The organism is Bradyrhizobium sp. RDM12, from assembly GCF_051917485.1.
Lineage (GTDB): Bacteria > Pseudomonadota > Alphaproteobacteria > Rhizobiales > Xanthobacteraceae > Bradyrhizobium.
On record NZ_CM133064.1, the window covers coordinates 3,641,425 to 3,753,077 of the forward strand.

The 111,653-nt window shown below is 63.4% G+C and carries 107 protein-coding genes and 11 pseudogenes (2 of these 118 only partly in view); 57 read left to right on the plus strand and 61 right to left on the minus strand.

Going from position 1 to position 111,653, the window contains the following annotated elements; all coding sequences use genetic code 11:
• The 6 genes and pseudogenes from ACTGJ9_RS17540 to xoxF5 all read right to left on the minus strand — a co-directional run.
• Window positions 1-877, minus strand: partial view of a molybdopterin cofactor-binding domain-containing protein gene (locus ACTGJ9_RS17540; RefSeq protein WP_456678060.1) — the 5' portion only. The gene continues 1,436 nt to the left of window position 1, outside the view; the window shows 877 of its 2,313 coding nt (coding positions 1-877); its start codon is at window positions 875-877; the stop codon falls past the left edge of the window.
• A gap of 1 nt (window position 878) precedes the next feature.
• On the minus strand, window positions 879-1,331 hold the full coding sequence (locus ACTGJ9_RS17545) for a (2Fe-2S)-binding protein (RefSeq protein WP_194481159.1): 453 nt from the start codon (window positions 1,329-1,331) through the stop codon (window positions 879-881).
• 611 nt (window positions 1,332-1,942) lie between these two features.
• A complete protein-coding gene (gene gfa, locus ACTGJ9_RS17550) occupies window positions 1,943-2,503 on the minus strand; it encodes an S-(hydroxymethyl)glutathione synthase (protein ID WP_456678061.1) in 561 nt (186 codons plus the stop codon).
• A gap of 33 nt (window positions 2,504-2,536) precedes the next feature.
• Window positions 2,537-3,645, minus strand: a pseudogene (locus ACTGJ9_RS17555) (S-(hydroxymethyl)glutathione dehydrogenase/class III alcohol dehydrogenase).
• Window positions 3,646-3,706: 61 nt separating this feature from the next.
• A complete protein-coding gene (locus ACTGJ9_RS17560; RefSeq protein WP_456678562.1) occupies window positions 3,707-4,195 on the minus strand; it encodes a c-type cytochrome, methanol metabolism-related in 489 nt (162 codons plus the stop codon).
• Between the two features lie 111 nt (window positions 4,196-4,306).
• On the minus strand, window positions 4,307-6,112 hold the full coding sequence (gene xoxF5 / locus ACTGJ9_RS17565) for a lanthanide-dependent methanol dehydrogenase XoxF5 (protein WP_456678062.1): 1,806 nt from the start codon (window positions 6,110-6,112) through the stop codon (window positions 4,307-4,309).
• A gap of 514 nt (window positions 6,113-6,626) precedes the next feature.
• Between xoxF5 and ACTGJ9_RS17570 the strand changes: the two genes are divergently transcribed.
• Complete coding sequence (locus tag ACTGJ9_RS17570) at window positions 6,627-7,595, plus strand: helix-turn-helix domain-containing protein (protein ID WP_456678063.1); 969 nt, start codon at window positions 6,627-6,629, stop codon at window positions 7,593-7,595.
• Window positions 7,596-7,721: 126 nt separating this feature from the next.
• Here ACTGJ9_RS17570 and ACTGJ9_RS17575 read toward each other — a convergent pair.
• From ACTGJ9_RS17575 to ACTGJ9_RS17585, 3 genes and pseudogenes are all read right to left on the minus strand, one after another.
• A pseudogene (locus ACTGJ9_RS17575) lies at window positions 7,722-8,647 on the minus strand (substrate-binding periplasmic protein).
• A complete protein-coding gene (locus ACTGJ9_RS17580; protein ID WP_456678064.1) occupies window positions 8,644-8,988 on the minus strand; it encodes a c-type cytochrome in 345 nt (114 codons plus the stop codon). Before ACTGJ9_RS17580 ends, ACTGJ9_RS17575 begins: the two are co-directional and overlap by 4 nt.
• A 21-nt stretch (window positions 8,989-9,009) precedes the next feature.
• Entirely contained in the window at window positions 9,010-10,674 is a 1,665-nt protein-coding gene (locus ACTGJ9_RS17585) for a methanol/ethanol family PQQ-dependent dehydrogenase (protein ID WP_456678065.1), read from the minus strand.
• A gap of 332 nt (window positions 10,675-11,006) precedes the next feature.
• Here ACTGJ9_RS17585 and ACTGJ9_RS17590 point away from each other — a divergent pair, with 332 nt between their 5' ends.
• The 5 genes from ACTGJ9_RS17590 to ACTGJ9_RS17610 all read left to right on the plus strand — a co-directional run bounded on the left by ACTGJ9_RS17590 (window position 11,007) and on the right by ACTGJ9_RS17610 (window position 12,894).
• Window positions 11,007-11,396, plus strand: a complete 390-nt coding sequence (locus ACTGJ9_RS17590) for an EF-hand domain-containing protein (protein ID WP_456678563.1) — start codon at window positions 11,007-11,009, stop codon at window positions 11,394-11,396.
• Between the two features lie 171 nt (window positions 11,397-11,567).
• Window positions 11,568-11,648 carry a pyrroloquinoline quinone precursor peptide PqqA gene (pqqA, locus tag ACTGJ9_RS17595; protein WP_012029362.1) on the plus strand — a complete coding sequence of 27 codons (81 nt, stop codon included), beginning with the start codon at window positions 11,568-11,570 and terminating at the stop codon, window positions 11,646-11,648.
• 24 nt (window positions 11,649-11,672) lie between these two features.
• Window positions 11,673-12,101 (plus strand): hypothetical protein, encoded by a 429-nt coding sequence (locus tag ACTGJ9_RS17600; RefSeq protein ID WP_456678066.1) that lies wholly within the window; start codon window positions 11,673-11,675, stop codon window positions 12,099-12,101.
• Entirely contained in the window at window positions 12,098-12,577 is a 480-nt protein-coding gene (locus tag ACTGJ9_RS17605) for a hypothetical protein (protein WP_456678067.1), read from the plus strand. The genes ACTGJ9_RS17600 and ACTGJ9_RS17605 overlap by 4 nt, the downstream gene beginning before the upstream one ends.
• Window positions 12,578-12,684: 107 nt before the next feature.
• Window positions 12,685-12,894: a hypothetical protein gene (locus ACTGJ9_RS17610; RefSeq protein ID WP_027534088.1), complete on the plus strand. Its 210-nt coding sequence runs from the start codon at window positions 12,685-12,687 to the stop codon at window positions 12,892-12,894.
• A gap of 133 nt (window positions 12,895-13,027) precedes the next feature.
• On the opposite strand, the gene ACTGJ9_RS17615 is transcribed toward ACTGJ9_RS17610, so the two are convergent.
• The 4 genes from ACTGJ9_RS17615 to ACTGJ9_RS17630 are packed head-to-tail and all read right to left on the minus strand — an operon-like array spanning window position 13,028 to window position 15,847.
• Window positions 13,028-13,381, minus strand: coding sequence for a hypothetical protein (locus tag ACTGJ9_RS17615; RefSeq protein ID WP_456678068.1), 354 nt, complete (start codon window positions 13,379-13,381; stop codon window positions 13,028-13,030).
• A 46-nt stretch (window positions 13,382-13,427) separates the two neighbouring features.
• Window positions 13,428-14,138: an ABC transporter ATP-binding protein gene (locus ACTGJ9_RS17620; protein WP_456678069.1), complete on the minus strand. Its 711-nt coding sequence runs from the start codon at window positions 14,136-14,138 to the stop codon at window positions 13,428-13,430.
• Window positions 14,128-14,865, minus strand: coding sequence for an ABC transporter permease (locus tag ACTGJ9_RS17625; RefSeq protein WP_456678070.1), 738 nt, complete (start codon window positions 14,863-14,865; stop codon window positions 14,128-14,130). The genes ACTGJ9_RS17620 and ACTGJ9_RS17625 overlap by 11 nt, the downstream gene beginning before the upstream one ends.
• Before the next feature lies 1 nt (window position 14,866).
• On the minus strand, window positions 14,867-15,847 hold the full coding sequence (locus ACTGJ9_RS17630; protein WP_456678071.1) for an ABC transporter substrate-binding protein: 981 nt from the start codon (window positions 15,845-15,847) through the stop codon (window positions 14,867-14,869).
• A gap of 87 nt (window positions 15,848-15,934) precedes the next feature.
• Between ACTGJ9_RS17630 and ACTGJ9_RS17635 the strand changes: the two genes are divergently transcribed.
• Window positions 15,935-16,294 (plus strand): hypothetical protein, encoded by a 360-nt coding sequence (locus tag ACTGJ9_RS17635; protein ID WP_456678072.1) that lies wholly within the window; start codon window positions 15,935-15,937, stop codon window positions 16,292-16,294.
• A gap of 187 nt (window positions 16,295-16,481) precedes the next feature.
• On the opposite strand, the gene ACTGJ9_RS17640 is transcribed toward ACTGJ9_RS17635, so the two are convergent.
• On the minus strand, window positions 16,482-17,300 hold the full coding sequence (locus ACTGJ9_RS17640; protein WP_456678564.1) for a quinoprotein dehydrogenase-associated SoxYZ-like carrier: 819 nt from the start codon (window positions 17,298-17,300) through the stop codon (window positions 16,482-16,484).
• A gap of 51 nt (window positions 17,301-17,351) precedes the next feature.
• Complete coding sequence (locus ACTGJ9_RS17645) at window positions 17,352-18,278, minus strand: quinoprotein relay system zinc metallohydrolase 2 (RefSeq protein WP_456678073.1); 927 nt, start codon at window positions 18,276-18,278, stop codon at window positions 17,352-17,354.
• Window positions 18,279-18,450: 172 nt separating this feature from the next.
• On the opposite strand from ACTGJ9_RS17645, the gene ACTGJ9_RS17650 reads away from it, so the two are divergent.
• Window positions 18,451-19,287 carry a substrate-binding domain-containing protein gene (locus tag ACTGJ9_RS17650; protein WP_456678565.1) on the plus strand — a complete coding sequence of 279 codons (837 nt, stop codon included), beginning with the start codon at window positions 18,451-18,453 and terminating at the stop codon, window positions 19,285-19,287.
• Window positions 19,284-19,840 (plus strand): annotated as a pseudogene (locus ACTGJ9_RS17655) (PQQ-dependent catabolism-associated CXXCW motif protein). The gene ACTGJ9_RS17650 and the pseudogene ACTGJ9_RS17655 overlap by 4 nt, the downstream one beginning before the upstream one ends.
• Before the next feature lie 206 nt (window positions 19,841-20,046).
• On the opposite strand, the gene ACTGJ9_RS17660 reads toward ACTGJ9_RS17655, so the two are convergent.
• From ACTGJ9_RS17660 to ACTGJ9_RS17685, 6 genes and pseudogenes are all read right to left on the minus strand, one after another.
• On the minus strand, window positions 20,047-20,346 hold the full coding sequence (locus tag ACTGJ9_RS17660; protein ID WP_456678074.1) for a copper-binding protein: 300 nt from the start codon (window positions 20,344-20,346) through the stop codon (window positions 20,047-20,049).
• 135 nt (window positions 20,347-20,481) lie between these two features.
• Window positions 20,482-21,096: a hypothetical protein gene (locus tag ACTGJ9_RS17665; RefSeq protein ID WP_456678075.1), complete on the minus strand. Its 615-nt coding sequence runs from the start codon at window positions 21,094-21,096 to the stop codon at window positions 20,482-20,484.
• The gene (locus ACTGJ9_RS17670) at window positions 21,093-21,941 is read right to left on the minus strand and encodes an ABC transporter permease (protein WP_456678076.1); all 849 of its coding nucleotides are present in this window, start codon (window positions 21,939-21,941) and stop codon (window positions 21,093-21,095) included. The genes ACTGJ9_RS17665 and ACTGJ9_RS17670 overlap by 4 nt, the downstream gene beginning before the upstream one ends.
• Window positions 21,938-22,743: pseudogene (locus tag ACTGJ9_RS17675) on the minus strand (ABC transporter ATP-binding protein). The gene ACTGJ9_RS17670 and the pseudogene ACTGJ9_RS17675 overlap by 4 nt, the downstream one beginning before the upstream one ends.
• Complete coding sequence (locus ACTGJ9_RS17680) at window positions 22,740-23,723, minus strand: YVTN family beta-propeller repeat protein (protein ID WP_456678077.1); 984 nt, start codon at window positions 23,721-23,723, stop codon at window positions 22,740-22,742. Before ACTGJ9_RS17680 ends, ACTGJ9_RS17675 begins: the two are co-directional and overlap by 4 nt.
• On the minus strand, window positions 23,708-24,889 hold the full coding sequence (locus ACTGJ9_RS17685; protein ID WP_456678078.1) for an ABC transporter substrate-binding protein: 1,182 nt from the start codon (window positions 24,887-24,889) through the stop codon (window positions 23,708-23,710). Before ACTGJ9_RS17685 ends, ACTGJ9_RS17680 begins: the two co-directional genes overlap by 16 nt.
• Window positions 24,890-25,016: 127 nt before the next feature.
• Here ACTGJ9_RS17685 and ACTGJ9_RS17690 point away from each other — a divergent pair, with 127 nt between their 5' ends.
• Window positions 25,017-25,517, plus strand: coding sequence for a DUF3280 domain-containing protein (locus tag ACTGJ9_RS17690; protein WP_456678079.1), 501 nt, complete (start codon window positions 25,017-25,019; stop codon window positions 25,515-25,517).
• A gap of 70 nt (window positions 25,518-25,587) precedes the next feature.
• Here ACTGJ9_RS17690 and ACTGJ9_RS17695 read toward each other — a convergent pair whose 3' ends face one another.
• The 3 genes from ACTGJ9_RS17695 to ACTGJ9_RS17705 all read right to left on the minus strand — a co-directional run bounded on the left by ACTGJ9_RS17695 (window position 25,588) and on the right by ACTGJ9_RS17705 (window position 28,198).
• Window positions 25,588-26,421 (minus strand): FecR family protein, encoded by an 834-nt coding sequence (locus ACTGJ9_RS17695; protein WP_456678080.1) that lies wholly within the window; start codon window positions 26,419-26,421, stop codon window positions 25,588-25,590.
• Between the two features lie 222 nt (window positions 26,422-26,643).
• A complete protein-coding gene (fghA, locus tag ACTGJ9_RS17700; RefSeq protein WP_456678081.1) occupies window positions 26,644-27,489 on the minus strand; it encodes an S-formylglutathione hydrolase in 846 nt (281 codons plus the stop codon).
• A gap of 88 nt (window positions 27,490-27,577) precedes the next feature.
• Window positions 27,578-28,198, minus strand: coding sequence for a response regulator (locus ACTGJ9_RS17705; RefSeq protein ID WP_456678082.1), 621 nt, complete (start codon window positions 28,196-28,198; stop codon window positions 27,578-27,580).
• Between the two features lie 206 nt (window positions 28,199-28,404).
• Here ACTGJ9_RS17705 and ACTGJ9_RS17710 point away from each other — a divergent pair.
• From ACTGJ9_RS17710 to ACTGJ9_RS17735, 6 genes and pseudogenes are all read left to right on the plus strand, one after another.
• Window positions 28,405-29,762 (plus strand): annotated as a pseudogene (locus ACTGJ9_RS17710) (histidine kinase).
• Window positions 29,763-29,918: 156 nt separating this feature from the next.
• On the plus strand, window positions 29,919-32,390 hold the full coding sequence (locus tag ACTGJ9_RS17715; protein WP_456678083.1) for a TonB-dependent receptor: 2,472 nt from the start codon (window positions 29,919-29,921) through the stop codon (window positions 32,388-32,390).
• 139 nt (window positions 32,391-32,529) lie between these two features.
• Window positions 32,530-32,937 carry a hypothetical protein gene (locus tag ACTGJ9_RS17720; RefSeq protein WP_456678084.1) on the plus strand — a complete coding sequence of 136 codons (408 nt, stop codon included), beginning with the start codon at window positions 32,530-32,532 and terminating at the stop codon, window positions 32,935-32,937.
• Between the two features lie 148 nt (window positions 32,938-33,085).
• Window positions 33,086-34,549, plus strand: a complete 1,464-nt coding sequence (locus ACTGJ9_RS17725; protein ID WP_456678085.1) for a GH1 family beta-glucosidase — start codon at window positions 33,086-33,088, stop codon at window positions 34,547-34,549.
• Window positions 34,550-34,621: 72 nt separating this feature from the next.
• Window positions 34,622-35,854 carry an acetyl-CoA C-acetyltransferase gene (locus tag ACTGJ9_RS17730; protein ID WP_456678086.1) on the plus strand — a complete coding sequence of 411 codons (1,233 nt, stop codon included), beginning with the start codon at window positions 34,622-34,624 and terminating at the stop codon, window positions 35,852-35,854.
• Window positions 35,855-36,135: 281 nt separating this feature from the next.
• Complete coding sequence (locus tag ACTGJ9_RS17735; protein ID WP_426614603.1) at window positions 36,136-36,438, plus strand: HU family DNA-binding protein; 303 nt, start codon at window positions 36,136-36,138, stop codon at window positions 36,436-36,438.
• 75 nt (window positions 36,439-36,513) lie between these two features.
• Here the strand turns inward: ACTGJ9_RS17735 and ACTGJ9_RS17740 are convergent, their stop codons facing one another.
• The 5 genes from ACTGJ9_RS17740 to ACTGJ9_RS17760 all read right to left on the minus strand — a co-directional run bounded on the left by ACTGJ9_RS17740 (window position 36,514) and on the right by ACTGJ9_RS17760 (window position 40,882).
• Complete coding sequence (locus ACTGJ9_RS17740) at window positions 36,514-36,672, minus strand: hypothetical protein (RefSeq protein WP_456678087.1); 159 nt, start codon at window positions 36,670-36,672, stop codon at window positions 36,514-36,516.
• A gap of 1 nt (window position 36,673) precedes the next feature.
• Complete coding sequence (lon, locus tag ACTGJ9_RS17745) at window positions 36,674-39,055, minus strand: endopeptidase La (RefSeq protein WP_456678088.1); 2,382 nt, start codon at window positions 39,053-39,055, stop codon at window positions 36,674-36,676.
• An 8-nt stretch (window positions 39,056-39,063) separates the two neighbouring features.
• On the minus strand, window positions 39,064-39,447 hold the full coding sequence (locus ACTGJ9_RS17750) for an Hsp20/alpha crystallin family protein (protein ID WP_200294876.1): 384 nt from the start codon (window positions 39,445-39,447) through the stop codon (window positions 39,064-39,066).
• 154 nt (window positions 39,448-39,601) lie between these two features.
• Complete coding sequence (locus ACTGJ9_RS17755) at window positions 39,602-40,174, minus strand: YciE/YciF ferroxidase family protein (protein WP_456678089.1); 573 nt, start codon at window positions 40,172-40,174, stop codon at window positions 39,602-39,604.
• A gap of 105 nt (window positions 40,175-40,279) precedes the next feature.
• Entirely contained in the window at window positions 40,280-40,882 is a 603-nt protein-coding gene (locus ACTGJ9_RS17760; protein WP_456678090.1) for a gamma-glutamyl-gamma-aminobutyrate hydrolase family protein, read from the minus strand.
• A gap of 73 nt (window positions 40,883-40,955) precedes the next feature.
• Between ACTGJ9_RS17760 and ACTGJ9_RS17765 the strand changes: the two are divergent.
• The 4 genes and pseudogenes from ACTGJ9_RS17765 (at window position 40,956) to ACTGJ9_RS17780 (ending at window position 44,917) form a co-directional block, all read left to right on the plus strand.
• A pseudogene (locus ACTGJ9_RS17765) lies at window positions 40,956-41,319 on the plus strand (MarC family protein).
• 158 nt (window positions 41,320-41,477) lie between these two features.
• A complete protein-coding gene (locus tag ACTGJ9_RS17770; RefSeq protein ID WP_456678091.1) occupies window positions 41,478-41,672 on the plus strand; it encodes a hypothetical protein in 195 nt (64 codons plus the stop codon).
• Between the two features lie 8 nt (window positions 41,673-41,680).
• Window positions 41,681-43,468: a chloride channel protein gene (locus tag ACTGJ9_RS17775; protein WP_456678092.1), complete on the plus strand. Its 1,788-nt coding sequence runs from the start codon at window positions 41,681-41,683 to the stop codon at window positions 43,466-43,468.
• A 99-nt stretch (window positions 43,469-43,567) separates the two neighbouring features.
• Window positions 43,568-44,917, plus strand: coding sequence for an alpha/beta hydrolase (locus tag ACTGJ9_RS17780; RefSeq protein ID WP_456678093.1), 1,350 nt, complete (start codon window positions 43,568-43,570; stop codon window positions 44,915-44,917).
• Window positions 44,918-45,850: 933 nt separating this feature from the next.
• Here ACTGJ9_RS17780 and ACTGJ9_RS17785 read toward each other — a convergent pair.
• The gene (locus ACTGJ9_RS17785) at window positions 45,851-46,297 is read right to left on the minus strand and encodes a hypothetical protein (protein WP_456678094.1); all 447 of its coding nucleotides are present in this window, start codon (window positions 46,295-46,297) and stop codon (window positions 45,851-45,853) included.
• 2 nt (window positions 46,298-46,299) lie between these two features.
• Here ACTGJ9_RS17785 and ACTGJ9_RS17790 point away from each other — a divergent pair, with 2 nt between their 5' ends.
• The 4 genes from ACTGJ9_RS17790 (at window position 46,300) to uraD (ending at window position 48,914) form a co-directional block, all read left to right on the plus strand.
• Entirely contained in the window at window positions 46,300-46,578 is a 279-nt protein-coding gene (locus tag ACTGJ9_RS17790) for a hypothetical protein (protein WP_456678095.1), read from the plus strand.
• A gap of 91 nt (window positions 46,579-46,669) precedes the next feature.
• Window positions 46,670-47,083 (plus strand): DUF3830 family protein, encoded by a 414-nt coding sequence (locus tag ACTGJ9_RS17795; protein WP_027531871.1) that lies wholly within the window; start codon window positions 46,670-46,672, stop codon window positions 47,081-47,083.
• Window positions 47,084-48,019: an allantoinase PuuE gene (gene puuE, locus ACTGJ9_RS17800; protein WP_456678096.1), complete on the plus strand. Its 936-nt coding sequence runs from the start codon at window positions 47,084-47,086 to the stop codon at window positions 48,017-48,019. It begins immediately after the preceding gene.
• Between the two features lie 7 nt (window positions 48,020-48,026).
• Window positions 48,027-48,914: a 2-oxo-4-hydroxy-4-carboxy-5-ureidoimidazoline decarboxylase gene (uraD, locus tag ACTGJ9_RS17805; protein WP_456678097.1), complete on the plus strand. Its 888-nt coding sequence runs from the start codon at window positions 48,027-48,029 to the stop codon at window positions 48,912-48,914.
• Here the strand turns inward: uraD and ACTGJ9_RS17810 are convergent.
• Window positions 48,911-51,636, minus strand: a pseudogene (locus ACTGJ9_RS17810) (molybdopterin-dependent oxidoreductase). The gene uraD and the pseudogene ACTGJ9_RS17810 overlap by 4 nt on opposite strands.
• The gene (locus ACTGJ9_RS17815; RefSeq protein WP_456678098.1) at window positions 51,633-52,460 is read right to left on the minus strand and encodes an FAD binding domain-containing protein; all 828 of its coding nucleotides are present in this window, start codon (window positions 52,458-52,460) and stop codon (window positions 51,633-51,635) included. The pseudogene ACTGJ9_RS17810 and the gene ACTGJ9_RS17815 overlap by 4 nt, the downstream one beginning before the upstream one ends.
• A 152-nt stretch (window positions 52,461-52,612) precedes the next feature.
• Between ACTGJ9_RS17815 and ACTGJ9_RS17820 the strand changes: the two genes are divergently transcribed.
• A complete protein-coding gene (locus tag ACTGJ9_RS17820; RefSeq protein WP_456678099.1) occupies window positions 52,613-53,962 on the plus strand; it encodes an 8-oxoguanine deaminase in 1,350 nt (449 codons plus the stop codon).
• Window positions 53,963-54,062: 100 nt separating this feature from the next.
• On the opposite strand, the gene ACTGJ9_RS17825 is transcribed toward ACTGJ9_RS17820, so the two are convergent.
• From ACTGJ9_RS17825 to ACTGJ9_RS17845, 5 genes are all read right to left on the minus strand, one after another.
• Entirely contained in the window at window positions 54,063-55,139 is a 1,077-nt protein-coding gene (locus tag ACTGJ9_RS17825; RefSeq protein WP_456678566.1) for a BMP family ABC transporter substrate-binding protein, read from the minus strand.
• Window positions 55,140-55,218: 79 nt separating this feature from the next.
• Window positions 55,219-56,136 (minus strand): ABC transporter permease, encoded by a 918-nt coding sequence (locus tag ACTGJ9_RS17830; protein ID WP_456678100.1) that lies wholly within the window; start codon window positions 56,134-56,136, stop codon window positions 55,219-55,221.
• Entirely contained in the window at window positions 56,123-57,214 is a 1,092-nt protein-coding gene (locus ACTGJ9_RS17835) for an ABC transporter permease (RefSeq protein WP_456678101.1), read from the minus strand. The genes ACTGJ9_RS17830 and ACTGJ9_RS17835 overlap by 14 nt, the downstream gene beginning before the upstream one ends.
• Window positions 57,198-58,769, minus strand: a complete 1,572-nt coding sequence (locus ACTGJ9_RS17840; RefSeq protein WP_456678102.1) for an ABC transporter ATP-binding protein — start codon at window positions 58,767-58,769, stop codon at window positions 57,198-57,200. The genes ACTGJ9_RS17835 and ACTGJ9_RS17840 overlap by 17 nt, the downstream gene beginning before the upstream one ends.
• Window positions 58,770-58,988: 219 nt before the next feature.
• Window positions 58,989-59,279: a hypothetical protein gene (locus tag ACTGJ9_RS17845; protein ID WP_456678103.1), complete on the minus strand. Its 291-nt coding sequence runs from the start codon at window positions 59,277-59,279 to the stop codon at window positions 58,989-58,991.
• 73 nt (window positions 59,280-59,352) lie between these two features.
• Here ACTGJ9_RS17845 and ACTGJ9_RS17850 point away from each other — a divergent pair, with 73 nt between their 5' ends.
• Entirely contained in the window at window positions 59,353-60,459 is a 1,107-nt protein-coding gene (locus tag ACTGJ9_RS17850) for a hypothetical protein (RefSeq protein WP_456678104.1), read from the plus strand.
• A gap of 185 nt (window positions 60,460-60,644) precedes the next feature.
• Here the strand turns inward: ACTGJ9_RS17850 and ACTGJ9_RS17855 are convergent, their stop codons facing one another.
• From ACTGJ9_RS17855 to ACTGJ9_RS17880, 6 genes are all read right to left on the minus strand, one after another.
• Window positions 60,645-61,130 (minus strand): nucleoside deaminase, encoded by a 486-nt coding sequence (locus ACTGJ9_RS17855; RefSeq protein ID WP_456678105.1) that lies wholly within the window; start codon window positions 61,128-61,130, stop codon window positions 60,645-60,647.
• Between the two features lie 70 nt (window positions 61,131-61,200).
• Window positions 61,201-62,733 (minus strand): ABC transporter ATP-binding protein, encoded by a 1,533-nt coding sequence (locus ACTGJ9_RS17860; RefSeq protein WP_456678106.1) that lies wholly within the window; start codon window positions 62,731-62,733, stop codon window positions 61,201-61,203.
• On the minus strand, window positions 62,730-63,413 hold the full coding sequence (gene biuH / locus ACTGJ9_RS17865; RefSeq protein ID WP_456678107.1) for a biuret amidohydrolase: 684 nt from the start codon (window positions 63,411-63,413) through the stop codon (window positions 62,730-62,732). The genes ACTGJ9_RS17860 and biuH overlap by 4 nt, the downstream gene beginning before the upstream one ends.
• 11 nt (window positions 63,414-63,424) lie before the next feature.
• Window positions 63,425-64,351: an ABC transporter permease gene (locus ACTGJ9_RS17870; protein WP_456678108.1), complete on the minus strand. Its 927-nt coding sequence runs from the start codon at window positions 64,349-64,351 to the stop codon at window positions 63,425-63,427.
• Between the two features lies 1 nt (window position 64,352).
• Window positions 64,353-65,465, minus strand: a complete 1,113-nt coding sequence (locus tag ACTGJ9_RS17875) for an ABC transporter permease (protein ID WP_456678109.1) — start codon at window positions 65,463-65,465, stop codon at window positions 64,353-64,355.
• The gene (locus ACTGJ9_RS17880; protein ID WP_456678110.1) at window positions 65,462-66,574 is read right to left on the minus strand and encodes a BMP family ABC transporter substrate-binding protein; all 1,113 of its coding nucleotides are present in this window, start codon (window positions 66,572-66,574) and stop codon (window positions 65,462-65,464) included. Before ACTGJ9_RS17880 ends, ACTGJ9_RS17875 begins: the two co-directional genes overlap by 4 nt.
• Before the next feature lie 403 nt (window positions 66,575-66,977).
• Here ACTGJ9_RS17880 and ACTGJ9_RS17885 point away from each other — a divergent pair, with 403 nt between their 5' ends.
• Window positions 66,978-68,249 carry an allantoate amidohydrolase gene (locus tag ACTGJ9_RS17885; RefSeq protein ID WP_456678567.1) on the plus strand — a complete coding sequence of 424 codons (1,272 nt, stop codon included), beginning with the start codon at window positions 66,978-66,980 and terminating at the stop codon, window positions 68,247-68,249.
• Window positions 68,250-68,345: 96 nt separating this feature from the next.
• Window positions 68,346-69,719 (plus strand): hypothetical protein, encoded by a 1,374-nt coding sequence (locus tag ACTGJ9_RS17890; RefSeq protein WP_456678111.1) that lies wholly within the window; start codon window positions 68,346-68,348, stop codon window positions 69,717-69,719.
• 10 nt (window positions 69,720-69,729) lie between these two features.
• Here ACTGJ9_RS17890 and ACTGJ9_RS17895 read toward each other — a convergent pair whose 3' ends face one another.
• Together ACTGJ9_RS17895 and ACTGJ9_RS17900 are read right to left on the minus strand one after the other, a co-directional pair.
• Complete coding sequence (locus ACTGJ9_RS17895) at window positions 69,730-71,049, minus strand: dicarboxylate/amino acid:cation symporter (RefSeq protein ID WP_456678112.1); 1,320 nt, start codon at window positions 71,047-71,049, stop codon at window positions 69,730-69,732.
• 141 nt (window positions 71,050-71,190) lie between these two features.
• Window positions 71,191-72,204, minus strand: coding sequence for a formamidase (locus tag ACTGJ9_RS17900; RefSeq protein WP_456678113.1), 1,014 nt, complete (start codon window positions 72,202-72,204; stop codon window positions 71,191-71,193).
• A 232-nt stretch (window positions 72,205-72,436) separates the two neighbouring features.
• Between ACTGJ9_RS17900 and ACTGJ9_RS17905 the strand changes: the two genes are divergently transcribed.
• From ACTGJ9_RS17905 to ACTGJ9_RS17915, 3 genes and pseudogenes are all read left to right on the plus strand, one after another.
• The gene (locus tag ACTGJ9_RS17905; RefSeq protein ID WP_456678114.1) at window positions 72,437-73,105 is read left to right on the plus strand and encodes a TetR/AcrR family transcriptional regulator; all 669 of its coding nucleotides are present in this window, start codon (window positions 72,437-72,439) and stop codon (window positions 73,103-73,105) included.
• Window positions 73,106-73,113: 8 nt separating this feature from the next.
• Window positions 73,114-74,978 (plus strand): annotated as a pseudogene (locus ACTGJ9_RS17910) (adenine deaminase).
• 12 nt (window positions 74,979-74,990) lie between these two features.
• Entirely contained in the window at window positions 74,991-76,382 is a 1,392-nt protein-coding gene (locus ACTGJ9_RS17915) for an NCS2 family permease (protein ID WP_456678115.1), read from the plus strand.
• 7 nt (window positions 76,383-76,389) lie between these two features.
• Here ACTGJ9_RS17915 and ACTGJ9_RS17920 read toward each other — a convergent pair whose 3' ends face one another.
• Window positions 76,390-76,611 (minus strand): hypothetical protein, encoded by a 222-nt coding sequence (locus tag ACTGJ9_RS17920; protein WP_456678116.1) that lies wholly within the window; start codon window positions 76,609-76,611, stop codon window positions 76,390-76,392.
• 352 nt (window positions 76,612-76,963) lie between these two features.
• Here ACTGJ9_RS17920 and ACTGJ9_RS17925 point away from each other — a divergent pair, with 352 nt between their 5' ends.
• Window positions 76,964-77,146: a hypothetical protein gene (locus tag ACTGJ9_RS17925; protein ID WP_456678117.1), complete on the plus strand. Its 183-nt coding sequence runs from the start codon at window positions 76,964-76,966 to the stop codon at window positions 77,144-77,146.
• A gap of 22 nt (window positions 77,147-77,168) precedes the next feature.
• Here ACTGJ9_RS17925 and ACTGJ9_RS17930 read toward each other — a convergent pair whose 3' ends face one another.
• The 3 genes from ACTGJ9_RS17930 to ACTGJ9_RS17940 all read right to left on the minus strand — a co-directional run bounded on the left by ACTGJ9_RS17930 (window position 77,169) and on the right by ACTGJ9_RS17940 (window position 79,849).
• Complete coding sequence (locus ACTGJ9_RS17930) at window positions 77,169-78,548, minus strand: vWA domain-containing protein (protein WP_456678118.1); 1,380 nt, start codon at window positions 78,546-78,548, stop codon at window positions 77,169-77,171.
• A 6-nt stretch (window positions 78,549-78,554) separates the two neighbouring features.
• Entirely contained in the window at window positions 78,555-79,502 is a 948-nt protein-coding gene (locus ACTGJ9_RS17935; RefSeq protein WP_456678119.1) for an AAA family ATPase, read from the minus strand.
• A gap of 146 nt (window positions 79,503-79,648) precedes the next feature.
• Window positions 79,649-79,849, minus strand: coding sequence for a hypothetical protein (locus tag ACTGJ9_RS17940; protein WP_456678120.1), 201 nt, complete (start codon window positions 79,847-79,849; stop codon window positions 79,649-79,651).
• A gap of 226 nt (window positions 79,850-80,075) precedes the next feature.
• On the opposite strand from ACTGJ9_RS17940, the gene ACTGJ9_RS17945 reads away from it, so the two are divergent.
• Entirely contained in the window at window positions 80,076-81,050 is a 975-nt protein-coding gene (locus ACTGJ9_RS17945) for a quinone oxidoreductase family protein (RefSeq protein ID WP_456678121.1), read from the plus strand.
• Between the two features lie 37 nt (window positions 81,051-81,087).
• On the opposite strand, the gene ACTGJ9_RS17950 is transcribed toward ACTGJ9_RS17945, so the two are convergent.
• The gene (locus tag ACTGJ9_RS17950) at window positions 81,088-81,363 is read right to left on the minus strand and encodes a hypothetical protein (protein ID WP_456678122.1); all 276 of its coding nucleotides are present in this window, start codon (window positions 81,361-81,363) and stop codon (window positions 81,088-81,090) included.
• Between the two features lie 99 nt (window positions 81,364-81,462).
• Entirely contained in the window at window positions 81,463-82,071 is a 609-nt protein-coding gene (locus ACTGJ9_RS17955; RefSeq protein WP_456678123.1) for a S24 family peptidase, read from the minus strand.
• Window positions 82,072-82,233: 162 nt separating this feature from the next.
• Between ACTGJ9_RS17955 and ACTGJ9_RS17960 the strand changes: the two genes are divergently transcribed.
• Window positions 82,234-82,767 carry a GcrA family cell cycle regulator gene (locus ACTGJ9_RS17960; RefSeq protein WP_456678124.1) on the plus strand — a complete coding sequence of 178 codons (534 nt, stop codon included), beginning with the start codon at window positions 82,234-82,236 and terminating at the stop codon, window positions 82,765-82,767.
• A 30-nt stretch (window positions 82,768-82,797) separates the two neighbouring features.
• Entirely contained in the window at window positions 82,798-83,361 is a 564-nt protein-coding gene (locus ACTGJ9_RS17965; protein WP_456678125.1) for a hypothetical protein, read from the plus strand.
• A gap of 21 nt (window positions 83,362-83,382) precedes the next feature.
• On the opposite strand, the gene ACTGJ9_RS17970 is transcribed toward ACTGJ9_RS17965, so the two are convergent.
• A complete protein-coding gene (locus ACTGJ9_RS17970; RefSeq protein WP_456678797.1) occupies window positions 83,383-83,580 on the minus strand; it encodes a hypothetical protein in 198 nt (65 codons plus the stop codon).
• Window positions 83,581-84,038: 458 nt separating this feature from the next.
• Here ACTGJ9_RS17970 and ACTGJ9_RS17975 point away from each other — a divergent pair, with 458 nt between their 5' ends.
• Both ACTGJ9_RS17975 and ACTGJ9_RS17980 read left to right on the plus strand, forming a co-directional pair.
• Entirely contained in the window at window positions 84,039-84,224 is a 186-nt protein-coding gene (locus tag ACTGJ9_RS17975; RefSeq protein ID WP_456678126.1) for a hypothetical protein, read from the plus strand.
• Between the two features lie 146 nt (window positions 84,225-84,370).
• On the plus strand, window positions 84,371-84,712 hold the full coding sequence (locus ACTGJ9_RS17980) for a phasin (protein ID WP_456678127.1): 342 nt from the start codon (window positions 84,371-84,373) through the stop codon (window positions 84,710-84,712).
• A gap of 354 nt (window positions 84,713-85,066) precedes the next feature.
• Here the strand turns inward: ACTGJ9_RS17980 and ACTGJ9_RS17985 are convergent, their stop codons facing one another.
• Both ACTGJ9_RS17985 and ACTGJ9_RS17990 read right to left on the minus strand, forming a co-directional pair.
• Entirely contained in the window at window positions 85,067-85,897 is an 831-nt protein-coding gene (locus ACTGJ9_RS17985) for an alpha/beta fold hydrolase (RefSeq protein ID WP_456678128.1), read from the minus strand.
• Between the two features lie 144 nt (window positions 85,898-86,041).
• Complete coding sequence (locus ACTGJ9_RS17990; RefSeq protein ID WP_456678129.1) at window positions 86,042-87,838, minus strand: ShlB/FhaC/HecB family hemolysin secretion/activation protein; 1,797 nt, start codon at window positions 87,836-87,838, stop codon at window positions 86,042-86,044.
• Between the two features lie 129 nt (window positions 87,839-87,967).
• Between ACTGJ9_RS17990 and ACTGJ9_RS17995 the strand changes: the two genes are divergently transcribed.
• Together ACTGJ9_RS17995 and ACTGJ9_RS18000 are read left to right on the plus strand one after the other, a co-directional pair.
• Window positions 87,968-89,206 carry a FecR family protein gene (locus ACTGJ9_RS17995; RefSeq protein WP_456678130.1) on the plus strand — a complete coding sequence of 413 codons (1,239 nt, stop codon included), beginning with the start codon at window positions 87,968-87,970 and terminating at the stop codon, window positions 89,204-89,206.
• A 51-nt stretch (window positions 89,207-89,257) separates the two neighbouring features.
• Window positions 89,258-92,002 carry an EAL domain-containing protein gene (locus tag ACTGJ9_RS18000; RefSeq protein ID WP_456678131.1) on the plus strand — a complete coding sequence of 915 codons (2,745 nt, stop codon included), beginning with the start codon at window positions 89,258-89,260 and terminating at the stop codon, window positions 92,000-92,002.
• Window positions 92,003-92,019: 17 nt separating this feature from the next.
• Here ACTGJ9_RS18000 and ACTGJ9_RS18005 read toward each other — a convergent pair whose 3' ends face one another.
• Complete coding sequence (locus ACTGJ9_RS18005) at window positions 92,020-92,280, minus strand: hypothetical protein (protein WP_456678132.1); 261 nt, start codon at window positions 92,278-92,280, stop codon at window positions 92,020-92,022.
• 256 nt (window positions 92,281-92,536) lie between these two features.
• Between ACTGJ9_RS18005 and rocF the strand changes: the two genes are divergently transcribed.
• The 4 genes from rocF (at window position 92,537) to ACTGJ9_RS18025 (ending at window position 95,903) form a co-directional block, all read left to right on the plus strand.
• Window positions 92,537-93,514 (plus strand): arginase, encoded by a 978-nt coding sequence (gene rocF / locus ACTGJ9_RS18010; RefSeq protein ID WP_456678133.1) that lies wholly within the window; start codon window positions 92,537-92,539, stop codon window positions 93,512-93,514.
• Window positions 93,515-93,674: 160 nt separating this feature from the next.
• Complete coding sequence (gene soxC / locus ACTGJ9_RS18015) at window positions 93,675-94,946, plus strand: sulfite dehydrogenase (RefSeq protein ID WP_456678134.1); 1,272 nt, start codon at window positions 93,675-93,677, stop codon at window positions 94,944-94,946.
• Window positions 94,933-95,472 (plus strand): c-type cytochrome, encoded by a 540-nt coding sequence (locus tag ACTGJ9_RS18020; RefSeq protein ID WP_456678135.1) that lies wholly within the window; start codon window positions 94,933-94,935, stop codon window positions 95,470-95,472. The genes soxC and ACTGJ9_RS18020 overlap by 14 nt, the downstream gene beginning before the upstream one ends.
• Before the next feature lie 134 nt (window positions 95,473-95,606).
• Window positions 95,607-95,903, plus strand: coding sequence for a hypothetical protein (locus ACTGJ9_RS18025; protein WP_456678568.1), 297 nt, complete (start codon window positions 95,607-95,609; stop codon window positions 95,901-95,903).
• A 3-nt stretch (window positions 95,904-95,906) separates the two neighbouring features.
• Here the strand turns inward: ACTGJ9_RS18025 and ACTGJ9_RS18030 are convergent, their stop codons facing one another.
• A complete protein-coding gene (locus ACTGJ9_RS18030) occupies window positions 95,907-97,121 on the minus strand; it encodes a mandelate racemase/muconate lactonizing enzyme family protein (RefSeq protein WP_456678136.1) in 1,215 nt (404 codons plus the stop codon).
• A 118-nt stretch (window positions 97,122-97,239) separates the two neighbouring features.
• Window positions 97,240-98,480 (minus strand): annotated as a pseudogene (locus tag ACTGJ9_RS18035) (NRAMP family divalent metal transporter).
• 273 nt (window positions 98,481-98,753) lie between these two features.
• On the opposite strand from ACTGJ9_RS18035, the gene ACTGJ9_RS18040 reads away from it, so the two are divergent.
• Window positions 98,754-98,927, plus strand: a complete 174-nt coding sequence (locus tag ACTGJ9_RS18040) for a DUF3606 domain-containing protein (RefSeq protein ID WP_456678137.1) — start codon at window positions 98,754-98,756, stop codon at window positions 98,925-98,927.
• Window positions 98,928-99,004: 77 nt separating this feature from the next.
• Here ACTGJ9_RS18040 and ACTGJ9_RS18045 read toward each other — a convergent pair whose 3' ends face one another.
• Window positions 99,005-99,190, minus strand: a complete 186-nt coding sequence (locus ACTGJ9_RS18045) for a hypothetical protein (protein ID WP_456678138.1) — start codon at window positions 99,188-99,190, stop codon at window positions 99,005-99,007.
• A 408-nt stretch (window positions 99,191-99,598) separates the two neighbouring features.
• On the opposite strand from ACTGJ9_RS18045, the gene ACTGJ9_RS18050 reads away from it, so the two are divergent.
• From ACTGJ9_RS18050 to ACTGJ9_RS18065, 4 genes are all read left to right on the plus strand, one after another.
• The gene (locus ACTGJ9_RS18050; RefSeq protein ID WP_456678139.1) at window positions 99,599-99,787 is read left to right on the plus strand and encodes a hypothetical protein; all 189 of its coding nucleotides are present in this window, start codon (window positions 99,599-99,601) and stop codon (window positions 99,785-99,787) included.
• 136 nt (window positions 99,788-99,923) lie between these two features.
• Window positions 99,924-100,142, plus strand: a complete 219-nt coding sequence (locus tag ACTGJ9_RS18055; protein WP_456678140.1) for a hypothetical protein — start codon at window positions 99,924-99,926, stop codon at window positions 100,140-100,142.
• A gap of 425 nt (window positions 100,143-100,567) precedes the next feature.
• Entirely contained in the window at window positions 100,568-100,960 is a 393-nt protein-coding gene (locus tag ACTGJ9_RS18060; protein ID WP_456678141.1) for a VOC family protein, read from the plus strand.
• Window positions 100,961-101,360: 400 nt separating this feature from the next.
• A complete protein-coding gene (locus tag ACTGJ9_RS18065) occupies window positions 101,361-101,756 on the plus strand; it encodes a response regulator (RefSeq protein WP_456678142.1) in 396 nt (131 codons plus the stop codon).
• A 154-nt stretch (window positions 101,757-101,910) separates the two neighbouring features.
• Here ACTGJ9_RS18065 and ACTGJ9_RS18070 read toward each other — a convergent pair whose 3' ends face one another.
• Window positions 101,911-102,165 (minus strand): DUF3551 domain-containing protein, encoded by a 255-nt coding sequence (locus ACTGJ9_RS18070; protein WP_456678143.1) that lies wholly within the window; start codon window positions 102,163-102,165, stop codon window positions 101,911-101,913.
• A gap of 312 nt (window positions 102,166-102,477) precedes the next feature.
• Between ACTGJ9_RS18070 and ACTGJ9_RS18075 the strand changes: the two genes are divergently transcribed.
• Window positions 102,478-102,669: a hypothetical protein gene (locus ACTGJ9_RS18075; RefSeq protein WP_456678144.1), complete on the plus strand. Its 192-nt coding sequence runs from the start codon at window positions 102,478-102,480 to the stop codon at window positions 102,667-102,669.
• Between the two features lie 831 nt (window positions 102,670-103,500).
• Here the strand turns inward: ACTGJ9_RS18075 and ACTGJ9_RS18080 are convergent.
• Window positions 103,501-103,755 carry a DUF3551 domain-containing protein gene (locus ACTGJ9_RS18080; protein ID WP_456678145.1) on the minus strand — a complete coding sequence of 85 codons (255 nt, stop codon included), beginning with the start codon at window positions 103,753-103,755 and terminating at the stop codon, window positions 103,501-103,503.
• Between the two features lie 200 nt (window positions 103,756-103,955).
• Here ACTGJ9_RS18080 and ACTGJ9_RS18085 point away from each other — a divergent pair, with 200 nt between their 5' ends.
• Window positions 103,956-104,147, plus strand: a complete 192-nt coding sequence (locus ACTGJ9_RS18085; protein WP_456678146.1) for a hypothetical protein — start codon at window positions 103,956-103,958, stop codon at window positions 104,145-104,147.
• Window positions 104,148-104,749: 602 nt separating this feature from the next.
• On the plus strand, window positions 104,750-105,127 hold the full coding sequence (locus tag ACTGJ9_RS18090; RefSeq protein WP_456678147.1) for a DUF4261 domain-containing protein: 378 nt from the start codon (window positions 104,750-104,752) through the stop codon (window positions 105,125-105,127).
• Here the strand turns inward: ACTGJ9_RS18090 and ACTGJ9_RS18095 are convergent.
• Window positions 105,060-106,160, minus strand: coding sequence for an IS5 family transposase (locus ACTGJ9_RS18095; RefSeq protein WP_456678148.1), 1,101 nt, complete (start codon window positions 106,158-106,160; stop codon window positions 105,060-105,062). The genes ACTGJ9_RS18090 and ACTGJ9_RS18095 overlap by 68 nt on opposite strands.
• A 902-nt stretch (window positions 106,161-107,062) precedes the next feature.
• On the opposite strand from ACTGJ9_RS18095, the pseudogene ACTGJ9_RS18100 reads away from it, so the two are divergent.
• The 6 genes and pseudogenes from ACTGJ9_RS18100 to ACTGJ9_RS18125 all read left to right on the plus strand — a co-directional run.
• A pseudogene (locus tag ACTGJ9_RS18100) lies at window positions 107,063-107,378 on the plus strand (hypothetical protein).
• A gap of 261 nt (window positions 107,379-107,639) precedes the next feature.
• Window positions 107,640-107,939, plus strand: a complete 300-nt coding sequence (locus ACTGJ9_RS18105) for a hypothetical protein (protein ID WP_456678149.1) — start codon at window positions 107,640-107,642, stop codon at window positions 107,937-107,939.
• A gap of 69 nt (window positions 107,940-108,008) precedes the next feature.
• Entirely contained in the window at window positions 108,009-108,437 is a 429-nt protein-coding gene (locus ACTGJ9_RS18110; protein WP_456678150.1) for a GNAT family N-acetyltransferase, read from the plus strand.
• A 235-nt stretch (window positions 108,438-108,672) separates the two neighbouring features.
• Window positions 108,673-109,941, plus strand: a complete 1,269-nt coding sequence (locus tag ACTGJ9_RS18115) for a CaiB/BaiF CoA transferase family protein (protein WP_456678151.1) — start codon at window positions 108,673-108,675, stop codon at window positions 109,939-109,941.
• A gap of 64 nt (window positions 109,942-110,005) precedes the next feature.
• Entirely contained in the window at window positions 110,006-111,235 is a 1,230-nt protein-coding gene (locus ACTGJ9_RS18120) for an acyl-CoA dehydrogenase family protein (protein WP_456678152.1), read from the plus strand.
• 9 nt (window positions 111,236-111,244) lie between these two features.
• A pseudogene (locus ACTGJ9_RS18125) lies at window positions 111,245-111,653 on the plus strand (flavin reductase family protein); it runs 156 nt beyond the window's last position.

Genomic DNA, 111,653 nt, shown 5'->3' on the forward strand with positions numbered 1-111,653 from the left:
CGACGCCGCCGAGCGGCTGGAACTTCGACGGCCACGGCCATCCGCGGACCTGCATCACTTTCTCGACGCCGGGCACTTTCAGGGCAGCGTCCGGATCAAACGAAGTGAGCTTGCCGCCCGTCACCGGCGGGCGGGCGATCACGGCGTATTTCATCCCGGGCAGTCGCACGTCGGCGCCATAGCGCGCCTTGCCGGTGGTAATGTCGTGGAGATCGACGATGCTGACCTGGCCCTTGCCGAGATAGCGGAAATCCTTGGGGTCTTTCAGCTTGAGACCTTCGATGCTCGGCACCGATTCCTTGGCGGCGTCGGCTGCGAGTTCGCCGAAGCCGAGCTTGCGGCCGCTGGCGCTGTGGATCACCTCGTGATTGACCGCCTTGACCTCGGTCGCCGGCACGCCCCAGCGCTTTGCTGCGGCCTGTTCCAGCATGATACGGGCCGAGGCGCCGATCTGGCGCATCGGAATCAGGTAGTGTCGCGTGCTGCGCGAACCGTCGGTGTCCTGGTTGCCGAACTTGACCTCGTCACCATGGGCTTGCTGCACCTTGACCCTGGACCAGTCGGCCTCCATCTCCTCGGCCACGATCAGCGGCAGGCTGGTGCGCACGCCCGTGCCCATCTCGGCGCGGTGGGCGAGAATGGTGACGGTGCCATCAGGCGCGACCGCGACGAACACGCGCGGATCGACCACGACGCCATGCGGCATCTTGTCGGCGCCGGTCTCATAGGCGAAGGCCTGGCGCGTCATCACGGGTGCGGCGAGCACGAAGCCGCCGGTGACGCCGAGCCCCTTCAGGATGCTGCGGCGCGAGACCTTCTCGACCTTCAGATTCTTTTCGAAGCCACGAAGCTTCCGCGGATTGTCGATGAAATTCATATCACACTCCCGTCGATGCGAGGTGGACGGCGTTCTCGATGCGCTGGTAGCAGCCGCAGCGGCAGATGTTGCCGGACATCGCCTCGCGGATCTGGTCATGCGACGGCTTGGGATTCTCCATCAGCAGCGCAGCCGCCTGCATGATCTGGCCGGCCTGGCAGAAGCCGCATTGGGGAACATTGACCTGGCGCCAGGCCTTCTGGACGGGATGATCGCCATCGGGATGCAGCCCCTCGATCGTCGTGACCTCGCGCCCCGCTACGTCGTTGATCGACGTAATGCAGGAGCGGACTGCCTCCTTGTCCACGATGACGGTGCAGGCGCCGCACAGGGCCTGGCCACAGCCGAATTTGGTGCCGGTCAGCCCGGCTTCGTCGCGCAGGAACCAGAGTAGCGGGAGATCCGGGTCGCCGTCCCAGCTCTGTTCCTGGCCGTTGATTTTCACCTTGATCATGATCATCCCTCGCTCTTCATAAGCTTTGCCAATGTTGGAATAGCCGATTTCGCTCGGCACAATGGTCCGCGCGTCGTCGCAACCGCACTCCAGCCTGCTGCCCTGCACGGGCAAATCCCGGCAGGAAGCTGGAACAGGAATCGCAATGTCCGGATGTGCTCGATACCTCCCGTTTTGTTCTTGATTGTTTGAACTCGCGCGGCATCGTGACGGCGCGAACCTAGCAGAGATCGCGCCGGACCGGCATTCACAGCCGGGTGTTCTCGACGTGAACAGATTGCATCCGGGGTTTGTCAAAAGCAGGGCGCGGCAACAGGTCGCGCGTTGCACAATTATAGAATCTGAGGCGCGGTGAAAAAAGCTTCGTCCGCCAGAGGGACTGCGCGGACGAAGCAGTATTCCTCAGTCGAGGGAGGGAGAATCGCAGCGACGCTGACTTCAAGCAGGAAGAGGGCGGCACTGGGAAGTCATTCAGAGACCAGGACTGAGGGAGCGGAACGCGCTCGCATACGCAAGGTGCACAGGCGGCAAACTCGCCGCAAATCATTCGAGAGCTGTCCGTCCCCTGTCTGGTGACCAGCGAGGGGACGGACAAGTTTCTGGCGGCCTTGTCAGGCGGCCTTGGCCTTCGCCACGTGGGTCGCGATAGCGTCCATCAGCGCCGGTGACAGGCAGTCATAGGGCTCGAGCCCGATTTCTTTCAGCCGCGACCGGATGCCGGCCATCTGCTCGGGCTTGACGCCGGATTCGATCACCGAGGAAACGAAGGCGGCGAATTGCGGTGCCTGCGAGCCCTGCTCCTGGAACAGTTCCGGATGGACGAAATCGAGCCCGTAGAACGGATGGTTCTTGTTCTCGATGCGGCCGAACATGTGGGTGCCGCAAGCCTTGCAGGCGTGACGCTGGATCACCGCCGAGGCGTCGACGATCTGGAGCTTGTCACCGTTCTCGAGCACGGTGACGTTCTGGCGCGGCACGACGGCCACGACCGAGAAGGTCGCACCCTCCGGCTTCCAGCACTTGGTGCAGCCGCAGGCGTGGTTGTGTGCGACGTCGCCCTTGATGCCGACCTTGACCTGATGGTCCTTGCATTTGCAGGCGAGCGTGCCGCCGGCGAAGTGGCCTGTGCCTTGTTTGAGACCGTTGTCGATCGAGGGGTGGAGTGCAGTCATGGGTCGATCCTCCTTGGGGGTGACGCTTGCGAGTTAGAACACGACGACTGAACGAATCGATTTACCCTCGTGCATCAGGTCGAAGCCCTTGTTGATGTCTTCGAGCTTGAGCGTGTGGGTGATCATTGGATCGATCTGGATCTTTCCGTTCATGTACCAGTCGACGATCTTCGGCACGTCGGTGCGGCCGCGGGCGCCGCCGAAGGCGGTGCCGCGCCAGTTGCGGCCGGTGACGAGCTGGAATGGACGGGTTGCGATCTCCTTGCCGGCTTCGGCGACGCCGATGATGATCGAGGTGCCCCAGCCGCGATGGCAGGCTTCCAGCGCCTGGCGCATCACCGTGGTGTTGCCGGTGCAGTCGAAGGTGTAGTCGGCGCCGCCATCGGTCAGGGTCACCAGATGCGGGACGATGTCGCCGGTGATCTTCTTCGGATTGACGAAATCAGTCATGCCAAACCGGCGGCCCCATTCCTCCTTGGAGTCGTTGACGTCGACGCCGATGATCTTGTCGGCGCCGGCCATCTTGGCGCCCTGGATCACGTTCAACCCGATTCCGCCGAGGCCGAACACGACGACGTTGGAGCCCGGCTCGACCTTCGCGGTGTTGACGACGGCGCCGACGCCGGTGGTGACGCCGCAGCCGATATAACAGCTCTTGTCGAACGGGGCGTCCTCGCGGATCTTCGCTACCGCGATCTCGGGCAGCACCGTGAAGTTCGAGAAGGTCGAGCAGCCCATATAGTGGTAGATAGGCTTGCTCTTGTAAGAGAAGCGGCTGGTGCCGTCAGGCATCACGCCCTTGCCCTGCGTCGCGCGGATCGCGGTGCAGAGATTGGTCTTCTGGCTCAGACAGCTTTTGCACTGACGGCATTCCGGCGTGTAGAGCGGAATGACGTGATCGCCGGGTTTCACCGAGGTCACGCCCGCGCCGATCTCGCGGATGATGCCGGCGCCCTCGTGACCGAGGATCGACGGGAAGATTCCTTCGCTGTCAAAACCGTCGAGCGTGTAGGCGTCGGTGTGGCAGATGCCCGTGGCCTTGATCTCGACCAGGACCTCGCCGGCCTTCGGCCCTTCCAGATCGACTTCGACGATTTCGAGCGGTTTTTGGCTTCGAAAGCGACGGCGGCACGTGTCTTCATCGGTAACTCCTCGAATTCTCGCAGGATGCCAAGACTTAAGTCTCGGCCGGGCTGCAAACGTTCACTTCTTGCCCATGCATGAGTCTTCATTTTTGGTATAGGCGTCGTTCTTGTCCTCATGCTTGCCGGGACGGGCGCGGCCCCAGGCCTCGTTGGAGCGGGCGCGCAGATAGACGTAGAGATCGTCCATGTAGCAGGCGACGTTCGGGTTATCTCCGAAGGCCGGCATCACGTTCTCTGAGGCGGTGGAGATATTCTTGCGGCCCGAGGCGACGACGCCGAGAAAATCGGCATAGCTCATCGTCTTGAGCGAATCCTTCAGTGCGGGCGCATAGGTCGAGCCCATGCCATCCGGGCCATGACACACATGGCAGTCCGAGTGATAGCGGCGGTATCCGGAATAGGTGTACCAGTCGACGGAATCGCCGTTGATCTTGTAAGTCGGGTTACCTTCCTTATCGAGCCATTCGCCAGTTTCGTTCTGCTTGACGGCGGTCGGGTCGCCCGAGCCGTCCGCGACAGCAATTCCTCCGGACGCAATGAAGATCATCGCAGCAATGACAGAGCAGATTTTACGCAAGAGGTGTTCCTCGAAGGCGTTCGGTGGAGACGAGCCGGCGCGTGGAGTTGATCCACGCGCCGGAGCGATACGAAGGTAAGGCTAGTTCGCGGGCAGCGAGAACACGGTCAGCGTGCCGCCGAGTGCCGTGTAGTTGCTGAGCGCGGCGTAGCCACCAACTGCACCGAGACCTGCGGTCGGATCGGTCAGGCCTGCTGCCAGACCGATGCCGGCCCAGCCGCCCACGCCGGAGAGCACTGCGACATACTGCTTGCCGCCATTCTCGTACGTGGTGACGTTCCCGATGATGCCGGAGGGAGTCTTGAACTTGTAGAGCTCCTTGCCGGTCTTGGCGTCGACCGCCTTGAGGTAGCCTTCGAGCGTGCCGTAGAACACGACACCGCCTGCGGTTGCGAGCGCACCCGACCAGACCGAGAACTGCTCCTTGTTCGACCAAACGATCTTGCCGGTCTTGCCGTCCCAGGCGATGAAGTTGCCCATATTGGTATCGCCCTGCGGCGGATACATCGAGAGCGTCGCACCCACATAGGGCTGGCCCGCGGTGTAGCTCACCTTGAACGGCTCGTAGTCCATGCAGACGTGGTTGGTCGGAACGTAGAACAGCTGCGTGTCGGGCGAGTAGGCTGCCGGCTGCTCGTCCTTGGTGCCGAGCGCCGCCGGGCAGATGCCCTTCACGTTGTGATCTTCGCCGGCCTTGTCGGTCGAAGCCGCGTCGAGCACCTTCGGACGACCATAGGTGGCGGAGTTCTTGTCCATGTCGACGCCGGAGGTCCAGTTCACCTTCGGATCGTACTTCTCGGCGACCAGCAGTTCGCCGTTGGTGCGATCGAGGGTGTAGCCGAGACCGTTACGATCGAAATGCGTCAGCAGCTTGCGCGGCTGGCCGTTGATCGACTGATCCGAGAGGATCATCTCGTTGACGCCGTCATAGTCCCATTCGTCATGGGGCGTCATCTGATAGACCCACTTGGCCACACCGGTGTCCGGGTTACGTGCCCAGATCGTCATCGACCACTTGTTGTCACCGGGACGCTGCTTCGGATTCCAGGTCGAGGGATTGCCCGATCCGTAATAGATGAGGTTCAGTTCGGGATCGTAGGAGATCCAGCCCCAGGTCGCGCCGCCGCCGATCTTCCACTGATCGCCTTGCCACGTCTTCAGGCTGGAGTCCTTGCCGACCGGCTTGCCGAGTGCGGTGGTCTTGTCGTCAACCAGAATCTGGTCGTCCGGCCCTTCCGAATAGCCGCGCCAAGCGACCTTGCCGGTCTTGATGTCGTAGGCGGTCATGTGGGCCTGAACGCCAAACTCACCACCGGAGATGCCGACCAGCACCTTGTCTTTGACGACCATCGGCGCCGAGGTGCCGGTCTCGCCCTTGCTGGGATCGCCGTTCTTGGCCGTCCATGCAACCTGACCGGTCTTGGCGTCGAGTGCGACGAGGGTCGTGTCGGCCTGATGCAGGAAGATCTTGCCGTCACCGAAAGCGAGGCCGCGGTTAACCGTGTCGCAGCACATCACCGGGATGACGTTCGGATCCTGCTTCGGCTCATACTTCCAGACGATCTTGTTCTCCTGCGAAAGGTCAATGGCGTAGACCTTGTTCGGGAACGGCGTATGGACGTACATCATGTTGCCGATGATCAGCGGGCCGCCTTCGTGGCCGCGCAGCACGCCGGTCGAGAAGGTCCAGGCGACCTGGAGCTTGCCGACATTTTGTGCGTTGATCTGGTTCAGCTTGGAATAGCGGGTATTGGCGTAGTCACCTGTCGGCATCACCCAGTCTTTCGGGTTCTGCGACATCTTGATCAGCTCGTCGTTGGCTGACGCGCTGCCGACGGCGAGAGCCGCCGCGGAGCCAAGAAAGGTCGCCAGTAGTACCTTGCGCATAGTCATTCCTCCGTTTGGTCTCGTTTATTATGTCCGAAGCATTGCTCAATCACCGGGCTTCTCGTCCGGCGTCTGCTCGTGCAGGGCGGTCGCGTTGGGGACCAGAAACGATGCTGTGCTGTTTCCTCCTCCGATGAGAGCTACGGGTCCACGTGCAGGAGCGGCCCGTTCTTTTTGTTCCTGCCGCAATCCGTAACGACTTCGCCAACGGGAAACTTGCCCAAGAGTGAACCCGCTTTGCTTGACAGCGCACGGAGGCAAAGTTTTTGATTTTGCACTAGCGAATTCAGCGGCTTCCGCGCGGCTTGGCGGCGCGGACCGACGGTCAGGTTCCGCTTGACGGCGCTGCAACTAAGGCGGAGGATTAAGTTTCAAGAGCGGCGAAGGAACGATGGCGCTCGTTTCAAAGACCGCTCACATTTGAGGTAAACGTCACGCAATCATGGCTGAGGGCTCCAGCAGGCGCTGGCCGCGATTTGCGTCGGATCTCCGGGTATCACCAGTGGCTGGATTAATGTCCGACACAATTCACACGCTCTCGACGACCGGGCTGACGCCGAAGCGACAGATCCAGAGCTGGATCGATGGGCTGACGAGTCTGTGCGGGCACTTCGATGTCGATCCGCTGGAAGCATCCTCGCTCGAGGGACGCATCGACTACACCAGCGTCTCGCGCCTGAAGCTCTGTCAGATCGAGGTCAGCCAGCATCGCATCGCGCACACGCTGGCGCGCGCCAAGGCCAATGAACACCCGTACATCAAAATTCACTTCCAGACATATGGCGTGTCCTATTTCGAGCAGGAGGGCCGCCACATCGAGCTGAACCCTGGTGACATCATCGCCTATGACGTCTCATGTCCGCATCTGATCGTCAGTCCCGCCTTCACGCGCCACGACGTGGTGATCGTGCCGAAGGCGCTGCTGCGCGATCGCGGCTTCCCGTCGCAGCGTATGCCGGCCTGCAAGCTGTCGGCGAAAACGGGAACGGGACGGATCGCCCATGATTTCGTCCATGCCACGTTCGACGAGGCGGCGAAGCTGTCGGCCAACAGCGCGGTCGGCGTTGCCGATTCGCTGATCGACCTGTTGCTGCTGCCGCTGCGTGAAGCCGACACGATGTTCGATCGGGGCGGGCCCGAGGCGATGTATGTGCGTGCCCAATTTTTCATCCGCGAGCACCTGCGCGACCCCGATCTGTGCATCGACCAGATCTCCGCCGAGCTCGGCTGCTCCAAGCGCTATCTGCACATGCTGTTCTCAGAACGCGGCACCACGGTGAGCGATTACATCTGGCAGGCGCGTCTCCAGAACTGCCGCCAGGAGCTCGAGGCGCACGGCGGCAAGACCATCACCGACGTCGCGTTCTCGTGGGGCTTCTCCAGCTCATCGCATTTCAGCCGCGTGTTCCGGAAATATTTCGGTGTGGTGCCGTCTTCGATCCACAAAGCGCAACAGGGTGCTGCCGCCTCGAACGAGCATTAGGCGCGGTTCCTTGCGTAAGGAGCGCCTTGCGACGGTGTGGTCGCTTACCGCATCAAGCGCTGCCAGACAATCTCCGTCAGGGCCACCGCGATGAGGCCGAACGCGCTGGCGGCATGTGCGGCCACCTCACCGCTGAATGATCTGCTTCCAGACATCGCCAAGGATTGCGGGCTCCCGCGGCGGCAGATAGGTCAGGCCGGCCTGCTTGCCGAATTTGGCGATCTTGCCCTCGGCTGCAAGATCCGTCAGCGCCTCGTTGACGGCCTCGATCAAGGCAGAATCGCTGCCAAGCCCGACATAGCCGCGATTGGCCCCGATCGGATAATAATAGCCGGAGGCTGATATCGCGGTGTCGGGATGCGCGTCGCGGTGGGCGTCGTAGCGCGCCAGATCGATCAGGGTCGCATCATAATCGCCGCGATCGAGCGCGCCCAGGAGGTCGTCGCGGGCGGGCACGAGATGGGTGATGTTGTCGATCAGCCGCCCCCTGTCGAAGGTCATCAGGATGGCGTCGCCCAGAGATCCGCTTTCGATCGCGAGGCGCAGGCCGGCGAGGTCGCCGATATCGCTGATCTTGCGGCCGCGCGCCTTCGGCCCGAGCACCACCGTCAGCGGCGAATAGACGTAAGGCCGGCTCGGGGCGAGCACGCCGAGCGCAACGCGGCGGCGCCGGTCATCGCGCGTGGCGCCGGCGAAATCCGGCAAGCGCGCCGTCTTCAGGCCGGGCTTGACGAGGGAATCCGTCGTCAGCGCGTAGCCGCCGACCAGCGCGCAGCGGCCGTCGGAGAGCAGCGCATTGGCCTCGAGCTGCGGGCTCGAATCCTCGTCGAGTTTGCTCTCGAACCACTGGATCCGAGCGGTCGCCCGAGCCGGTCGGCGACGGCCTGTCCGAGCAACACGTCGAAGCCCGTGTCCGCCTTGCCGCGATGATGCACCGAGAGCGGCGGCCGGTCCTCGTCCAGACAGATGCTCAAGGGATCGGCCGCCCAAGCCGTCGCCGTCGGGGCCGCAAGCATCGCAGCAAGCCCCAACGTTGCGAGCCAACCCTTCATGGCTTCCTCCGGCTCGAGATGAAGGCCCAGAGATTTCCGATCTCGTCGTCGCTTAAAATGTCACCCCAAGGCGGCATCTTGTTGTTCTTGCCGTTCTTCACGGTCGTGACGAAGCGCGTCCGGTCGTCGGGAAAGGCGCGCAGGTCCGGCGTGATGGTGCCGGAATTCATCATGTTGGGGCCGTGGCAGTGCGAGCATTTTTCGGCATAGGTCGACTTGCCGTGCTCGATCTGTGCCTGCAGCGGATTGCCATTTGAATCATCCGCGGCGCGACCGGTCGCCGCAAGCGCGACCGTCAGCACCGCGACGGTGGCGAGGATCGCCACCGTCTTGTGAGCCATGTCTCTCAACGTGTCTTGCCGTTACTGCTTCACCGCAAAGACCCACAGCGAGCCACCGGGCGGCACCTTGGCCAGCCGCTCGTCGCCGGAGAACAGCGAGTAGACGCCGCCATAGCCGCTCGTGACGGCGATGTACTGCACGCCATCTTGCTGCCAGGTCACCGGCTGTCCCTCGATGCCGGAGCCGGTCTGGAACTGCCAGAGCTTCTTGCCGGTCTCGGCGTCGAAGGCCTCGAACTCGCCGGTCAGCGCGCCCGTGAACACAACACCGCCCGCGGTCGACAGCACGCCGGAGAAGCGCGGGATGTCGCTTGCCGCCTCCCACTTCGCCTTGCCGGTCATCGGATCGATCGCCTTCAGATGACCGCGCGCGCCGTCACCCCATTCCCAGGGATCGGTCAGGTCCATGCCGAGATACCATTCACCCTGCTTGAAGGTGGCCGGCTCCGATTTGTACCTGCCTCCGAAGGCGAGCGTGTTGGCGTAGGCGAGGCCGGTCTGCGGGTTGAACGACATCGGCTCCCAGTTCTTGCCGCCGAGGATCGACGGATAGACGGTGACCTTCTTGCCCTCGCGCGCATCCTTGACGACGTCGGTCTCGATCGGACGGCCGCTCTTCAGGTCGACGCCGGTTGCCCAATTCACCTTCACGTAAGGATTGGCTGCAAGCAGCTTGCCGTTGGTGCGGTCGAGCACGTAGAAGAAGCCGTTGCGGTTGGCATCCATCAGCACCTTGGTCGGCTTGCCCTCGACGTTCATATCCGCGAGAACCATCTCGGCCACCGAGTCATAGTCGAACGGATTGTTCGGCGAGAATTGGTAATGCCACTTGATCTTGCCGGTCTTGGGATCCATCGCCAGCACGGAGCAGGTGTAGAGATTGTCGCCGGGGCGCACGGCCGCGTTGAACGGCCCGGGATTGCCGATGCCCCAATAGACCGTGTTCAGCTCGGGATCATAGGAGCCCGTGATCCAGGTCGAGCCGCCGCCGAGCTTCCAGGTGTCGCCCTTCCAGGTGTCGCCGCCGGGCTCGTCCGGCGAGGGAACCGAATGGGTGCGCCAGAGATGCTTGCCCGTTGCCGGATCCCAGCCATCGATGAAGCCGCGGGTGCCGAACTCGGCGCCGGAGATGCCGGTGATAACCACGCCGTCGGCGACCAGCGGGGCCACCGTCATTGAATAGCCTTCCTTGATGTCGGCCGCCTTCTGTCGCCACAGCTCCTTGCCGTCCTTGGCGTCGATCGCGATCACGTTGGCGTCGAGCGTGGTACGGAACAGCTTGCCGTCGAACAGTGCGGCACCGCGGTTGATGATGCCGCAGCAGACGATGCGCGGTGTCTCGGCCGGATATTCGATCTTGGATTTCCAGATCTGCTTGCCGGTCTTGGCGTCGACCGCCATGGTCGCGTTGTGAGAGGTCACGTAGATCACGCCCTGGTACACCAGCGGCTGCGATTCCTCGCTGCGATCGTCGTTGAAGGAATAATTCCAGACCGGGACGAGGTTCTTGACGGTGTCCTTGTTGATCTGGTTCAGCGTCGAAAAGCGCTGGAGATTGTAGCCCATCCCGTAATTGAGAACGTTCGACGTATCGGTTGCGCCTTTGACCAGTTGATCGGTCGTCTGTGCGCTCGCAACCGAGCATGCGGATATGACGAGGCTCGCGGCCATCGCAAAGCGTTTCATCCGTTCCTCCCAATATGCGCGCCTTTTGACGCTGCGATCGCAACACTCCGCCCGAAAGCAAAACCCGTCAATACGAAAGTCGAAAGCGCCTTGCCGAAATGTTGGACGACAGATGCCAGGCTCGGTGCTGTAATCCTCGAAGAACTCTGCTCGTCTTGCGCCGATGCGCTGCACCAATTTCCACGGCGCGAAGATTGGCGCCGCGAGAATTTTGGCCCAACCCGGATCCGTCGCGGGCGAAGTATCGCAATTCGGCTTGAACGGCGGCCGGCTTGCGGCCTTATGTTGTCGCGATCCCCGGCGAATCGGGGCTCATGGTCAGGGAGGTCAAAATGATTTCGCGTCGCTCAGTTGCGCTTGCGCTTACGCTTTCTGTGCTCTCCGGTCCGGCCTGGTCGGCTTCCGGCGCGGTCAAAATGTTCGACAGTGATAATGATGGCACGCTCGATCTGGCCGAGGTGAAGAAAGCAGCCTCCGCGCTGTTCGCAAAGCTTGATCCCGACCATGATGGGACGCTCGACGTGCGTGAATTGCGCGGACGGTTAACGGCAAAAGAACTCGCCGCCGCCGATCCTGATCACGATGGGACGCTGACGCTCGACGAATATCTTGCCGTGGTGGAGCAGCGCTTCAACGCGGCGAATCCTGACAAGGATGGAACGCTGGATGCGAAGGAGCTGAACTCGCGCGCGGGCCGCGCACTGCTGCGGCTGCTGCGTTGAGAACAGAAGCGCTTGACTGGGAGCGAAGGCGGTTTGCCCGAGAGTGAACTGTATGCGTGTGACGCGACAGTTCGCTGTGTTCGTTGTCCGATTCCAGACTTGCGCAGCTGCTGACGCAGCCCTAGGTTTTGCCCGGCGCGATATCGCGCTCAATACTTGGGGAGACCCCGAATGGCTTGGAAAGCTCCGAAGATCGTGGAAGTGCCGGTCGGCATGGAAATCAACATGTACGCCTGCGCTGCACGCAAGTAAGACTGACGACCTGCCGCGGCTTTGATGGCGAATGCCGTCGAAGCCGTGGTAGTGTTCGTGATGCGCATTGGAGCCCACATAATCTGGACGGCGATCGCGTGCACGCTCACGCTCGTGCCAATGTCCGCCGGCGCCGAAGAGGGCTTCGACACCGAGCATATCTTCGGCTTCATGATCGGCAGCGATGTCGGCAACCCCGGCGACCGCGAATTTCAGACGGAGACGACGGGACGCTTCGGCAAGGGCGGCGGCACCTATCGCGCCCTTGGCCAGGAGGTCGAGATCGAGATCGTGCCGCTGCCGAATTTTCGCATCGAGGTCGGCAGCACCGCCACGCTGCACGACATCACCGGCGTCCCTGATATCGATGACCGCCGCCAGTTCAATTTCCAGGGCCTCTCGCTCGACCTGCGGTATCGCTTGCTCGACCGTGAGAACTCCCGTTCGGGATGACGATCGCCGCCGACACCCATGGCGATCGCATCGACGAGGTCAGTGGCGCGAAGGGACGGATGTATGGCACCGAGTTCACGCTCGCCGTCGATCGCGAGCTGATTCCGAATTTTGCGATCGGCGCGGTCAATTTGATCTACCAGCCGGAATGGACGCGCTTCGAGGTGAACGGGCTGTCCGAGAAGAGCTCCACCATTGGCGCTGCCTTCGCCGGCATGGTGCGTGTGAGCCCAAACGTGCTGCTCGGCGGCGAGATGCGCTACTTCCGCCAGTATGAAGGCATCGGCCTCGGCGAGTTCTCCGGCCAGGCCCTGTACGTCGGACCGACCGCCTATTTCCAGCTCTCCGCGCAATCGCGGCTCACCCTGAGCTGGAGCATGCAGGCTTGGGGCCGCCCGGCCGGATCAGGCGCCAATCTCGACCTGGTCAATTTCGAGCGGCATCAGGCAAGGCTGGTGTTCGGGATTAACTTCTAGCTGCAAGGTGGGTTCCCCGCCTCCGTCTCACGCGGATTGAAACTTCCGGCTCCTCGGGACGTATCCCGTTGTGCTAGCCTGAACCGCTTCCGCGCGAGGATCCCGGCATGAATCCGATCGATCTGGTGGTGACTGTGTGTGCGGTGCTCTCGCCTGCGACCTGCGAGGAGCAGCACCTGGTGTTCAATTATGCGGGGTCGCCGACGCAATGCGCGATGGCCGCGCCGCCCTATATCGCGCAATGGGTCGGCGAGCATCCGAAGTGGCAGGCGGTGCGCTGGCGCTGCGAATATCCGCACCCGAACGACAAGGCGTGATGCGATGTAAGACCCTCATGGTGAGGAGCGCGGAACGCGCGTCTCGAACCATGAAGGCCCTGCTCGCCTGTGGCCATCCTTCGAGACGCCCGCTGCGCGGGCTCCTCAGGATGAGGATAAGGATGAGGTCAATCTACTTCGTGCAGTCCTTCAAATCCTTGTCGGCAATCGAGAACACTGCGTCGGCCTTGATCTCGATGTCGCGGACGAGGCATTGCCGTGAATTGGGGTAGCTGACCTTGGCGTCGTAGCGGCCGGGCTCGATGCCGGTGATGCGCAGCCGCTCGTCGTGGTCGACCTCCTTGTCCTTGTCGTTCAGGCACTGGTTCGGACCCCAGTCGGTCTTGCCAACAGGCGCGAGCTGGAAGCCGGAGATCGTCTCGCTGGTCAAATTCCAGAGCCGGATGCCCTTGCCCTTGGTCTGCGCGAGCGTCGCGCCCGGCATCGCAACCAATAGGATGCCGATCGCAATCAGCTGACGGCGCATGGTGACCTCCTCGACGATCTCGTTTGAGACAGTTGACCACGAGTTCTTATTTCGATTCAAGCTGCAGCGTCGCGAGCTCCGCCCGGATCCTGGCAAGCTCAGCCTCACGGCGCGCGGCGCGCGGAATCGGGATCGGCACCTCCTGCACGATGCGCGCCGGACGCGGGGACAGGAAGAACAGGCGGTCGCCGAGACGGATCGCATCGTCGAGGCTGTGGGTGACGAGCAGCGTCATCACCGCTCGGTTTGCCACTAGCGTCGCGATCTCGTCGCGCAGGCGGCCGGCGAGCGCATCGTCGAGCGAGGCGAGGGGCTCGTCGAGCACGAGCAGGTCGGGCTCGACTGCGAAGGCGCGGGCGAGCGCGACGCGCCGGGCGAGGCCCAACGACAGTTCGCCCGGGAAGTGGCTCCGGTGCGCCTCCAGCTCTAAAATCCTGAAAAGCTCGGCGAGCTTGGCATCGCTCGCAGCAGGCGCAGCCAACCGCACGTTCTGCTCGACCGAGCGCCACGGCAGCAGCCGCGGCTCCTGGAACACCATGCCGATCCGCGCCTCCGGTGGGCGCGCGACATGGCCGTCGAAATCGCAGTCGAGCCCAAGGATGATGCGCAGCATCGTGCTTTTACCGCAGCCGGACGGGCCGATCAGGACTCCGACCTCGCCGGACTGCAGCGCGAATTTCATCGGCGCCAGTACCGCCTGCGTTCCGCCCGCAGCGCTTTTGAACGTCTTGCCTGTGATCTCGACCTCAAGCCGCACGGGGGCGCCACCGCATTGCGCGGGCCTCGAACGGCTGCACCAGCGCCGTCTCGATCACGAGCACGACTGCGGCAAATGTCAGGGAATAGGCGAGCAGCCTCGGCGTATCGAACAGCTGGAAGGCAACACCGATCTCGAAGCCGACGCCGTTCGGCCGTCCCAGCAACTCGGCGACCAGCACGATCTTCCACACTAGCGACAGGCCGGAGCGGGCGGAGGCCGCAATATAGGGCGCAAGCTGCGGCAGCACGACATGGCGGAACGCGCGCCAGCGCGGCATCGCGAACACAGTCGCCATCTCGTCGAGCGAACGGTCGAGCGCGCGCGTGCCCTCGCGCAAGGTGACGACCGCAGTCGGCAGCTTGTTGATGGCGATGGCCGCGATCGCCGCGGCCTCGGTGAGCCCGGCCCAGATATACGCCAGCACGATCACCACCAACGCCGGCAGGTTCAACAGCAGGATCAGCCAGGGATCGCCGAACCGGTCGGCGAGCTTGACCCGTCCCATGAGATAGCCGATGGCGCTGCCAAGCGACATCGCCAGTACGAAAGCCAGCGCGACGCGTGCCAGCGTCGCACCGAGATGCAGGAACAGTGCACCGCTTGACGCTTCCGCGATAATGACATCGAGCACGGCGGGCGGGGAGGGCAGCTTCGCGCCACCGACGAACAGCGCGGCGGTCCACCAGATCGCGAGAAACAGGGCGAACGAGAAAAGGCGCAGCACCTCAGTCTCCGGGCACTGCGTGATAGAACGTGCCGGGATCGAGCTCGGCCGCCGGACCGACCAGGTCGCGGCCGCCGGTCTCGGCCAGCACACGATAGAGCACGCGCGCATCCGCTTCCTCATCGTCGATGTTCCGACGTGGAATGCCGTCACGATAGCGGTCGCGGTAGGTTTTGAGCATGGCCGGATCGGTCGCACCGGTAAGCGAGGCGATCTTGTCCCAGGCCTCATCCGAGGTGACCAGCAGCTGTTTGGCCTTGCGGGTCATGGCGATGAAACGTGTCACGGCGTCGCGATGGCTCGCGGCCCAGCTCTCGTCGAAGACGTACCCGACGGCGGATACTGCGCCCTTGGCGCCGAGCTTCGGCAAAATGTCCTCGATGCCGGCGAGGCGCCGAAAACCCTTGGCCTCGAGCTGGGCGCAGAAATTCCAGAAATTCAGGCTTGCGTCCATTTCGCCGTCGAGCGCCTTGGCGGCAATCAGGGGCGGCGCGCCATAGACGATGGTTGCATCCGATTTGAGATCGATGCCTTCCTGCTTCATCCGTGCCTGCAGCAGCAACCAGCTCTTGTCGATGGGACCTCCGCCGACGGCAAGCTTGCGGCCCTTCAGATCGGCAAGCGTCTTGATCGGCGAGGCCGCGGGCACCATCACGGCGCCGAGCGCGCTGGAATAGGGATAGAAGGTGAGCTTGGCGCCGAGCGCGCGCTCGCGCGACACCCAGAGCCAGTCCGACAACATGATGTCGGCATTGCCGGCGCGCAGCGCGATCTTGCCGGCCTCGGGGCTCGCAAGTTCGGTGACTTCCAGCGCCAGATTCGCTTCCTTGTCGAGCCCTGCGTCGCGAATTGTTGCCAGTTCCCAGGAGAATGTTCCGGTCTTCTGCACCGTCAGGCGGATGGTGTCCGCGGCACGGGCCGCCGTACCCAGCGTCAGCGCCAGGATCATCGCGAGCGCCAATGTTCGTGCCAATACTCTCATCACCTTGTGAGCCATTTCCTCGAAGGGAGTGCTTTTCAGGACAATAGGCATAGCATAGCTTCCATCGCAACCAGCGGGAGGACGCTCATGAGTTTTGCGGGACAGGTACGACCGATTGTCGCCGCCATGGTCGTGCTCGCGGCGACCGTCTGCGCGGCGTGGGCCGAGGAGGCCAATGATTATCCGACGTCGGCGCGCGCGGAATATGTCTATGGCTGCATGAAGGCCAATGGCGAGACGCGGCAGGCGATGGAGCAATGCTCCTGCTCGATCGACGTGGTCGCCTCGATTGTGAGCTACGAGCGCTACGTCACCGCCGAGACCGCGCTCAGCATGTCCCAGGTCCGCGGCAATCTCGGCACCCAGTTCCGGACATCAGAGCTGGCGAATTCGGCTGTGAATGATTTGCGGCGGGCGCAGGCGGAAGCCGAAGTCAGGTGTTTCTAGTTTAGCCGCGTCAGCTGTGCCTTCTTCCTTGTCCCCTTGCGGGAGAAGGTGGCGCGAAGCGCCGGATGAGGGGTATGTCTCCTCACAGATAGTATCGCGGGGGAGACAGACCCTCACCCGGCTCGCCGCTATGGCGGCGAGCCACCCTCTCCCACAAGGGAAGAGGGGAAGCCAGCGAAAGTCTCACTCACGTCCCCGGCTTCTCGACGTCCCACTCATTCCGGAACACGTGGCCATCCGTGTCCTTGGCTTCCGCCCGGAATCGCTTCGCGCCGTTGGACACGTAAGTGAAGCGCAGGTTGGGATTTTCCGAGATCGAGATGCCGCCTTCCATGGACAGCACCGGGCTGTCGTCCTGCGTCAGCTTCAGCTGGTTGACGAAGAAGGCGGGAATATAAAGCTGCGTGACCTGATCCATCTGCAGGCCGGAATTGTTGGGATGGCCGATCATGATCTGCGCTTCGCGGATGCGGCTCGCCGGCGCCTCCTCGTGCGCGAATTGCCGGAAGCGCATCTGCCCGAGTCGGTTTTGCGCCTCTTCGGCGTTCTTACCCGCCGGCGCCGAGCAGCCGCCTGAGGCTTTTACATAGGTCTTTGAGACGTAGAGCTGGCCGTCGCTGAGCTCCGCCACCGCATGAACGTCGGTGTAATTGTTGACACGCACGCGCGTGGAGATCTCGGTGACATTGGCATCCGCGCCAAGCTCGAATTTCGCCGCCATCGGCGCCGGGTTGCGATCGATCACCAGCGTGATCGACCGAATGCGTCGCGCATCGCCTGGTGACAGCTTGCTGCGCAGGGTCACCGGCACGATTGCCGCGTCCTCGGCGCGATAGGGCATCTCGATGGCGATGACATTGTTGCCATCGTTCATCGGACGATTGCTGAAGATATCCTGCACCAGGCCCGGCCAGGGATCGTAAGCCTCCTCGGCGCTCGCCGGCAGCGCAAAGGCGATGCCGAGCAATGCAGCGATCAGAAGGGGGCGGCGTGTGCATCCCATCATGGTCAAGGGCCTGTCCGGACGACGCAGTATCGGACGAGGGTAGCGCGTCCGCTACTCCCATTCAATTTCAGAAAATGCTGCGGTTGCGTTGCGGGCGTTGTAGTCGTCGAACAGTTCCCACCGCGGCCGTTCCGTGGCTGCTGCCTTCTCGGCCGCAGTCCGGATCGGCTCGCCCTTCTTGTTCGAGGCACGGACGTCCGAGAGCAGCGTCGACAGATAACGCCGTTCATCGGCGAGCGCGACAGGCCAGTCGCTCACAGGGCCGTGACCGGGAACGACGCGAACCGCCGGAATGGCCTCCAGCTCCTTCAGCAGGGCAAGCCAGCCGCGAATGCTGCCATCGACCACCGGAATATGGCGGAGAAAGACCAGATCGCCTGCGAACAGCGTCTTGGTCGTCTCGTCGAATACCGTCAGGTCATTGTCGCTGTGCGCGGCCGGCCATGCCCGCAAGGTCAGCCGGCGTGATCCGAGGTCGAGCATCATGACGTCCTTGACCAGCACAGTGGGCGGTACGATCTTCACGGGATCAATCAGTTCACCGCCCATGATGCGCCGGAAGTTATCGAGATAATACGGTCCGCGCGTCGCGAGCGCTTGCGGCAGTCGGCTGTGCCCGACGAAACGAGTTCCGTCCGCGATAAAGGCCGCATTGCCGAAGACATGGTCGGGATGGCCGTGGGTGTTGATGACGTAGCGGATCGGCTTGCCGGTATGGGCCCGCACTGCGGCCCGCAGCGCCTCGCCTTCACGAAGGCTGCCGCCGGTATCGATCACGGCCACCGCATCCTCGCCGACGATGAAGCCAATATTGGCAATGTCGCCCTCGTTCTCGCGGCTCATCAGGGCGATGGTCCCGGAGTGCACGAAGATTCCCGGTGCGACTTCGCTCACAGGCAATTCGGTCGCCCCGGTGCGTGCTAGCGTCGCGAGGCCCAGCAGGGATAGGGCTGCGATCTTTGATGTGAGATGCGACACTTTTCCGCCTCAGTTGAAGACTTGCCGCATTGCACTGCAGCACAACAAAGCCAACGCAAAGTTTGGCAAAACATGGTGCGTCCTGCGTTGCACGGATAGCATTCGAATGAAATGAGGAGGAAGCGCGATGCAGGCCGGACGACATCGTCGCTGGTTGTTTTCACTGTGTCTGATGGCGGCGTCTTGTGCGATCGGCGACATCGCCCGCGCTCAGACGACCGATGGTGGTGACCTCTCGTTCGAGTTGGTCGACCCCAAGGTGCTGCGCGTCTGCGCCGATCCGCGCAATCTGCCGTTCTCCAACGAGAAAGGCGAGGGGATCGAGAACAAGCTCGCCGAGTTGTTCGCGGACAAGCTGCAGAAGAAGCTCGACTATGTCTTCTTCCCGCAGGCCACGGGCTTCGTGCGCATGACGCTGGGTGCGCATCGCTGCGACGTCATCATGGGCTTCCCGCAAGGCGACGATCTCGTCCAGGGGACCAATCCGTATTATCGCACATCGTACGCGCTGGTTGCGAAAGCGGGCAGCGGGCTGGAGGAGGACGTCGACACGCTCGAAGACCCGAAGTTGAAGGGCAAGCATGTCGGTATCGTCGCCGGCACGCCACCGGCAACCAACATGGCCATCGCGGGCTTGATGGGCAATGCAAAACCCTATCCGTTGATGATCGACACGCGCTACGACAATTCGGCGCAGGCCATGATCGACGACCTCGCTGCCGGAAAGATCGACGCCGGCGTGCTGTGGGGACCGATGGCGGGATACTACGCCAAGAAGGCCGGCTCGCTGCACGTGAGGCCGTTGGTGAAGGAAACCACCGGTCCAAAACTGGTCTATCGCATCGGCATGGGTGTGCGCGCCGCCGACCAGAACTGGAAGCGGCAGCTCAACAAGCTGATTCAGGAGAACCAGGGCGAGATCAACAAGATCCTGCTCGACTTCGGCGTGCCGCTGCTGGATGAAAACGACCGGCCGCTCGGAGCGGAGACGGCCAAGAAAGCGCCATGAGGCGGCCTCTTGCCGCTGCGCTCGTCGCCGCCGCCCTGGCGGGACCGGCTTTGGCGCAGCAGCAGGAGCCGTTCGAGCCCGAGGTCTATCGCACCGACAATTACCGCGCGCCGGTGCCGGCGACGCTGGAAGGCGCGCGCGTGCTGACGACGGGGGAGGCCGAGGGGATCTGGCGCGCGAAGAGCGGCGCTTTCATCGACGTGCTGCCGCGCGCTCGAAGCCGAAGAACCTTCCCGCAGGCACGGTCTGGCGAGATGCGCCCCGGAGAAATATTCCCGGCAGCATCTGGTTGCCGGACACCGGCTACGGCGCGTTGCCACCGGCGGTGGATGATTATCTCCAGCGCGGTCTCGCGCAAGCATCGCATGGCGACAAGGCCGCGCTGCTCGTGATCTATTGCCTTGCCGATTGCTGGATGTCCTGGAACGCCGCAAAGCGCGCACTTTCTTACGGCTATTCCAACGTCGCCTGGTATCCCGATGGGACCGACGGCTGGGAGCATGCAAAGCTCCCGACCGAGGACGCACAGCCGGAGCCGCGGCCTGAGCAGTGAGCGGCTCGATTGCTCCGCCACCACGGTGTTGCACGGAGTGCGCAGCTCTCTCCTCGTCTTTGCGAGCGCAGCGAAGCAATCCAGAGTCCCTCTTCGGAAAGATTCTGGATTGCTTCGCTGCGCTTGCGACGACGACGTGGAGGCCGTATTGCATCCGTCAACCGGATCGACTCGCGGCGAGCAATTTCCCCGGCAAAAACCCAGAACTACTGCTTCTGCAACTTCGTCAGTGTGCCCGAACCATCCGCGTCGGTCGCGGAATACGTCACGCGATCGCCGGCATGGACGGCATCCAGCATCGCGGCGTCCTTGGCCTTGTACTGTTGCAGCGCGCCGGCGCCGCCGGCACTGCCGCCGACCGTGCCTTTCTGCGTCTGCTGGATCGAGATGGTGTTGTTGAGTCGATTGATGCTGGTGACCAGCCCGGTCATGTCGTCAGCAAAGGCGGGGGATGCGATTATTGTGATGGCTGCAGCGCCTGCGAGGATGAATCTTGCTGTTCCCATCGAGGCCTCCCGGCATTGGATATTCACATCGACAAGCCATCCTAGATCGATTTGGTTCCGGCAGATAGCGCTGCAAACATTAATCATCGCGTTGATAGCGCGGGAACTTTATGAAGGCTGTCAGCAGGACTGACGCTATTCCATTTCCTGCTGGATGACGCGGCCAAGCACGAACAGGCGTTGGTCGATCGTGGTCGGAACCTCGCAGACGAAGCGCACCACCTTGCGGCGATCTTCGAAGATGCGGGTCTCCCAGATCAGGTGGTTGCTCATGGCATCGATCTTGGTGTCGTCGCGCGGCGTTGCGTCCTGGAGCGCCTGGAGTTGGATGGTGTCCTCGCGGATCTTGTCGGCGGCCTCGCGCTGCTTGCGGCTGACGCGTTCGAGCCCGCTCATGACTTGCGAGCGCTGGGCGTTGAGCGTGTCGAACAGGCCGGCGAACAGCAATTTTGCGTTGGCGGTCTTGTCAGCCGCGGAGCCGCTCAAAAATTCCTTCACCGACTTCTCGGCCTCCTCCAGCGGCGTCTTGCGCGCGGCCAGCCTCGCGACCAGCGCGCTGACCTTGCTGTCGTCCTTCCATTTGCTTTCGGCGTCGTCGAGCGCAGGACCGGCCCAGACCGCGGCGAGCGAGATGTCCGGAACCTTGGCCTGCGAACAGGGCCAGTCGGGATAGCGCGGATCGGCTGCGCGTGCGGCGGCGGTCGAGACCGCAAACCCAAGCACTGCCATGGCGAGTGTCCGAACCATCATGCTTCGCCTCCCGCAGGCCCGCGTCGCGCCAGCCCGCGCGAGGGATCATAGGCATAGATCGCGGCGATCATGAAGACCATTGTGCAAGCTCCGACCACCGCCAACGAGATCCAGTTGATCTGTCCATACAGCGCGAAGCGGATCAGCTCGACCGCATGGGTGAATGGATTAGCCTGGCAGACGTAATAGAGATAAGGGCTGCCCTCCTGCACGCGCCAGAGCGGGTAGAGCGCAGAGGAGGCAAAGAACATGGGGAAGATCACGAAGTTCATGACACCGGCAAAATTTTCCAGCTGCTTGATGCCGGAGGAGATCAGCATGCCGAGCGAGCCCAGCATCAGCCCGGACAGGATCAGCGCCGGCAGCACGGTGAGATAACCGATCGTGGGAGGGGTGATGTCCCAGAACCAGGCGATGATCAGGAACGCATAAACCTGGAGCAGCGATACTGCGGTGCCCGCCAGCAGCTTGCAGAACAGTAGGAAGCCGCGTGGCAACGGACTCACCAGCAGCGTGCGCATATTGCCCATCTCACGGTCATAGACCATCGAGAGCGAGGACTGCATGCCGTTGAAGAGCTGGATCATCGCCATCAGCCCCGGCGCGATAAAGACCTCGTAGAGGATGTAGGTCTCGTAAGGCGGGATGATGGAGATGCCGAGCACCTGGCGGAAGCCGGCGGCAAAAATGAACAGCCACACCAGCGGCCGCACCAGCGCCGAGACGAAACGCTCGCGCTGATGCAGGAAGCGCAGCCCCTCGCGCCAGACGATGCCGGTCAGGCAGGTCATGTACTCGGACGCCGAGAAGCCGCGCGGCGCGTCGCGCGTGGTGATGCTGCTCATGCGCCGCCTCCGGGCATCACTTGCGCGCCGGTCAGCCGCATGAAGGCGGTGTTGACGTCCTGCGCGCCGGCCTCGGTGATGACGCGGCCCATCGGGCCCTGGGCCAGCACCTTGCCCTGGTGCAGCACCACCAGGTCGTCACTGGGCATGATCTCGTCAAACAGATGCGTGGCCCACAGCACGCCGATGCCTTGCTCCGTCACGAGCTGGCGGACATGGCTGATGATGTCTGCGCGCGCCTTGACGTCGAGCCCGACGGTCGGCTCGTCCAGCAGCAAGAGCTGCGGCCGGTGCAGCAGCGCGCGGGCGATCTCCAGCCGCCGCATTTGGCCCCGGAGAGATCGCGCACCTTGCTGCCGGAACGATCGGAGAGCCCGATGCGGCCGAGCAGCTCGGCGCTGCGTGCAGCCGCCTCGCGACGGCTGATGCCATGGAGTGCGGCGTGATAGAGCAGGTTCTGCGTCAGCGACAGATCGAGATCGAGCGTGCGCGGCTGGAATACGACGCCGAGCAGCCGCAACGCCTCGCCGGGTGAGCGGCTGACGTCATGGCCGAAAATGCCGACGCGGCCGGTCTGGATGCCGAACAGCCGCGTGATCAGCGAGAACAGCGTACTCTTGCCCGCGCCGTTGAGGCCAAGCAAGGCGGTGAAGCTCGCAGGTCTCACGTTGAAGGAGACGTCGATCAGCGCCCGGCGCGGGCCATAGGAATGGCTGACCCCGTCGATCGACAGCGCCGGCACCGCGGCGGGCTCAGGCTGTGGCGTCTCGCGACCTTCGGCGATGGGAGCGGGGCTGGTCATGGCGCGATCGTGATGCCCCAGGGCAGCTCGCCCACCTGAATGGTCTTGATCACCTTTTGCGCGGCGACGTCAATGACGGAAACGTCGTTGGACACGCCATTGGTGGTGAGCAGGTATTTTTCATCCGGCGTGAACGCCATGTGCCAGACGCGCTGACCGACCAGGAGATATTTCGTCACCTTGCGCGTGGCAGTGTCGACGACGGCGACGCGGTTGGCGGGGCCGAGCGCGACAAAAGCGGTTTTATCATCCTTGGTCATGCCGATACCGACCGGCTGGATCGCCTCTTTCCTCAAGCCGGGAATCTCGAAATTGACCTTGCCGATCACCTCGTGCTTCTGCGGATCGACGATCGACACGGTCCCGCCGATCTCGGAGGACACCCACAATTCGGAGGCGTCGTGCTTGAACTCGGCAAAGCGCGGCCGGGCATCGACCAGCACATTCGCAACAATCTGGCGCGACGTGGTGTCGATGAAATGCGCCATGTTGGTCGTCTCGGACGTGTTGATCAGAATCTTCCCGTCCGGGCTGATGGTCATGCCCTCGGGCTCCACGCCGACCTGGATGTCGCCGAGGCGTGCGCGCTTCTCCAGATCGATCACCGTCACCGTGTTGTCGTTCTCGTTGGCGACATAGAGCGTCTTGCCCGCAGCATCCTGCGTGAACAGTTCCGGGTCGGGCCCGGAGGGCAGGATGTCGACAACGGCTTGCGTCTTGGCGTCGATCACCTGGATGGTGTCGTCGTCGCCGACCGCGACCATCACGAATTTTCCATCGCGGGTGAATTCGATACCGCGCGGCCGCTGGCCGACCTTGATGGTCTTGGTCACCGTCCAGCTCTCGGTGTCGATCACCGACACCGTGTTGCTCTTTTCGTTCGAGACATAGGCGATGAAGGCATGCGCGGGCGTCGCGACGAGCACCAGTCCGGACAGCAATCCCGCACGCAACATCTGTGTCATCACTTCAGCTTGCATTTGCTCTCCGGACGATCATAGCCGAGCGTGTCGAGCTCGGAGACCTGGTGCAGAAACCCTTCCTGCGGCGACACCGAGACCACCATGCGGCCGTCGACCAGCAGGATCGGTTGGCGGAGCTGGAGATTCCAGTCGCGCAGCGTCAGCTTGGTGCCCTTGAAGGCGGCGACGGAGAAGTCCGGTCCCTTGATGAAATCGGTGACCTTCTTGACGTCCCCGGAATTGGTGCGCGAGGTGGCCTCGCCGATCATGCGCACGGCAGTCCAGGCCTGCATGTCGAGCGCGGTCATGCGCCGCGAATTGAGCTTCATGAAGCGATTCTGCATCTGCGTCGCGCCCCACTGGTCCTGCGCGGCGTCCCAGCTGCGCGGCACCAGGCCGGCCGAGCCCGCCACGGGGCGAGGATCCCAGGTGCGGTAAGGCAGATAGGCCGCGAACACCTCGCTCTCGTCGGCGGCGACCAGCACGTCGTAGGCGGGCGCCTGCTGCGTGAACACGGGCATCTGCCGCTGGATCAGCGTAACGCCGGAGTCCGTGCGGCGCGCGCCGCCGGTGTCCTCGAAGGTCCGCTCCTGCACGATCTTGGCGCCGAACCGCGTGGCGGCGCGACGGAGTGCATCGGCGAACAGTTTGTCCTCGTCATGCGAGCCGACCACCAGCAGCCAGCGCGGCCATCGCTTCCACACCAGGTACTGGCCGAGCGCATCGGCCAGCATTGAGCGCGTCGGCGCGGCGTGGATCACATTGGCGCGGCAATCGGCCTCGCGCAGCCGCTCGTCGGTTGCGCCGGCGTTGAACAGAAGCGTGCCGCGGTCTCGCAAGGCGTCGGAGGCCTTCAACAGTGCATCGGCCGGCAGGTCGGTGATGATGAAGCCGTTGTGCTCGGCGAGCGCGGTCGCGGCCTGGACTACGTCCTCACCTTCCCTAATGCGGCGCTCCTCCAGCACGAAGCGCTGGTTGAGGAATTTTCCGGTGGTGTTGTTGTCCTCGATCGCGAGCTTCGCGCCGGCGACGCCGTCATTGTCCGCGGGCTGCTCGACCAGCGAGAGCGTCGATCTGGTGCCGGCTACGCCGAGATAGCCGACGCCGATCGTGACCGGGTCGGCCGCGAGCGCTTGCACCGCTGCCAGACACAGGCCGATCGGGCCGAGCAACCATCGGATCATGCTTCCTCCTGACATTCTCCCCGGCTTGACCGTCGGTGGAGAATTGTCTCTGCTAAAGCATGACCGATTTGTCAGGGCATGCAACCCCGCATTTCGTCCTCACGCGGGCGCGCCGGGAATCACGATCATGCGAGCGCTGATATGCTTCGCGGCTTTGCTGCTGATGGGTTCGGCGGCGCTCGCCGATCCGCCAAAGCTTGCCGTGTTCGATTTCGAGCTGATCGACACCAGCCTGCCCGGGGAGTTCTACGGCTCGAAGCCGGAGGAAGCGCGGCTCGCGCATATCAGCGACCAGCTCCGCAAGGAACTGGCCGACTCAGGCCGGTTCCAGCTGCTCGACATCGCGCCGGTGAGGGACGCCGCCCGTCACGCCAATCTGCAGGCCTGCGGCGGTTGCGACCTCAAGCTTGCCGGACAGCTCGGTGCCGACCTTGAGATCACCGGCATGGTGCAGAAGGTTTCGAACCTGATCATCAATTTGAACATCTATTTGCGCGACGTGAAGACCGGCAACATGATCACCGCGGCAAGCGCCGACATGCGCGGCAACACCGATGAGTCCTGGACGCGCACGATGAGCTATCTGATCCGCAACCGACTGCTGGCTCCGAACTACGGGAAGCCATAGATGCCACAGCTTTGGCTGCGTCGCATGGGAGCCATTCCCGTTTTGATGGAATCGGAGCGGGGTCTAGGTTCTAGTGTGGTGAAACGCTGACGGCGGCGCTGCCGATACCGCCGAGCCCGGAGCCGCCAAGCAGGCCGGGCCTTCCACCTATTGGGCCACGGAAGGGCGTAGGGAAGATGGTGCCTGAATTGCTAGCGAGAGGGTGGTTGAACGGCGACGTGGGGCCGCCGCCACCGCCACCTCCGCCCGCACCTCCGATGCTGCCGGTGGTCAGGGAGTTCTCCGCTTCGGCAAAGCTCATCGGGCTGCACATGCCGTTGCATGCGGCGTCGAATGACCAGGTCGTTGAGGGCTGGAACTCGATGTTGATACGAGTCCCGGTTGCAGTGATGACGGCCGCCCCGCCGACCTTGGTCAGCTCGACGCAGTTGCCGCCCGCACAGACGCGCGAGGCGCCGTCCTTCAGCACGACAGTGTTCTTGAGGAGTTCGAGGTTCAGATCGAGGGTCGTTCCCCGGACGCCCAGGGTCGCAAGCGGCGTCGTGATGGCATAGGATTCCTTTGCGGAGAGTCCCGTGATGAAGCGGAACGAGCCAAGTGTGAGCTTTATTGCGATATCGCCGACCCCTTGCTGATCGGAGAAGACCGCGTGATCGAGCTTCATCCTGGAGTTGGGACCGAGCATCAGATTTGTGCTATCCTTGAGGACGAATTTGGCATTGCTGTCCGCAGATGTCGCCACAACCTCGTCGCGAATGACATCGTCGCCCTTCACGATCTTCGCCGATGAGGGCTCGATTTGAGACACGTCGTTCCGCACGATGGCGGCAAGCCCGATCCGTTCTGCCGCGGCCAGCGCCGGAGACGGGGGCGAGATCGCCAAGGTGATCAATGATCCAGACATGAAAACTGCAAGGTTACGCACTGCAGCTGCTCCGAAATGCGTAAAGCTATCACGATTTTGGAGAGCTAATGGTGCGACGCAACTAGCGCATTCCGCCTAGTCGGGCGCCGGGCTGTTACAACCAACGCGCGGGGGCAGCAATAGCGATGCGGACAATGCCCGCCGTCATTGGGTGGGGCTTCGTACCAAGCCTTCATGCAGATGAGGCAGTAGAAGAGAGCCTTACCCCTTCAATCTTTCCGCGTGCCAGTGCAAATGGTCGCTCATGAAGGTCGAGATGAAATAATAGCTGTGGTCATAGCCCGGCTGACGCCGCAGCGTCAGCGGGATGTTAGCCTTGTTGCAGGCGGCCTGCAGCAGCTCCGGCTTGAGCTGCTCCTTGAGGAAGTTATCGGCCTCGCCGACGTCGACCAGGAAGCCTGGATATTTTGCGCCATCCTCGATCAGTGCCACCGTGTCGTGGCTGCGCCAGGCATCCTTGTTCGGCCCGAGATAGCCGGTCAGCGCCTTGATGCCCCAGGGCACCTGTGACGGCGCCACGATCGGCGCGAACGCGCTTGCGGCGCGATAACGGTGCGGGTTGCGCAGCGCGACCGTCAGCGCGCCGTGGCCGCCCATCGAATGGCCCACCACCGATTGCCGCTTGGCATCGACGGGAAAATTTTCCGCCACCAGCTTCGGCAACTCGTCGGTGACATAGCTCCACATGCGATAATTGCGCGCGAACGGCGCCGCGGTGGCATCGACATAAAAGCCGGCGCCAAGGCCGAAATCATAGGCATTGTTGGCGTCGCCCGGTACGTCAGGCCCGCGCGGTGAGGTGTCGGGCGCGACGAAGATCAGGCCAAGCTCGGCGCAGGCTTTGCGGAATTCGCCCTTCTCGGTGACGTTGGCATGGGTGCAGGTGAGGCCGGAGAGGTACCAGACCACGGGCAGCTTTGCGCCGTCGGCGTGCGGGGGAACATAGACCGAGAACACCATGTCGGTGCCGGTCGCCTGGCTGGCATGGCGATACACGCCCTGCACGCCGCCATAGGAAGTGTTGGTCGAAATAGTCTGGATCGTCATGCCGATTTGCTCCGTGGCATCTCACCACATCAAGAATGCAATGCCTGTGTGACCGAATTGGCGCGGGAACGCAAAGGCTGACCCAGGGTCAGGCGACGCCGCTGTCGATCGCCAGTCGCACCAGCTCGACCGAAGTCTTCACCCCGAGCTTCTGGCGCATGATCGAGGAGGTGTTGGCGACCGTCTTGTAGGACGATTGCACCAGCCAGGCGATCTCGGACAGGCTCTTTCCCGCGCTGAGCAGCCGCAAAATCTCGATCTCGCGCGCATTCAACTTCGACAGCGGGCTTTGTGCCAGCGTCGGCCCTGCGAAGGCGATGCTGCGCGCGATCGCGCTCGGAAGATAAGTGCCACCGCCGCCGACGGTGCGGATCGCCTCGACGAGATCATCGGGGTCGCCGGTCTTGGAGACGTAGCCCTTGGCACCGCACTCGATCGCGCGTGCGGCAAAGGCCGGATCATCGTTCATGCTGAACATGATGATGCGTGCCTCCGGCGAGCGTTCGAGGATGCGGCGCGCGAGCTCGAAGCCGGAGACGGTCGGCAGGTTGATATCGATGACGCAGAGGTCGGGGCGCTCGACAATGAACACACATTCGCCGTCCTCGGCGTCGGCCGCCTCCAGAATGTCGATCTCGCCTTCGTCGGCCAGGACGGCGCGGCAGCCGGAGGCGACAATGGGATGATCGTCGACGATCAGAATGCGCATAGGCGTTCCCCGCGACAGCGCTTCCCCGTGAAAGAATTTGCCTGATCTCGCGCCGCATGATTCCGGACGAGACGGACGCGCGTCTGATGTCGGGTCATGCAACCCGGCCGGGATTGCTGTACGCTTCCGATTAGATATCGGGCGCTTCGTCCCTGTCAACGCTATCGGACAGGCGCGAGCGATCCTTCGTGGGGCAGGCGAGAGCAATGTGGCAAAATCTATCCTTGCGCGGGCGCATCAACCTCCTGTTGGCGTTGCTGCTTGCGCTCGGGCTCGCCGTCAACATCGCCCGGCAGGTCGCGGAGGCCGGTCCCCGCGTGCAGGCCGAGGACCAGAGCGTGATCCGGCTGGCGCGCGAGTTCATAGAGATGATCGTTGCCGATCTCAACGAGGCGCCGGATCCCGACGCCAGGCTGAACCAGATCGCGCGTGACCTCAATCGGCTCCGCCATGTCAGCATCGCGCTCCGGGACGCCGGCGGGAACCCGCTGACGCTGCCGCGCGCCGAGGCCGATGACGACACGTCCGGGCCACCCGCCTGGTTCGTCAGCCTGGTTCATCCCGAGCAGACCGCCGTCAGCGTGCCGGTATCGATCCATGGCAAGCCCGGCTCGCTGGTGATTACTTCGCATCCCAATGACGAGATCGCTGAGATCTGGGACGCCATCGTCACGCAGCTCGAGGTCGGTTCAGTCATCGCGCTGGCGCTGTTCCTGGTGATGATGAACGTCGTCGGCCGGGCGCTCGCGCCGCTCAATCATTGACGCAGACGATGACCGAGCTCGAGGGCGGCCGTTACGACGCGCGTGCGGTGCCCGGCGGTGCGCCCGAGCTCGCTGCGATCTGCACCAAGCTCAATCATCTCGCAGCGACGCTTGGGGAAGCAGTCGAGGACAAGCGGCGGCTTGCCGAGCGCGCGGTGTCGCTCCAGGACGTCGAGCGTAAGGAGATCGCACGCGAGCTGCATGACGAATTCGGGCCATATCTGTTCTCGCTGCGCGCGCATGCGAGCGCTCTCGCAAAGCTCGCCGACGGACGGGCGCCGAGTGCAGTCGCCGTGCGGAAACACGGCGGAGCCCTGCTGGAGCAGATCAACGCGCTGCAGCAGTTCACCCGTCGCGTGCTGGAGCGGCTGCGGCCGGTGGGCCTTGCCGAACTCGGCCTTGGCAAGGCGCTGGAATCGCTGTCGCGGCTGTGGCGGGAATCGCATCCCGACGTGACCATCGAGACCACGATCTCGCCGGCACTGGGGGTTACGGGCGAGACCGCGGACCTGACGATTTATCGCGTCGTGCAGGAGGCGCTCACCAATGCGTTCCGCCACGCCGGCGCGACCGCGATCAATGTCGTGATCGAGCCGGCGGAGCAGCCGGGCCGCGACGGCCGCTGCTGTGCCCGGGTGCGGGTCAGCGACAACGGTCGCGGCATGGAGCCGGGCCAGAAACTCGGCTTCGGCCTCGTCGGCATGCGCGAGCGTATTCTGGCGCTGGGCGGTACGCTCAACGTGGCGTCAGGCGAAGGCGGCGTCACCGTAGAGGCGCTGGTTCCGACCACTGCCGCCTGATCGCGCCCGGTTCGATCGGGAAAAATTCCCGATTTCGTCGGGAAAACGGGCGCGGATCGTGCCCGAGCTTTTGCGGCTGGTGCATGAGCCGCCTCCGAATACACTCGTCATAGCCAATGGCGAGAACCAAAACAGCCGAAGGTCACGGGTGGGACAATGGGAATGCGCAAGCTGGGACACACGCGGCGTCTGCTGATGGCCTCGGTCTCGACCGGGGTGGTGTCCGGACTCTGTTTCGGGACCAACGCCCGCGCTGCCCAGGACGAAGAGACCAACGTGCAGAACCTGCCGGCGGTCGAGGTGGTGGCGCCGCAGCCAACCGCACGGCGTGCACCGTCACTGCCGGTTGCGCGGACGGCTGCGAACTCCGGCAAGCCCAGAGCCGGCAGGATTTACGTCTATCCGACCGCGCCCGGCACCGGCAGGGGTCTCGATGTCGACAAAGTTCCGTCGGCGATCAACGCCGTTGACGCCAACCAGATCAAGCGCACCGGCTCGCTCAATGTCACGGATGCGCTGCGCGACAACATTGCCGGGGTCAGCATCAGCGAGGTCACCGGCAACCCGTTCCAGCCGAACGTCGAGTTTCGCGGCTTTGTCGCCTCACCCGTGACCGGCACGCCGCAAGGACTGGCGGTGTACCAGAACGGCGTGCGGATCAACGAAGCGTTCTCGGACGCCGTCAACTGGGACCTGATCCCGACCGCGGCGATCAGGTCGGTGACGCTCGTGACCAACAACCCGGTCTTCGGTCTCAACGCGCTCGGGGGCGCGATCAATCTGCAAATGAAGGATGGCTTCACCTATCAAGGCGCAGAGCTCGATGTCACGGGCGGCTCGTTCGGCCGCATCCAGGGCTCGGCGCAATGGGGCAAGGTGGTCGACCAGAACTACGGCATCTACGCCGCGCTCGAAGGCCTGCACGACAACGGTTTCCGCAACTTCTCCCAATCGGACGTGCGGCGCTTCTACAGTGACGTCGGCTATAAGGCCGGCGACAGCGAAATTCACGTCAATATGGGGGCCGCCAAGAACGATTTCGGCGCCAGCGCTACCGTCCCGGCCGAGCTTCTGGATAATTATTGGGGCGCAACCTACACGACGCCGCAGACCACCTCCAACCGCGTCGGCTATCTCAACCTGACCGCCAGGGCCGACGCGACGCCGACCTGGACGCTCGAAGGCACCGCACATGTGCGCAGGTACGAGCAGAAGCTCGTCGACGGCAATCCAACCGATGTCGACGTGTGTACGGCGGACGCGACGTTGCTGTGCTTCGGCGACGGTGCGACGCCCGCGAACGGCCCGAATGGCGTGCAGCTTGCCAATCCCTTTGCGCCGGGAACGATCCTCGGCGAGATCGACCGGAGCTCGATACGGTCGACCAGCTTCGGGGTATCGGGGCAGGCCACCAACACCGATCAGTTGTTTGGGCACGACAACCGCTTCGTGATGGGCACAAGCTATGATGCCAGCGTCACCCGCTACCATGCCACCGCCGAGATCGGTTCGATTGGAGAGAATTATGTCGTCAGTGGCGGCGGTATTTACCTGGGGCCGACCGGCACGATCGATACCGGGTTTGCCGGTCCCGTCTCGCTGCGGACCATCAATCAATATAACGGCTTGTATGCGATGGACACGTTCAACGTCACGGATGCCTTCGCGATCACCGGCGGAGGCCGCTTCAACGTGGCGCGCATCTCGCTGGAGGACCAGCTCGGCACCGCCTTGAACGGCGACTACACCTACACCCGGTTCAATCCGGTGATCGGCGGGACCTACAAGATCACGCCGGAGCTGACCGCCTATGCCGGTTACTCCGAGGCCAACCGCGCGCCGACACCGCTCGAGCTCGGCTGCGCCGATCCGAACAATCCCTGTCTCATCGCGGCATTTCTGGTCTCCGACCCACCCCTGAAGCAGGTCGTGTCCAAAACCGTGGAGGCGGGCCTGCGCGGTACCAGGGAGCTGAACATCGGCACGCTCGGATGGAAGATCGGCGGCTTCCGCGCCACCAACTATGACGACATCCTGGCGGTCCCCGTTCCGGATCGGACCGGCTTCGGCTATTTCACCAACGTCGGCAGGACACGGCGGCAGGGGCTCGAGGCCGAGGTCAACGTCAAATCACCGACGCTTCAGTTCCAGGCCAGCTACACCTTCGTCGATGCCCGCTTCCTCGATGCATTGACGCTCGCCTCGAACAGCCCGTTCGCCGATGCCGACGGCAACATCCAGGTCTTGCCCGGCGACCAGATACCGGCGGTCCCGCGTCATCGCGTCAAGGTCGGTGTCGACTACGCCGTTACCGATGACTGGAAGGTTGGCGGCAATGCGCTGTTTGTCTCCAGCCAATACCTCGTCGGCGACGAATCCAACCAGTATTCGAAGCTGCCATCCTACACGGTCTTCAATCTGCACACGTCTTACCAGGTCACCAAAAGTTTCCAGATCTACGGCAAGATCGACAACGTCCTCGACAATCGCTACGCGACCTACGGACAGTTCTTCGATACCGGCGCTCTGCCGAACTTCACCAATGGCGGAAACCCCTTCACCGATCCGCGCTCGCTGAGCCCGGCAAGGCCGCGCGCGTTCTACGCGGGGGCGCGGGTGACGTTCTGAGGCGGGTTGGAGGAGCGGACCCGCTCAACGTCTGCGCCGCCCTTGCTGGAACCCGGAATGACACGGGCCGCGCGATTAACCGTTCCTTAGTGCTGAGCGTGCGGATGATCAGTATGGCAAGACCAGGGAGACTGCTCCCATGCTGAAGGACGGGACCTACGCGGCGTGGTACCAGACGCCACTCGACCAGGGCACCGGCATCGTCCATGTCGCAGACGGCCAGATTTGGGGCCGCGACAGCCTGATGACGTATCACGGTTCCTGCAAGGTCGACGGCGATCGCTTCACCGCGACCGTGTCGACGAAGCGTCATACCGACGGACGTATCACAGTCTTCGGCGTCTATGATGAATTGACGCTGGACATCGAGGGCACGTGCCCGGGCAAGATCGCGACCTACACGGCGAGGGCCGGGCAGGCGCAGGGAGTCGTCCTCCAGGGAACGCTCATTCGGACAGAACAGCCGGCGCCGGCACCTGAACGAACCGGGCACGGCCCGGGGTTCAATCCGGGCAAGCTTCCAAAGCTGCCGAAACGTTCGCGCTGATCCCATCGCAGCCGACCGCTTCGCCTGCATCGACCTGTCGCGCCCCAAGCCGCGCAATTCTGCATCCTCAAACTTCGGGACCGGCGCTTTTCAAACTGCCTGCGCCCCGTCATTGTGCCGCCGCATCAATCGTCTCGGGGCAGCATCAATGTCGGACAAGGTCTCGCGTCGCCAATTCGCGAAAATCGCGGGCTTGTCGGCAGCCGGAATCACGGCCCCCCTGGAGCTCGCCGACGCCATGCCGGCCGCGGTGCCGCATTGTGCTGGCGGCTTTCCGCAAAATTTCCTCTGGGGCACGGCGACCTCGTCCTATCAGGTCGAGGGCGCGGTCGATGAGGACGGGCGAGGGGCCTCGATCTGGGACAAGTTCGTCCGAATCCCCGGCAAGATCGAGGACGCTACCACCGGCGACCGTGCCAACGAGCACTATCACCGCTACAAGGAGGATATCGCGCTCATCAAGGAGCTCGGCTGCAAGGCCTATCGCTTCTCGGTAGCCTGGCCGCGGGTGTTTCCGGACGGCGACGGCAAGCCGAACCCGAAAGGGCTCGACTTCTACAATCGGTTGGTCGACGAACTCCTGAAGAACGGCATCGAGCCGTGGCTGACGCTCTATCATTGGGACCTGCCGCAATCGCTGCAGGACCGGTTTGGCGGCTGGCGCTCGACCGAGACCTGCAAGATCTTTGGCGGCTACGCGGCCTATGTCGCCCAGCACCTGACCGATCGCGTCAGGAACGTGTTCACGCTGAACGAGAGCGGCCGCTTCGTCTATTTCGGCTACGGCATCGGCATCGATGCGCCGGGCCTGACCTTGCCGCAAGCTGAAGTGAACCAGATCCGGCACAACAGCGCGCTCGCGCATGGGCTTGCGGTGCAGGCGGTGCGCGCTCACGGCCGACGCGGCACGCGCGTCGGACCGGCCGAGAATATCGATGCCTGCATTCCCGCGATCGACACGCCCGAGAACGTCCGCGCCGCCGAGATCGCGCTCCGCGAGATGAACGCCGGCTATCTCAACGTCATCATGACCGGCCGCTACACCGACGCATTCCTGAAATATGCCGGCGCCGATGCGCCGAAATATACCGAAGCGGAACTGAAGATCATCTCCTCGCCGATCGATTTCCTCGGCCTCAACATCTACGCGCCGCAGCACTACATCGTTGCGTCCGACCAGGGCGCGGGCTTCATGCCGCTGCCGATCCCGAAGGCGTTTCCGCACATGAATTCGGACTGGCTCCGCGTCGGCCCCGAGACGATCTACTGGGTGCCGAAGCTCGCTGCAAATATCTGGAAGACGGATGCGATCTATATCAGCGAGAATGGCACGTCCGGCGACGACCAGGTGATGCAGGACGGCAAGATCTACGACACCGACCGGATCATGTATTTGCGCAATTATCTCGCCCAGCTCCAGCGTGCCACGACTGAGGGCGTGCCGGTGCGCGGCTACTTCCTCTGGAGCCTGATGGACAATTTCGAATGGGTGTTCGGGCTCAACAAGCGCTTTGGGCTCTATCACGTCAATTTCGATACCCAGGTGCGTACGCCAAAACTCAGCGCGAGCTTTTACCGCAACGTGATCGCAAACAACGCGGCGGGGGCGTAAGCGCCGCGCATTGACTCCGCTCTCCCCGTGATTCAAAACCGCTCTCAATATTCATAACAAGAGGACAACGCCATGACCGACGCGCTGATCATCGATGCCTGCCGCACCCCGCGGGGCGTCGGCAAGGCGGGCAAGGGAGCACTCTCCGGCATTCATCCGCAGCAGCTCGGCGCCACCGTGCTGCGCGCGCTGGCCGATCGCACCGGCATCAACACCGCCGATGTCGATGACATCGTCTGGGGCTGTAGCGCCCAGGTCGCAACGCAGGGCGGCGATCTCGGGCGGATGTCGGCGCTCGATGCCGGCTATGACGTGCGTGCCAGCGCCGTGACGCTCGATCGTTTTTGCGGGTCCGGCGTCACCAGCGTCAACATGGCGGCATCCTCGATCATGGCGGGCGCTGAAGATCTCGTCATCGCCGGCGGATGCGAGATGATGTCGATGGAGGGGCGTCGCGGCGGCGGTCCGATGATGATGGACAGCGGCAATCTGCGCCTGCGCGCACGGCACCCGCAGTCGCATCAGGGCGTCTGTGCCGATGCAATAGCGACGCTGGAGGGCATCACGCGGCAGGACGTCGATGCGCTCGGGCTCGAAAGCCAGAAGCGGGCGACCCAGGCGATTGCCGGTGGCCACTTCAAGAAGAGCCTCGTGCCCGTTCATCGCGAGGACGGCAGCCTCGCACTCGACCACGAAGAATATCCGCGGCCGCAGACCACGCTGGAAGGGCTTGCTGCGCTGAAGCCCGCGTTTCCCGCGATCGCCGACTATGCGCTCGACGACAAGGGCACGACCTATCGTGGCCTGATCCTGCAGAAATATCCCGATCTCACCATCGATTTCATGCACCACGCCGGCAACTCGTCGGGCGTCGTCGATGGTGCCGCTGCGATCCTGTTGGCGTCGCCGTCCTACGCCAAGGCGCATGGTCTCAAGCCGCGTGCCCGCGTGGTGGCGATGGCGAACATGGGGGATTCGCCGACCCTGATGCTGAACGCGCCGGTGCCGGCGACGCGCAAGGTGCTGGCGAAGGCCGGGTTCACCATCGATGACATCGATCTGTTCGAGATCAACGAGGCCTTTGCGGTCGTTGCGGAGAAATATATCCGCGATCTCAAGCTCGACCGCGCCAAGGTCAACGTCAATGGCGGCTCGATCGCGCTCGGCCATCCCATCGGCGCGACCGGCTCGATCCTGATCGGCACCGTGCTCGACGAGCTCGAACGGCGCGACCTCAAGCGTGGTCTCGTCACCATGTGCGCGGCCGGCGGCATGGCTCCGGCGGTCATCATCGAGCGCATTTAGCCTTATTTTCTAGGGTGAAACGCGCTCCTCCTCGCACAAAGAGGCCGGTCGTCGCTTGTCGAAAGCATCGAATCAGCTTTAGCAAGGCTGCTTGCGGGCCTTTGAAACAAGGCAAAAACCGCTGCCCGAGGTACCTTCCGCTCAGGAAGTAGCTAAAAAGCAGGGGTTTTTGCCTCAGAGGGCCAAAAAAGCCCGTAAAACCGCGACAAAACTGTGCAGAAGGCTATAGGCCTTCGCCGGTTGGTCTAATATGCAACCGGCAACGAATCAGAGGAGACACGATGCCAACCCAACTTTCCAAATCGCAGCTGATCGAAAAGATCGCGACCAGCACCGAGCTTTCCAAGCGCGACGTCAAGAGCGTGATCGAGACGCTGACCGATGTCGGCCACAAGGAGCTGAAGAAGAACGGCCTGTTCCTGGTGCCGGGCTTCGCCAAGTTCGTGGTCATCAAAAAGCCCGCGACCAAGGCGCGCAAGGGCACCAACCCGTTCACGGGTGAAGAGATGATGTTCAAGGCCAAGCCGGCCCGGAAGATCGTCCGCGCCCGCCCGGTCAAGGCTGCCAAGGACGCCGTGGCCTGATAACGCAAAGGCCCCCTCGACGCGAGGGGGCCTTTTGTACTGAGTATGTGACCGCGAGGGCTGAAACGGAGGGGTTCAGCCCTTGCGGGGCTTCACCCGAACCGGGATCGGCTGAAGCCGCGGCTCGGGTCCTGCGAGCGCATCGCGCACCCGGTCGATGGCACGATCGAGCAGCTGACGCAGCTGCTGCGCCTTCCGCGATCTCTTCGCTTCTTCCAGCAGTTTCTTCATCATATCACTCCGCCGCTTCGACCTTGGCCTCAGCCGGCTCGAGCGCCGCCGCGATGGCCTCGTCGACCCGCTCCAGCCAGATGAATTCGAGGTTGTCCCGCGCGCTCTTCGGGATGTCGTCGTAGTCCCGCTTGTTGCGTGCCGGCAGCATCACCCGCTTCAATCCGGCGGCGGCCGCAGCCACCACCTTCTCCTTGATGCCGCCAACCGGCAGCACCAGGCCGCGTAGCGAGATCTCGCCGGTCATCGCGGTGTCGCTCCTTACCGTGCGATTGGTGAGCAGTGACGTCAGCGCGGTGAACATCGCCACGCCCGCGCTGGGTCCGTCCTTCGGGGTTGCACCCGCCGGCACGTGAACGTGGATGTCGTTCTTCTCGAACACCTGAGGATCGATGCCGAGCTGGGTGGCTCTGCTCTTCACCAGCGTCATCGCCGCCTGCACGCTCTCGCGCATGACGTCGCCGAGCTGGCCGGTCAGGATCATCCCGCCCTTGCCGGGGACGCGCGAGGCCTCGATGAACAGGATGTCGCCGCCGACCGGCGTCCAGGCAAGGCCGGTGGCCACGCCCGGAATGCTGGTGCGCTGCGCGATCTCGCCTTCGAAGCGCGGCTGGCCGAGCACGGTGCCGATGTCGTTCGGCGTCACCACGACCTTCGCAGCCGTGCCTTCGGCGACCTGCACCGCGGCGTGGCGGAACAGCTTGCCGATCTCGCGCTCGAGGTTACGCACGCCGGCCTCGCGGGTGTAGCCTTTGACGACCAGCTTCAGCGCGTCCGGCTCAATCTCGGCCTGCTCGGCCGTCAGGCCGTTGGCTTCCAGCTGCCGCCGCACCAGATAGCGCTTCGCGATCTCCAGCTTCTCCTCCTCGGTGTAGCCGGCAAGGCTGATCAGCTCCATGCGGTCCAAGAGCGGACCCGGAATCTGGTCCAGCATATTCGCGGTCGCGATGAACACCACGCGCGACAGGTCGAAGGGCACGCCCAGATAATTGTCCCGGAACGTCCCGTTCTGCTCGGGGTCGAGCACCTCCAGCATGGCGGCCGAGGGATCGCCCTGCACGCCGCGGCCCATCTTGTCGATCTCGTCCAGCATCATGACGCAGTTGCGCGCGCCCGCCTTCTTGATGCCCTGGATGATGTTGCCGGGCAGCGCGCCAATATAGGTGCGCCGGTGGCCGCGGATCTCCGCCTCGTCATGGACGCCGCCCAGGCTGACGCGCACGAAGGGGCGATCCATCGCGCGCGCGATGGATTGGCCGAGCGAGGTCTTGCCGACGCCGGGCGGGCCGACGAAACACAGGATCGGGGCCTTGCTCTGCGGCGCGAGCTTGCGCACCGCCAGATATTCGATGATCCGGCTCTTGATCTTCTCCAGGCCGAAATGATCCGCATCCAGGATGCGGCGCGCTTCCTTGATGTCGATCGGCTTCTCCGCGGGCAGCGCCCACGGCAGCTCGATCAGCCAGTCGAGATAGGTGCGGACCATGCCGGATTCACCGGCGGCCTCGGGCATGCGCTCGTAGCGGCGCAGCTCCTTCTTGGCATGCGCATCCGCTTCCGGCGGCATGTTGGCCTTGGCGATGGCAGCCGTCAGCTCGGCGACTTCGGCGGCCTTACCGTCGCCTTCACCCAGCTGGCGCTGGATGGTCGCCATCTGCTCGCGCAGGATCGCCTCGCGCTGCCGCTCGTCGAAAGACGCCTTGGTCTTCTGGCCGATTTCGTTGCTGATGCGCAGCACCTCCAGCCGCTCGGCCAGGTGCTTCGACACCTTCTCGACGCGCAAGACGAGGTCGATGGTCTCCAGCACCTCCTGCTTGTCCTGCGGCTTGATGTCCATGAACGACGTCGCCAGATCCGCCAGCGCGCCGGGCGCGGTGGTGCTCTGGAACATCGCGACCAGCTCGGGCGGCGCCTGCGGCAGCAGCTCGATCGCCTCGATGGCCTGGCGCTGCAGGTTGAGCGCCCGTGCCTCGATCTCGGGCGAATTCGTTGTCGGCTCGGGGATCTGCTGGATCCGCGCGGCGGGAAACGGTGTCCCCGGCAGGAAGTCCAGGAGGCGCGCGCGCTGCACGCCCTGGCAGACGATGTGATGGGTGCCGTCGGGCGCGGTGATGTAGCGGACGATGTTGGCGATGGTCGCGACGCGATACAGATCGTCCGGGCCGGGCTCCTCGGTCTCGGGGCTGCGCTGCAGGACGATGCCGATCGGCCGCTGCTCGCGCAGGGCCTGCTGCGCGGCGGCGACGGACTTCGGCCGCGCGATCGCGATCGGCGCGATGGCGCCGGGGAACAGCACCATCTCGCGCACGGGGATGATGATCAGTGCGTCTTCGGGGATCTTCACGTCAGCATTGGCTTGTGCGGTATTCATCTGTTCGGTGGCCATGATCGACCTCAGGATTTGGCGAGGCGCAGTGCGACGCAGCCGTCCATCACGAAGCGGCTGATGGCGTAGCGGCCAAGGGGAAGCGCGATGCGCCGCTCGAAGCGGCCCTGCGGCAGCTCGAGCCGGTGGATGCGGGCGTTGCGAAGCTCCGGCGGAAGCGTGCGCTGGCCGGAGATGACGAGCACGCCGTCATGGATGACGGTCTCGACATTGTCCGGATTGACGCCGGGAAGCGCGACCAGAATCAGGAGCTCATGCTCGGTCTCGAGCACGTCGATCGGCGGCTCCCAACAGGCTTCCTGACGGCCGAACTGCTGGCGCAGCCGTTCGCCGCGGGTCAGCTGGTCCAGGGCTTCGGACAGCATCCAGTCAAAGGGATTTTTGGGTTGCATGGTACGGGCTCGGGGCTGGGAAGGTGTTCATATGGTGCCGGTTCCCGTGAATTCCAGCCCGGCATCGCGGGCGTGCCATGCGCCATCATGCGATCGTCGGAATGCAAACGCCGCGGCTGGTGCCGCGGCGTCCCGTCTTGGAAGCGGGCGCGGATCAGGCCGCTTGACGCTGCTCTTCCTCGGCTTCGAGGTTGATCACGGAGGTCGCGAGCTCGGTCAGCGCGTGGTCGGTCGCCTCCTCCTCGTCCAGCGTGGCCTGGAGCAGCCTTGCCGCGTCCTGCATCCCGAGCTCCTCGGCCCAGGTGCGCAGTGTGCCGTAGCGGGAGATCTCGTAATGCTCGACCGCCTGGGCGGCCGCAAGCAGTCCCGCATCCAGCGCCGGGGCGCCCTTGAACTCCTTCATGATCTCGGCGCCCTCGTCGGCGATGCCGTTGATGGCTTCGCAGGGTTTGCCGCGTGCGGGCTTGCCCAGCATCTTGAAGATCTGGTCCAGCCGTTTGACCTGTCCTTGGGTCTCGCGCAAATGCTTGTTGAACGCGGCGGCCAGATCCTTTGATTGTGCAGCCTTCGCCATCTTGGGCAGGGTCTTGATGATCTTGTTCTCGGCGAAATAGATGTCCTTCAGTGTTTCCACAAAAAGGTCGTTCAGCGTTTTCTGGGGTTGGCGCGACCGCGCGCCGCGCGACGACGATTTCTTGGTTGCGCGCTTCTTCGCTTTCTTGGCCATAAATCCTCCTGTCGAGGTGAACGGGAAGGCACCTCCTTCCTCTATCCTCGCGCGATCAAGACGCGGGGAGGCCAAAGGTTCCCATTTTCCGGCGCCCGTCCGCTTCTACGCCCGGCCAGGCCGCGCGCGCTGCCCGCGCGAGGGGGCCTCAGACCAGACCGGGCACGGATTGCCGCACCGCGTGCTTGCCCGGTAGTCCGGATGGAAAAGCGTGCCGAGCGCAAAGGCGCTCGCACCTTCGACGCTGAGAGCCTCTATCGCGCCGTCTTCGGCTACCGCCTCGGCGATCAGGTTTGGTGCAAGATCAGCGATGAGGAAGCTGTGCAGCGAATTCACCGTGATGGCCTCCGCACCGCAGATCTGTTGCAACACGCCTCCGGCGCGTAGCGTCAGCTTCCGCCGCAGTCGATAGCGGGCATCCTCATTGCCGGCCTTGGGCGTGCCGTGACGTTTCTCTTCCGGCAAATCGTCCGGCTCTTTCGCGAGCGTCCCGCCGAAGGCAACATTCAACTCCTGGATTCCACGGCAGACGAAAAGTGCGGGGATGCCGCGCGCCAGCGCGCGCGGGATCAGATGGAGCGCGACCTCGTCGCGGAATTCATCGAACGGACCGTCGCGTGCTTCGTCCGCCGTTTGTCCATAGCGGGAGGGATGGACGTCGGTCTGCCCTCCGCCGACGAAGAGGCCATCTGAGCTCTTGAGCAGCATCGCCTTTTCCGTTCGTGGGCGGTTAATTTTGTTGTGGCGCTGGGTTTGCGGACTTGCACCAGGAGACGCGTGCATGATCAATTTCGCCCTCTCTGCGTTCGTGACGCGTCTGCTGGTCATCGATCCGGTTGGCTCGTGCCGGCATTCCTGGCCGCGACCGGTGGCATGCCCGACAAGATCAAGCACACGGTCGCGCTGCGTGCCCTTTCATCGCGGCCTCGATCCTGATCGTGATCGCGGTCTGCCTGCTCTGCATCGCCTGTTTCGTTTCGGCGAGCCTGATCGTGCGGACGCTGGGGCGCACCGGAAATGCCGTGCTGTCGCGCGTCCTCGGCATGCTGCTCGCGGCCTATTCGGTGCAGTTCGTGATCAACGGGATTGCGGCCGTCCGGGACAGCCTGGCCTGGTGTCTCGTTGGGGCTGCGGCAATCTGTTAATCTATTGATTTTACAAGGCAATTCGTGGCTTGGCGGGCCCGCGGGCACGACGGTGCTTGAACAGGTCCGCTTTCGCTTGCGCTGCCATATTGCTTTGACGTACTTCGGGTCTAACAAACGCCCGTCGCCGAGAAGGTCGAGATGAAATCGAGAGGTCGATGATTGCGGACGAACTCGACAAGGGACAGGCCATCATCGACGCCTGCCGCTGCATGAAAGCGCTCGGCATCAACCAGGGCACTTCGGGCACCAGGCCGTATCAGGGCTGCCTCCAGGTCGGCGAACCGCCGCTGCTGTCGAGCGCCGAACAGGTTCGCCAGCGCATGGCCGGCTACGGCATGTCGGAGGGTTAGGGCAGGCGGTGTTCGCGCGGATCAGATATCTCGTCGACGGCAAGGGCACGAACCGCACCATGGTCCGGCTGCGCGCACTCCTGCGCAGCAACGAGTTCTACCTGATCCCGCTGGCGCTCGTGATCGGCACGCTGGCCGGCGCGATCGTGACGTTGATGGCCGAGATCGCGCAGATCGCCCATGTCGTGATCTACGGCATCCCGATCGACGTGCGCCTCTCCGCCAACACCCATATCAATCCCTGGGCGGCAATGATCGCACCGGCGCTCGGCGGCCTGGTGCTCGGCATCATGGAATGGTGGCGCCGACGGCTGAAGATTTCCAGCGCGGTCGACCCGATCGAGGCCAACGCGCTGCGCGGTGGCAATCTGTCGATGCGCGACAGCGTGGTGGTGTCGAGCCAGACCCTGATCTCGAACGGCTGCGGCGCCTCGGTCGGCCTCGAGGCCGGCTACACCCAGATCGGCTCCGGCATCGCCTCGCTGTTCGGAAAATTCTTCAATCTCCGCCGCAACGACCTCCGCTTGATCGTCGGCTGCGGCGCTGCGGCGGCGATCGCAGCGGCCTTCGGCGCGCCGATCACCGGCGCGTTCTACGCTTGCGAGCTGATCGTCGGCGTCTATTCGGTCGGCAGCGCGGCGCCGATCCTGGCGGCCTCGCTCGCAGGCGCGCTGACCGCGCAATGGCTCGGCGGCGCGCCTTACTCGCTCGAAATCCCCAAGGTCAGTGCGGTCGGCATCGAGCAATATCTCGCATTGATCGGGCTCGCGCTCGTCACCAGCGGCGTCGGCATCGCGGTGATGCGCTCGTCCTCGATGTTCGAGCGGCTATTCAAATGGTTGCCGGTCTGGCTGCGCCCCGTGATCGGCGGCCTCATCGTAGGCGGTTTCGCCATCGTGACGCCGCAGGTGCTCGCGGCGGGCCACGGCGCCATGGTGCTCGATCTCTTCCACGACATGACCATCGGCCTGATCGCGATCATCATCGCGCTGAAAGTGACGGCCTGCCTGATCTCGCTGGCATCCGGTTTCCGCGGCGGTCTCTTTTTCGCCTCGCTGTTCGTCGGCAGCCTGATCGGAAAGTTCTTCTCCGCGGTGCTGTTGCTGATTAGCCCGAACTTCGTGATCGATCCGCTGGTGGCAATGCTGACCGGCATGGCGACTTTGGGCGTCGCCATCGTCGGCGGTCCCCTGACCATGTCGTTTCTCGTGCTCGAGATGACGCGCAATGTCGACGTCACCGCTGTGGTGCTGGCCGGCTGCATCGTCACCTCGATCTGCGTCCGCTTCATGTTCGGTCACTCCTTCTCGACCTGGCGCCTGCATCTGCGCGGCGAGACCATCCGCAGCGCCAACGACGTCGGCTGGCTGCGCAACCTCACCGTCGAGCGCCTGATGCGCTCCGACGTCGCCAAGGTGCCGTCGAGCACGACGATCGCTGCGACCCGAAGCGAATTTCCACTGGGATCTCGGCCAGGCATCGTCATCGTCAACAATACTGACGAATATGTCGGCCTCGTCCTGCTGCCCGATTTGTTCTCCAGCGACCTCGACGCCATCGCCGACGATATCCAGATCGTCGAGCTCGCGCGCCTGACCGAGATCGTTCTGATCCCGGAAATGAACGTGAAGAGCGCGATGGCGGTGTTCGACGAGGCCGAGGCCGAAATGCTGGCGGTGGTCGATTCCACCGACAGCCGCAAGGTCGTCGGCTTCCTCACCGAGACCTTTGCCCGCCGCCGCTATGTCGAGGAAATCGACAAGGCCACGCGCGGCGTGCTGGGCGCGTTGTCGTAGAGCACGTGCCGCCGCGGGCAAGTTGACGCTGGCACGCAAAGCGGACTTGCCAGATCGTTCACAACCTCTAGGCTAGAAACGGGCGGCAGGGCTGGTGTCTTGACCGCATTCAGCGACGAGGGACGTGCGATGCCGGACACGCTTCGCTTGTTGCTTGCCTTGCTCGAACTCGGGCCCCGTTTGAAGGATCTGCTGGGCGACAAATGGCCGCCTTTCGGCGAGGAGTTGCAGGAGCTCGCCGCGCGCGCCGGCCGCGGCGAAGATCCGGACAAGCTTCGCCGGTCGCTCGACCTGCTGGTCGTACGGCTGCTGGCGGAGCCGCCGGCCATGGAGCTTGTCCAACGCGTGATGGCAGACCTGGCAGCGCCAGTGGCCACCAGGGAGACCGTGACCCGCCGCGGCCGGGTGTCGCCGCCCGTCGTCCCGGATACAGCCCGGCCGACCATGGATGAGACGACCGGCGTTATCACTATCCCAATCTTCTACGGCACCGACCGCGCCCGGGGCGACGACACGCCGGCGCATTACTTTGGCGGCACGCGCGGCGCGCTGTCCCTGGGAATCGCGGAGGTCAGCGTGCCCACGCGCGGCCGCGACCTCGGCGCACTCACCGGTCCGAGCTGGTGGCATCTCGAATTCTCGGCCAATCCGGAAAAGCATGTGATCCTTAAAAGCGTCGGCGCGCTTGGCCGGGACGCTTTCGTCACCAGCCTGAAGGACTCGCTTGCCGCGGCGGACGAGCATGATGTCCTGATCTTCGTGCACGGTTACAACGTGACGTTCGAGGACGCGGCGCGGCGGGCCGGGCAGCTTGCGGTGGATCTGAAATTCGCAGGGCGGACGCTGCTGTATAGCTGGGCGTCGGCGGCGGACACCAGGAAGTACACGGTAGACGAGAGCACGATCGACTGGTCGCGCGATCATTTCGAGGCGTTTCTCCAGCTCGCGGTCGGCGAAATCGCGGCCGGCAGAGTTCACATCATCGCCCACAGCATGGGCAATCGCGCGGTGATCAACACGCTCGAACGCGCCACCTCCTGGCAGCTGCCGGCCGGCGCCGCAAAACTCGGTCAGATTATCTTTGCCGCGCCCGATATCGATCGCGACCGCTTCGTCCAGCTCGCCGCGAAGTTCAAGGGTTGCGCCGCACGCGTCACGCTCTATGCCTCGTCGCGCGACGTCGCGCTGTTGGCCTCGAAATTCGTGCACGGCTATCCCCGGGCGGGCGAGGCCGGCGATGCCCTGACAATCGTCGACGGCATCGATGCGATCGATGCATCGCTGGTCGACACCAGCCTGGTCGGCTTGCACCATTCCTATTTCGGCGAGAAGCGCTCGATCCTGAACGACATGTTCAATTTGATCGTGCAGCAACTCGCCCCCGACCAGCGCTTCGACCTCCAGGCCGCAGGCGATGCGCTCCGGAAATACTGGAGCTATCGGTCCTAGAGGTCGTGCGTGGTGTCACGCGAGTTGATGTCTCGTGAGGAAAAGGACGCGTCAGTCGCGTTGAATCCCAAGAGTGGTATCGATCCCGGCGTCGTCGGTCGATGCGTTGGCTCACGTGCCCGCGCTATGATGGTCCCGGCTACGGCTACTATGGCGGCCCGCGTTACTACAATCCGTACTGAGGATCGACGGCGACGGGCAAAACACCTGCACGCCTGTCAATCCCTCCCGGCAAAAACATTCTTCTTTACCGAAATTCGGAAATGGCGTACATGTCGCTCATCCCGGCTCGACCTTGAGGGGCGATCGTACGTCGTCACTGATCGAGAGCCGGGTTGCGGTGGACGCGGCAGCGTCGGCACGAGAGGTGCGGGCAGGGCGGGTAGTCCCTGTGAGTCCGCGGCCGCGTGTAGACGGACGGCGCTGAGCGCGTACGGCAAAACCGTGTGGTCCTGGCCGTCGTCGCTACGGTCAAGCTTTCGCGGAGGTGCGGAGCGCCCAACCGGGTTAACCGCATCGCTAATCTGCGAGGCGAGGGAGGCCAGAACGAACTCGGCTCCCGGGAGAGCACGGCATAAACCGTCAACCCACTGCGCAGGAAGGCCGTGTGTTCGGCTTCACCTGTATGCCGCTGTGCAATTTCCTATTGCGCTACACGCGCACAGCGGACCGTGGGTGCCAGCCGGCACCCGGCCTTCCCTGCGCCCTCTTGGATAAAGAGGGTGGAGAGATCAAGCAAAGCTCGGGCGAAATGCGCCGCGAGGGCGAGAAGGCGCGTCTGCGATTCAAAATACAAACCGAAAGAACAAAGCCGTCGCCTCACACGGCGTCATTGCGAGCACAGCGAAGCATCCAGTCTCTCTCCGCGGAAGGACTCTGGATTGCTTGGCTGCGCAATGACGAGTTGGCGCAACCGCGCTCTATTCTCCAACATCATCTCCCCGCAGGCGCCGACATCGCGCCGTTGGCATAGCGCGACCAATCGGGGATGGTCGGCTGCGATGGCCACATGGCTGCATTGGAGTCGCGCACCGATTGGGTGATGGGAGCAGGCTGGGCCCTGCGGGCGTGATGGCGGTCGCTCGCTGCGGCGGTCTGGATGGTGATTGCGGCGATCAGCGCGGCGCCAAGAATGGCAAGAGTCTTCTGCATGGTTGTTTCTCCCGTGACGACGCTTCCCGCTGAGGACGATCTCTTCTGCGCGTCGCTGACGCTCACATGGCGATGCGTCCGGCCGAGTGTCACTGTCGCCGGCTTCACGATGAGGCGAGCAATTTTTTTGGTCCCGGCTAAATATTCGGCAATCGCCGGGCCGGACCCGATGGACTTGACCGGCGCATTCCGGTTGAATGGAGCCAATGAAGGTTTCAGGCGCGACAACGATGTCGAAACTTCTGCTGGTCCTGCTTTTGATCGCCTCGCCGGCTGTGGCACAGGTGAAACCTGCTCCCAAGACCTCGGCGGCGCATCCCGACCCCTGCGCGCCGATCGGACGCACGGCGGACGGCAAGCTGGTCTATTCCATGAAGTGCGAGAACCTGCCGGCGCCGCCTCCACCCTCGCCGCAGGCGGAACTGAAGGAGGCGCCCGCACCGGCTGCAGAGCCCGAGCCGGAGGTGCGGCGGAGCGGCCTGTTCGGCTGGTCTTACGACCGGAGGTGAGGGGACGGGCGCCACTTGCGCGAACCCCATTGGAATGCTCTTTGCTTGCAAGTTCCCCGTGGGGCCACCGTCCCCGATCCAGAGAGATGAGATGAGCAAACTCGTTATCCGCGCCGGCGATTTCACCTTCGACGCCCGCTTCGAGGAGCAGGCGGCGCCCAAGACCGTCGCGGCGTTCCGCAAGGCGTTGCCGTTCGAGAGCCACATCATCCATGTGCGCTGGAGCGGCGAAGGCGTCTGGATGCCGCTCGGCGATCTCGACTTCGGCGTCGGCTACGAGAACCACACAAGCTATCCCGCGCCCGGGCAGATCATCCTCTATCCCGGCGGCATCAGCGAGACCGAGATCCTGATGGCCTATGGCGGCGTGCATTTCGCCAGCAAGATGGGCCAACTCGCCGGCAATCATTTCATCACGGTAACCTCGGGCCTTGAGAATCTCGCGACGCTGGGCAAGAGCGTGCTGTGGAAGGGCGCTCTGCCGATCCGCTTCGAGGAAGTCTGAGTGACCGACGCCCGCTACCCGCGCGATCTCCGCGGTTACGGCCGCAATCCGCCGCATCCGCAATGGCCTGGCAACGCGCGGGTCGCGGTGCAGTTCGTCGTCAATTTCGAGGAGGGCGGCGAGAACAACATTTTGCACGGTGACCGCGCGTCGGAAGCGTTCCTGTCCGACGTGCTGGGCGCACAGCCCTGGCCCGGCCAGCGTCACGCCAATATCGAATCGATGTTCGAATATGGCTCGCGCGCCGGCTTCTGGCGGCTGTGGCGGATGTTCGACGCGCGGAAGTGGCCGATCACCGTGTTCGGCGTCGCCACCGCGCTGAAGCGCAATCCGGATATTGTCGCTGCGATGAAGGAGTCCGGCTGGGACATAGCGAGCCACAGCCTGAAATGGATCGAGCACAAGGACATGACGGAGGCGCAGGAGCGGGCCGAGATTGCCGAGTCGATCCGCGTCCATACCGAGGCGACCGGTTCGCGGCCGCTCGGCTGGTACACCGGGCGCTCCTCGATCAACACCAACCGTCTGCTGATGGAGGAGGGCGGCTTCCTCTATCTCTGCGATTCCTATGCCGACGATCTGCCCTATTGGATCAAGGGCGCGAAGGGCAAGCAGCTCATCATTCCCTACACGTTAGACGCCAACGACATGCGCTTCATCAATCCGCAGGGCTTTGCCGAGGGCGAGCAGTTCTACACCTATCTGAAGGATGCGTTCGACGTGCTCTATGCCGAAGGCGAGAGCGCGCCGAAGATGATGTCGGTGGGGCTGCACTGCCGTCTCGCCGGCCGGCCCGGCCGCGCCGCGGGCCTGATCCGCTTTCTCGATTACATCGGCAAGCACGAGCGCGTCTGGGTGCCGACGCGGCTGCAGATCGCGCAGCATTGGCACGACAGGCACGCGCATCTTGCTGTCGATGCGTTCGAGATCGGATAAAGTCAAGATGACGCAGATCCCGCTCGCCGAGCTCAACGCTGCAAGCAAGGCCGACTTCGTCGCCGCGCTCGCCAATGTCGTCGAATATTCGCCGTGGATCGCCGAGCAGCTCGCGGCGCAGCGGCCGTTTGCCGGCGTCAACCAGCTGCATGCCGCGCTGATGGCGGCGATACAGGCTGCCGAGCCCGATGTCCAGCTGGCGCTGATCCGGGCGCATCCCGATCTCGCCAACAAAACCCAGCGCGCGGCGGGCCTGACGGCGGAATCGACCGACGAGCAGAACAGCGCCGGCCTCGACCGGCTGTCGGACGCCGAATATTCGGCGTTCGAACGCGTCAACAACGCCTATCGCGAAAAGTTCGGCTTCCCCTACATCGTCTGCGTGCGCCGTCACACCAGGGATTCCGTGCTGAGCGACATCGAGAAGCGCCTGGGCAATATTGCGAAGACCGAGACGCGCCGCGCGATCGAGGAGATCGGCCGCATCTCGGCGCTGCGGCTCGATCAGCTCGTCATCGCCGACGACAGGCTGAAAGTGCACGGCCGGCTCTCGACCCATGTGCTGGACAATCATGCCGGCAAGCCTGCGTCTGGAATTGCAGTGGAACTGGTCGAGCTCGCAGATCTCGGCGAGAGCCGCGTGATCGCGCGCGCAGTGACCAACACTGACGGCCGCACCGACCAGCCGCTGATCGGCGGACGTCCGCTGCCGATCGGCCGCTACGAGCTCCGCTTCAGCGTCGCCAAATACTACGCCGAGCGCAACGTGCAGCTTCCCGACCCGCCATTCCTCGACGAGATCCCGCTGCGGTTTGCGATCGGCGAGCCGGAAGGGCACTACCACGTACCGCTGCTGGTCACGCCCTGGAGCTATTCGACGTACCGCGGCAGTTAGTCGCCGAACTTGTCGAGCAGCGCCGGAAACAACCGGTCCGGCTTGAACGGCGTTGCGGTGAAGCGGATGCCGGTGGCGTCGGCAATCGCATTGCCGAGCGCGGCGGCGACCGGGTTGTACGGGCTCTCGCTCATCGACTTCGCCCCCAACGGCCCGATCGTGTCGGATGTCTCGGCGAACAACACTTCCGTGCGCGGCACATCCGCGAAGGACGGCAGATGGTAATCGCGGAATTTGGGATTGGTGATGCGGCCACTCGCATCGATCACCATCTCCTCGTAGAGCGCCGCACCGAGGGCCTGCGCAACGCCGCCCTCGACCTGGCCGCGGCACTGCATGGGATTGGCGACGACGCCCGCATCCGCCGCCTGCACGCTCCTGACAATCCTGATCTCACCGGTGCCCTTGTTCACGGCGACGCGAAAGCCCTGCACGTTGAAGCCGACGGATCTCGGCGTTCCCTCGGAACTGCCGTGCGCCGCGAGCGGACGACCCGTCTCGCGCGCGAGCTTCGCCAGCTCGGTAAAGGACATTCGCCGCACGCCGCTGACCACGAACTCGCCTTCGAGCGTGCAAGTCCCGGCATCGCAAAGCCATGCGCTGGCGGCGGCCGCCTTCAATTCGGTCGCAAGCTGCACGGCCGCGGCGTGCGTTGCCTTGCCGGCAACGAAAATGCCCGTGCTGCCATAGGCGCCGGTGTCGTGGCCGCTATGGGCGGTGTCGGATTGGCGCAGGCGGATCCTGTCGACGGTGGTCGCGAGAACGGTCGCGGCGATCTGCCGGTGCACGGTGCTGGTGCCGTTGCCGAACTCGGCGGTGCCGACGGTGAGATCGAAGCCGCCATCGTCGTTGAGCGCGATCATCGCATCGGCGATGTGGCCGGCGGGCGGCACGGTGTCGATCATGGTCAGCGCGACGCCGTCGCCGGTCAGCCATTCGCCCGACAGCTCGGGCTGCGGGCCATCCGCCTGCATCGCGCGCTCGACGAGGTCCAGGCACTGGTCGAGGCCGTAGGAGCCATAGAGCACGTCGTGGTATTCGGATTCAGGCGGCGACAGCATGGGATCGCCTTGCCTGATGATGTTGCGGCGGCGCATCTCATAGGGACTCATGCCGAGCTGTCTCGCCAGCTCGTCGATCGCAGCTTCCACCGCGATCAATGCCTGCGGCAAGCCGTAACCGCGAAACGCACCGGCCGGCACCGTGTTGGTGTAGACGACGAAGCCGTCGACGCGCTTGTTCGGGCAGTTATAGACGGCGATGGATTCGGAGACCGCGTGGAACATCACGGAGCCGCCATGATTGCCGTAGGCGCCCGTATTGGAGAGCACGTCGAGCTGCAGCGCGGTGAGCCTGCCATCGGCATCGGCGCCGGCCTTGATGTGGACTCGCATCGGGTGCCGCGTCGACGTCGCGATGAACTGCTCCTCGCGGGTGAGCTCGAGCTTGACCGGCCGACCGATCTTCAGCGCGGCGAGCGCCAGAATATCCTCGACGAACATCTCCTGCTTGCCGCCAAAGCCGCCGCCGACGCGCTCACAGAACACACGGACCTTGTCCATGGGAAGCTCAAAGATGTCCGAGAGCGCACGCCGGGTCAGGAACGGCACTTGCGTCGAGGTGCGGACGTTGAGCACGCCTGCATCGTCGAGCCAGGCAAGGCCGCCATGGGTCTCCAGCGCGGCGTGCTGCACACGGTGGCTGTGGAAGGTAGCCTCGTAGGTGACGGCGGATGTGGCGAGCGGCGAGGCGACATCGCCGAACTCGCCATGCGTCTCCGCGACGAGATTGCGCCGCGCGTCGGCAACGCGGTTCGCGCTGGTCCGATCTGGATGCACGAGCGGCGCGCCCGGCATCATTGCCTGTTCGGGATCGATCAGCGCAGGCAAGATCTCGTAGCTGACCTTCAGCCGTCGGCACGCCTCCTCGGCCGCGCCTTCACTTTCGGCGACGACGGCGGCGACCTTCTGGCCGATGAAGCGGACGACGTCGTCGAGGATGCGGGTATCCTCGGGGTCCATCCAGTCCTTCTCGTGCCGCGCCGTCGAGAACAGCACCGATGGCGCGTCCTCGTGCGTCAGGACCGCGTGCACGCCAGGCACCGTCATCGCCGCCGATCTGTCGATCGCGACAATTCTTGCGTGCGCATGCGGCGAGCGCAGCAGCTTGATGTGCAACAGGCCGTCGATTTCCGTGTCAAACGTGTAGCGCGCCGTGCCGCGGACGACGTCCGGCCCTGCGGGGGCCGGCAGGCTGCGCCGAACGCGCCGCCGGCTTCGACGCTCGCCTCGACATTGGTCTTGCCGTGGATCGCATCCTCGATCGCGCGATAGCCGGTGCAGCGGCAGATGTTGCCCTTCAGCGCGGCGCCGAGATCGGTGCGCTGCGCCTGGTTCAGCGAGGCGCAGGTGAGGATCATGCCGGCGGTGCAGAAGCCGCACTGGAATCCCTGCGCGTCGAGGAAGGCTTGCTGCATCGGGTGCGCGCCATGCTCGCCGCCGAGACCTTCGATCGTGGTGACAACGCGCCCCTCCGCGCGAAAGGCCGGGATCAGGCAGCTATGCACAGGCTCGCCGTCGAGCAGCACGGTGCAGGCGCCGCAATCGCCGGCGTCGCAGCCTTTCTTCACCCCGAAATGGCCAAGCTCGCGCAGGAACGTGCGCAAGCACTGGCCGGCACGTGGCGTTTGCGGAAATGTCGTGCCATTGACCTCGAAACTCATGGCGACGTTGTACCCAGGAGCTCGGCGCGTATCTCCTCTGCGAGCCGCAGCGTCATGTGCTTGCGCCAGAGCGGCTTGCCATGAATGTCGGTGTGATAGAGATCATCCGTGATCTCCTCGGCTATTGCCGTGCGGAGCGCGTTCGCATCGGGCGGCTTTGGAAACGACAATTGGATGGGGCGCACGGTCGATGCGGTCACGGTCAGCTTCAGCGCGCCAGCGCTGTCAAAGCTCCCGATCAGAAGGGCCGCGGAGCGGCCGACCGGCGCGAGCGAGATCTGGCGAAACGCGGAGCGTCGCTTCAGTGCGGCAAGTGGAATGTCGATCCGCCGCAGCAGATCGCCAGGCAACAGGCGGTTGCGCTGGTTGCCCGTGACGAATTCGACGACGAGAATCTTCTGCTCGCCACCGCCGGCTTTCCAGATCGTGCAGACGCCGTCCAGCGCGGCGGTAAGCGAGATCATCGGTCCTGCCGGCAGCGACATGCAGACATTGCCGCCCACCGTCGCCGTCTTCCAGATTTTGAAGGAGGCGAGAAAAGCGCGGCAGCATTGGCTGATCAGCGGTGCCGCGAGCCAGTCGGTGGGGCAGGTGAGCGCATCGAGTTGCGAGATCGTGCAGGTGGCGGCGATGCCGAGATGGCTCTCGGTGATCGTCAACGCCGGCCATTTCAGATCGGTGAGATCGATCAGCCGCGTGAGGTGGACTTGCGGCTCCGAGAACAGCCACGTGCCGCCCGCAAGCCAAGCATCACCTGGCGTCCAAGCGGGCAATTGCGCTCGCGTTTGCGGATGGGCGACCGCTGTGATGGTATTCAAGTCCATGGCTGCGCCAACGCCTCCACTGAACGCATTATTCTCTCGGAAAGTCTTGCAAGACCAGCGCCAACTGGCAACAACAAGTCGCAGCAATAACGTTCTCGGGGTGGCCTCTGCCTTGCAGGCCATTCGTTAACGAGGCGAGGAGAAACAGGATCATGAGCGACGCAAAGCCGATCTGGATCAGGGATCCCCTGGCCATTCTCGCCGATGGTGCCGGGCGCGGAATCGTCGTGAGAGATGGTCGCATCATCGAGCTCGTGGCGGCGGGCGGCACGCCTGCGACCGCAGATGTCACGGTGTTCGATGCAAGCGAACATGTCGTGCTGCCGGGTCTCATCAACACCCATCACCACTTTTATCAGACGCTGACGCGGGCGCTGCCGGCGGCCATGGACCGCGAACTGTTCCCCTGGCTGCAGGCACTCTATCCGGTATGGGCGAGGATGACGCCGGAATCCTTGGAGCTCGGCGTTACCTTGGCGATGTCCGAGCTGCTGCTGTCGGGCTGCTCCACCACGACCGATCATCATTACGTCTTCCCGGCGGGGCTCGAAGAGTCCGTCGACATCGAGGTTGGCGTCGCAAAACGACTTGGCGTGCGCGTGCTGCTGACGCGCGGCTCGATGAACCTGTCGCAGCGCGACGGCGGCCTGCCGCCGGATAGCGTCGTGCAGGACGAGGATACGATCCTCGCCGATAGCGCGCGTGTTGTGGCAAAATATCACCAGCGTGGTGCGGAGGCGATGGTGCAGATCGCGCTTGCGCCCTGTTCGCCGTTCTCGGTAACGACCTCGCTGATGCGCGCCACCGCCGATCTTGCCGACAAGCTCGACGTGCGCCTGCACACGCATCTCGCCGAGACCGAGGATGAGAACAAGTTCTGCCAGCAGATGTATGGCTGCCGTCCGCTTGACTATCTCGAGCAATGCGGCTGGCTCAATGCGCGAACCTGGCTCGCTCACGGTATTTTTTTCGACGCCGACGAGATGAAGCGACTCGGCAAGGCCAAGACCACAATCAGTCATTGTGCATGCAGCAATCAGTTGCTGGCCTCCGGCTGCTGTCCGGTGTGCGAGATGGAAGAAGCCGGCGTCGGCATCGGCATCGGGGTCGACGGCTCGGCCTCCAACGATGGATCGAACCTGATGCAGGAGGTGCGGGCCGCGTTCCTGCTGCAGCGGGCGCGCTACGGCGTGACCAGGGTCAGCCACAAGGATGCGCTGCGCTGGGCTACCAAGGGCTCGGCAGCGTGTGTTGGTCGGCCGGACCTCGGCGAGATCGCCGTCGGCAAGGCCGCCGACCTCGCGCTGTTCAGGCTGGACGAGCTGCGCTTCTCCGGCCACGGCGATCCCCTGGCTGCACTGGTGTTGTGCGGGGCGCATCGGGCCGATCGGGTGATGGTGGCGGGGAGTTGGGCCGTGGTCGATGGCGCGATTCCGGGACTGGACGCGCCGGACCTTATCCGCCGGCACAGTTCCGCGGCGCGGAGGATGCAGGCGGGGTAAAATAGAAGGAGGGAGCGACCACAAGTGCCGGGTGCTTCTGGCCACCCCCTCCGAACCTCCTCCGGGAGGAGCAGGTGATTTAGGTGATGCAAGAAGCGTGCTACTTGCCCGGCAGCTTATCGTCGATGCCCTTCACGTAGAAATTCATGCCGAGGATCTGGCCGTCGGCGAGATTGGCGCCGCCCTTGCACTCGATCTCCTTGCCGTCCTGCCCAATCACCGGGCATTTGAACGGGTGCAGCTTGCCCGCGGCGATTGCCGCCTGGGTATCCTCGGCGATCTTCTTCACGTCGTCAGGCATATTGGTATAGGGCGCCATCGCGAACATGTGGCTGTCGAGACCGCCCCAGGTGTCTTCCGACTTCCAGGTGCCGTCGAGTTCGGCCTTGACGCGTTCGATGTAGTAGGAGCCCCAGGTATCGAGGATCGAGGTCAACTGGGTCTTGGGTCCGAACTTGATCATCTCGGAGTCCTGGCCGAAAGCGAGCTTGCCGCGTTCGCTGGCGATCTGCATCGCGGCGGGCGAATCGGTGTGCTGCATGATGATATCGGCGCCCTGGTCGATCAGCGCCTTGGCGGCGTCGGCCTCCTTGCCCGGATCGAACCAGGTGTTGGCCCAGATGATCTTGACCTTGATGTTCGGGTTGATGGTCTGCGCCGCGAGGATCGTCGCGTTGATGCCGGAGACGACCTCGGGAATGGGGAACGAGCCGATATAGCCGAGCACGCCGGACTTCGACATCTTGGCCGCGATCAGGCCTTGAATGTAGCGGCCCTGATACCATTTGGCCGAATAGGTCGACATGTTCTTGTCGCGCTTGTAGCCGGTGGCGTGCTCGAAATGCACGTTAGGATATTTCTTGGCGACCTTCAGCGTCGGGTCCATGTAGCCGAACGACGTCGTGAAGATCAGCTTGTTGCCGGCGCGGACCAACTGCTCGATGGCGCGTTCGGCGTCGGGTCCTTCCGGCACGTTTTCGAGATAGGTGGTCTCGACCTTGTCGCCGAGTTCTTTCACCAGCGCCTGGCGGGCGAGTTCATGCTGATAGGTCCAGCCGAGATCGCCGATCGGGCCGAGGTAAATGAAGCCGACCTTCAGCTTGTCGGCAGCGGAGGCTGCACCGATGCTCCCGGCAAGCAGAAGGCCGGCAGCCAGCGCAAGAAGTGATTTCCTCATCATCAATCTCCAAACATCTGGGGAAAGCCACGATCCGCCACGTGTGCGCCCCATCGCGCACGCCGCGGACATCAAAACTCTAGCGGTCAGGCACGAACACGGTGCCGAGCGCGGCCGGGGCAGTCGAGCCGCCGGTGCGCGCGCGGGAGAGCAGAACCAGCACGATGACGGTCGCGAGATAAGGCAGTGCCGACATGAATTGCGAGGGAATGCCGACGCCCCAGCCTTGCGCATGCAGTTGCAGGATCGTCACCGCGCCGAACAGATAAGCGCCGACCACCAGCCGGCCCGGGCGCCAGGATGCGAACACGACCAGCGCCAGCGCGATCCAGCCGCGGCCCGCGGTCATGCCGGGAATGAAGAAGGGCGTGTAGGCGAGCGGCAGGTAGGCGCCCGCAAGCCCGGCGCAGGCGCCGCCGAACATGACGGCGAGGGTGCGAATGCGCAGCACGGGATAACCGAGCGCATGCGCGGAGATATGATTGTCGCCGCAGGCGCGCAGGATCAATCCCGCGCGTGTGCGGTACAGGAACCACCAGACGCCGATGATGAGTGCGATGGAGAAATAGACGAAGGCGTCTTCGCCGAACAGCACGCGCCCGACCAGCGGAATGCCGGTGAGGCCGGGAATGGCGAGATGCGCCGCCGGCGTAATGCGTTCGCCGACGAAGCCGGCACCGATCAGGCCGGACAGGCCGACGCCGAGAATGGTTAGCGCCAACCCGGTCGCAACCTGGTTGACGGCGAGCCCGAGCGCCATCAGCGCGAAGATCAGCGACATCAGCGTGCCCGCGACGATGCCGAACAGCGCGCCGACGAAGATCGAGCCCGTCAGCCACGCGCCGCCAAAGCCGCAGGCTGCGCCGACGATCATCATCCCCTCGACGCCGAGGTTGAGTACGCCGGAGCGTTCGGTCACGAGCTCGCCGGTTGCGGCGATCAGCAGCGGTGTCGATGCGGCGAGCACCGACAGGATGATGGCTTCAACCAGCTCCACGGGCCACCTGACGGTTCGGGAAGACCAGCTTGAAGCGGTAGAGAATGAGGGAATCGCAGGCGAGCACGTAGAACAGCAGGATGCCTTGGAAAACCTTGGTGACGTCCAACGGTATCTTCATCGCGATCTGCGCCTGCTCGCCACCGATAAAGGTCAATGCGAGAAAAAGGCCTGCAATTAATATTCCAACCGGGTTCAACCGGCCGAGGAACGCGACGATGATCGCCGTGAAACCGTAGCCGGGCGAAATGCCGGGCTGGAGATGGCCGACAGGACCGGCGACCTCGATGATACCGGCAACGCCAGCCAGCGCGCCCGACAGCGCGAAGGTCAGGATGATCAGCTGGTTGGCGTTGAAGCCGCCGAACCGTGCGGCGCGCGGCGCGGCACCGACGACGCGAATCTCGAATCCCTTGATGGTGCGTCCGAGCAGGATCGCAGCCGCCGCAACCACCAGCAGCGCGATGATCGAGCCGAGATGCAGCCGGCCGCCTTCGATCAGCAGCGGCACAGTCGCCACCGGATCGAACTCGGCCGTCGTCGGGAAGTTGAATCCGTTCGGATCGCGCCAGGGACCGCGCACGAGATAGTCGAGCAGGAGGTCGGCGACATAGACCAGCATCAGGCTGGTGAGGATTTCGCTGGCGCCGAACTTCACCTTGCAGATGGCCGGGATCAGCGCATACAGCGCACCTGCGGCGGCTGCGAGCACCAGCATCGCCGGCAGCACCCAGGCGCCGACGTCGGTGCCTTGCGTCTTCACCGCGATCCAGCTTCCGGCGACGGCGCCGATCAGGAATTGCCCTTCTGCACCGATGTTCCAGGCATTGGCGAGATAGCAGAGCGACAGCCCGATCGCGATCATCACCAGCGGTGTCGCCTTGACCGCGATCTCCTGCAGCGAATAGCCGTCAGTCAGGGGCGCGATGAAATAGGCCTGCAGGGCGAGCAGCGGATTCTTGCCGAGGATCGCGAACAGGATGGTCATGGTCACGATCGTCAAGCCGATCGCGATCAGCGGCGAGATCAGCGCGATCGTGTTGGAGCGCTCGGTGCGCTTCTCAAGCACCAGCTGCATGCGCGGTCTCCTTCGGCTCCAGGCTGCTGCCGCCCATGAGAAGCCCGAGCTTTTCGCGTGTGGCGTCGCGTGTCGCGAGCGGCTCCGACAGGCGGCCGTGGAACATCACGGCGATGCGGTCGGCGATTTCGGCGAGTTCGTCGAGATCCTGGCTGGTCACCAGCACCGCGGCGCCTGCGGTGGCGAGATCAAGCAACGCCTGGCGAATGACGGCGGCGGCACCGGCATCGACGCCCCAAGTCGGCTGGCTCACCACCAGCACGGCGGGATTACGCAGGATCTCGCGGCCGACGATGAATTTCTGCAAGTTTCCGCCGGAGAGAGATGCCGCTTCCGGATCGCGCCTGGCCTTGCGCACGTCGAAAGTTTCGGTCGCCTTGTCCACGGTCTTCAGCGTGGCGGCAGTGTCGATGAAGCCGTGATTGACCATGCCGCTGGCGGCGTGTCCGGTGAGCAGCGCATTCTCCGACAGCTTCATGCGCGGTGCGGTGCCGTGGCCGAGCCGCTCCTCCGGCACGAAGGCGGCGCCGAGCTTCCGCCGCTTGGTGATCGAGAGGTGGCCGGCGGCGATACCTTCGATCACCACTGTTCCCGGATCCTTCGACAGCCGTTCGCCGGACAGTGCTGCGAACAGCTCGTCCTGGCCGTTGCCGGCCACGCCGGCGATGCCGAGGATTTCGCCGCCCTTCAGCTCGAACGAGATGTGTTCGAGCCGCACGCCGTGCGCCTCCTCCGGCGCGAGCGAGAGATCGTTGACGACCAGCCGCGGTATCGTGGTCTGTCGACCTGCGGCCGCCTTCACGTCCTTGATCTCGCCGCCGACCATCATGCGCGCGAGCGAGGCGGCGGTCTCGAGCCGGGGATTGCAGGTCTGGATTTTCTTGCCGCCGCGCAGGATCGTGGCGGTATCGCAGAGCCGCTTCACCTCCTCGAGCTTGTGGCTGATGTAAAGAATGGCCCGGCCTTCGGCCTTGAGCCGCTCCAGCACGATGAAGAGCTGGTCGGCCTCCTGCGGCGTCAGCACCGCGGTCGGCTCGTCCAGAATCAGGAATTTCGGGTCCTGTATCAGCGCGCGGACGATCTCGATGCGCTGGCGTTCGCCGACGGACAGCTGCCAGACCTCGCGCTTGGGGTCGAGCGGCAGGCCATAGGTCTGCGACACCTGCTCCAGCCGCGCCGACATATCCTTGAAGGATTCCGTGCCGTCGAGCCCAAGCGCGACGTTCTCGGCGACGGTGAGATTGTCGAACAGCGAAAAGTGCTGGAACACCATGCCGATGCCGAGGCCGCGCGCTTCCGACGGGCCGGACAGCACGATTCGATCGTCCTGCCAGCGGATCTCGCCGGCAGAGGGCTGGATCAGCCCATAGATCGCCTTCACCAGTGTCGACTTGCCGGCGCCGTTCTCGCCGAGCAAGGCGTGGATTTCCTTGGGCCAGATCTCGATATCGATGGAATCGTTGGCAAGGAAATCCCCATAGCGTTTGGTGAGGCCCACCGTCCTGAGCAACGGGGACTCGCCGGAATGCAGGCCGTTAGGCGTCGGATCTAACATTCGCTGATGCGCTTGCATGGGATGAAGTGCCTCAATAGTGGGCTAGTTTGAACCGCTGCGTAAGGTGTGAAAAAGCGTCATCCCTTGCTTAACGCTTCGGCAGAAGGTCGGTCGCGCGAGTCGCGACCGTTTCCGGACACCACGCGTCTCCAACGGCCGTCTTGCATGGCTCTTGCGGTCGCGCGACGCCCGTGGCGGCTGTTGCAAATTTGTGACGGTTCAAGCCAAATCGGAACCCGCGGTGCAGGCTTGACGAGAAGTTGAGCAAAGTCGCGCCATCGCTCTTATGCATTTCGCCGCGACCACGATTGCCGTATTCGACGGTTGCGCTTGGGCTGTCGCGTCGATGCAAAAGCCAAACAGAATCAAACGGGAATGTTCGGCAATGGCGTGTTCGGCGTTGTCGATCGGCCGCCGATGGTGCGGCACCAACCTTCTCAAATTCCGCAGTGAAGCGCGGCGCGCTGCCGAAACAAGCGGCATGCCTTGAAAGAAGTTGAGGCTTCTCACTTTGGGACTTCGGCGCAAGTGTCGCGCCAAGGGGACATTCATTTTTACGTGTCCAAATTTGGGGGTATTCAGGATGTCGTTTCGTTTCAAAGCAATTGCAGCTGCGGTGCTGTCACTTGCTACGCTCACCACCGGTGGCCTGGCGCAGGCTGCGGATCTGCCGGTCAAGGCCGCCAAGAAGGCGCCTGATCTCCCGTTCTTTCTGGTGATCGACGACCGCGTGTCTTTCTCCTGGATGCCCAAGGGCACCGACCCCGGCATGTGGAGCACCGGTCCGGGCGGCAGCATCAACGGCACCACCCCCAAGCAGGTCTATTCGTTCACGCACTTCGACCTCTGGGCCTATGGCACTAATTTCTTCACGATCTCGCTGTTCAAGTCGGGTCATAACGATCCCGCTTCGCCCTGTACTGCACCCGGCGTGACCATCACCGGCGGCGTCGGCGACTGCGCCGGCGCGACCGAGATCTATGGCCTGTTCCGTTCGACCTTCGGCTGGAACGAGCTGTTCAACACCAAGGCCTTCACGATGGGGCCGCTGCACAACATCTCGTTCGAAGTCGGTATGGACGCCAACACCGAGAACAACTTCCTCGCGCCCGCCAAGCGCGACGTTGTCGCCGGTCTGCAGTTCGCCTTCGACCTTCCCTACAAGGGCTATATCAACGTCGCTCCGTTGATGTACTGGGAGTTCCTGAACCACAACGCCTTCACCCAGTGCGGCCTGTTCGGTGCAGGCGTCGCGGGCGTGACCTGTAATTCCGACGGCAATGTCAGCTACAACCCGACCTGGGCCCTCGAAATCAACTACTACATGGACCTCGGCTTCCTGCCGCCCAACATGCAGTTCTGGTCGATCAGCGGCCGCGCCGGCTGGTATGGACCGAAAGGCGACTCGAACGGCCTTCCTGCGCTTTCGGGCCCTGGCATTTTCAGCACCAAGTCCAAGACCGAGTTGAACAGCGAGCCGATCCGCCTGACCTTCGATGCCTCGAAGGCGGCGTGGGGTGACAAGTATTCGCACTTCGTCGACCTCTGGGTCGCCTACCGCTACTGGCAGAACAAGTTCGGCCTCGACCACAACGCCATGGCCGGCGTCTGCACGGTCGCGGCGACCGGCCAGAGCACCAACAGCTGCACCGAGTCCACGGTTTACGGTGGCATCACTGTGAAGTTCTGATCGGCTGAAGGCGAAGCTACAATAATGGCGCCGCGCAGAGATGTGCGGCGTCATTCGTGTTGGAGAGACGCTGCCGCAGGGTAGGCAAAGCGAAGCGTGCCCATCACTCCGCCTACTTGCATTCCGATGGTGGGCACGGCGCGAGCGCGCCCTTGGCCACCCTACGGAAGCGATTGCTGGGCCGCCTACTTCGTCCAAACGCCGTCGTGCAGCGCTTCGGCTTCGTTCTCGAGCAACGGCCCGACGACCTCCGTCGGCCGCTGGCCGCTCGCAAACACCTCGCGACAGGGCAGGTCGAGCGTCGGGTTTTCCGGGTGATTGCCGGTGACGCCGCGCAGGCGGTGCTCGCTGAGGCCATAGACCACACGGCCGATGCCGGCCCAGTAGATCGCACCGGCGCACATCGCGCAGGGTTCAGCGGAGGAATAGAGCGTCGCCGTCGCCAGAACGTCGCGGCTGAGCGTGCGGCAGGCTTCCGTGGCCGCGAGGCGCTCGGCATGTGCGGTGCCGTCGTGATCCGGCATATAGCCGTTCTCGACCTCGATCAGCACCTTGCCGTCGGCATGGACGACGACGCAGCCGAAGGGATGGTTGCCATGGATAAGGGAACGGCGAGCAACCGCGAACGATAAACGCAAAAAGTGCTCGTCGCGTTCGCCTGCGTCGTCCATCGATGCTCCCAGAGCATGATCCCGAAAGCTGTGCAGCGGCTTTCCGAAAGGATCACGCTCAAACGATTAGTCAGTGTCCCGCCATGTGCCGGCCGACCACGGTGAGATCGGCCTCGCTGGTTCGTGCTTCATACACGAATTCGCCGTGGAACATCACCACCAGCCTGTCGGACAGTTCGAGCAATTCGTCGAGATCCTCGCTGACCAGGAGCACCGCGGCGCCCCGGTTGCGCGCAGCCATGATCTCGGCGTGGATCTGCGCCACGGCTGCGAAATCGAGGCCGAAGCAGGGATTAGCCGCGATCAGCACTTCGACGTCGCTGCCGAGCTCGCGAGCGAGCACAGCGCGCTGGACATTGCCGCCGGACAGCGCCGACATCGGCGTGTCCGGGGTGCGGGTCTTGATCTTGTATTGGCCAATCTTCTTCTCCGCGTCGTCGCGAAAAGCGCGGCGGTTGAGCCACCAGCCGCCGCTGGCGAAGGGGGCGCGGTCGAACTCGCGGAAGGCGATGTTGTCGGCGACGCTCATGCCGCCCACGCAGGCGTTCTTCAGGGGCTCCTCGGGCAGGAGCGACATCTTGTGGCGCCGCATCTCTTCGCGGCTGGCGTGATAGGGATCGCCGGCGACGCGGATTTCGCCATCCTCCGCTTCGCGCTGGCCGGCCAGGACTTCGACCAGCTGGCGCTGGCCGTTGCCGGAGACGCCGGCGATGCCGACGATCTCGCCGGCACGCACGGTGAGGGAGACGTCATGCACGGCGATGGCGCCGGCATCGTCGAGCGCGCGGATCTTCGCCAGCTCCAGCCGCGCCTGTCCGGCTTCGCCGGTCCGCGGCGGCTGCACGGTCAGCTCCTCGGCGCCTATCATGGTGCGCGCCATCGCGTCCGGCGTCAGCTCCGCAACCTTGCCGGCACCGGCGAGCTTGCCCCGGCGCAGGATCGTGACCTCGTCGGCGAAGGCCATAACCTCGCGGAACTTGTGCGTGATCATCAGGATGGTCAGCTCGCCCTTGACCACCATGTCGCGGAGCATGCCAAGCACCTCATCGGCTTCGGCCGGCGTCAGCACGGAGGTCGGCTCATCCAGGATCAGGAAGCGGCGCTTCAGATAGAGCTGCTTCAGGATCTCGCATTTCTGCCGCTCGCCGGCCGAGATGTCGGAGACGTTTGCCGAGAGCGGCACCTTGAACGGCATTCGCGCCAGGAAGGTCTCGAGCTCCTTCATCTCCTTCGGCCAGTTCACCATGGCCGGCACGTCGTCGCGCGCCAGCACGAGGTTTTCGGCGACCGTCATGGCCGGCACCAGCGTAAAGTGCTGGTACACCATGCCGAGGCCGAGCGCATGCGCGTCCTTCGGATTGGCGATCGCCTGCTCGCGGCCGCCGACGAGGATGTCGCCTTCGGTCGCGTGGTAATAGCCCATGATGCATTTGACGAGGGTTGACTTGCCGGCGCCGTTCTCGCCGAGCAACGCATGGAACGAGCCGGGCCGGACCTTCAGCTCGACATTGTCCAGCGCCAGGAAATCGCCGAAGCGCATGGTCATGGCGATGGCATCGACGCCGAAGGCGCCTGAGGGCGGAGGCGGTTCGCCGATGATCACGAAATGGCTCCGATGAAGGCATCCGACGTCGAGACGGCGCCGAACACGCCGCCCTGCATCTTGATCATCTTCAGCGCATGGTCGTGGTTGCTCTTGTCGGTCGCGCCGCAGCAATCGTGCAACAACACGCATTCGAAGCCGCGGTCGTTGGCCTCACGCATGGTTGTGTGGACGCAGACGTCGGTCGTGATGCCGGTCAGCACGATGTTCTCGATGCCGCGCACGCGCAGGATCAGCTCGAGATCGGTGGCGCAGAACGAGCCCTTGCCGGGCTTGTCGATGATCGGTTCGCCCGGCAGGGGGCTAAGCTCCTCGATGATGTCCCAGCCGGGTTCACCGCGCACCAAGATGCGGCCGCACGGGCCGGGATCGCCGATCCCGGCGCCGATCTGGCGCGAGCGCCAGCGCTTGTTGGCGGGAAGATCGGAGAGATCGGGGCGGTGGCCTTCGCGGGTATGGATGATATGAAAGCCTTGCTTGCGCATGGCGGCGAGCAGTTTCTTGATCGGCTCGATGGGTGCTCGCGTCAACGACAGATCATAGCCCATCTTGTCGACATAGCCGCCGATGCCACAGAAATCAGTCTGCATGTCGATAATGATGAGCGCGGTGTTTTGCGGGCGCAGATCGCCGTTGTAAGGCCAGGCGTAAGGCTCGGATTTGATATAGCGCTCGGGCATGATTTCGCTCTCTAGCGGGTGATCGACAATTCGGCCGGGGCTCCGGTCAGCGTGCGTTTCGGCGAGCAGGTGATGATCATGATCGCCAGCGTCAGGATGTAGGGCGCGGCGTTGAAGAGGTGATAGCCGGAGGTAACTCCGACCGATTGCAGTGCCGGTCCGAGCGCCGCGGCGCCGCCGAAGGCGAGCGAGGCCCAGAGGCAGAGCAGAGGATCCCAGCGCGCGAAGATCACGAGCGCCACCGCCGTGATGCCCTGGCCCGAGGACAGGCCCTCGTTCCAGCTCCCGGGATAGAACAGCGACAGGAAGGAGCCGCCGATGCCGGCGAGGAAGCCGCCGACCATGGTCGCGCGCAGGCGGATCAGCAGCACGGAGTGGCCCATTGCACGCGCGGCGTCTGAGCTCTCGCCCGCGGTGCGGATGAGCAATCCCCAGCGCGTGGTGCGGAAGGCCCAATAGAGGATCGGTGCCAGCGCGACGCCGATCAGGAACAACACGTTGACGCGTAGCGCGGCGCGGAACTGCGGGATGTCGCTCCACCAGCCGAAATCGATCGCGGGCAGCCGCGGCGCGGTCGGTTCGATCAGAGGCTTGCCGAGATAGAAGGCGAGGCCGGTGCCGAACAGCATCAGGGCGATGCCGACCGCGACGTCGTTGACGCGCGGCAGCGAGCAGATACCGGCGTGCAGCGCGCCCAAAAGGGCGCCGGTGACGCCGGCGGCAAGCACGCCCAGCCACGGCGATCCCGTGAGGTAGGAGATCCCGTAGGCGCTCATCGCGCCCATCACCAGCGTGCCTTCGAGGCCGAGATTGATGCGCCCCGAGCGCTCGGTGATGCACTCGCCCAGGCTCACGAACAGGAAGGGCGTGGAGACGCGGATGGCGCCGCCGAGCACGGCGAGCGGGACGGTCCAGAGTCCGATCGATCCGTCTGCCATCTCAGGACTTTCCCTTCAGGAAACCGATGCGGCCGTAAAGCGCATCACTGGCGAGCACGAAGACGAAGATGATGCCCTGGAGCACCAGGACGGACGCGTCGGGCAGTCCCAGGCGGCGCTGCAACAGGCCGCCGCTGGCGCTGATACCGCCGAGCAGGATCGCGACGGGGATAATTGCGAGGGGATTCTGCCGCGCCAGGAAGGCGACGAGAATGCCGGTGAAGCCATAGCCGGCCGCGAGATTGGCGTTGGTACGGCCCTGCACCGCAGCGACCTCGACCATGCCGGCAAGTCCCGCGGCACCGCCGGCGAGGAAGCAGATGGTCAGGATGAGCTTGCTGACATCGAGGCCGACGATCTTGGCGGCGCGGATGTTGCCGCCTGCCACGCGCGCGGCGAAGCCAAACACGGTGTGATAGATCAGGATGTAGGCCGCGATCGCGGCGATCAGGCCGAAGATAAGGCCCCAATGCACATCGGTACCGGGAATGCTGCCGATCATGTTGGCGGCGCCGATCTCGCGGGTCGACGGCTTGTTGAGGCTCGCGGGATCCCGCATCATGCCTTCAACGAGGTGATTGAGAATCGCGAGCGCGATGTAGACGAGCAGCAGGCTCGAGATCGTCTCGTTGACGCCGCGATACTGCCGCAGCGCGCCTGCCAGCATGATCCACAAGCCGCCGCCGATGATGCCGGTGATGATCATGGCGATCTGTACGACGAGCGGCGGCATGCCCTGAAATAACAGTGCGGCGCTCGTCGCCGATAGCGCGCCGATTAGCAATGCGCCTTCGCCGCCGATGATGACCATGCCGAGTTGCGCCGGCAGCGCCGTGCAGAGCGCGGTGAGGATGAGGGGCGCGGCACGCGTCAGCGTATTCTGCCAGGAGAACCAGGTGCCGAAGGCGCCGTAGTACATGTAGAAATAGAGGTCGAGCGGGTTCTTGCCGAACAGCGTGACGAAGATGCCGAAGACCACGAGCGCGCCGGCAAGCGCCGCGCCCGGGATCAGGACATATTCGATCGTGCCGCCGTGGCGTTGGAGAAGGCCGGGGTCGGCGGCCGGGGCAACTGTCCCGACCGCCTCGACAGAATCCGCCGCTTCCGATGTCACGAAGTCGCTCCGATCACGCCCTCGACGAGGTAGTCCATCTTCTCGAGTTCGGGATCCTTCTGCCCGCGATCGGTGCCGGCGGCGATCACCATCTTGCCCTTGTTGTCGACCAGCCCGCCCTTGAAGATGGCGTAGCCTTCGGCCGAGAGGAATTTTGCCTTGACCTCGTCGGCGTGCTTGCGCGCCTCGGCCGAGACGGCTTCGCCATAGGGCGAGGTCTTGACGATCTCCTCCTTGAGGCCGCCGCGATAGAAGTTCGGGATGCTTTCGCCGGCGGCGATCATCTTGACGAACTTCGGATAGAGCGCTTCCCAATTCCATTCCGCGCCGGTGAGATACGCCTTGGGCGCGAGCGGCGACTGGTTGGTGTGATAGCCACAGACGAAGGCGCCGCGGCGGGCGGCGTTCTCGACCATGGTCTTGGGGCCGTCGACGTGGCAGGTGAGCACATCGACGCCCTGGTCGATCAGGCTGTTGGTGGCCTCGGCTTCCTTGACCGGCATCGACCAGTCGCCGGTGAAGATCACCTGGGTGGTGGCCTTGGGATTGGCGAGCTTGGCGCCGAGGGCGAAGGCGTTGATGTTGCGCAGTACCTGCGGGATCGGCTTAGCCGCGACGAAGCCGAGTTTGCCGCTCTTGGAGGTGTAGCCGGCGACAATGCCCGAGATGTACTGGGCTTCGTCGATATACCCGAAATAGCTGCCGGCGTTCTTCGGATCCTTGTCGGTCCAGAGGCCGCCGCAGTGCTCGAAGCGCAGCTTCGGGAACTTGTTGGCCATCTTGATCATGTGCGGATTGTAGTAACCGAACGAGGTCGGGAAGAGCAGGGTGGCGCCGTCGAGGTTGATCATGGACTCGATCGTCTTCTCGACCGCGTCGGTCTCGGGCACCTTCTCTTCCTCGACGACCTTCAGTCCGGGAATCTTCTTCAGCGCCGCCGCACCCTGCGCGTGTGCCTGGTTGTAGCCGTAGTCGTCGCGCGAGCCGACATAGATGAAGCCGATGGTCGTGTCTGCCGCGAAGGCCGAGCGGGCGCCGGCCGCCGCACCGAGGGTGAGGGCGGCACCGCCCTGCAACAAGTGACGTCGTGAAATCCTGCCAATATCCATTGCTTGCTCCCCTTGGCGGCTGGGCCGCCTCAATCTCGCGGCTGCGCCGGTCTGGCAGAGCCTGGAACTGGATGTCGCAAGCTTCATGCCAGAGGCGCTGGAACGGGCATTTCGGGATAGTAGATTGAAAAATATGAGATATATCTGCTGCTGAAATCCTGATCAGAAAATCTGACGATTAAATTATGAGCAGTATTGTGGAATTGTATGCAAGGTAGTTAAGCAGCCTTAACCAGCTCTCACGTGTGCACGAGGAGACGAGGGCGGTCGGCCGACCACACGCATTCATGCTAACCACGCGCTGAGTTGAAGCGGCGCCGGCGGCCTGAATTCGCTGGCACCGAACTTGTATCGATTGGGGATACGACCGCGGCGCGGTCTCCGGATGGAAAGCTTGAGCGAGATGGTTGCCGTGACTGCCGTTGAACATGCATCGCTCGGTGAGGAGATCGTGCGTCGGATCAACGAGCTCGCGGCGATCTCGGAAGAAGACGGCAAGCTCACGCGTATCTACCTCACCAAGGAACTGCGCATGGCCTCGGAGCTCATCCTCGGCTGGATGCGTGAGGCCGGCATGAGCGCGCATCTCGATGCGATCGGCAATGTCTGCGGCCGCTACGAAGGCGAGCGTCCGGGGGCACCCGTCCTGATGCTCGGCTCGCATTACGACACGGTGCGTGACGCCGGCAAATGGGATGGGCCGCTGGGCGTGATCACGGCGATCGCCTGCGTCGCCGATCTCAACCGCCGCGGCAAGCGCCTGCCGTTTGCGGTCGAGGTGGTCGGCTTTGCCGACGAGGAAGGCGTGCGCTTCGCCTCGACCCTGCTCGGCAGCCGCGCGGTCGCCGGCACCTTTGACGAGAGCGTCTTGAACACGCGCGACCGCGACGGCGTATCGATGCGCGATGCGCTTATCAAATTCGGCCTCGACCCCGATCACATCGGCGCGGCCGCGCGTGCGCGGCGCGAACTGCTGGCCTATCTTGAATTGCACATCGAGCAGGGGCCGGTGCTGGAAGCCCGGAATCTCCCTGTCGGCGTCGTGACTGCGATCGCGGGTGCGACGCGGCTGGCGGCGCAGCTCACCGGCATGGCGGGGCACGCCGGCACCGTGCCGATGGCGCTGCGCCGTGACGCGCTCAGCGGTGCTGCCGAATGCATTGGCGCGATCGAGCAATTTTGCCGGACCGACGAGGGCGGCCTGGTTGGCACCGTCGGTTATATCCAGGCGAGGCCCGGCGCGACCAATGTCATTCCGGGCGAAGTATCCTTCACCATCGACATGCGCGCGCCGACCGATATGCATCGCAAGCGCGCGGTCGCCGACGTCGTCCGCCAGATCGAAGCCATCGCGAAGCGCCGCCAACTGGCGCTTCAGCTCGATGTCACCCATGAGAATCGCACCGCACCTTGCGCGCCCTGGCTGAAGGATCAGATCGCAGAAGCGATCGCCGCCGAAGGCTTTTTCGCCTTCGAATTGCCGAGCGGAGCAGGGCACGACGGCATGGCGATGATCGATATCGCCGATGTCGGCATGATCTTCGTCCGCTGCCGCGGCGGTATCAGCCATCATCCCGATGAGCATGTCGAACTGGCCGATGCCGGCGCCGGCGCGCGGGTGCTGCTGCGGGTGATCGAGAATTTCAGGCCGCGGGATCGCGCCGGCGCGGAGTGACGATCGGGAGCCTGCATGTCATCGGGGCGAGACACGAATCAGTCATCCTGAGATTGGTGACCGGCCATCGCCGGAATCATGAGACATCAGGCGCGAATGAATAGCGATACTGCCTTGCCGTCACATCGCGGAAATCGATTTTACCAGGGCGCCGCGGCGACTTTTGTCGCCAACGCTCTTCAGGCGGTCAATTTTCTCGGTGATCGGTTCCTGAGGAAGTCGCATCATTCCTTGTCGGGCATCGAGGACCTCTATCGGCACGCGATGGACAGCGCCTTCTCGGCGACCGAGCCGTTCCTCGTCACGGGCGCACCGCACGCCTCAGCCTATTACCCGCGCGACTTTGCCTGGTTCTATCCCGACGTCCTCGATCCCGAGACCATCATGGATGCGCAGGACGCGGTGCGCCGGGCGCGCCTGCTCGAAAAGAGCGTGCGCCTGTTGCTGGAGGCAGTTCGCGCTGACGTCGTCACCACAACCATCGTTCCGGCGGGACGAGGCCGGTATCTCGGCGTCAACTATTTCTCGCTGCCTTCGGATACGCTGCTCGGCATTTTCGCCGGCCTCCGGCAGATGCTCTCCGCCGAGGAGCGGGCGTCGTCCTATCTGGCGGTGTCGCAATGCGCGCATGCCGGTCGTTTGTTGCTGGCCGAATACGCTGGCGATCTGAAGCGCGCGATCCTGAAGCTCGCGAGCGAGCTCGAGCCGTTCGAAGCTGACGGCGCCGGATATTTGCTGTGCGATGCCGCCAGGCCGCGCTCTGCGGCGACGGACACCCGCGCCGAGCGCCGGCGTTTTGTCACCAATGCCTGCGTCTACACGACTTTTATGTGGGCCGTGCAGCTCGGTGTGGTCGACGAAAACGAGCTGAAGCGGCTGCTCGGGCGCGATCTTGGACAGTACAAGCGGGACCTGCTCCGCCTGTTCGGCAAGGATGGCTATATCAGGCATTCGCTGGACGGACCGGCTGGCCCGCCGGTGTCCCTGGTCGCGCTGGATTTCGTCAGCGTGCATCGCGGCTTCTGGAATATGAACGATGCCAGCGAGCGTGCGTTGTTTGCGGCCACGACGGATTTGATCATTGCCGAGCCGCGTTTCCGCATCCCCACCACGTTCCACTTCCTGGTGTCTGCGGATAATCCGCGCAACAAGATGATCCACAAGATGGCGGCGCCGGCCTATCAGGGGCGCTCGTCCTGGCCGACGTTTAACGTCGAGTTCGCGGACCGCATGCTGGACTTTGAGGAGTTCGCGGGGAGCGATACCTACCGCGCCTGCGCGCAAGGGATATTGAAGGACATTCGCACCGCGACCGAAGTCCACGGCGGCTATCAGGAGCTGATCTCCGAGCACGGCCTGAAATATCGCACCTGGGCCTACAAGGGCGCGGTGGCCCATTCCTGGTTTCCGCGCTTCCTGTCGGTCTGGAGGAGGGCGTATGGAACGCCGCTCCTGCCGTGGAATGACTGATCCGCGGGCGCTATCCCTCAGTCACATCCACGAGTTCGCCGCCCCCGAGAACCTTGGTTGCCTTGGCGCGGTCGAGGTCGCCTTCCCAGGCAGCCACGACGACCGTGGCAACGCAATTGCCGATGAGGTTGCCGACGGCGCGGGCCATGCCGATGAACCAGTCGACCGACAGCACCAGCACGAGGCCGATCGCCGGAATGCTCGGCACTGCGTTCAGCGTCGCGGCCAGGATCACGATCGCCGATCCCGGTACGCCGTGCGCGCCTTTTGACGTGATCAGGGAGACGCCGAGTACCAGCAGAAGATCGCCGAAGGACAGCGGCGTGTTGGTGGCCTGCGCGATGAAGACGACGGCAAGCGTCAGATAGATCGAGAAGGCGTCGAGGTTGAAGGAATAGCCGGTCGGGATGACGAGCCCGACGACGGAATCCTTCACACCCATGCGCTCCAGCTTCTTCATGATCTGAGGAAGGACCGCGTCGGAGGAGGCGGTCGCAAGCACGATGGTCAGCTCCTCGCGGAGGTAGGAGAGGAACTTGAGGATATTGATGCCGGCGAGTGCCATCACGCTGCCGAGCACGCCGAGCACGAAGATGCCGACCGAGACGTAGAACAGCATCACCAGCGAGACGAGCTGCTTCAGCGAGCCGACGCCATATTTGCCGACGGTGTAGGCGACCGCGCCGAGCACGCCAAGTGGGGCAACCCGAACAATGAGCCCCATGACGCGGAACAGCACGGTCGAGGCCGCATCGATGATCGAGGTGACGAGCTTGCCCTTCTCGCCGCCGACCAGTGCGAGACCGACGCCGAACAGCACGGCGAAGAAGAGCACCTGGAGCACGTCATTGCGTGACAGCGCGTCGAACGAAGTGCTGGGGATCACGTTGAGCAGGAAGGAGCCGATGCCGGCGCCTTGCAGCTTGTGGGCATTGTCGGCGTATGTATTGAGTGCCTTGGCATCGAGCGTCGAGGGGTCGATGTTCATGCCGTGGCCAGGGCCGAAGAGGTAGGCGAGGATGAGCCCGACCACGAGCGCCACGGTGGTCATGACCTCGAAATAGAGCAACGCCTTGACGCCGACCCGGCCGACTTTCTTGAGATCTCCGGCGCCGGCAATGCCGTGCACGACGACGCAGAACACGATTGGCGCCACGATCATCGAGATCAGCTTCAGGAAGGCGTCGCTGAGGATCTTGAGGCTGATGGCGAAGTCCGGGGCGACCACGCCGAGGATGATGCCTAGGATCAGCGCCGCCAGGACCTGGACGAACAGCGAGGCGTAAAGTGGTTTGGGCTCTGCGGCCGGCTCGGCGGCAATGGTCGACATGACAAATCCCCGATTCTGACGACGTTTCATCCCCAAAAGGAGCAACTAACGTGCCAGATTGTCGCGGACTATCCAGGAAAACGGCTCGTTCTCCGGCCTGGTACGGCGCCGATCGCTACGCCATGTCGGAGCCTGCGGCTCTCACTCCGCCGCCTTCGCAGTCTTGCCGAACATGCGAGCCGGTGCCGGGAAGCCGCAGGAGGTGCCGTCGGTGACCTTGACCTGGTCTTCCCATGGCAGCCGGTAGGTGCCCGCGACCATGTCCTGCATGAAGGTGTAGGGGCAGTCCATCGCGCCGCCCTTCACCGCGACATAGCCGCGGTGCCAGATCTGATAGATGTTGTTCTCGACGCCCCAGTTGATGCGGGCCTCGCGCACGAGGTCGGGCCGGACCTCGGCGGTGATGATCTCATCGGCGCGGCCATTAGTGCCGTGCGCCAGCACGGTGCCGTCGAAATTGACGATCATGCCTTCGCCCATGGAATCGAACGAGCCATCGCTGCCGCACATGCAGACGTTGGCCGTGACCATCAGGTTCTGGAATGAATTGGCCTGGTTGGTGAAGCGCCAGGCCTCGCGGATCGGCGCGGTGTAGCCCGCGGTCCGGATCATGATTTCCGCGCCCTTGTAGGCGCATTCGCGCGCCATTTCCGGGAACATGCCGTCATGGCAGATGATGAGCGCGATCTTCGCGCCGTTCGGTCCCTCGGCCACGGGAATGCCGAGATCGCCCGGCTCCCACGGCTCGACCGGAATCCAGGGATGGAGTTTTCGGTAATAGAGCTTGATCTCGCCGTGATCGTCGATGATCAGGCCGGAATTGTAGGGATTGCCATGCGGGTTGAACTCCATGATGGAGAAGCAGCCCCAGATCTTGTTGTCGATGCAGGCGTTCTTGAACGCCGCGACCTCGGGTCCGTCGAGCCGGCACATGATCTCGGGATTGGTGTCCATCGAGAGGCCGTGCAGCGAGTATTCGGGGAAAACCACCAGATCCATGGTGGAGAGATTGCGGCGTGCCTTCCCGACCATCCAGACGATACGCTCGGTCTGCTTCGCCAGATCGGCCCGGGTCACGACGACGGGCAACTGCAATTGAACCAGCCCGATGACCACGCCCTCAGGCGATTTGTTCAACCCGCCAAGCCCGTTCATGATCAGCTCCCTCCGTCGGCTTCCTTGCCGTCTGCGCGACGCCGTTGCGCGCAATTCTCGGCAGATCAAATCCGATTTTGGCAACGCGCAAAAGTCCATTTTTCAGGCGGCAGGCATAGCCGCGCGCGCATGGGACGCCCGGCCCCAGAGCATGCCGACGCCCATTGTCGCGGCGGGGTGTGCCTCAAGTCTCGGCTTGACCCTCCAATCCGGCTGATGTCAGACTTATGACATGAGTACAGCAAAGCGACACGGCGCCAGCCTTCGCGACGAATATGCCGGGATGACGCGGCAGCGCATCGTCGCGGCTTTTGTCGAGGCGCTGGAGGACGAGGCCGCCGACGACATTTCCATGGCTGCGGTCGCGAAGCGCGCAAAAGTTGCCGAGCGAACCATCTATCGGCACTTCAAGACCCGCGCTGAGCTGTTTGCGGCGGCCGGCGAGTGGATCGAGGACAACGTCTTCAGCTATATTCCCTTCACCTCGCCCGACGAACTGCCGGAGATTTTCCGCAAGCTGTGCAAACGGTTCGACCGTCATCCGCATCTGGCGCGTGCGATTGCGATGACGCGCGCCGGCCGCCGAGTCCGAGCCGGCTTCCGGCGGCACTTGATCGATCAGCATCGTAAGGCGATGGCGCCGCTGGCGCGGCATCTCCCCGCAAAAGAGGTCCGCCAGGCGGAGGCGGTCGCCTCCTATCTCAACAACGTGCTGGCCTGGAATGCGATGCGTGAGGACTTCGGCATGTCCAGCGCCGAGATCGCCGCCACGGTCGAGTGGGCGCTCACGACCCTTTTGAACGATGTCCGTCAGCGCGATGCCGCTGCGGCGCGCAACGGCAAGGCTGGCAGGTTGCCGCGCAGGCGAACCACTGCGCGCGAAAGCACCGGCGCAGAGTGAGGCAGGCCATGAATACAATTCCCGACGATCTCCTGATCAACGCGCCCGACGAGGTTCGCATCCGCCAGGACCTGGTGCTGACGGCGCTCGGCCGCCGCCCGGCCGATCGCTGCTTGCGGGTCGGCAGATTGCTCGATGTGCACAGCCGCAGCTGGAGCGAGGATCAGGAGATCGTCTTCAAGGGCCGGCGCATCGCCTGGGTCGGGCCAGCCGGCAGCTATCCCGGCGAGGTCGCGAGAGCGTGCATCGGCCGGATCTGGCGGCCGTCCCCGGATTCGGCGAGGTGCACAAGCACATCGAAAGCTCGCATCTGACGCCGGAATGGGAGGCGGCGCTGGTGCTGCCGCATGGCAATACCTGGACCTGCGAAGCGAGCCACGAGTTCTCCAACGTCAACGGTGCGCGCAATCTCGAATTCTGGTTCGAGGCACGCCGCCGCGGCTCGCCGCTCAAGATCTTTCCTCAGCCGGGATCGGCGGTGCCGCCGACCGCCTATGAATGGGGTGGCGGCTGGTATGGCCACGACGAGCAGGCTCGCTTCATGGGCGAGAGCCTGATGGTCACGGGGCTCGACGAAGTCATGGATTGGCCGGCGGTGTGGAATCCCGACAATCCGTCCTACAACCGGCTCTGGGGCATGATCGAGGCGACGTTCGCAGCGCGCGGCGTCGTCGAAGGCCACGCCTCCGGCCTACGAGATTTGCCCTCCATCAACGCCTTTGCCGCGGCGGGGCTCGCCTCCGACCACGAAGTGCAAACGCCGGAGGAGACCTGGGACAAGCTCACCCGCGGCCTGTTCGTGGAGCTGCGTGTCTACGCGATGGATGAGATCGTGAAATGGCTGCTCGCGAAGGGCCTGCAGGACTGGTCGCAGATCGCATTCACGACGGATGACCGCAGTGCCAGCCACACGCTCGAGCTCGGTGCCAGTGATCACAATGCGCGGGTCGCGATCGAGGCCGGTCTTGCGCCTGAAATTGCAATCCAGTGTCTCACGATCAACCCGGCGCGGCATATGCGCCTCACACCGTTCGTCGGGAGCCTGGCTCCAGGTCGTTTCGGCGACGTCGTGCTGCTCTCGGACGTCAACAAGCTTGCGATCGCCGAGGTGTGGGCCGATGGCGCGCAGGTCTCCAAGGGCAAGCGCTATCTTGGTCAGGTGCCTGAAATCCAGTGGCCGGATTGGGCAACGAAGACGATCAACATCAAGCGCTCGATCAAGCCTCAGGATTTCGAACTGCCGGCCGAGCCTGGCCGTACCACGATGAAGGCGGCGGTGATCCGTCCCTTCCATTGGCATCCGGAATTCTACACCCTCGAGCTGCCGGTACGTGACGGTGCCGTGCAGCGAGACGAGAGCGAGGCCATCACCAAATTCGCCATCGTCGATCGCTTTTCCGGCGATGGGCGCATCGCAAAGATGTTTTGGCGGGGCTGTGGTCCGCGCACGCCGGAGACGGCTGTCGCCTGCTCGGTGGCGCACGACAAGCACAACATCTGGGTGGTCGGCTCGTCCGACGCGGCGATGGCAAAGGCGGTCAACGCGCTGATCGAGATTCAGGGCGGCTGGGCGCTGGTGCGCGAGGGCGAGCTCGTCGCCACCGTGCGTTTCGAGGTCGGCGGGCTGATGAGCTGTCGTTCGGCGCAGGCGCTCGATGCCGAGATGCAGGCGCTCTATGCGGAAGGTCGCAAGGTCGACTGGATGTACGAGCCGACGTTCCGGCCGCGCTGGTATCCGGGATTTCCAGAGAGGCTCATGTTTGCGACGCTGACCTGTGCGCCCTGGAGCTGGGTGCTGGTAGCGCCGTGCGAGCAGGCGCCGCTCGGCTTCATCAATGTGCAGACCGGCGAAGCGCACCCTGTGGTCTGGTAGGGGAGAACTGGGATGAACGAGATGACGAAGCCGCAAGCCGCTCCCGCCGACCCGGCACCGGGCGCAGCCGCGGGACTGCTTGATCGCACCTTTGGCCTCACCGAGCGTGACACCAGCATCGGCCGCGAGGTGATGGCCGGCGCGACGACGTTCGCGGCGATGGCCTATATCATCGCCGTCAACCCTGCCATCATGTCCAACGCCGGGATGGACCGTGCCGATCTCGTCAGCGCCACGGCGCTCGCCGCGATCGTCGGCTCGGTGATGATGGGGCTGTGGGCCAATCTGCCGCTTGCGGTGGCGCCGGCGATGGGCTCGAACGTCATCTTCACCTATGTCATCGTCAAGCAGATGGGCATGCCCTGGCAGGGCGCGCTCGCAATGGTCGCTTTGACAGGCGTGCTGTTCCTGATCCTCAGCCTGTCGAAGCTGCGCGAGAAAGTCGCAAAGGACGTGCCGGAAGCGCTGAAGATCGGCATCCAGGCGGCGGTCGGCACCCTCATCGTCTTCATCGCGCTCCGGGGTGCCGGATTCGTGGTCCAGAACCCGTCGACCTACATCGCCATGGGCTCCCTGCGCAGCCCGCCGGTGCTGCTGACGCTGTTCGGCCTCGTGCTCACGCCGGTGTTGGTCGCGCGCCGGGTGCCGGCGGCGCTGATCTTGTCGATCGCGGTGCTCACGCTGATCGGCTTCTTCATCCCGGGCACAAACGGCAGGATGGTGACGTCGGTGCCATCAGCCATCATGGCGTGGCCGCGCTGGCCGACCAGCACCTTCATGGCGCTCGACATCGGCTATCTCTTCAGCCATTTCGTCGTTGCGCTGCCGCTGCTGTTCTATTTCCTGTGCGCCGAATTCTTCTCGACGCTGGGCACGCTGATCGGCGTGACGGGGGCCGCCAATTTGCGCAAGCCGGACGGCTCAATCCCGAATGCCACCGCCGCATTTGCGACCGATGCAACGGCTTCAATCGTCGGGCCGCTGCTCGGAACCTCCGTCGTCACCGCCTATATCGAATCCATCACCGGCGTACAGGCCGGCGGTCGCACCGGCCTGACTTCGTTGACCGTCGCGGGGTTCTTCTTCCTTGCGCTGTTCTTCTGGCCGATCTTCGTCATCATCCCGCCGCAAGCGACCGCGCCCGCACTGGTGCTCGTCGGTGTACTCATGATGCAAGGACTTGCCCGCATCGACATGACCGATCTCGTCAATGCGGTTCCGATCGTGCTGACGCTGCTCGTCACCGTGCTGACCAACAACCTCATCAACGGAATGGCGCTGGGCACGTTGAGCTACATGTCCCTGGAAGTGGCGGTCGGCCGGGGGTCGCAGATTCCGGCGATGGTGTGGGGACTCGGAGTCGTGTTCATCGCTTACGCGATCGTGATCGCACAGATCTTTTGAGCGCGCGTCAAGCCGCGAGGTCGAGCAGCCGACACGATCCGCGCACCAGCACCTTGCGTCCAACGGCGGTCATCGCGGGCACGCCATCATCAATGACAACGAGACCAAGCTTGACGAGGCTGTCGACGAGATAGGCCTTCGAGAGGCGATTGTTCGCTAGGGGGTTACGAAGTGTGCGCAGGGCTGCCCATTGATCCGGCGAAAGATCGAAGTCGAAATCGTCGTTCATGTTGCCTCAAGCGATAGTCACGTTCGCAGGCCCCTGTTAGCGGCGCTGCATGAAGACCATGCGACGACAATGAGTCGGGAATTCGGTGAGCTGCTTAGAACTTCTCTTCACGAATTGCCGCAGTCTGTTGCGCCACAATGGTTAAGATCTCCCGGACGCGATGATCGTCCCGATCATCGATCACTAATTGATGATCTTTATTTGATGTTGCGCTGCGACAGCCGCAGTGCACGGCAAGCGCTGCTGTCTCATTCTGCGTCGCGATATGCACAGCAATGATGAGACGCCGGGTTCGTGGTTCTGCTACGCTGATTCGCGGGGAATGGCTTCACACGACAAGGAGTGTGAGTGCATGAACAGGCTGGTGGAAATTCGCAGTCAGGAATCCCTTTGCCGTGAACGTGCGGCGCTCGATTTTGAGCGTCGGGTTTTTTGGCTTACCCAAGCCCAGGAATGGGAGCAGCGCGCGCTCGACGAAATTGCTACTCACTTTCGCGAGTGCAATCTCGCTCACTTGGAGCTTGCGCGAAGCTGACGTGGGCCGTCGGCTTGAGGACTTACTGGTAAGTCGCAACGATATCGGAGACCGCGCGCTCGAGCTGCTGCGCGGTGGCGCATTGCCGCACCACGCTGCAAAAGGTCGCATAGCGCGGCATCTCGGAATCGCCAAAGCCCCAGGCGAGCCGTCCTTCAGGGTTGAGCCAGACCAGTCGCTTCGATCGTTCTGAGACGCGGCGGAGAATGTCCGCACGCGGATCGAGATTGTTGCTGCGGGCATCGCCGAGCACGATCACCGTGGTCTGCGGCGTTAGCGCGCTCATGAAGTCTTTTTCGAAATCGACCAGCGAAGAGCCGTAGTCGGACGAGCCGAAGCCGACCTTGGCCATGATCTCGGCCATCGCCTCTTCGGGCGACTTCTTCTCCAGGATCTCGCTGACCTCGATCAGATGGGACGAGAACGCGAACGAGCGGACGTCGTCGACCACCTCGTGCAGCGAGTGGATGAGGAGCAGGAAGAAGTCGGAGACCTGTGCGACCGAGCCGGAGACGTCGCAGATGGCCACGATCTTCGGCCGGTCGCGGTGCTTGCGCTTCCACGCGGTGAGGAAGGGGACGCCGCCCCAGGCGGCGTTACGGCGCAGCGTGCGGCGGACGTCGAGATGACCGCGGCGCTGGCGCTTGCGCGGCTTCGAATAGCGCTCGCGCAACCGCCGCGCGATCTGGCGGATCAGCGCGCGCATCTCCGCAACCTGACGCCGCTCGATGCGCGCGAGCGGCGCATTGCGCAGGATCTCGTTGCGAAGGTTCTCGGCCTCTTCGCGAGCGTAGAGCGCAAGCCCTTGCGAGACGGTGTCGCGCACGCCCTCGCGCAGGGCGTCGAGCGCGGCCCTAAGGCGCTCGGCCAGCGCGGGATTAGTTGATGTCAGCTGGTCGAGATCGTCGCGCAGGCGCTGGAGGCCCATGGCATCGAGGATGCGGCTCGAGAAGATGCCGCGCTGGGTGGAGTAACGAATGTCGGAGAGCGAAGCTGCGCCGGAGGCGCTGGCGATGGCGGCCGAGATCGCATTACGATTCTGCGACATCAGCATTTGTGCAAGCGGTCCCAATCCTTCGGGAGGCTGACCTTCGCCCGCTTCGCCGGCCGAGCTGGCGGAGGGCGATTGGTCCGAGTCCTCAGAGGCGTCATCTGCGTTGTCGGCTTCAGGCTGATCTTGTCGCGGCTCGGGCTGGCTGAAGAACAGGTCAAAGCAGTCGCCGAGCGCGAGCTTCTCGTCCTGCGACTTGGCTAACGTCAGAAGCAGTGCATCGCGCAGGACGGCGCGGTCGGTGAGACCGACCTGCGCGACGGCGCGCATCGCGTCGATGCTTTCGGCGGGCGAGACATGGACGCCTGCTCCCCGCGCAGCTCGAAAGAAACGATGAAGGTTCTCGCGCATCGGACGTCAACCGAAGACGTTGGACCGGGCCGCCTTGGCAATGAAGGTCGTGATCTGCGGGTGAGCTGCCTCGATGTCGGCCTCGTATTTCAGGAGCACGTTGAGCGTGTCCTTGACGATCTCGGTGTCGAGCTCGGAAGCCTGAAGCAGCACCAGCACACGCGCCCAGTCGATGGTCTCACTGACCGAGGGCAGCTTTTTCAAGTCGAGCGAGCGGATCTCGTGGATGAAGCCGACCATGTGCCGGCGCAGCGTCTGCGAGATGTTCGGCACGCGGCTCTCGACGATGCGCTCCTCCAGCCGCTGCTCGGGAAAGCCGATATGCAGATGCAGGCAGCGCCGCTTCAAGGCGTCGCCGAGATCGCGCTCGCTGTTGGAGGTCAGGATCACGGTCGGCGGCGTGATTGCCGAGACGGTGCCGAGCTCGGGGATCGTCACCTGGAAGTCGGAGAGGATTTCCAGCAGCAGGGATTCGAATTCGGCATCCGACTTGTCGATCTCGTCGATCAGGAGCACGCAGCCGCCCGGCTGCTCCAGCGCCTGGAGCAGGGGGCGCGGCTCGACGAATTCCTTGGAGAAGAACACGTCGCCGAAATCATGAAGCTGTTCGAGCGCAGCGTGCAGTGTCTGCGCGCCGCCAAGAACTTCGCCGAGCTTATCCTTGAGGATTTGCGTGTAGAGCAGCTGCTTGGCATATTTCCACTCATAGAGTGCCTTGGCCTCGTCGAGGCCTTCGTAGCACTGAAGGCGGATCATCTTCATTCCGCGCCAGGCGGCAATCGCCTTGGCAAGCTCGGTCTTGCCGACGCCGGCCGGGCCCTCGACCAGGATCGGCTTTTCGATCTGTTGCGACAAATAGACGGCGGTCGCGATCTGGCGGCTCGCGATATAGCCTTGCGCGGCGAGGCCGCTCTCCACTGCCTCGATCGAGGTCGAGGCCTTCTGTTCAGCCACGAAAGGGCGCTCCCAAAGGTCTTGCTTGAGGCTTGTTCTGCCTGCGTTCCCGGCAAAGAACAAGCCTCGTTTGGGACGGCCTGATCCGCGCTGACGGTGTTTTTTTCCGTTCAGCGCAAATACTTAACAGGCGACCTATGGCGCGTTCAGTGCCGCAGCAGCTCGGGCTTGCGGATGGTCTGCCTGACCTCGGCGCCGCAATCGGCGCATTCGTAGACGAAGTCGATTTTGGCAAGGCTCCAGTGCGGCTCGACATCACGCACATACATCGGCAGGAACCCCATGCATGCCGGGCAAATCACAGGCGCGATTTCGATATCCTGATGATGCTGTACATAAGCTGGCATCTCGGCTCTCCTTCGCAGGCGGCCACCAAACCCCGCGCAAAAGCTACTGCCGCCCGCGTCGATGCCGTCATCAACTCTTTCGAACAGAGGCGGAACGGTGAGGGTTTGTCGTTCGCTGTGACATTCTTGTTACGTCTTTGGACTGTAACGGGCGGCTCGAATGCCTATTTCTCCGGCCGATCCGCTTTTCTCGGACCATCAACTCAACAATAAGGGAGCAACGCCCATGACCCATGCCATTCGTTTTCACAAGACCGGCGGTCCGGAAGTCCTGCTCTGGGAGGAAGTCGATGTCGGCAAGCCGGGGAAGGGCGAGGCGCGCATCCGCCACACTGCCGTCGGTCTCAACTTCGTCGACATCTACAATCGCTCGGGTGTGTATCCCGCGCCATTGCCGAGCGGGCTCGGCAGCGAGGCCGCGGGCGTCGTCGAGGAGGTCGGGCCCGATGTCACCGATCTGAAGCCGGGCGATCGCGTCGCCTATGGTGCATCTCCACTCGGCGCCTATTCCGAGGCGCGGCTGATCCCCGCCGACCGGCTGTTGAAGTTGCCCGACGGCGTCGACGACAAGACCGCGGCAGCAATGATGCTGAAGGGGCTGACCACGCAATACCTGATCCGGCAGACCTATCGCGTGAAGGCCGGCGATACCATTCTGCTGCATGCGGCGGCCGGCGGCGTCGGCCTGATCCTGAGCCAGTGGGCAAAACATCTCGGCGCGACCGTGATCGGTACGGTGAGCAGCGATGAGAAGGCAAAACTTGCCAAGGCGCATGGCTGCGACCATGTCATCATCTACACGCGTGAGGATTTCGTGAAGCGCGTCGACGAGATCACCGGCGGCAAGAAGGTGCCGGTGGTCTATGATTCCGTCGGCAAGGACACGTTCCTGAAGTCGCTGGACTGCCTCGCGCCGCTCGGCGTCGCCGCGCTGTTCGGCGCGTCCTCGGGCGCGGTCGAGCCGCTCAATCTCGGTCTGCTCGCCCAGAAGGGCTCGCTCTACGTTACCCGTCCGACGCTGTTCACTTACGCTGCCAAGCGCGAGAACCTGGTCGCGATGGCGAACGAGCTGTTCGACGTCGTCAAGTCCGGCGCGGTCAAGATCGAGGTCCATCAGACCTACGCGCTGAAGGATGCTGCGAAGGCGCATGCCGATCTCGCCGCACGCAAGACCACGGGATCGACCGTTCTGACGGTGTGATCCCGGATGGAGCGGTCGCGCAGGCTGCCTGCTTGCGTCACGCCTTCTCGTGCTTGCGCAGGTCGCGGGCGTGATCGAGGCGGACCGCCTGGAGGTCGACATCTTCAGGCGGGACCTGGGGAAGGGCGGCCTCGGCCAGGATGGCCTCGGTCACGTCCTCGACCGAATTCTCCATAATTTCGTGGATGAACGAGATGTTCTGGTACTCGCCCGAGGTGACGCGGGAGATAACTCCGCGCCTTGTGATCTCGGGGTCGACGACCGCCTCGCGGCCGCGCCGGCCGTAGTCGATCATCACGACGAAATACTGCATGAAACGATCCTGCCGCGCGTCCAAGGCCGGGCGCGCGGCAGAGTATTTCCGAAAAACGGAATTATGTCAAGGTCGATTTCCAAAATCGGAAATCGACGCCTATCGGCCCTTCTTGCGGGGGCGTGCCGACTTGGCGCGCAATCGCTCGAGCTGGCCCCTGGGCATCGAGAGGCAGATCTCTCCGACCCAGTCGAGCTTGACGCCGACGATCGGCTTGGCGTTGAAGCTGTTGAGATTGACGACGGAGGGCGTTTTCCCGCGCTCGATGGTCTTCAAATAGCGTTCACCGGTCTTGAGCCGGACCACGGCCTCTTCACCGTAGAAGGTCGAGAGCGGATGACGCTGGTCCTTGTAGACCACGATCACGTCGCCGCTTTCGTATTTGGGCAGCATCGAATCGCCGACGATCTCGAAGGCGACGGTCTCTTCCATGATCGGGAAGGGCAGCACGATGTCGCCGAGCCCCTCCGGCGGAACCTGCTCGAAATCCGGCTCGATCACGGCGCCGGCACCGACGCGGCCCATGATCGGCGCGAGGTTCAGCTCGAGATATTCCATGATCGGAATGATTTCCGACGCCTTCACTAGGCGTTCGCCCCCGAGGATCTCCGATACCGCGCCCGGGCGAACGCCCATGGCCGCGGCCAGCCCGCCCTTGCTCTTGCCCGTCTTCTCCAGGCCCCGCTCGATCATCGCAACGTCCAACATGCTGATTCCCTCGATTGCCCAACGGCTCCGCCTCTTGTAATCCGAAATTCGGAATTGATGCAATTATGAATATCAGAATTCCCGCTTGACTTTGTCTTCGGAATAACGGAATGTGTGTTCCGCCTCCGGATCGTGCATCGGGGCGCATCACAGGACAGCAGCATGGAACCGGGCCATTGGTCGTCGGAGCATTCCGACGCGCTTCGCGAGTATTTTTTCAAGGGATTGTCATATGCGGAGATCGGAAGCGAGATTAACGCAAGGTTTGAAACGGCTTACACGCGCAATGCGGTGGTCGGCCGCGCCAAGCGGCTCGGGCTTGCTGCGCCCGACCGGATGACGAGTCCATCGATCGTGCCGTCCTTGCCGGGCGAGCCGGGCCCGCTCTCGCCGCCTCGTGTTGCGATACCCGGCCTGAACCTGCCGCCGCCATCGGCCCTGAGGCCGGCGAATCCGGTCAAATTGCGTTGCGTCGGTATCCGGCCGCGCCTGATCCCGCTGCTCGAGCTCGAGCGAGGCGATTGCCGCTATCCCTATGGCGGTGACAAGGAGGAAGAGGAGATCCGCTTCTGCGGTCACCCGCGTCAGCCCGGCTCGAGCTATTGCGCGCCGCATGCGCATCTGACCCGCGGTCCCGGAGCAGTGTCCGGCCGTACCGCCAGTGCCGCCGTGCTGAGGCTGGTCTCCGCCGCCTGACCTTCCCACCAGTTTGCAAGGAGTTTTCGAGTGGCACGCGCCAGACGCAACATGTCCTACAAATTGACCAGGCTCCACGACCGCAGATCGTGCGATTTGCCGTTCAATGCAGATTTGGTGGAGGTCGAGGTCGACAATCCGCTGGCGCTCGATCCGGACGACAAGATCGTGGCGATGCGGTCGATCCGCAACGATCCGCTCGGCCGGCTGCACTCGCACCATCAGATCGACGAGGCGCAATATCGGGGTGGCCGCGCCTACCAGCGCGATTGGGAGCGGGCGGAGCGGGGCCCTCAGGCCATGGATCCGACCCGCGAATATGTCGACGGCGCGCGCTCGCGCGAGCCCGTCACCGAGAGCCAGCGCCAGGCCGTATTGCGGCTGAACCGGGTCGAGCGCGAGCTCGGCACCGACGGCGCGGCGCTGGTTCATGACGTATTGGTGCTCGGCCTGACCATGGACCAGATCGGGGAGCGACGCGCCGTGCGCACCCAGCGCTGGAACGACTATTTCGCCCGGCGCTTTCGCGAATGCCTCGACCGGTTGGCGCTGGTCTACGGCTTTGCGACCGATGCGCGGGCGCGGCGCCGCTGAATGTGGCTGCCGGCTCGCTCCTCACGGATGCGGCATGATCTGATAGGGCGTGGTGTAGGGTTCGACGCGGAGCGAGGCGTTGGCCAGCAGCCCGATCTTGGCAGTCGGTGCCTGCTGCTTCTCACCGTTCTGCCCGCGATGCACGTTGTATTGCCAGGAGCGCGGCCCCTTGATGGTCGTCCTTTGGTGCCGAGGCGCGCCCCGAATCAAACGTTCCATCAGCCATGGCGCCTGTGATCTGCGTGGCCGTTTCGCAACCGCTTGGTCGCGCGATCTTGAACAACGGTTCATTGAGCGGGAAATATCGGGTGGACTCCGACGAGATACCGCTCGTGGACGACGCAACCGCCGAAATCGGGCTCAACGATTGCATGTATCCGCTGAAGAAGCTGAGGCCGCGGCTGCCAATCTCCGTTCACACGGGAAACAAGCTGAAACTCAGGTCTAGTTGACGGCGATGGGACCGTGTGGTGACTGATTGCTGCTTGTTGACGCAGGTTGGTGACGGCAGCGCGTATTCCTGTTATCCGGAATTGCCGGAGCACGATGCCGACGAAGCATCGCCCGGTCTTACGGTTTGGCTTGCTCGATGGGTTGTTCCTTGCCATAATTGCAACCTATCGGGTCGGACCGAGCCTCTTCAGATTTGCAGCTCCGGATGCTGTCATAGGTGCGAGATGAAAAACCTCAATTTCGCGGCTGAACTGCATCTTAAGCTCGGCGCGCCCGCGAACGGTACCGTCGAAAGTCTCCGCCTGCTGCGCGCCTTTCTCAAGCTCGCTCCCCGGGAGCGCTTTGAGGTCATCAAGCTCGTCGAAGACCTCGTCACCGACGAGACCATCCCCGAACACCCGCTGTCTTGAGCCCGGCCACGGGCCGACATTGCACTTTGTCCATCTTTTCAGACCGGCAAGGGACCGCCAGCTAACGGCCTAGCTGGCGTCTGGCCGCTGGAAGGCGGTGCGACAAATGTGGTAGTCAGTCAGGAAAAAGAGGGAGGAGTGCGACCATGATCGAACCGAAGCTCGAAGTTCCGGCCGAACTGCGCGACCTGGCTGAAAAGACCATCGACCAAGCCGAGAGGGCATTCGGAATGTTTTTCGATGCCGCCACCAAATCGATGTCGTCCGTTCCGGGTGCGGGTGCGGACGTATCCAAGCAGGCGCTCGCCTTTACCGAGCAGAATATGAAGGCGGCGTTCGAACACGCTCGCAAGCTGGTTCACGCAACTGATCTTCAGGAAGCGATGCAAATCCAGTCCGAGTTCCTGCGAAGCCAGTTCACCAACGCCGGCGATCACATGCGCCAGATGACCGGCAACTTCATGCAGCCGGGCAAGGGCAAATCCTGACAAGGGAAAATTGTGGTTTCCCGGACCAGCGAGTGTGCTTACAAATTGATCTTGCCTTGTGACGCGTTGCGCACTTCAATTCCTCTGCAGGTCCATGACGGGCCACCGAATGAACCTCATTCGCCGTCCGTCATCCTTTCTGCTGATCCCTGTCGGTTCACCCGGCAGGGATTTGCATTCTGAGGCCTCGTTTGCGTGCTTGGCGCGAAGCTCAGCCGCAGCACGATGCCGGAAATTGCGACAGGCCGATGCGGGCGACGATCGATTGCAGGAGCTTGCGGGCCGAACGACAGAAATGGCGTACGAGCCCGGGCACCCGCGCCGGGGGCATTGATCTGCCGCAAAGGCTCCCGGCTAGTAGTCGCCGGGATTCATGATCATCGGGGTGGTCGTATCGGCCGGCGCGAGTGCGCTGCTGGCGCTGTCGCGCAGGAAGCGGTCAAGTGTCGCCTGGATCTTCTCCTTGACCGAGTCGGGCCCGCGATCGCTCATATCGGTATGTTGCGCAGCGGTATGGATAATATCGATGCCGAGCGCCTTGGCTTCCTCGGGCGTCGGCAGCACGCCGGGGTCAGTCTGGAAGTGCGGGTCCTTGGAGCGGAACGACAGGATCTTCATACGGTCGTTGAGCACGAAGGGCACCCTGAGATTGTCCAGCGTGATCACCTTCGACACGAGCTCGGGATGCTGCTGGGCGACATACATCGAGACGTCGCCACCATTGGAATGACCGACCAGCGTGATGTGATCGTAGTCCGCGTTCTCCTGCCGCCCCTTCAACGTGTTCAGCACGTAGAGGATGTTGGCTTCGCAACGCATATAGACCTGGCGCCGGCCCACATATCTCTGGCCGACACGGGTCATCAGCGGCGGATCGCTCGGCAGATCCTGCTGAATGCTGGCAACGAGATAGCCCCGGGCCGCAAGCACGTTGGCGAGGAAGGAATATTCGGTCGCCTTGACCGTGTTGCCATTGCTGATGATAGCGATCGGAAGCTTCCACAGGCCGAGATTGGCCTTGGTCTCGTAGTCGCGCCGCACCGCAATTTCGACCGAGATCGGCCGCTGTCGTGCGGCGTCGAACAGGGACAGCATCTCGTGACGGATCGCGAATTTGCTGACGACGAAATACTCTCCCGCCGCGAGGACGCAGAGAAAGGCCAGGATTGCAAACACCCTCTTCATGGTTCCGTCTCAATCACTTTTGACTGAACATGGCTATAGAAAACCCCCGGATCGAGCGATCGTGAGCACGTTACGGGATTAAATTTAGGCAAGTCTGTGAGAAGTGCCCTCCAAAAGGGGCGTATCCCGGCGAAGCCCGCCCGGCTAGAGGCAGTCCCTTCTGCCGCGTTCGGGGCAAAGCCGGAACGCGCTCGACAGGGTGAAGAGGAACCGAGGACTGCGGCGCTCATTGTCCGGCGACCGGTAGCTCAACGGCACGGCGATGCCGAAATCCGCCTGGAAATCGTGCGGCAGGAAGAACCGCACGCCGGCACCGGCCGACGTCAGCGCCAGGCCGTCACCGAGACGATAGCCGTCGTTCCAGACTGCGCCGGCGTCACTGAAAGCGTAGAGCTGGTAGCCGCTCCAGTAACGGAAATTGAGGCTCTGGTCGAAGCGCAGCTCGAGCGAGCCGGCAAGACCATTGTCGCCGCTGATCTCGGCCGCGCCATAGCCGCGGCCGAACGCTGCGCCACCGAGATAGAATTGCTGCGAGGTGAACAGCGGCCGCCATGCGGTCTGGCTCGCAGCGGAGAGCTTGAGCGACCAGTTGTCGTTGAGGGCCTGGTAGCGCGTGAACCAGAAATTCAGCACTGAAAAATTCGAGGACGCGCCATCGCGCGACAACAGATCATCGTCGAAATGCGACGCGCCGAAGACGTCGAGGCCCTGGCGATAGGTGAGCGTTGCGTAGTTGGTGCCGCCAAAATTGTCCTGGAGGCGATAGTCGGCGGTCAGGCTCGCGGTCCTGATATGGTCGTTGTAGTACGGGCCGAACAGATCGTGCTCCGACACGTTGCTGAAGGTTCCGGCCATGGTGAGTGTCAGTCCGGAAGATTGCGACATGAAGGGTATGGTGCTTGCCCGCACCTCGAAAGCCTCGGTCGTGGTGATGTCGCTGTCGAGGCGGCGCGCGTCACCCGGCCGGACTGCGCTGTAGAGGGCGGAGGCGCCGAGGCGTACGCCGTCGACACCGACCGGTGCGTCATAGGACAGCCGCGCGAAGCCGAGCTCGCGCGGATCGTTGGCAATGGTCGACAGGTTCACCGCGAGCGTGTCGCCGGGCGTGAGGTACGAGTTGAAAGCGCCCGTGGCATAGGTCTGCCACGGGCCGACCGACGACGAGCCGAGATTGTCCAGGCCGAACGACGTGAAGACGTGCCAGGTCTTCAGATAGACGGTGAGGCGGAAGCGACCGGTCGCACCGCCGATCTCCTCCAGCGCGGTATCGGTGATGCGAACGCCCGGCCTGCCGTTGATGAGGAAGAGCTGACGTCCGAGCGTTGCCAGACGTGACGGCTGCTCGGCCAGAACCGGTCCGAGCATCGGCCTCACGCCGAACTGCTCGGCGCCGTCGCCCTGCAGATCGGCTTGGACGATCGCGCCTTCGATCACCTGGATCCGGACACGGCCGTCGGCGATGTCCTGCGGCGGCACGATTGCCCGGCTCAGATGGAAACCCTGCGCGCGGTAGAGGTCGCCGATCGCACCGGCGATCGCAGCAAGGTCGGCTTGCGAGACCTTCTTGCCGAGATAGGGTTGATAGAGGGCGGAGATGCGATCGCGGGAGATGACGTGGGCACCGCTGATGTTGATGCCGCGGAGGACAAATTGTGGCGTGGGATCGCGGCTGGCGTTCGGCTGGCCAAGCGAGGGTAATTTCACCGGGTGTCGGCTCAGAGATTCCTGCTCGGTTTGGTTTTCAAAATATTTCTCCGGCTGGCGCGGATTGAACCCCGGCTGGTTCGCCTGCTGCGCCAACACCTGCGGAGTTCCCGCAAGTATCGGTCCAAGCAGCACCAGCGCAGCAGCGAGATACCGTCCGACCGCGTCACGCGCTGACCGTTCTCCGTACTTCGACGGAGATGTCTCCAGGCGCCGGTAAGGATTCGGTAGGCACATGATTTTTCATAGTTTTTTATGGTCAACGATTGGTTAATGCGGCCGCCGGACTGCTGGGCTCCTGCTAAGCCAATCTTGAGTGATTTCGGATACGCATCAGGCTCGCAGCAACTCAGACTGAGGGTCATCATGCTTGTTCGAATTGGAATGCGGTGCGCCGTGATGGCAGCGCTGATCCTGGGAACGGCATCGGGTGCATCCGCTGCGGATGACGGCGTCTGGTCGGTCAGCAAGTCATCGGGCGAAGTCTGGCTCGCGACCAATGGCGCCCAGCAGGTGTCGTTGAATCAGCAGGAGATGCTGAAGCCGGGGGATACGATCCGGACCGGACGGAACGGGCGCGTGCTGCTCGTTCGCGGCGAAGAGACGATCTTGATCTCTCCCAATTCAGTGGTCGGTGTGCCCACCGAGAAGAAGGAGGGGCTCTCGACCACCATCATCCAGCAGGCCGGCTCGATCCTGCTCGAGGTCGAGAAGCGCAAGGTCAAGCATTTCGAGGTCGAGACGCCGTATCTCGCCGCCGTGGTCAAGGGCACGCATTTCAGCGTCACGGTGGGTGCGGGCAGCACCAAGGTCGGCGTACTCCGCGGCCAGGTTGAAGTCTCCGATTTCAGGACGGGTCAGATTGCCCAGGTCATGCCGGGGCAGGTGGCCACCGCGTTCGAGCACGGCACGCCGGGTCTCAGCCTGAGCGGCGCCGGCACGTTCAATCCGATCGAGCAGGGCAGGCCGCGTGCGTCGACGATCGAGCGTGTGCCCGTGCCTAAGTCGGGACTGTCGGTGCCGCGCAATGCGGGAAGCGGCCATGCGATCCACGCGCTCGGCCCGACCGACAAGGGCGCCAGGACAGCAGGCGCGCCGACGCATCAGCGCCAGGCAACCGGAGTTCACACGCCCAAGGCCGTGATCCACATCTCGAGTTCTCTTGGCGAGGTCAAGCTGAACTTCCACAAAGTCACGCATGGACTTGCCCACGACTCCGTCGCGCCAGGACGGGTGCGCAATGCGAATGCCAGCACCGACACGGTTTGGAGCGATAGCAAGTCGAGCACGACCACCACAGCGACAAACGCCTCGACCGTTACAGCGGCGACCGTGAGCGGCAGCGGATCCGCGGCCAGCGCCTCATCGACATCATCGAGTGCAAACACCAGTGTTGCGACCACCGTCGGGTCGACCAGCGATAATCCCGGCGGCAGTAGCGGGAACAATGGCAACGGCAATAAGGGAAACAACGGCAACGGAAACGGCAATAGTGCCAATAAGGGTGCCACCGGCAACGGCAAAGGCAACAACGGTAACGGCAACGGGAATGGCGGCGGTAATGGCAGCAACGGCAACGGAAGTGGCCACGGCCACGGCCACTAGGGGCTGAGGGGGCGTATCCGCAGAAAAGAGCGGTTGCGCGGGGAGGATCGGGTGAAACGCTATCGGCCGCATATTCTTGTCGTGATCGCGCTGGCGGTCGTGCTGTCCACGGGATGGCACGGCTCGCTTCGCAATGCGCTCACCGACCTGCGCTTTGCCTGGGAGTCGCGCTCCGCCAGCGGCAAGGTCGTCGTCGTGGCGATCGACGCGCTCTCGATCGACCAGATCGGCGTGTGGCCCTGGCCGCGCAGCCTGCACGCCGGCCTCCTGCACAGGCTGGAGGCCGCCGGTGCGCAGGATGTTGCATTCGACATCGATTTTAGCACGCCGTCGGATGCGGCCTCCGACGAGGCCTTGCTCACAGCGCTTCGAGAGGTCGGCGGCTCGACGATCCTGCCGTCCTTCAAGCAGCCGACGCCAAATGGCGGTGCGGCTCACGTCAATCGTCCGCTGAAGCCGTTCGGCAACCAGTCATGGCCGGCCGTGGTCAATGTCGCGATCGAATCCGACGGGCTCGTTCGCCGCTATCCGGTCGGGGAGAAGCTCGGCGATGCGCAGATGCCGTCGATGGCCGTCGTGCTGGCCGGTCAGGACGCCAATCGGCGGCCGCCGTTCCTGATCGACTTCAGCATTCGTGCGTCCTCTATCCCGAGTGTTTCCTACGTCGATGTGCTGCGCGGCGACGCCGCGACCCTGGAGAGGCTGAGGGACAAGAAGGTCATCGTCGGTGCTACGGCACTCGAACTGGGAGACCGGTTCAGCGTTCCGAATGGCCGTATCGTCCCGGGACCCGTACTCCAGGCGTTGGCGACAGAATCGGTCCTGCAGAACCGCATGCTGCGCTGGACGTCCGATGCCGGCATGATTGCTGGTCTTGGCGCGATCTGCCTGCTGATGATGTATTCATGGCGCCGCGTCGCACCGGGTGTCCGCGTCGTGATGCTGCTCGCTGCCGGAGCAGGCATCGAACTGACTGCGGTGCTTGTGCAGGCGCGTTGGCCGCTTGTCATCGACACCTCGTTGTTCCACATCGCGATCGTCGCCTATCTGACGGCAATCGCGCTGGACGAGATCGATTTCCGCGGTCTGCTGGGGCGTATCGCCGAAAGCCGCTTTCATCGCATCGCGATGTCGCTCGGCGATGGTCTGGTCTGCACCGACGAAGATCACCGGATCACGGTCTGGAATCCCGGCGCGAGCGCGATCTTTGGCTACATGCCGACCGAGGTCATCGGGCGCCCGTTCGAAACGCTTTGCGCAGTGCCGGCGGAGGCAGGCACAAGGACCTTCGCCATGCGCGACGCCGCGCGCCAGGCGCTGCTGGTCCCCGGCGGGGCCGTGGTCGTCGAGTTCGAAGGCCGGCGCAAGGATGGCGAAACCTTCGCGGTCGAGGCGAGTTTCTCGAGCTGGCAGGGGACGGAAGGCTTCCAATATGGCGCGATCCTGCGCGACATCTCCGTGCGCAAGCGCGAGGCTGAACGCGTCAGATACCTCGCCGAGTATGATGCGCTCACCGGTCTCGCTAACCGCAACACGCTGCATGCGGGGCTCGCCAGCATGATCGCTGCAGCGGAGCGGCGGTCGTCCGAATTCGCGCTGCTCGTGCTGGGACTCGACGGCTTTCAGCAGATCAACGATATGCTTGGACACTCGATCGGCGATCTCGTGCTGCGGGCGGTTGCCGAACGCCTGCGGACCGAGGTCGATGGCAAGGCGGTGGTCGCCCGGCTGGGCGGCGACGAGTTTGCGATTGCGGTGGATTGCGCACAGAGCGACGAGCCGATTGCTGCGTTCGCTGAGCGGATTGCGCGTGCATTCGAGGCGCCGCTGGTGACCGGCACGCGCCAGCACCGCGTCAGGATCAGCGCCGGCGTCGCCGTCTATCCGGAAGGTGGACAGAGTGCGGATGATCTCCTGAGCAACGGCCATCTGGCGCTGAGCCGCGCCAAGGCGACCCGGCGTGGCAGCCATGTGATGTTCGAGGGCGCGATCAGGCGGGAGCTGGAGAACCGGTTGACTCTGGAGAGCGAACTGGCGCTTGCCGCCGACCGCGGCGAGTTCGAGCTGTTCTACCAGCCTCAGGTTCGCCTGCTCGATGGCAGCCTGGTTGGCGCCGAAGCACTCATCCGCTGGCGGCACCCGGTGCGCGGCTATGTCTCGCCCGGAGAGTTCATGCCGGTGGTCAACACCTCGGCCCTGTCCGAGCGGATCGCGAACTGGGTGATGGAGACCGCCGGCCGGCAGGCGCGCGCGTGGGAGCTGTCGGGCAACGCTGTGCGCGTCGCAATCAACCTCTCGCCGTCGCAGCTCCACTCCGGCGATCTCGCGCATTCGGTTGCAGAATTGCTGAGTACGACGGGGCTAACCCCCTCGCTGCTCGAGATCGAAGTCACCGAAGACATCCTGCTGCACGATGAGGCCCGGGTGCTCGACATGTTCAAGCGGATCCAGCAGCTCGGGGTCCGTATCGCGTTCGACGATTTCGGAACGGGCTATGCAAGCCTGAGCTACCTGAAGAAGTTTCCACTCGACGGGCTCAAGATCGATCGCTCGTTTGTGCTCGATCTCCTCGCAGATCTGGACGACGCAGCGATCGTCGGCTCGACCATCGGCCTCAGCAAACAGCTCGGTCTTACGGTCGTTGCCGAAGGCATTGAGAATCGCGCCACGGCGGATTTCCTCATCCGCATGGGCTGCGAGGAAGGGCAGGGCTACTTTTTCGGCCGACCGATACCTGCCGACGCATTCGAGAAACAATTTTTGGCGACCGAGCTGGAAGCCGTCAGCGCTGCCTAAGCGCGCTTGTTTGGGTGCTAGCGCCTGCGCGCGACCGCGACGCCAAAGAGGAAGGCGACGAACAGGCTGGCCAAGGGCGCTTCGCGCGTGATCGCCGCCACTGTCGAGAGCGGCCGTCCGGGCTTTCGTGCTTCATCGACCGCATAGGTGAGGCGATCGACGGCGGCACGCAAACCGCCTGCGACTTCGCCGATGGTGTGGGACACGTCGGTCGCCGCATCGATGGCGCGCTCGGCGATGCCGGGCTGAGGATTGGGCTGCGGTGTGTCCGTGCTCAAGCGCGACCTCCAGACCTGGACTGAGCTGAGGCCGGCACCTTTGGCTATCCGCGCGTGCGCTCGTTTTGAACAGCGGGTCAAACGACCTTTGGCTATCCGCGACAGGCGCCGTTTTGAACGGCGGGTACCGGCCTTGCCACAGAAAATGCGGCGTGCGGGATTTGGTTCCAGGTCTCCGTGAAACGACGGATGCGAATCTCTGTTACGCTGGTGCAGCCTTGCTGACCTCAGGAACTGCTGACCTCAGGAGATTGCCGTGACCGATCGAACCATTGAGGATCGAGCGCGGCGCATCGCGTTGCTGGGCGCGCCCATCGATATGGGCGCTTCCCAGCGCGGCACCTTGATGGGCCCCGCGGCGCTGCGGACCGCCGGCCTTGCTACGCTGCTCGAAAGCCTGGATTTCGAAGTCGTCGACTACGGCGATCTCTCCGTGGCCGAGGTCAGGGATCTCGCCGACAGGCCGCCGGAGAAGGCCAATCATTACCGCGAAATCCAGCGCTGGACGCGCATGCTTAGCCGTCGCGGCTATGAGATCGCCCAAACCGGCGCCCTGCCGATCTTCCTCGGGGGCGATCACACGCTGTCGATGGGTTCGGTCAATGCGATGGCGCGGCATTGGCGGGAGCGTGGACGCGAGCTGTTCGTGCTCTGGCTCGACGCCCATGCCGACTACAATACGCCCGAGACGACGATCACAGCCAATATGCATGGCATGTCGGCGGCGTTCTTGTGCGGCGAGGCCGGCCTTGATGCCCTCCTGGGCGACGATCCGCGCGCCTCGATTGATCCGGACAAGCTCGACCTGTTCGGTGCCCGTTCAATCGACAAGCTCGAGAAGGAGCTGATGCGCGCACGCCGCATCAGGGTTATCGATATGCGCCAGATCGACGAGTTCGGCGTCGCGGTGCTGATCCGGCGCGTCATCGAGCGCGTCAAGGCTAGCAACGGCGTGCTGCATGTCAGCTTCGATGTCGATTTTCTCGATCCTAGCGTCGCGCCGGGTGTCGGTACCACAGTGCCGGGAGGGGCGACCTATCGCGAGGCGCATCTGATCATGGAGTTGCTGCACGATTCCGGCGCGGTTGGGTCGGTGGACATCGTCGAGCTCAATCCGTTCCTGGACGAGCGCGGCCGCACCGCACGCACCGCGGTCGAGCTGATCGGCAGCCTGTTCGGCCAGCAGATCACAGATCGGCCGACACCCAGCAATGCAATCGCGCCGGGTGAGTGACACGCGACCCGTTTGTGCAGCGCAAAGAATGGAACTGCTGTCGCTGCCGCCGGATTTAGGTCAGTCCTGATCGAAATCGCCTGCTTTTGAAACGCCCGCGAATTGCAAATGCGCTTCGCAGAAGGTTTCATGCGGGCCGAGCTTCATCCGAGGGTCCGCTATGAGCAGCACGATCGACACCTCCGACAAATCCGCAACGACAACACGTCGCCGCTTCCTGAAAGGAAGCGGCGCCGTGGCAGGTGGCGTCGTCCTGGGAGCTGGTGGCTCAGCCGCCACGGAGACCGAAAATCTTCCGCCCAACATTCCGGATTGGATGAAAGCGCCGGGCGATCCGATGGGAAGCCAGCCTTACGGCGCGCCCTCGCCGTTCGAGAAGGGCGTCGTCAAGAACATCTCGAAGAACCTCAAACAGTACATTTCCGCGTCCGGCCGGACGCCATTGCAGGAGCTCGACGGCATCATCACGCCGAATGGCCTGTTCTACGAGCGGCATCACGGCGGCGTCCCGACGATCGACCCGGCGCAGCACCGGCTGATGCTTCACGGCCTTGTCGAACGGCCTCTGATCTTCACCATGGACGATCTGCGACGCTTCCCTTCGGAGTCGCGCATCCACTTTCTCGAATGTTCCGGCAACCCCGGTTACACCAAGCCGTATGGCAAGACTGCGTCGGACCTCGTCGGCCTGCTGAGCTGCGCCGAATGGACCGGCGTCAGCCTGAAGCTGGTGCTCCAGGAGGCCGGGCTGAAGCCGGAAGCGAAATGGATCGTCGCTGAAGGCGCCGACGCGGCAGCGCTGACCCGAAGTATCCCCCTCGAGAAATGCCTCGAGGATGCCATGCTCGTCTATAGCCAAAACGGCGAGCGGCTTCGTCCGCAGCAGGGCTATCCGTTGCGGCTGCTCCTGCCCGGGTTCGAAGGCAATATGAACGTGAAGTGGCTGCGGCGCCTGCATGTCACCGCCGAGCCCGCTTACTCGCGGGAGGAGACCTCGAAATACACCGACCTCCTGCCGGACGGTACGGCCCGAGAGTTCTCTTTCTACATGGAAGCGAAGTCGATCATCACGCGTCCCTCGGGCGGCCAGCATCTCGATGCACCCGGCTTCCATGAAATCACCGGCATCGCCTGGAGTGGCCATGGCAAGGTCAAGCGGGTCGAGGTGTCCCTCGATGACGGCAAGAGCTGGCAGGAAGCGCAATTGCAAGAGCCGGTGCTGACCCGCGCCCTCACGCGATTCCGCCTGCCCTGGCAATGGGACGGCAAGCCCGCGGTGATCCAGAGCCGCGCGATCGACGAGACAGGTTATGTGCAGCCGACGCTCGCCGAGCTGCTCGCGGTGCGCGGCGAGAATTATTTCTACCACAACAATGCGATCTGGCCCTGGCGTGTGGCCGCCGACGGGGAGGTCACCAATGCGCTGGCGTGAGATCTGCGGCGTCTTTCTCGCGATCTTGCTCTGCGCTTCAGCGAGCGCCGTGCGGGCGCAAAGTCCCTATGGCATCGGTCGGCCCGCGACGGCGGCCGAGATCGCGGGCTGGAATATCGATGTCGGGCACGATGGCAGCAATCTGCCGAAAGGGAGCGGCTCAGTGCGTCATGGACGCGAGGTGTTCGCCCAGCAATGCGCGTCGTGTCATGGCGACAACGGCGAGGGCGGATTAGGTGATCGTCTCGTCGGCGGCCAGGGCACGATCGCGACCGCCAAGCCGGTCCGCACCGTCGGAAGCTACTGGCCTTATGCGCCGACGTTGTTCGACTACATCCGTCGCGCGATGCCGCAGAACGCGCCGCAGTCGCTGAGCAATGAAGATGTGTACGCGGTGTCGGCCTACATCCTGAACTTGAATGGACTGCTCGGAGCGGATGCGACGCTTGATGCGACATCGCTCGCGGCCATTAAAATGCCGAACCGCGACAAATTCGTTGGTGACGCGCGCCCCGACGTCAAGTGAACGAATGGAAATGGCCAAACTTCTGGCACTGACTTGGAACTTGCCAAAGCTTGGAACTTGCTAAAACTCGGAACTTGCCGAAGTCCGGCGGGGAACTCGTGGGCCGCGTTCGAATTAACCTGCGAGAGGAAACTATGGCTTTTTCGATGGCAACCGACCGGTTTGCACACTCCATGTCCTCAGCGCTTCGCCATCCTGGCGTGATCGCCTTGATTGTGGCCGGCGTGACGATTGCAGCGATGTTGATCGTCGATCACGGGCCGTGGAATCGTGCCAAGACCCAGCCGGCTCACGTTGCGATGTATGCGACCACCGGCGAAGCCGCCCGGGCGGCAGGCGCCAAGGTGCTTCCGACCGAATCAAAATCGCCGATCGAGCCGGAGCGGCCGGGTCCGAAGACGTCCCCGACCATCAATCCGGTGACGCCGTAACGCTCAGCTCTTGCGGCCGTAATTGAGGAATCCGCCGGTGGTCTTCGGCGGATGGGCGCGAAGGGCCTCCTCGTTCGGCTCGGTACCCCAGCCCGGACGGTCCGGAATGATCAGATGGCCGTTCTGGATCTCCGGCTCATGCGTGAACAGCTCGCGGTCCCAGGCAAGGCGGTCGACGTCGATCTCCATGATGCGCAGGTTCGGCACCGCCGCGCAGAAATGCGCGTTCATCATCGAGCAGAGATGGCCGTAGAAATTATGCGGCGCGACGTTGACCTCGAAGGCTTCGGCGGCCGAGGCGATTTTCATCGACTGCCACACGCCGTTCCAGGGTGTGTCGATAATCGCCACGTCCATCGCCTGCTCGTGGAAATAGGGCAGGAATTCGCGCAGGCCCAACAGCGTTTCGCAAGACGAGATCGGATGCGGACTCTGCCTCCGGATATAGCCGAGGGCTTGGGGGTTGAAGCTGTCGATCTCGATCCAGAACATGTCGAGATCGGCGATCTCGCGCAGGATCTTCAAATAGCCTTCGGTCTTGGCGTTGAAGTTGCAGTCGAGCAGGATGTCGACGTCGGGGCCCGCGCCGTCGCGGATCGCCTCCAGATGCATGCGCAGGTCGCGCAGGATCTTGCGGTCGACATTGATCTCGGGCGCAAAGGGCGAGCCGAAGCCCGGCCGCCAGCCGGTCGGCTTGCCGTCGTCATAGGAGAAGATGTTGGTCTTGAGCGCGGTGAACTTCTTCTCGCGCACCTCGCGCCCGATCGCCTTGACGCCATCGAGGTTTTCGATCGGCGGCCTGTACCAGGACGGATGATTGATCCGCCAGGTCGCGCAATGCGACCAGTAGACCCGGGCGCGATCGCGGATCTTGCCGCCGAGCAGTTCGTAGCAGGGTACGCCCAGGCATTTCGCCTTGGCATCGAGCAACGCGTTCTCGATCGCGCCGAGCGCCTGCGCAACGACGCCGCCGGCGGCGGGACGCGTGGCGGCGAACAGCTCAGCATGGATGCGCTCGTGCTGGAAGACGTTCTGACCGATGACGCGGGCGGAGAGGCGCTGGATCGCGGCGCCGACGCCGGGCGAGCCGAAGCCTTCATCGAACTCGCTCCAGCCGACGACGCCGTCCGCCGTCGTCACCTTGACGAAGTAGTAATTTCTCCAGCCGGCGTCGCAGGCGAGAATCTCGAGACTTGTTGCTTTTGATGATGTTGTCATGTCGCTTCCTGTCGCCCGGCCGGGTCTTATTGGTTTTGTGCCGCGGTCGCAGGCCCGGGGCCAGCCACAAGGCTAACGACCTGCCGTGAAGCCCGCAAGCACTCGGCCGGGCGCCGCTCTAGCCGATCACGAACGAGCCGAACAGAGCGAGCACGGCCAGCGCCATCAGTGCGGTGCCGAGCCAGCCCAGCATGACGAGCCATGACCGGGCCTTGAAGCGCCCCATGATCTTCTCGTTCGAGACGATCAGCATCATCATCGCCATGATCGGAACGGCGACGATGCCGTTGAGCACAGCGCTCCACACCAGCATGTGGATCGCGCTGATGCCGGTGAAGCCGAGGCCGAAGCCGATCACGGTCGCGGCTGCGATGATGGTGTAGAAGCCGACCGCCTTCTCCGGCTTTGCCTCCAGCGTGCCGCGCCAGCCGAAAGTTTCCGCAACGCCGTAGGCCGCCGAACCCGCCAGCACCGGGATCGCCAACAGGCCCGTGCCGATGATGCCGAGCGCGAACAGCGCGAAGGTGAAGTCGCCGGCGAGCGGCCGCAGCGCCTCCGCCGCCTCCGTCGCGGAATTGATGTGGGTGACGCCGTTGGCGTTCAACACCGAGGCCGTGGTCAGGATGATGAAGAAGGCGATGCCGTTCGACAGCAGCATGCCGACGGTGGTGTCGGCCTTGATGCGCGCGATCTCGGGATCGCCGCCGCGTCGCGCAACGGCTTGTCGCGCTTGCCCTGGTTCATCTCCTCGACCTCCTGGGAGGCTTGCCAGAAGAACAGATAGGGGCTGATGGTGGTGCCGAGGACCGCGACCACCATCATGAAATAATCGGCGTTGACGGTCGCCTTCGGCAATACCGTGGCAAGCAGCGCCGTGCTCCACGGGATCTTGACGGTGAAGGCGGTCGCGACATAGGCGAACAAGGTCAGCGTCAAGAATTTCAGCACCGGCGAGTAGCGTCGATAGGGCACGAACACCTGGAGCAGGGTCGATCCGGCCGCGAAGATCAGCGCGTGCTCGTGATCGAGTCCGCCGATGACCAGCGAGAGCGCCTCCGCCATCGCCGCGATGTCGGCGGCGATGTTGAAGGTGTTGGCGACGACGAGCAGCGCCACAAGCCCCATCACGATCCAGCTCGGCGCGAGCCGCATCACGTTGGCCGCAAGACCCTTGCCGGTGACGCGACCGATCTGCGCGCTCACGAGCTGAATGGCGATCATGAACGGGGTGGTGAGAAAGACCGTCCAGAGCAGCCCGTAGCCGAATTGCGCGCCGGCCTGCGAATAGGTGGCGATGCCCGACGGATCGTCGTCGGCCGCCCCGGTGATCAGGCCGGGGCCGAGCCGGCGCAGCAGCATCGGAGCGGACTTCGTCGGCGGCTCGGCGCGGCCGTGCCCGGTGGGGCGATGTTGCGATCGATTCGACAGGGCTCACCTTCCGGAATTGCGAATTCAGGGCTAAGCCCATCATAGCCGGAAAGTTCCCCGGCCGGCCAGCAGGCGGGATGCGCTGCTCCCCGGCGCATGTGCGGAACACCCGCCCGCAATGCATGTTGTGTCTGCGGAGACGGAATCTTCGAGGAGCGGGACAGTCACCATTGCGTCCCGTTTCAGCAGACGAGGAATTGGCTGATGGACAATCTGACCAAGCGCGAGCAGCCCGACCGCAGCAAGATCAACATGCACGAGGCTTACGAGGTCAAATACTGGACCCACGCGCTCGGCGTCACCAGGGAGCAGCTGCAACGGGCCGTCGACAAGGTCGGCAATTCGGCCGCCGCCGTCCGCAAGGAGCTCGCGAGGTAGCCGCCCCGCTCGGTGCGCCAGTCAGGCAGCACATTCGATTATTAAGCCCGGCTCCCAAGCGGCGCCGGGCTCTCGTTTTATTTGATGCTGACGAACATGCCCCAGGCGGCGGCGAGCGCAGCGCCGGCAAAGACGACCACCGGATTCTCGCAGAAGGTGCTGCCGTAGCTGCACACGTTCGAGCCGAGCTGGCCGAGCTCGTGATGGCTCGCGGAATAGAACAGTCCTGACAATCCCAGCAATGCGGCGGCGACGTAGTACATCGCGCATCTCTCCTCGGAACGCGTGTGTGCCAGCATGGCGCGGAGAGATTGCATTCCGCCGAATCCGCTTTGTTGCATTTGAATAAAGTTTGACCTGTTGGGTAAACCTATGCCCGATCGCGGCTGCGCTTGAACCTGTATCGTCCCCCGGCGACGCCAAGACGGGCAGAGCTGCTTGCATGCCGCACGAAACAGGATTGAAACACTCCTGAAACCAGATCGTCCTGAACGCCTTCGCCGCTCGCCCCGACCAACGGAGCGAAAAGGGGAAGCCACGATGCAGGTCGGTTCGAAGGAAGAAGTCGCGTTCTTGCTGGCGCTGTTCGGGACCCATAGCCAACCCGTCACGAAGCCGAAGCCGAAATCGCCGCAGCGCTGAGATCGCGAACCCATGCCGGGTCCGGCCGATTGCCTGAGCTTTCTGGCGAGCGCGCCATCGACGATTATCTGGCGATGGCGCCGGTCAGCGCACGCAACCGCGGTCTGCGCGTGCTCCAGCAGGGGGCGCTCGAACTGCATGTGGCCTCGGTCGGCGTGCAGCGCTCGTTCGCCGAGACGGTGGATGCTTATATCGAGCGGAAGCTGGCGGAGGAGTGAGGGCGCGGGCTCCTGCCCGGGTTGCAGCCAAGCTGGCATCGCTCTTGCTACATGAGGTCTTGATCCCGACCCGGCCGATCGGGCCGTTTCAGATTGAGGCGATCACATGCAGACAACGTCCCGTTACGAAGCGAACATGCTCCACGCTCTAATCTCCGACCTGCGCTGGCGGATCCAGATGCTGGACAGCGACATTGCCGAGGAGGAGCGCAATTCCGGCAATGCCGACCCCGGCAGTCCCACCTATTCGATGCTAGCCCTGGCCTTGCGGTCGCGCAGGGAGAATCTGCGGGCGACGATCGCCTTGCTGCAGGGACGCCAGGAGCGTGCGGCGGACTTGTCGCGCGCCGCGTGAGCGGCTTTCGCGTCCTTCAGGCCGAACGAGCGCCACTGGTATCCCGCCGCCGCACCCGCGACCGGTCCCCGCGACAGTGCTGCGCCGGCGCAGCCTGACCATTGGCGGCTCCCATAGGAACTTCCGGGCCCGGCCCAGAATTGAGCGGGTGGCCGGTCTCGCCGCCGATTGACCGGCCTGGAATGGCGGCTCCGGCGCCCAAGCCCCCGTCAGCGCCGGGGCCGCTTTCCGCCTTTGGCACGTCGGGCAAAACGCCGGCTCCAAAACACTGGCACCAAAACACCTGCACCAAAGCACCTGCATAACGGCTTCAGCGAAAGGTTCGGTTCAGCTCGCGCGGGACGCATCCGCCGCGGGCTTCCCTTCTTTATAAATGCGTTGTTGAAATTGCCGGTTATCTTGCCGGCTCGATGAGGAGTGCACGAATGAGCCCTGCCGGAGCCTTGATCGCCGTCCTGCCGTGTAATGACCTTGATGCGTCGGAGCGGTTCTATAATCGGCTGGGTTTTGCGCGCCCGGCCAGCGAAAGGCCTGCTCCGGGAGAGCTCGACACCTATCGCATGCTGTCGAACGGGATGGGCGGACATCTCCATCTGACGGACGCGGTCGAGGGGTGGCTCACGCGGGGCAGAAACCCGTTTGGGCTCTATCTCTACCTCGAGGATGTTGACGCCGCGGCGCGGGAATTTCAGCAATCACCTGGGGACAAGCCGTGGGGGATGTACGAGTTTGCGATCTCCGATCCGGATGAGACGTTGGTTCGCGTCGGTTGGCCAACCCGTCTCCGCGCCGGAGCGCGGACAGAGGCGAAACGTTAGTCGTCTCGCGAGAGATCACCGGGCTTGGTCGGCATGTCGAGGGTGCCGCCCTCGCCGTGAACGAGATCGCGGCCTCTGTCTTCGGTCTTGTCGGCGTCCGCGATGACCCCTCTCGCGCGTCGCGTCCGCTGTCCTTGCGCGGCTCGGGTCCAGGCAGATTGCGCGAGGTTTTTTGTGTCACTTCGGGTGTCATGGCCAATCCTCCCGATCGGTCAACGCCCGCTTGGCGGCTTCGTTCGTTTGACACGTCGGACAATGGCAAGATGAGCCAACTCCCCCAATTTAGCGGAACCAACCTCGATTCAAAGCCTTAGGTGAACGGCGTCCGGGCCTGTAAGACATGATGATGGCTGTTGGCTATCCTGCCAGTTAGGGCTGCACGCAGCCGGAAGGATGCACCGTGAGTGATGGAATTCTTGTTCTTGTCATTGAAGACGAGACGTTGCTTCAGACCATCGTGGAAGAGTCGCTGAAGGAGGGCGGGTACGGCGTGAAAGTCGCTGCGACCGGCGAAGAGGCCATCGGTCTGCTGGACGCGGGTGAGCTGAATTATCGAGCGCTGGTGACCGACGTGAATCTTGGGCGCAACCGGGTCGATGGATGGGAAGTTGCCCGACACGCGCGCGAGCTCAACGCTGATATTCCGATCGTCTACATGACGGGCGACAGCGGTGGTGACTGGGCTTCGAAGGGCGTACCCAAAAGCGTTCTGCTGGCGAAGCCCTTTGCCCCGGCGCAGCTTGTCACCGCTGTCTCGCAGCTGCTGAATGCGAGTTCCGCCTCGTCCGACGGTTGAAGTCCGCGTCGGTGGCGGCCGTTTTCAGCGACTGAGTCCAGGCCGCTTGTTGGCCCATGGCGGATGAACGGCGGGTCGAGTTTCGCCGTTCGGTCTATCAGCCCGCCAACCGGCTCGCGTTGCGCGAAAGCAAAAGCTGCCGGCGCGATCGCAGCTAGCGGCGACGCGGACCGAGGTCCGGACGCGCCGGCTGCTGCACATAAGGGTTCAGCAGGCACATGGCGGGAAGGCCCACAGCGGACGCTCTGCATTCCTCCCACGAACCATAGTCGCAGGAAATATGGTTGGAGCCGCCCCACTCCCACCTCTGCAGGCACACCGGAGCATTGCCGGCGAACCGTTGGGCTGCGGCGGGAGCGGCCGTAGCCATCATGATCCAGACGATGAGGAGACAGGGAAGCGCGCGCATAATGAGACTCCGAGGATTTGCGGACCCTGCTTGGTCGACGCTACGGATGCGCAGTCCCTGCAGGCAGGCAAGAATAGCAGCCGCGCCGACGGAGCAAAGGTCGTGCGAACAGGTGCACTCCGCGGCGGGCGCTTCGTTTCAATATAGGCTTTGACACGTCGGGCAAAACACCGGCATAGTGGTATCATCGAAAAAGTTCGGTTCAGCCCGCGCGGGACGCATCCGCAGCGGGTTTTTTGATGCCTGCGCGCGAGCCCATCTGGCCCGATGGAACAGCCTGCGGCCCAGGAACTTGTACCGTCGGAGGAGTCCATGTTGACAGACGCGCAGATCGCATTGCTCCGCGACATCGGCCAGTCCATCGCCTTCAGCGATGAGAACAGGGAAGAGCTGTTCGAGCTCATCACCGCGGGCTACGTGCAGAAGGTCGGCGACACCTACGAGCTCACCGCCAAGGGAGAGGGGGCCGTGCTGGATCACGGTGCCGGATTGAACGAGGCGTGATGGCGGTTTGGTCGCATAGCAATCGCTAAGGCGTTTGACGCGTCCGGGCAAAACACTGGCAGAATGGCATCATCGGAAAAGTCCGGCCGCGCGGAGCAATCCGCAGCGGGCTTTTTGCGCGGACGGCGACCGCGCCGCCGCTCAATCATCTCGCGACAGATCCCCGGGCTTCGTCGGCATGTCGAGCGTGCCGCCGTCGCCGTGAACGAGATCGCGGTCGTCGGTCTTGTCGGCGTCGGCGATGATCGCCTCTCGCGTGTCGCGTTCGCTGTCCTTGCGCGGCTCGGGCTCCGGCAGATTGCGCGAGGTTTTTTTGTGTCATGGGTTTTTGTGTCATGGTCGATCCCTCGCGGAAATGGCCCTAGGGGACGGCGGCCCTATCAGGGCTCCCGGTTGCGCGCTTTCCAACTAATAAGGGTTGAGCACACTCTCGAGAAATTGCTCCTTTTCGCCAGGCGCATAACCCTGACAGGAGCCGTAATACGCTTCCGGCCTGCTACAGGGGTCGGCGGACCGGTTGTATTGCCGCGGCGCATAGGCAAAGCCCGAGGCTCGAGCTGATGGGTACATGTGGTGATGGGGGCGAAGCACCGCGTGCCGGTGCCCATGATGCACACTTGCCGCGTTCGCGACCCCGCACAGGCTTATCAAAACGCTCAAGGCCAGAATCGAACGCATCGCCTTTTCCTCAGGGAGTTTCGCCCCGCCGGCTCAATGATTGCCGTGATGCAGCGTTCCAAAGAAACCCGGTTTCTTGCGCCTATGCCTCCTCAACCGATCGTGACGTTGTCCGTATCCGCCGGAATTTGTCCGGCGGCCGCCGCAGCGCGCCTATCGGAATCGCGGACTGCGGTCCGGATGAGCCGGCTGTTGCACATAGGGGTTCGACAGGCACATGGCGGAAAGGCCCGCAGCGGTGGCTCTGCATTGGTCCCACGAAGCAAACTGGCAGGTGATATAGCTGGAGCCGCCCCACTGCCACTTCTGCATGCACACGGGAGCATTGCCGGCGAACCGTTGGGCTGTGGCCGGAGCAGCCATAGCCATTGTAATGCCGACCAGGAGGAGAGTGGGAAGTGCGCGCATGATGGTACTCCGGGGTTCGCGAATTCGTTTTCAGTATACGCTTTGACACGTCGGGCAAAACACCTGCACAATCACATCATCGACAAGTCTAGTTCAGCCCGCGCGGGACGCATCCGCCGCGGGCTTTTTGATTCCGCGGTCTGGGCGTCCCCGGAGAAACGAGTCGACTGCCGGGGCTCTTGTACGCGCAGGAGGACTCCATGCTGACAGATGCCCAGATCACCGTGCTCTGCGACATCGGCCAGTCCATCGCCTTCAGCGATGACAAGCGGGACGAACTGTTCCGGCTCATCACGGACGGCTACGTGCAGAAGGATGGTGACACCCTCGAGCTCACGGCCAAGGGAGAAGCGGCCGCGGTGGATCGCGGCGCCGGATTGAACGAGGCGTGATCTCGAGCGCGTCGCAGGTAATTGCAATAAAAGTTTGTCACTTCGGGCAACACTAGCGGAATGACATCATCTAGATGGGCTAATTGGCCCGATGTGAGTTGTCGCCGCGGCTTTTTGTTTGAAGAAGTGGCCCTGCTTAACGGCGCTAATAAACGAATATTCAAGCGAGAAATGGCTCAGGTTAGCCCCGTAGACTCGAGCCGAATTCCGTCATCCATCGCTCTTGTCTTACTAGGAAAGCCGACTACCCCTGACATGGTGCTGGTCGTCAAGGCTCTTCGCGCGAGGCATCCCGAACTGGCGGCTCAAATAGTGGATGGTCGCGGTGCCGAGGACATTCGGCAGCCTTCCGCGAACTCGCCGCTCATCTGATGTGGCGGGGAAATGGTCGCCGTGATGTCGGTGCCTGCGCCAATTCCGCCAGATCCCGGCTTGTGGTCACGCGCGGCTACCACGTGGCCAGAAGCCAAGACGGTGGCAGCGCGTCATCGAGGTCATCTGATCGTCTCGGTGCTGGGACAGAATCTGCAATCACTGCCCGTCGCCCGTCTCATGACGGCCGTCATCGGTGCATTGATTGCCACGATCCGGAGTGCTGTGCGGTGGTCTGGGACACCAAAGTCGCGCGACCCGCCAAGCTTTGGATGGAGATGTCGCGTCAATCCTTTGCGCAATTTTCCGACTATCCCTTTACCCTCTGGATCGACATCATGCCATTCCGTTCGGAGGCGAAGATCGGCGCCGTGACAATGGGATTGTCGGCATTTGCGGGGCGCGAGATTGAATTCGAGACCGACAAGCTTGCGCTTCCGGTTATGATCGACAGAGTGGCAGGCCTTGCAGTCTATCTGATTGAGCATGGTGCGGTGATTAAAGACGGCGACACCTTTGGCAGGGATGAGCACGAGCGCATTACGGCCCGCTTTGGGCTATCCGAGCGATTTTTGGAATGCGGATCAGGTTATAGGCGATCAGATTGAGCAGGAAGTCGGCGGCGACGCGAGCGATGCCGCGATGTTTGGTCTTGCGCATGGTGCCGTGTTGCTTGCCCCATCCGAAAATGCACTCGACCATCGCCCGGCGCGATTGCGACATGCCGTACCCTGGATGCCGCGTGGTTCGTTCGTCGATGGCGCTGTTGCGGGTCTTGCCGGTTTTGGTGACGGCCTGGTTCTGTGTCACATGCGGCGTCACGCCGATGGCGCGAAGATTGGCGACATGATCGGCGGTATCGTACGCCTTGTCCTCACCGGCCGTGATGCGGCGGCCTGCGGCTTTGCGTCTCGCCTTCAGCATGGTCTCCGAAGCCCGGCGTTCGGCGGTGCCATTGGCATGCGTGACCCTGCCGGCCACCGCCAGCCCATGCCGGTTCTCCATGGTGGCGTGGCCCATATAGCAAAGCTTGGCCTCCCGTCCGGCCGCCTTGCGATAAAGCCGGCTGTCGGGGTCACTGGTGCTCGCGTGGGTGTCGTTCTTGCGCTTCTGGCCATGGAAGTTCGCGCCGTCATCATCGTCGCCGCTGCCGTCCTTGGGACGAAAGCTCTTCTGTGAAGCCCAGGCTTCGATCAGCGTTCCATCCACCGAGAAGTGCTCGTCCGACAGCAGCGGCTTGACCTGTGGATGGTTGAGAAGCCTGGTCATGAACTTCGTGAATACATCGCCGTTCTGCAGCCGCTCCCGGTTCTTGGTGAAGGTGGTCGGGTCCCAAACCGGATCGTCCGGCGACAGTCCCACAAACCACCGATACAAAAGATTGTAGTCCAGTTGCTCCATCAACTGACGTTCCGAGCGGATGCCGTAGAACACCTGCAGCAGCAGCGCACTTAGCAATTGCTCCGGAGGGATCGAAGGACGTCCCTCGCTGGAGTAGAGCCTCCCAAGGCTGCGGTTCAAATCACTCAAAACATCCCGGACAAGTTCCCGGACCTTCCGCAGCGGGTGGTTCGCTGGCACACGCTTATCCGGCGCGATGTACGAAAACAGGCCGCCCTGATCCGTAAACCTGCCGCGCATGATCGCCTCCGCCGATTCGAGATGATAAAGTGAATCATCAAGCCCTCTCCGTGGCGAGGGGGTTCTTCAGCAGACTGCTAGAGGCTGATTCCGCGCGCCGCGGCGGCACTAGACTGGACCTCAACGGAACGATCGATTAGCCAGCACGCGGTTACCAGGGGCGAGCAGACCGATTGGCGCGTTTGCCCCGAGTTATGTCGTCCCTCCGCCAATCTGGGATCCGGCCAATCCGCGAGACGACGCGGGCGAATGGTTCTCTCGCTGGATACAGCCGCTGTTTCGTCAGGAGCAATAACTCGACGCCGGTTTCCATGAATTTGGCTCGATGTCGTTTGACACGTCGGGCAAAACACTGGCAGAGTGGCATCATCGAGAGAAGTTGGTCGAGCCCGCGCGGAATGATCCGGAGCGGGTTTTTTCGTATCGATTTATGGGGTTGCAATCTTCGCAATCGCGACGGCCGCGATTCAATAGAAAATGGAGTTTGACACGTCGGGCAAAACACCGGCAGAATGGCATCATCGAAACGAGTTTGTGGCCCGCGCGGAAGCTTCCGCTGCGGGCTTTTTCGTTTCGGTTGTAGGAATCGGAGGGCGTCCCGCGCATCGCGCTTCGCCCTCGTGGAAACGCGTTCATGGAGCGCCGACAAGCGCGCCGCCGTCCGAATCACATCTATTGGCCGTGCACGCGCGAACGTGCCGGCCCGCGGCGCGAGCCTTTGCTTGCGCTTCCGCGGTCCCCGGAGACGGGGATAAGGTTCGCGCCGAAACGATCGCGCGTCGTCTCGCGATCTGCCGCACTGTTGTTTTCTTGGAGGAACGATGACGGTCTATTTGATATCGCTCGCGCTTGCGGGGCCTGGTCGCGATTGTCGTGTGGGAGATTTTTGCTTGAGTGACGGAATGGAATACGAGGTGAAGGTCGCGGACGTCTACCGGCCGGTCACCAGGAGGGCCTCGAAAGCACGAACGCTTACCGAGATCTCGCTCGCTGGCGCGCAGTCATACCAGGACGGCGATCAGGGTTCTCGTCGGGATCATGCGCAGCGACGAGGCGACGCCGGCGGCTCGCGTCTCGGCCGCCAACGCGATTCTTGATCGCGGCTGGGGCAAGGCGGCGCAACCGATCGAGAACGGCGAAGACGGTGTGCTCGAATTGATCCACCGGATCGAACGCATCATCGTGCATCCGGAAAAGTCGGACGGCGGAGAGTCTTAGCGCCATCGCTGGAGAAGAGGCGCTCGCAACGTCCATCCTGAAAATCCCGACGGCCAAGATCTTCGCGCCGCTGCTCAAACCTGCGCGCTACAAGGGCGTCTACGGCGGGCGCGGATCCGGCAAGCTCCTTGTCTGGGACAGGGTTCTCGGCCTCGGATCCACCGATCCCCTGGCGGGGTTCGCGGCGATCACCGCTAATCTCGTCGTTTCCTTCTACTTCGCCAAGCGCGGCTTTGAGAATGTTGCAAGGATCATCAAACGGTGGAGAAGCCAGACGACGAAATCAGGGCCATCGTCGCCGAGACGCTGGTCGAGCAGCAGAAGCTCCAGCAGGACAGCATCGATGCCATCATATTGAAGGCGGTGGCGTCGGTGCTGGCTTCCTTTGGCATCGAAGATGATGATCGCAAGGAGGTGAGGGCAGATTTCCAGCACCTGCGCCGGTGGCGAAAGAGCGTGGAGCAGGCGCAGAGCTACACTTTCAAGGCCGTCATTACGGTGATTGCGACCGGCCTGATGGGGGCCGTCTGGCTCGGCGTGAAGGTCGTGTTAAGCAAGTGAGTTTTCCTTGGCGCTGATGTCGCCGCATAGCCGCTCGAGGTCGTTCAACCCTATCCTATGGGTCTTGCCATGTACAGAATTCGTATGGTCGATGCGTCTGATGATGACGTTGCCGACACCCTGGCTGATCCGCATCGGCTGACGTTCTTCGATGCCGCGGCGGTGCCGCAATTCGACATCGGAGCTTGGTGGCTGGCCTATCATGGCGATGATCCCGTCCCCTTCGCAGGCCTAGTGCCGTCCACCCATGCCCGAAATAGCGGCTACTTCTCCAGAGTCGGAGTCTTGCAGCGACACTGGGGAAGGGGACTGCAGCGCAGGATGATGCGCGCCGTCGAAGCGCGGGGCCGGCGCATCGGATGGGACAGCATCGTTTCGGATACAACGGACAATCGCTTCTCCGCGAATAATTTCATCCAGGCAGGCTATCGGCTCTACGAACCCGAGGTGCCCTGGGCCTGGTCGCATACGCTCTATTGGCGGAGGTCGCTTCATTGAGCCAGGTTTCCCGTGACACGGAAGTTGGTTTTCGCAACGTCAAAAACGGCGCGCGCTGATGCAGGCGCGGCTTGTTCAGTAGGAATGCTTAAGGACCCGGCAGCTTGACTGCTGCCCGGTCCTTTTTGCGTATGAAGCGTTGCTGCTGAAGCACTTGCGCAGGCGGCTTCGCCGGGCTTTAAGTTTGCTTGCAGGAAATTCGGCGAGCACAAGCCGATGTAAGGGAGCCCCTGGGATGTCCACCAAGCCTCAACTGCCGGAACGTCCGTCGCGGGCGGCGGGAGGGCCAACCGCACTTGATGGTCTGCTGGTCGTCGATTTCACGCGCGTAGTCGCGGGTCCCGCCTGCACACAGACGCTTGCCGATTTCGGTGCGCGCGTCATCAAGATCGAGAACCCCGATGGCGGTGATGACACGCGCGCCTATGAGCATGCCGAGATTGGTGGCGAAAGCGCGGCCTATCTCAGCCTGAACCGCAACAAGAGCGGCATCGCGCTCGATCTCGCCGTGCCGGAGGCGCGCGAGATCGCGCTGGATCTCATCCGCAGGGCGGACGTCGTCGTGGAGAATTTTTCCAGCGGGGTCATGAAGAAGTTCGGCCTCGACTACGAGGCCGTTGCGCCGCTCAACCCGCGGCTGGTCTATTGCTCGATCTCCGCCTACGGACGCACCGGACCGTTCGCCTCGCGTCCCGGCTTCGATCCCATCACACAAGCCGAGAGCGGCTTCATGTCGCTCAACGGGTTCGCCGATGGTCCGCCGGTCCGGACCGGCCCGCCGATTGTCGACATGGCGACGGGAATGTCGGCCTGTAATGCCATCCTGCTGGCGCTATTGGCGCGGGATCGGCTCGGCCGCGGACAGCATGTCGAGGTCGCCCTGTTCGACGTCGCTATGGGAATGACCGGCTTCTATGGCATGGCCTATCTCATCAACGGCAAGAACCCCGGGCGGTTCGGAAATTCGCCGAACGGGTCTCCTACCGTCGGCGTCTACGAGGCATCCGACGGTCCGCTCTACATGGCCTGCGCCAATGACCGGTTGTACCGACGGCTGGTGGTCGAGGTGATGAACCGCCCGGATCTCATCAACGAGCCGCAGTTCGCGACGCGTAAGGCGCGGTCCGAGAACAAGGAGCTCCTGCGTGCAGCTATCGCGGAGGTGTTCGCGAGCGACACGCTCGAGAACTGGATGGCAAAGATGAAGCTGGCCAATATTCCAGTCGGTTATCTCCGGACCGTCGAAGAGGGGTTCAATGCGCCCGAAGCACGCAAGCGCGCACGCTTGAGCCGAATCCCGCATCGCACGGCGCAGTGGGTGCCGAACATCGAGCCGCCGATCACCATGAGCCTGACGGCGGCAATTGATCCCGTGGCTGCACCGGTGCTGGGCGAGCATACCGAGAGCGTCATGCGCGAGACGCTTGGTTACGACAAAGAGCGGATTGCGGCTTTGGCGGAAAAAGGGGCCTTTGGGTTGCCCAAGGCCTCGACGTGGGACTGAACGCTGCTCCGGCTTGATTTGGCACGGTTCCCACCGCATAAATACACAAGAGCGAGGGACACGAATGGCGCCTGGTCAAGAGCCGAGCATGGGGCAGTCGGTGGTGACAGACCCCGGCGAACGAGCCTACGCGACAATGATTGCCAAGGCCCGGTCGCTCGTGCCGCAATTGCGGGAGCGCGCGGCTCGCACCGAAGAGCTGCGCCACCTGCCACCCGAAACCGAGCAAGACCTGCACGATGCCGGCCTGTTCCGGATACTTCAACCGAAGCGCATCGGCGGCGCCGAGCTCGACTACGTCGCCCTGATCGATTGCGCCGAGTTGCTGGGGCGGGCCGACGCGTCGGTGGCATGGAATCTGGCCAATCTGGCGAGCCACCACTGGATGCTCGCCATGTTCGAGCAGAGCGCGCAGGATCTGGTCTGGGACAAGGACCCGGACGTGCTGATCGCGTCATCGTTCATCTTCCCCGCGGGCCGCGCCAGGAAGGTCGAGGGCGGATACCGGCTGCACGGAAGCTGGCCGTTCTCGTCCGGTGTAGGCTCCTGCGCGTGGAACATGCTCGCAAGCGTCGTCTCGTCCGACGACGAGGCTGACGGTATCGAATACCGCATCTTTCTGCTGCCCAGGGCGGACTACAAGATCCTGGACACCTGGAACGTCGCCGGACTACGCGGCACCGGGTCGTCGGATGTCGAAGTCAGCGACGCCTTTGTGCCCGAGCATATGACGGTCGCCGTCGGTGATCTGGCAGGAGGCGCAACGCCCGGAAGCAAGGTGAACCCCAATCCGCTCTACGCGCTGCCGGTGTTCTCGCTGTTTCCTTACGTTCTCTCCGGCGTCGCGCTCGGGAATGCGCAGGCCTGCCTGGATGACTATGCGGAAGTCGCGCGTCACCGCATATCGACATACAACCGCGCCAAGCTGAGTGACTTCCAGAGCACACAAATCAAGATCGCGGACGCTTCCGCGAAGATCGATGCTGCACGCCTTGTCATGCGCTCGGCCTGTATCGAGGCGATGGAGCACGCACGGAGTAGGCGCACGCCCGATATGGCGATCAAGACCAGGTATCGGCGCGACGGGGCGTTCTCGGTCAATTTGTGCACGGATGCCGTCTCGATGCTGTTCGCGGCGAGCGGCGCGCGCGGCCTGTTCACGACGGGCGTGTTGCAGCGGCAGTTCCGCGATGCGCACGCGATCAACTCGCACCTCGCATTCAATTTCGATGCGGCCGGAACCAATTATGGACGTGTGGCGCTCGGCCTGCCGTCCGAGAATCTCACCTTGTGAGGTCGGCCGATGAATGATCTGCCAAAGCAGCCGGCCGTTTCCGATCCAGCCAACGAGTTCGCAAGCGACAGCTCGCAAATTGATCCGCGTGATTTCCGCAGCGCGCTCGGCACCTACGGAACAGGCGTAACGATCATTACAGCCACGGCCGTTGATGGAAAGCCGTATGGCATTACCTGCAACTCGTTTGCGTCAGTCTCCTTGAATCCTCCGCTGGTGCTCTGGAGCCTCGGAGTTCTATTCATCGAGCTTGACTGTGTTTCAGAGCGCCAGCCATTTCACCGTGCACGTTCTGGGCACCTCGCAGCAGGCGCTGGCAAACAAATTCGCAAGATCGTCAGAGGACAAGTTCGCCGGCGTGGACTGGACGCCGGGCCTCGGTGACGCGCCGGTGCTTGCCGAGAGCGTGGCCAATTTT

Coding starts and splice junctions, on each gene's coding strand:
- ACTGJ9_RS17545 (WP_194481159.1), bottom strand. CDS start 1,331: ATGATCAAGGTGAAAATCAACGGCCAGGAACAGAGCTGGGACGGCGAC.
- gfa (WP_456678061.1), bottom strand. CDS start 2,503: ATGACTGCACTCCACCCCTCGATCGACAACGGTCTCAAACAAGGCACA.
- ACTGJ9_RS17560 (WP_456678562.1), bottom strand. CDS start 4,195: ATGATCTTCATTGCGTCCGGAGGAATTGCTGTCGCGGACGGCTCGGGC.
- xoxF5 (WP_456678062.1), bottom strand. CDS start 6,112: ATGCGCAAGGTACTACTGGCGACCTTTCTTGGCTCCGCGGCGGCTCTC.
- ACTGJ9_RS17570 (WP_456678063.1), top strand. CDS start 6,627: ATGTCCGACACAATTCACACGCTCTCGACGACCGGGCTGACGCCGAAG.
- ACTGJ9_RS17580 (WP_456678064.1), bottom strand. CDS start 8,988: ATGGCTCACAAGACGGTGGCGATCCTCGCCACCGTCGCGGTGCTGACG.
- ACTGJ9_RS17585 (WP_456678065.1), bottom strand. CDS start 10,674: ATGAAACGCTTTGCGATGGCCGCGAGCCTCGTCATATCCGCATGCTCG.
- ACTGJ9_RS17590 (WP_456678563.1), top strand. CDS start 11,007: ATGATTTCGCGTCGCTCAGTTGCGCTTGCGCTTACGCTTTCTGTGCTC.
- pqqA (WP_012029362.1), top strand. CDS start 11,568: ATGGCTTGGAAAGCTCCGAAGATCGTGGAAGTGCCGGTCGGCATGGAA.
- ACTGJ9_RS17600 (WP_456678066.1), top strand. CDS start 11,673: ATGGCGAATGCCGTCGAAGCCGTGGTAGTGTTCGTGATGCGCATTGGA.
- ACTGJ9_RS17605 (WP_456678067.1), top strand. CDS start 12,098: ATGACGATCGCCGCCGACACCCATGGCGATCGCATCGACGAGGTCAGT.
- ACTGJ9_RS17610 (WP_027534088.1), top strand. CDS start 12,685: ATGAATCCGATCGATCTGGTGGTGACTGTGTGTGCGGTGCTCTCGCCT.
- ACTGJ9_RS17615 (WP_456678068.1), bottom strand. CDS start 13,381: ATGCGCCGTCAGCTGATTGCGATCGGCATCCTATTGGTTGCGATGCCG.
- ACTGJ9_RS17630 (WP_456678071.1), bottom strand. CDS start 15,847: ATGAGAGTATTGGCACGAACATTGGCGCTCGCGATGATCCTGGCGCTG.
- ACTGJ9_RS17635 (WP_456678072.1), top strand. CDS start 15,935: ATGAGTTTTGCGGGACAGGTACGACCGATTGTCGCCGCCATGGTCGTG.
- ACTGJ9_RS17640 (WP_456678564.1), bottom strand. CDS start 17,300: ATGATGGGATGCACACGCCGCCCCCTTCTGATCGCTGCATTGCTCGGC.
- ACTGJ9_RS17650 (WP_456678565.1), top strand. CDS start 18,451: ATGGCGGCGTCTTGTGCGATCGGCGACATCGCCCGCGCTCAGACGACC.
- ACTGJ9_RS17660 (WP_456678074.1), bottom strand. CDS start 20,346: ATGGGAACAGCAAGATTCATCCTCGCAGGCGCTGCAGCCATCACAATA.
- ACTGJ9_RS17665 (WP_456678075.1), bottom strand. CDS start 21,096: ATGATGGTTCGGACACTCGCCATGGCAGTGCTTGGGTTTGCGGTCTCG.
- ACTGJ9_RS17670 (WP_456678076.1), bottom strand. CDS start 21,941: ATGAGCAGCATCACCACGCGCGACGCGCCGCGCGGCTTCTCGGCGTCC.
- ACTGJ9_RS17680 (WP_456678077.1), bottom strand. CDS start 23,723: ATGCAAGCTGAAGTGATGACACAGATGTTGCGTGCGGGATTGCTGTCC.
- ACTGJ9_RS17685 (WP_456678078.1), bottom strand. CDS start 24,889: ATGATCCGATGGTTGCTCGGCCCGATCGGCCTGTGTCTGGCAGCGGTG.
- ACTGJ9_RS17690 (WP_456678079.1), top strand. CDS start 25,017: ATGCGAGCGCTGATATGCTTCGCGGCTTTGCTGCTGATGGGTTCGGCG.
- ACTGJ9_RS17695 (WP_456678080.1), bottom strand. CDS start 26,421: ATGTCTGGATCATTGATCACCTTGGCGATCTCGCCCCCGTCTCCGGCG.
- fghA (WP_456678081.1), bottom strand. CDS start 27,489: ATGACGATCCAGACTATTTCGACCAACACTTCCTATGGCGGCGTGCAG.
- ACTGJ9_RS17705 (WP_456678082.1), bottom strand. CDS start 28,198: ATGCGCATTCTGATCGTCGACGATCATCCCATTGTCGCCTCCGGCTGC.
- ACTGJ9_RS17715 (WP_456678083.1), top strand. CDS start 29,919: ATGGGAATGCGCAAGCTGGGACACACGCGGCGTCTGCTGATGGCCTCG.
- ACTGJ9_RS17720 (WP_456678084.1), top strand. CDS start 32,530: ATGCTGAAGGACGGGACCTACGCGGCGTGGTACCAGACGCCACTCGAC.
- ACTGJ9_RS17725 (WP_456678085.1), top strand. CDS start 33,086: ATGTCGGACAAGGTCTCGCGTCGCCAATTCGCGAAAATCGCGGGCTTG.
- ACTGJ9_RS17730 (WP_456678086.1), top strand. CDS start 34,622: ATGACCGACGCGCTGATCATCGATGCCTGCCGCACCCCGCGGGGCGTC.
- ACTGJ9_RS17735 (WP_426614603.1), top strand. CDS start 36,136: ATGCCAACCCAACTTTCCAAATCGCAGCTGATCGAAAAGATCGCGACC.
- ACTGJ9_RS17740 (WP_456678087.1), bottom strand. CDS start 36,672: ATGATGAAGAAACTGCTGGAAGAAGCGAAGAGATCGCGGAAGGCGCAG.
- lon (WP_456678088.1), bottom strand. CDS start 39,055: ATGGCCACCGAACAGATGAATACCGCACAAGCCAATGCTGACGTGAAG.
- ACTGJ9_RS17750 (WP_200294876.1), bottom strand. CDS start 39,447: ATGCAACCCAAAAATCCCTTTGACTGGATGCTGTCCGAAGCCCTGGAC.
- ACTGJ9_RS17755 (WP_456678089.1), bottom strand. CDS start 40,174: ATGGCCAAGAAAGCGAAGAAGCGCGCAACCAAGAAATCGTCGTCGCGC.
- ACTGJ9_RS17760 (WP_456678090.1), bottom strand. CDS start 40,882: ATGCTGCTCAAGAGCTCAGATGGCCTCTTCGTCGGCGGAGGGCAGACC.
- ACTGJ9_RS17770 (WP_456678091.1), top strand. CDS start 41,478: ATGATTGCGGACGAACTCGACAAGGGACAGGCCATCATCGACGCCTGC.
- ACTGJ9_RS17790 (WP_456678095.1), top strand. CDS start 46,300: ATGTCGAAACTTCTGCTGGTCCTGCTTTTGATCGCCTCGCCGGCTGTG.
- ACTGJ9_RS17795 (WP_027531871.1), top strand. CDS start 46,670: ATGAGCAAACTCGTTATCCGCGCCGGCGATTTCACCTTCGACGCCCGC.
- uraD (WP_456678097.1), top strand. CDS start 48,027: ATGACGCAGATCCCGCTCGCCGAGCTCAACGCTGCAAGCAAGGCCGAC.
- ACTGJ9_RS17815 (WP_456678098.1), bottom strand. CDS start 52,460: ATGGACTTGAATACCATCACAGCGGTCGCCCATCCGCAAACGCGAGCG.
- ACTGJ9_RS17820 (WP_456678099.1), top strand. CDS start 52,613: ATGAGCGACGCAAAGCCGATCTGGATCAGGGATCCCCTGGCCATTCTC.
- ACTGJ9_RS17825 (WP_456678566.1), bottom strand. CDS start 55,139: ATGAGGAAATCACTTCTTGCGCTGGCTGCCGGCCTTCTGCTTGCCGGG.
- ACTGJ9_RS17835 (WP_456678101.1), bottom strand. CDS start 57,214: ATGCAGCTGGTGCTTGAGAAGCGCACCGAGCGCTCCAACACGATCGCG.
- ACTGJ9_RS17840 (WP_456678102.1), bottom strand. CDS start 58,769: ATGTTAGATCCGACGCCTAACGGCCTGCATTCCGGCGAGTCCCCGTTG.
- ACTGJ9_RS17850 (WP_456678104.1), top strand. CDS start 59,353: ATGTCGTTTCGTTTCAAAGCAATTGCAGCTGCGGTGCTGTCACTTGCT.
- ACTGJ9_RS17855 (WP_456678105.1), bottom strand. CDS start 61,130: ATGGACGACGCAGGCGAACGCGACGAGCACTTTTTGCGTTTATCGTTC.
- biuH (WP_456678107.1), bottom strand. CDS start 63,413: ATGCCCGAGCGCTATATCAAATCCGAGCCTTACGCCTGGCCTTACAAC.
- ACTGJ9_RS17870 (WP_456678108.1), bottom strand. CDS start 64,351: ATGGCAGACGGATCGATCGGACTCTGGACCGTCCCGCTCGCCGTGCTC.
- ACTGJ9_RS17880 (WP_456678110.1), bottom strand. CDS start 66,574: ATGGATATTGGCAGGATTTCACGACGTCACTTGTTGCAGGGCGGTGCC.
- ACTGJ9_RS17885 (WP_456678567.1), top strand. CDS start 66,978: ATGGTTGCCGTGACTGCCGTTGAACATGCATCGCTCGGTGAGGAGATC.
- ACTGJ9_RS17890 (WP_456678111.1), top strand. CDS start 68,346: ATGAATAGCGATACTGCCTTGCCGTCACATCGCGGAAATCGATTTTAC.
- ACTGJ9_RS17895 (WP_456678112.1), bottom strand. CDS start 71,049: ATGTCGACCATTGCCGCCGAGCCGGCCGCAGAGCCCAAACCACTTTAC.
- ACTGJ9_RS17900 (WP_456678113.1), bottom strand. CDS start 72,204: ATGAACGGGCTTGGCGGGTTGAACAAATCGCCTGAGGGCGTGGTCATC.
- ACTGJ9_RS17905 (WP_456678114.1), top strand. CDS start 72,437: ATGAGTACAGCAAAGCGACACGGCGCCAGCCTTCGCGACGAATATGCC.
- ACTGJ9_RS17915 (WP_456678115.1), top strand. CDS start 74,991: ATGAACGAGATGACGAAGCCGCAAGCCGCTCCCGCCGACCCGGCACCG.
- ACTGJ9_RS17920 (WP_456678116.1), bottom strand. CDS start 76,611: ATGAACGACGATTTCGACTTCGATCTTTCGCCGGATCAATGGGCAGCC.
- ACTGJ9_RS17925 (WP_456678117.1), top strand. CDS start 76,964: ATGAACAGGCTGGTGGAAATTCGCAGTCAGGAATCCCTTTGCCGTGAA.
- ACTGJ9_RS17930 (WP_456678118.1), bottom strand. CDS start 78,548: ATGCGCGAGAACCTTCATCGTTTCTTTCGAGCTGCGCGGGGAGCAGGC.
- ACTGJ9_RS17940 (WP_456678120.1), bottom strand. CDS start 79,849: ATGCCAGCTTATGTACAGCATCATCAGGATATCGAAATCGCGCCTGTG.
- ACTGJ9_RS17945 (WP_456678121.1), top strand. CDS start 80,076: ATGACCCATGCCATTCGTTTTCACAAGACCGGCGGTCCGGAAGTCCTG.
- ACTGJ9_RS17950 (WP_456678122.1), bottom strand. CDS start 81,363: ATGCAGTATTTCGTCGTGATGATCGACTACGGCCGGCGCGGCCGCGAG.
- ACTGJ9_RS17955 (WP_456678123.1), bottom strand. CDS start 82,071: ATGTTGGACGTTGCGATGATCGAGCGGGGCCTGGAGAAGACGGGCAAG.
- ACTGJ9_RS17960 (WP_456678124.1), top strand. CDS start 82,234: ATGGAACCGGGCCATTGGTCGTCGGAGCATTCCGACGCGCTTCGCGAG.
- ACTGJ9_RS17970 (WP_456678797.1), bottom strand. CDS start 83,580: ATGGAACGTTTGATTCGGGGCGCGCCTCGGCACCAAAGGACGACCATC.
- ACTGJ9_RS17975 (WP_456678126.1), top strand. CDS start 84,039: ATGAAAAACCTCAATTTCGCGGCTGAACTGCATCTTAAGCTCGGCGCG.
- ACTGJ9_RS17980 (WP_456678127.1), top strand. CDS start 84,371: ATGATCGAACCGAAGCTCGAAGTTCCGGCCGAACTGCGCGACCTGGCT.
- ACTGJ9_RS17985 (WP_456678128.1), bottom strand. CDS start 85,897: ATGAAGAGGGTGTTTGCAATCCTGGCCTTTCTCTGCGTCCTCGCGGCG.
- ACTGJ9_RS17990 (WP_456678129.1), bottom strand. CDS start 87,838: ATGTGCCTACCGAATCCTTACCGGCGCCTGGAGACATCTCCGTCGAAG.
- ACTGJ9_RS17995 (WP_456678130.1), top strand. CDS start 87,968: ATGCTTGTTCGAATTGGAATGCGGTGCGCCGTGATGGCAGCGCTGATC.
- soxC (WP_456678134.1), top strand. CDS start 93,675: ATGAGCAGCACGATCGACACCTCCGACAAATCCGCAACGACAACACGT.
- ACTGJ9_RS18020 (WP_456678135.1), top strand. CDS start 94,933: ATGCGCTGGCGTGAGATCTGCGGCGTCTTTCTCGCGATCTTGCTCTGC.
- ACTGJ9_RS18025 (WP_456678568.1), top strand. CDS start 95,607: ATGGCTTTTTCGATGGCAACCGACCGGTTTGCACACTCCATGTCCTCA.
- ACTGJ9_RS18030 (WP_456678136.1), bottom strand. CDS start 97,121: ATGACAACATCATCAAAAGCAACAAGTCTCGAGATTCTCGCCTGCGAC.
- ACTGJ9_RS18040 (WP_456678137.1), top strand. CDS start 98,754: ATGGACAATCTGACCAAGCGCGAGCAGCCCGACCGCAGCAAGATCAAC.
- ACTGJ9_RS18045 (WP_456678138.1), bottom strand. CDS start 99,190: ATGTACTACGTCGCCGCCGCATTGCTGGGATTGTCAGGACTGTTCTAT.
- ACTGJ9_RS18055 (WP_456678140.1), top strand. CDS start 99,924: ATGCTCCACGCTCTAATCTCCGACCTGCGCTGGCGGATCCAGATGCTG.
- ACTGJ9_RS18060 (WP_456678141.1), top strand. CDS start 100,568: ATGAGCCCTGCCGGAGCCTTGATCGCCGTCCTGCCGTGTAATGACCTT.
- ACTGJ9_RS18070 (WP_456678143.1), bottom strand. CDS start 102,165: ATGCGCGCGCTTCCCTGTCTCCTCATCGTCTGGATCATGATGGCTACG.
- ACTGJ9_RS18075 (WP_456678144.1), top strand. CDS start 102,478: ATGTTGACAGACGCGCAGATCGCATTGCTCCGCGACATCGGCCAGTCC.
- ACTGJ9_RS18080 (WP_456678145.1), bottom strand. CDS start 103,755: ATGCGCGCACTTCCCACTCTCCTCCTGGTCGGCATTACAATGGCTATG.
- ACTGJ9_RS18085 (WP_456678146.1), top strand. CDS start 103,956: ATGCTGACAGATGCCCAGATCACCGTGCTCTGCGACATCGGCCAGTCC.
- ACTGJ9_RS18095 (WP_456678148.1), bottom strand. CDS start 106,160: ATGCGCGGCAGGTTTACGGATCAGGGCGGCCTGTTTTCGTACATCGCG.
- ACTGJ9_RS18110 (WP_456678150.1), top strand. CDS start 108,009: ATGTACAGAATTCGTATGGTCGATGCGTCTGATGATGACGTTGCCGAC.
- ACTGJ9_RS18115 (WP_456678151.1), top strand. CDS start 108,673: ATGTCCACCAAGCCTCAACTGCCGGAACGTCCGTCGCGGGCGGCGGGA.
- ACTGJ9_RS18120 (WP_456678152.1), top strand. CDS start 110,006: ATGGCGCCTGGTCAAGAGCCGAGCATGGGGCAGTCGGTGGTGACAGAC.